Genomic DNA, 115,343 nt, shown 5'->3' on the forward strand with positions numbered 1-115,343 from the left:
CACAGCTTCTCCGGGGTCGGGAAGTCGGCGGTGAACTCCGCGGCGACCGCCGGGTCCACCGGCCGGAAACCGGCCTCGGCCCACGCCTTCTGGCCCGCGGGGGTGTAGAGGAAGTCGCGGAACGCCACGGCCTTCTCCGGGTTCTGGCTGTTCTTCAGCACCGCCACCGGGTTCTCGATCTTGAAGGTCTGCGCGGGCACGATGTGCTCGATCGGGTCGCCGTTGCGCTCGGCGAAGATCGCCTCGTTCTCGTAGCTCAGCAACACGTCACCGGTGCCCTGCAGGAACGTCTCGGTGGCTTCGCGGCCGGACTTGGGCTGCACCTTCACGTGCGTGAGCAGCTGGGTCAGGTAGTCCAGGCCCGCCTGCGGGTTCTTGCCGCCGTCGGACTTGGCGGCGTAGGGGGCGAGCAGATTCCACTTGGCCGAGCCGGAGCTGAACGGGTTGGGGGTGACCACCTCGACGTCCGGGCGCAGCAGGTCGTCCCAGTCGCGGATGTTCTTGGGGTTGTCCTTGCGGACCACGATGGCCACCACCGAACCGAACGGGATGCCCTTGTTGGCGTCGGCGTTCCAGTTCGCGTCGACCAGGCCCGCGTCGACCAGGCGGGTGATGTCGGGTTCGACCGAGAAGTTCACCACATCGGCCTGGGCGCCGTCCTTGACCTTGCGGGACTGATCGCCCGAGGCACCGTAGGACTGCTGGATCTGCACGCCCTCGCCGGCCTCGGTCTGGTTGAACGCCGGGATCACCTTGTCGTAGCCCGGCTTGGGCACGGCGTAGGCGTAGAGGTTGAGGCTGCCGCCACTGCCGTCGGCGCCGCCGCCACCGGCGACATCGCTGGCGCCACCACCGCACGCGGTGAGGACGACCGCGGCGACCGTGGTGAGGGCGGCGGCGGCGAAGCGTCGGCGCGGGGCGAGCCAGGTTGTGCGAGACATCGGGGTGACCTTTCGGTGCTGACAGAGCTGCTGATCGTCGTAGACCGAACCGCACACGGCGGTGGCGCGACTTCGGCCCGAAGGCCGCCGGGGTTACGGGTCACGTCTGCGAGGGGCGCGCGCCGGTCTACAAGGCGGGAGGCGCGGACGTGCCCGGACGCCGATCAGCGACAGAGAATGTCTGCGACCGCGAGATTGCCGACAGCGATCAACGCCAATTCATGGCGGACCTGCGGGACGGCACTCGAAGACACGGGCAGACTTTAGCAGAGCCGCCCGTGGCTTCTCGAATCGAGAAACTCACCGCTCACGACATCAGCGGGTGAAGAACCAGGCCACCACGACGAGCACGAGCAGGGCGAGCAGGGCGAGTTGGACTCGGGAGCGCGGCATCAGCGGGCTCCGCTCTGCACGGGCTCGCGGCGCACGGTCTCGGCGGGCGGCGCGCCGGCCACCAGCGCGGCGGGCGGCGCCGGGCGTCGGTCGCGGCCGAGCAGGCGCAGGCACGCGCGCAGCCCGCGATCGAGCAGGTAGGCGATGGCGAAGCTCACCGGCACCATGCCCACCAGGACGACCAGGAACTGCGGGATGAACGGCAATCCCGCCACCCACAGCTCGAACCCGTCCCACCAGCCAGCGATGCGATCCACACCGCCAGCCTACTGGTCGCCGCGCGCCGGGCGCGCACGGCGTGCGGTGGACGATCGCGCCGCCGGGCACGGATGATGAAGTATGGCGTCGCCCCACGAATCGCACGACCCGACCGCATCGAGCACGCCGAGCGGCTATCGTCATCGGGCCGCGTATCCGCCCATCGACGACTACGCCTTCCTGTCCGACTGCGAGACCAACTGCCTGATCGCCGCCAACGGCTCGGTGGAATGGATGTGCCTGCCGCGGCCGGACTCCCCCAGCGTCTTCGGCGCGATGCTCGACCGCAGCGCGGGCCACTTCCGGATCGGCCCCTACGGCCGCAACGTCCCCGCCGCCCGCCGGTATCTGCCCGGCGGCATGATCCTGGAGACCACCTGGCAGACCGAGACCGGTTGGCTGATCGTGCGCGACGCGCTGGTGCTCGGCCCCTGGCACAACAACGACCAGCGCAGCCGCACGCACCGGCGCACCCCGATGGACTGGGATGCCGAACACATGCTGCTGCGCACCGTGAAATGCGTCAACGGCACCGTCGAGCTGGAGATGAGTTGCCAGCCCAGCTTCGACTACCACCTGGCGGGCGCGCGCTGGGAGTACACCGGCAAGGTCTACGAAGAGGCCACCGCCGTGCGCGCCGACGATCCCGCCGCCGGGCCGACCCTCGTGCTCACCACCGATCTGCGGCTCGGCCTGGAGGGCAGGGAGGCCCGCGCCCGCACCCGGATGCGCGAGGGCGACGAGATCTTCGTCGCCCTTACCTGGTCGGAGCTGCCCGCGCCGAAGACCTTCGAGGAAGCCGCCCACAGGATGCACCGCACGATCGAGTGCTGGCGGCAGTGGATCACCCTGGGCAAGTTCCCCGATCACCCCTGGCGCAGCTACCTGCAGCGCAGTGCGCTGACCCTCAAGGGCCTCACCTACGCGCCGACCGGCGCGCTGCTGGCGGCGGCCACCACCTCGCTGCCCGAACAGCCCGGCGGGCAACGCAATTGGGACTACCGCTACACCTGGGTACGCGATGCCAGCTTCGCGCTGTGGGGCCTGTACACGCTGGGGCTGGACCGCGAGGCCGACGACTTCTTCGCCTTCCTCAACGACGCCACCACCGGGCCGAACGGCGAACCCGTGCCGCTGCAGGTGCTCTACGGCATCGGCGGCGAACGCGAACTCACCGAGCGCGAACTGCCGCACCTGGCCGGCTACGACGGCGCGCAGCCGGTGCGCATCGGCAACGGCGCCTACAACCAGGAGCAGCACGACATCTGGGGCACCATGCTCGACGCGGTGTACCTGCACGTGAAATCCCGGCAGCAGGTGCCCGAAGCGCTGTGGCCGCTGCTGGAACGACAGGTCGACGCCGCCATCGCACACTGGCGCGAGCCCGACCGCGGCATCTGGGAAGTGCGCGGCGAGCCACAGCATTTCACCTCCTCCAAGGTGATGTGCTGGGTGGCGCTCGACCGCGGCGCCAAGCTGGCCGAACTACACGGCCAGCTCGAACGCGCCACGCAGTGGGCCGAGATCGCCGAGGAGATCCGCACCGACGTACTCGTGCACGGGGTGAACGAGGAGGGCGTGTTCACCCAGACCTACGGCGGCGACACCCTCGACGCCTCGCTGCTGCTGGTGGTGCTGGTGCGGTTCCTGCCGCCCGACGACCACCGGGTACGCGCGACCGTCCTGGCCATCGCCGACCGGCTCACCGAGAACGGCCTGGTGCTGCGCTACCGCACCGAGACCACCGACGACGGATTGACCGGCGCGGAGGGCGCTTTCACGATCTGCTCGTTCTGGCTGGTGTCGGCCCTGGTGGAGATCGGCGAGGTGCGCCGGGCCAGGCACCTGTGCGAGCGCCTGCTCGGCTTCGCCAGCCCGCTGCGGCTCTACGCCGAGGAGATCGACCCGCGCAGTGGGCGGCACCTGGGCAACTTCCCGCAGGCGTTCACCCACCTGGCGCTGATCAACGCCGTCACGCACGTGATCCGCGCGGAGAACGAGCAGGACGCGGGCGGATTCCGCCCGGCGCACTCCCCCGCCCATCACCCGAACTGAGGCTCGGGCCGCCCGGTTCGGCTCAGGCGGCCAGGTCGGCTGCCCGGTCGCGCACCGCGCGCAGCTTGCCCAGCTGCGCGTCCAGCTCGGCGAGGCGGTCCTCGCGCCGGTCGCCGTAGCGGCCGTAGGCCTCCTCGGCGGCCCGCAGCGCCTCGTCGGCGGCGCGCAGCGCGTCGGTGGCGATGTCGGTGAAGTGGTCGCGCAACGACCGTTGCATGGCCCGCAACCGGTTCCGTGACTCCTTGCCCACCTGGAACACCACATCGTCCATCAGCCGCGCGACCGCGACCTTGGCCTCGGCGCGGCGGCGCAGCTTGCGGTTCTTGCGGTCGTCCCAGATCGCGTTGACGCCCAGCAGCACACCGGCGCCCGCGGAATACCAGTTCACCAGCGACATCCCGAGCAGGCTGGTGGCCAGACCGACCATCAGGATGCCGCCGTAGGAGCCGCGTAGACCCGACAGCACCTGCTGGGTGACCCCGGGGGTGGCGCTGTCCAGCGACTCCAGCGGAGCCACGTGCTCGAGCACCTCGCCCGGATCGGTCAGCCGCAGGTCGGGCAGCGGCGGCGTGCGCGGGCCGGAGGGGAACTTCGCGGCCACCTGTTCGCACAGCTCCACCGAGCGGTAGTGCGCCATCACGAAGTTCTCCTCGACGGCCTCGCAGATTCGCGCGTCGAGGTCGGCGCCGAACTCCTTCCAGCCGCGGGCCGGATCGGTCCTGGCGATCTCGGCCTCGGCGTCGCGGGTGAGCCTGCGCAGCCGGTGCCGCAGATCGTGCTCGATGTCGGCCATGAGCTCGGCCGCGCCGTCGGCCAGCACGATCTGCCAGTTGGCGGTGCGCTGGCGCAGCTGGTCGGCCTCGTCGCGGGCCACCATCAGCTGCTGGGTGATCTCGCCGCGGCGGCGCGGATCGCGCAGCGCTTCGGCCTCGGAGTACAGGGTGACCGCCAGATTGTCGGCGCTGAGCAGGATGTCGCGCAGCGCGGCGTCGCGGGCGACGGCGTCGGCGCGCGCGATGACCTGATCGCGCAGGTGGTCGATCAGCTGCGGCACCCCGGATTCGATGTCGCGATGCGGGTCGGCGCCGGGGCGATGCATGCGCGCCGACACCGGGGCGACGGCGAAACCGAGACCCGCCGCGTCCAGCAGATCCCGGTCCCGCTGCTGCACATGCGACCACTGTGGATACAGGTCGATCTTGTTCAGCACGCAGATCACGGTGGGACAGAACTGCTGCACCCGCTGCAGGTAATCCAGTTGCGCGGGGGACAGTTCCGAGGACGCCTCGGTCACGTACAGCACCGCGTCGGCGGCGGCGATCATCGACCAGGTCACCCGTTCGTCGCCGCCGCCGGGCGCGTCCATCAGGACGATGCCGTCGGCGAGCAGCGCGCTGGGCTCGGTGAACTCGGCGCGGACCACGTCGGCGGCGGTGAGCGCCGGGCGCGAACTCAGCCGGTCCACCGGCTGCCGCTCGGTGCGGCCCGGCCCGGCCGCCTTCACCAGCGTGGCGGTGGGCTCCGGACCGTATTCGACGATCACCGGTGCGCTGCGCTCGGCGTCGGTCGCGCTGACCTGCGCGCCGACGAGGCTGTTCACCAGGGTGCTCATGCCGTTCTTCGGGTCGCCGACGACGACGAGACGCACCCGCGGATCGCTGATCCTGGCGCGCACCATGCCCAGTCGGCCGCCCAGGTCGTCGCGGCCCGCGGATCCGGCCATCTCCCGCAGTTCGTCGAGCATCCGGATGAGCGGCGCCATGGCGTCGGGATGTTTCACCGTCGCGGACTCCAGCCCGGCTGCGGCAGACAAGCCTCCTCCTTACTGCTGCATGTCGCGTCGTTCGATGAGCACGCTCCTGTCGTCGCGAGCTGCTCGGCTAGAACAGGACCGCGTCCGGTCCGGCGGTCGGGTGCACGTCGGCGACACCGCTGTCGGACCACAGGCCCGTGCCGAGGCCGTGCGCCAGTGTCGCATGGTCGGCCGGGGCGGTGTACGCCGCGTAGTGGTACAGGCTGCCACCGTCGTCGCTGATCGGCTTCGGCTTGGGATCCAGCGGCACCGGCGGCTTCACCGGCGCGACCGGAGTCGGCACGGCGGCGCTCGGCAGCGTCGGCACGTCCACCGTGGGCGGCACGGTGGCCCCGGTGGGCACGTCGAGGGTCGGCACGCTCTGGGTGGGCGGTGTCTGCGCGGGCAGGCTCGCCGTCGGCGCGCCGGGAGCGCTCACCGTGGGTTGCGGAACGGACACCGACGGCGCCGACGGCGTGGTGGGCGCCGTACCGCCACCGGAGGTGCCGCCACCGGTGCCGGTGCCCGGGGTGGTGATGTCGTCGTCGGGGGTGGGCACCTGGGTCACCGTGGCGACGGGGGTCTTGGTGACGATGTCGGTGTCCGGCAGCGACGGCGTGGTCACCACGTCCGTCGGCAGGGTCGTGCCCGGGGTGGGCAGCGGCAGGCTCGGCGTCGGCACCGCGGGCGTGAGGGTGGGCACGCTCGGCGCGGTGGTGCCGGGCACGACGTCGGTGGGGCGCGGCGTGCCCGGTTCCGGCGTGGTGGGCGCGGGGGTGTGGTGCCTGCCCGGCAGGTCCAGCAACGCGGGCACGTCCGCGGCGGGCACCGTCAGCGGAGACGGGCCGCTCCCGCCGCCGAACACGTCGGCGATGGGGCGGGTGGCGGCTTCGGGCTGAATCGTGGTCTGCAACGGCGTGGCCACCACCGGCGCGGCGGCCGCGGCGGCGGGCGCCGCGGGGCGGGCGCCGGGGCGACGGGGCCGACCGGAGCGACCGCGACGGGGGCGACCGGCGCGATCGGCGTCGCGGCCACCGCCGGCGCGATCGGCGCCGCGGGCGCGTGCACCGGGGCGGGAGCGGCGGCGCCGAGCGGGCTCGCGGCACCGGGCGCCCCGCCGGCCTGGCCCGCGCCGTGCTGCTGTTCGTTCAGCCTGCCGCCGCCGGGCCGCGAGCTGTCCAGCCACTGCGAGAAGTTGTCGATCTGGGCACCGACGTCGGTGCCTGCGGCGGCCTTGACCGTCAGCCCGGCGGAGGCCTCGACCCGCAGGTCGGTGGTGAGGTAGACGCCCTTGGGGCCCATCTCGAGGTCCACATCGAACTTCGCCCACACCTGGGCGTAGGCGTCGGTCTCGAGGTAGACGCCGAATCCCTCGCCGACGCCGTCGAAACCGGAGTACACGTCCGACCCGGTGTAGGGGTTGGTCGGGGTGGCCGGGCTCGTGTCGGCACCGAGCCGCACCGCACCCGAGGCGGCATCGGTCGCGCCGTCGGTTTCCTCCGCGACCGGCACCTTGGACAGCAACGGATTCGAGCCGGGCGGCAGGAATCCGCCGGCGCCCGGCATGCCGAAACCCGGTCCGGCCTGGCCGAGTCCGTGCCCGGGTAGCCCGAATCCGCCGGGCTGCTGCCACCAGTCCGACGGGTCGTCGGCGCCGGGGCCGAATTCCGGTCGCACGAAGGGGTTTTCGCCGCCGCCGTCGGTGGGTGCCGACCCCTCCGGGGCGCCGCCGCCGTAGCCCGGGTCGATGCCGTAGCCCGCGTCGGTGCCGGAATGCCGCCAGTACTCGTGGTATTCGGGGTACTCGCCGTAGCCGGAGCTGTCCGACCGCTCCGCCGCCGGTGGCGCGCCCACGGTGATGCCGAAACCCGGCGCGGGCGTACCGGGTGTGTGCTGGGCGACCGGCGCCGGACCGCCGGGCGTGCCGGGGGTGTAGGGCTCGAACGTGGGCTCGGGGTCCGGGAAGGTGACCACCGGGCTCGGCACGTCGGGGTCGGGATCGCTGTTGTGCGCCCATCCGGCGTTCCAGCTGTCCAGCCGCTGCTCGCCCGGCTCGGTGGGCATTCCGCCGCCGTGCGAGGCGACCAGGGCCCCACCGGTGACGTAGGCGCCCGCGCGCGCGACCCGGGCCACCCCCGAGGCCACCTTGTAGGCGGTGTCACCCCCGGGCTCGGTCACCTCGGTGTCGTCGTCGAAAGGCAGGTCGCGCGTCATACAAGCTCCACGTCTCGGGGTCTCCAGCCATCCTCACCCCGCCCGACCGAGTGAAGATCACATAACGATATTTGCGCCCGACCCGGCTGTCACATCCTCGCTGTGAGCAGGAGCCCCCGGTGTGACGAGCAACACATGTGCGCGTCTGCTATTTCTTGTCTTTCGGCTTGTCCGCCTGGGCATCCGAGGACAGTGCCGCGACGAAGGCCTCCTGCGGGACGTCCACCCGCCCGATGGTCTTCATCCGCTTCTTGCCTTCCTTCTGCTTCTCGAGCAGCTTGCGCTTGCGGCTGATGTCACCGCCGTAGCACTTGGCGAGCACGTCCTTGCGGATGGCCCGGATGTTCTCGCGGGCGATGATCTTCGACCCGATGGCCGCCTGGATCGGCACCTCGAACTGCTGACGGGGAATCAGCTCGCGCAGCTTGGTGGTCATCTTGTGGCCGTAGGCCTGCGCGGCGTCCTTGTGCACGATCGCCGAGAACGCGTCGACCGCCTCGCCCTGCAACAGGATGTCGACCTTCACCAGCTGCGATTCCTGCTCGCCCGACTCCTCGTAGTCGAGGCTGGCGTAGCCGCGGGTACGCGATTTCAGCGAATCGAAGAAGTCGAAGATGATCTCGGCCATCGGCAGCGTATAGCGCAGCTCGACCCGGGTCTCCGACAGGTAGTCCATGCCGCCGAGTTCGCCGCGACGGGATTGGCACAGCTCCATGATCGACCCGATGAACTCGCTCGGGGAGATGATGGTGCACTTGACGACCGGCTCGAACACCTTGCGCACCTTGCCTTCCGGCCAGTACGACGGGTTGGTCACCACGTGCTCGGTGCCGTCCTCCATCTCCACCCGGTACACGACGTTGGGGGCGGTGGAGATCAGGTCGAGGTCGAACTCGCGCTGCAACCGCTCCCGGGTGATCTCCATGTGCAGCAGGCCGAGGAAGCCGCAGCGGAAGCCGAAGCCGAGCGCCACCGAGGTCTCCGGGGTGTAGCTCAGCGCGGCGTCGTTGAGTTGCAGCTTCTCCAGCGCGTCGCGCAGGTCCGGGTAGTCCGACCCGTCCACCGGGTACAGCCCCGAGTACACCATCGGCCGCGGCTCGCGGTAGCCGGTGAGCGGCTCGGCCGCGCCGTTGCGCGCGGCGGTCACGGTGTCGCCGACCTTGGACTGGCGCACGTCCTTCACGCCGGTGATCAGGTAGCCGACCTCGCCCACGCCGAGCCCGTCGGTGGGCTTGGGTTCCGGCGAGACGATGCCGATCTCGAGCAGCTCGTGGGTGGCGCCGGTCGACATCATCTTGATCTTCTCGCGCGGGGTCAGCTTGCCGTCCACCACGCGCACGTAGGTGACCACACCACGGTAGGTGTCGTAGACCGAGTCGAAGATCATCGCCCGCGCCGGTGCGTCGGCATCCCCGACCGGCGGCGGCACCTGGCGGATCACCTCGTCGAGCAGTTCCGGCACGCCGACACCGGTCTTGCCCGAGACCCGCAGCACGTCCGAGGGCTCACAGCCCACGATGTGGGCGAGCTCGGCGGCATAGCGGTCGGGATCGGCCGCGGGCAGATCGATCTTGTTCAGCACCGGGATGATGGTGAGGTCCTTGTCCAGGGCCAGATACAGGTTGGCCAGGGTCTGGGCCTCGATGCCCTGGGCGGCGTCCACCAGCAGGATCGCGCCCTCGCAGGCCTCGAGCGCACGGGAGACCTCGTAGGTGAAGTCGACGTGGCCCGGCGTGTCGATGAGGTGCATGACGTAGTCGGTGTCGTCCACGCGCCACGGCAGGCGCACGTTCTGCGCCTTGATCGTGATGCCGCGTTCGCGCTCGATGTCCATCCGGTCCAGGTACTGGGCGCGCATCGCCCGCTCCTCGACCACACCGGTGAGCTGCAGCATCCGGTCGGCCAGCGTCGACTTGCCGTGGTCGATGTGAGCGATGATGCAGAAGTTCCTGATCCGCGACGGATCGGTGAACGTCGTGTCGGCGAAGCTGGCGGGCACTCCACTCCTCAGCTGGGTATCGGCAAACTGCCGTCCATCGTCCCATGTGCGCGCGGCGTGACTGCCCACCGGTCCCGCCGGGGCTCGGCTCACGCGCCCGCGCGCCGTTATTCTCCAGGGATGGCGCGTAATTGGAACGCTCTGGGCAAGCAGTTGAGCCTGATCGCGAAGGAGCAGGGTCCGCGGATCGCCAAACAGCACGGGCCGAAGCTGGTGGAGAAGCTGGTCGGCGGTCTCGCGCAGCGCCAGCGCCGCTCCCCCGGCGTGCCCGTGCGCCCGGCCGCCTCGGTACCGGTGCCGACCGAGCAGCGGGCCCGCCGGATCGTCTACTCACCGCACCTGGACGGGCGGGCCGATCCGGGCGAGATCGTGTGGACCTGGGTGCCCTACGAGGAGGATCCGCGCAACGGTAAGGATCGCCCGGTGCTGGTGGTCGGCCGGGACAAGCGGACCCTGCTCGGGCTGATGCTGTCGTCGAATCCCGAGCGGGCCCACGATCGCAACTGGCTGTCGATCGGTAGCGGTAGCTGGGATCACCAGGGCAGGCCGAGCTGGGTGCGCCTGGACCGCGTGCTCGACGTGCCCGAGGCGGGTATCCGGCGCGAGGGGGCGGTGCTCGCCCGCAAGACCTTCGACCTGGTCGCGCACCGGCTGGTGGTGGAATACAACTGGAGCTGACCTGCACCGGGGCGGCGGCCGTCGCGGCCACCGCCCCGGGCTGCGGTGTCGTCCGGGGTCAGCTCACCATCTCGCGGCGGCGGCCGAACAGCAGACCGTAGACCAGCGCGCCGAGAACACCGCCGATCAGCGGGAACACCACGAACGCCCAGACCTGCCCGGCCGCGCCCTCCTGATAGAACGCGACGCCCAGGCTGCGGGCCGGATTGACCGAGGTGTTGTCGACCGGGATCGAGATCAGGTGCAGCACCGCCAGGGTGACACCGATGGACAGGCCGGCCAACGGCACATCCGAGATCTGGTCGGTGGAGGCGAGCACCACGAAGATCAGGATCGCGGTGAGCATCACCTCGACGATGATCATCGCCGCGAACCCGTAGCCGTTCTGCACCACGACCTCGCCCAACGGCCCGGTCTTGGCCGAGGGGCTGTGCTCGCCCCAGCCGTTGGCGCCGAGGCCGTCGGTCCTGCGGTCGTAGCTGGGCAGGTTCTTGGCGATCGCGAACAGCACGAGACCGGACAGGAACGCGCCGATCAGCTGGGCCACGACGTAGCCGACGGCATTCACCGCCGACACCCGGCCCAGGATCAACTGGCCGAGGGTGACCGCCGGGTTGACGTGGCAGCCGGAGATCGGGCCGATCGAATAGACCAGGAACATCAGCGTGAGACCGAAGGCCAGCGCCACACCCAGCGCCCCGACCCGCTCACCGGCCAGCACCGCGGTGCCGACGCCACCCATCACCAGCACGAACGTACCGAGGGCCTCGGCGGCCCACTTCTTACCATCGGGAATCCGCCGGTCCTCGGCGATTTCCTCGACCACTTCCTGAGCCGTGGGAGACATACAGACACACCTTCCGCCATCTCGAGCCGTTGCTACTGCTGTCCAGACGAGGTACTGCTGTGAAGCCGGGGCTGTTCAAGATCGAACGGTCCTGCCTGGAAACTACGCCAGACGAGGGCCCGGGACAATGATCCGGCGCCGGATCGATTTCGCGTGCCGCGCCCCGGCTGGTACTCTCGACCTTCGGCATGGCGTTACCCGGTGTTTCCGGGTGTGTCGCCGGCGCGAGACTTCTCCAGCACATCCACTCAGCGACAGGAACACGAGGAACAGGCGTGGCCAACATCAAGTCCCAGATGAAGCGGATCCGCACCAACGAGGCGGCGCGCAAGCGCAACCAGTCGGTCAAGTCCGCGCTGCGCACCGCGATCCGCAGCTTCCGGGAAGCGGCCGAGGCGGGCGACAAGGACAAGGCCGCCGAGCGCCTGCAGTTCGCCAGCCGCAAGCTGGACAAGGCCGCCTCGAAGGGTGTCATCCACCCGAACCAGGCCGCCAACAAGAAGTCCGCGCTCGCGCTGGCCTTCAACAAGCTCTGATGCGCCGGTCCCCTCGCCGGGACCACGTCATCCTCTGACGCAGCCGCCGCGGCCTCGACGACCACGGCGGCTTTTGTCGTGCCCGCCGCCGTGACCTCGCCGCGGTGCGCGTCAGGCGCGCGGGAGTTCACCGAAGGGTCGCGGCGATGTCGGCCGCGGGGGCTACCATTCCGCGCATGGTAACCGTGTACGCGAATCAGACTGTGGTCAGAGCCGAGGATCTGCCGGATGTGATCCGGGCGGCCGAGGTACTAGGGATCGGCCTGAAGATCGAGAACGTCATGGTTCCCGACGACGACGGCGGCTACGCGCCCGAATGGATCGTCACCCGCGAGGACGAGGTGCCCGTGTACGACGAGTGGGAGGGCCGTTTCGAGGAGCCCGACGACGAGGAGTTCTCGCTCGACTCGGCCGAATGAGTTTCGTCCCCTCGGCTCCGGCCGAGGGGTTCAGCCGTGCAGGTCCAGGATCCGGCCGAGCGCGAGTTCGAGCGCGAAGCCCGAGTCGGCCGCACCACCCTTGACGTCGGCGTTCAGCGTCGCCACCACCTGGAGCGCGGAGCCGATGGTGGCCGGTGTCCAGCCCCTGGCCTGGGCCTGCGCCTTCTTCACCTTCCACGGCGGCATGCCGAGCTGCTGGGCGAGCTTGAACGGATCGCCGCGGCCCGCCGAACCGACCCGGGCGATGGTGTGCACCGAGTCCGCCAGCGCGTCGGCCAACAGCACATGCGGCACACCGCGATCGATCGCCCAGCGCAACGCCTCCACCGCCGCACCGCGGTCACCGGCCACCGCCAGCTCGGCGACCTCGAAACCGGTCACCTCCGCCCGGCCCGAGTAGTAGCGGCGCACCGCCGCCACGTCGACCTTGCCGCCGGTGTCGGCCACCAGCTGGGAACAGGCCGCGGCCAGTTCACGCAGGTCGGAGCCCACCGCCTCGAGCACGGTCTGCACGACCTCGCCGGAGACCCGCACCCCGGCGGCCCGGAACTCGGCACGCACGAACTCCACCCGCTCGGCGGCCTTGGTGAGCTTGGCGCAGTTGTGCACCACCGCCCCGGCCTTCTGCAGCGCGGGCGCCATCGCCTTGGCCCGGCCACCGCCGGAATGCAGCACCACCAGCACCACGCCCTCGGGCGGGTCGGCCGCGGCCGTGGTGATCACGCCCACCGCGTCCTTGCCCGCCTCCGCCGCCGACTCCAGCACGATCACCCGGTCCTCGGCGAACAGCGAGGGGCTCAGCAACTCGGCCAGCTCGGCGGTGCTCGCGTCACCGGCCCGCAACCGGTCCACCGGCACCGCCTCGGGGTCGGGTGCGACCGCGCGTACGTCCCCCACGATCGCGGCGACCGCGCGCTCGATCAACAACTCTTCCTCGCCGAGGACCAGGTGCACCGCCGCAGGCCGTTCGCTCACCCGGCCGATCCTACGGTCCGCGACCGACAGCACCCGATCGGCCGCGGTGTCGGTCGCGCGGGGGCGTCCTCGTCATGGAGGTGTCGGCGGCGCGACCGCGTCGCCACCCATCACCCGCGACCGGGTCCGCGCGGCCCGCCACTCTGTGAGGATCGAATCATGCGATACATGCTGTTGTTCCACTACCCCGAGGAGACCGAGGAGTCGCTCGGCGCCGAGGCGATGGCGTCCGGCAGGCAGCAGTTCGCCGCCTATGCCGCGACGCTGGAACAGGCCGGTGTCCTCGTATCCGGCCAGGTGTTGCAGCCCTCCGACCGGTCGACCACACTGCGACTCGTCGACGGGCGGCTGCGCATCCAGGACGGCCCGTACGCCGACACCAAGGAACAGCTCGGCGGGGTGATGATCATCGACGTCCCCGACTTCGACGCCGCCCTGGACCTCGCCCGTCAGGCACCGCCGCTCGGCTGGGGCTGCGTCGAGATCCGTCCGGGCGCGGTGCACACCGAGGACGGGGTCTGGGTGCCGTCGTGACCGGCGCGGACACCGCCGCGGCGGTGGCCGAGCACACCGCGCGCACGTCCTACGGGCGGCATCGTGCGGGTGCGCGCGACCGCGACCTGGTTGTGCTGGTCGCGGTGCTGGCCGCCGGTTGCGGCGACCTGACGCTCGCCGAGGACACCCTGGCGGAGGCCTTCGAGCAGGCGCTTCGCACCTGGCCCCGCCGGGGTGTGCCGGCCAACCCGGAGGGCTGGTTGCTGACGGTGGCGCGCAACCGTCAGCGCGACGTGTGGAAGTCAGCGGGGTACCGGCGCAGCGTGCCGCTCGACACCGAAGACCCACCCGTCGAGGGCGTCGCGCTGCTCGACGACCTCGACGCCGATGCCATTCCGGACCGGCGGCTGGCGCTGCTGTTCGTGTGCGCCCACCCCGCCGTCGCCGCCGAGGCCCGCACGCCGCTGATGCTGCAGACCGTGCTCGGCTTCGACTCGTCCCAGGTGGCCCGGGCGTTCGCGGTGTCACCGGCGGCGATGCAGCAGCGGCTGGTGCGGGCCAAACGCCGCATCCGCGATGCCCGGATCCCGTTCGTGGTGCCGGGGTGGGGCGCGTTGGCCGAGCGGTTGCCGCCCGTACTGGAGGCGATCTACGGGTGCCACGCCCTGACCTGGCGCGAGGGCACCCGGTCGCTCGCGGGTGAGGCCCGCTACCTCGCGGTCACGCTGGCCACCCTGCTCGCCGACGAACCGGAGGCGTGGGCTCTGGCCGCCCTGACCACCCTGGTCGCGGCGCGGAACAGCCCGGCCGACACCGTCTTCCGGCCGCTCGACGCGCAGGACCCCGCCGACTGGGATCCGCGGCTGATCATCGAGGGCGAGGACTACCTCCGCCGGGCCGAGCGGCCGGGCTCGGCGCCGGGCCGTTTCCAGCTCGAGGCGGCCATCCACGCCGTGCACTGCGCCCGGCTCACCACCGGCGACACCGATTGGCAGGCACTGCGCACCCTCTACACCGCCCTGGTCGCCGTCGCCCCCACTCTCGGCAGCCGCACCGCGCACGCCGCGGTGCTCGGCCGCACCGACTCCGCCGAGGACGGGCTGTGCCTACTCGACCGCCTGCCGCCCGAGCGGGAGCGGTTCCAGCCCTACCACGCCACCCGCGCGGATCTCCTCGCCCGCGCCGGACGGTTCGCCGAAGCCGCCGCCGCGTACGACACGGCGGCCACGCTGACCGACGACCCGGCGGTACGGGAGTTCCTTCGGGCGCGCGGAGCGGCGGTCCGTGGATCGCCGCGGCGCTAACCGGGGCTCAGCAGCCGGACCAGGAACAGCGTCGACAGGGCGGCCACCGCCACCACCGTCACGATCCGGCGCGGTTCCCGGTACCGCAACGCCGCGACGATCGCGACCACCACCGCGGCCGCGACGAACCCGCCTGCCGCCCCACCGGGCACCGACAGCACCGCGCCCGGCCACGCGGCGGCGCGCCCGGCGACGGTGAGCAGCCACCACAACGGCGGGATCGCCAGGTGCAGTACCACTTCCGCGAGCGGCGACCAGAACCAGGCGACCGCGGCCGCGGCCGCCCCGATGATCGTCACCGGCGCGATCACCGGAGCCACCAGCACGTTCGCCGCGACCGCGACAAGACTGACCCGGCCGGTCAATGCCACCAGGAGTGGCACGGTGACGGTGAACGCGGCCGCCGAGACGGCGACGATCTCGGCCGGGAGCTGCCACCACCCCCGCTCCCGCAACCAGTCTGCCCAGCTGGGCGCGAGCAGGATCAGCGCGCCGGTCGCCAGGACCGACAGCGCGAACCCCGCACTCACCGCCAATTCCGGCCGGTACAGCAGCAGCCCGATCACCGCGGCGCACAGCGCGGGCAGCGCCTGCTTGCGCCGCCCGGTCGTCACCGCCGCCAGCGTGACCACCCCCATCGCCGCCGCGCGCAGCACGCTCGGATCCGGCCGTGCCACCACCACGAACATCACCAACGCCGCCGCCGCGACCGCCACCGCGGACCGCGGACTCAGGCCGAGCCGCCGCGCCGCACCGAGCACCACCGTGAGCACGATTGTGAAATTCGCCCCGCTGACCACGCAGAGGTGTTGCAGCCCCGCGACTTCGAAGTGCGACCGTACCGGATCCGGCAGCCGCGAGGTGTCGCCGAGCACCAACGCGGGCAGCAGCCCGGCGGCGTCCGGCGGCAGCGCCCGCCCCGCCGCCCCGGCCAGACCGGCCCGCACCGCACTCGCCGCCCGCTGCCACCACGGCAACGCCCCCACCGGCACCGGCGGCCCGTCCGCGATCAGCACCGCCACCGTCAGGTCTCTGCTCCGCGGTGCCTGCACCCGCGCGCGAAAGGCCGTCGCCTGTCCCGGCACCACCTCCGCCCACGCCGGACCACTCGCCAGCACCACCACCGCCCCGCCGCCGCGCACCACGGCATCCCCGCGCCGGAACTCGCGCAACTCCGCCCGCACCACCCAGCGCGATCGCCCCGCGCCCGCGCCGGTCCGCACCGGCCGGGGATCGTCCTCCGGCGTCACCAGCACCTCCACCCACGCCTTCTCCCCCAACTGCCGCAGCGGATGCGCCCCCGCCCGGTGCTCGCGCCACGCCGCCGCCAGCGCGAACCCGGCGGCCAGCCCCAGCGCCGCCACCAACACCATCGCCCAGCCGCGCCGACCACCCGCCCTGCCCGATCCGGCCGCCCCCGGCTCCGCACCGCCAACCACCGCCCGACCGCCCCCACACGGTCGCCCGCCACCCTGGCGGCCATCACACGACCACCCACGTCACCGCGCCCCACCACACCGCCGCCCACCACACGACCACCCACTACGCGGTCGCCCGACACACCACCGCCCAGCACACCACCGCCCAGCACACCACCGCCCACCACACGACCACCGACCACGCGGTCGCCCGACACACCACCACCCGCCACACCGCCGCCCACCGCACGACCATTCAGCTCGCGGCCCACCGCGCCGCCCGTCCACACCGGCGGTCCGCCGGCCGCCGCGGTGCCGGTCCCGCGGCGAATGGCAGTGCGGCTGCGTCCGTCCGGCGGCGTCGAGAACCTGCGGCCCGGTCCTCGCGCGGCGCCCGGTGTCGGCCGCGCCGGACGAGGGCCGGGCCGGTGGACTGCGCCGATCCACGCGGCCGCTCCGGTCGCGGCGCACACGACCGCGACGGCGACCCCGACCAGCCAGCCACCGCGCACCGCCGCGATCGTCGCCAGCCAGCACGCGAGCGCGGTGGGCAGCAATCGGACATCCAAGAGGTCTCGGGCGGTCCCCCGCTCGCCGGTGTCCGCCGACGCATCCCCCACCCGGGTCCCCTCGGCCCGCGACCGGATCACCTGCGCTCGGGCCATCAGGGCGGCGATCATTCCGCTTGGCCGGGAGCGGACCGCGCGCCACCCGCGCCCGGATCGGCCACGGCCACCGTCGATTTCCCGGTCTCGGCGGCCCGTCCGGGAGGCCGCCCCGGTGCCGGGGCCGGTACCACCGGAGGGCCGCACCGCCGCTCGAGCCGGCAGCGCGCGCGACCCCCTCATACCGTCACCAGCTCGCGGAGGCGGGCGAGGCGGGCCGGGCCGATGCCGTCGACCTCGGCGAGTTGGTCGACGGCGGTGAAGCGGCCGTTCGCGGTGCGCCAGGCGAGGATCGCGCGCGCGGTGACGGGACCGACGCCGGGCAGTGCGTCGAGTTGCGCTTCGGTGGCCGTGTTCAGGTCGATCTTGCCCGCCGTCCCGGGTACCGGAGCTCCCGCGGTGGCACCCGCCGCACCTCCCGCGCCGCCCGCGCTGATGGTGGCGCTGCCGGGCCGGGGACCGTCACCGGTCGGCGCCGCAGCGCCGACGAGGATCTGGTCGCCGTCCTGGACCCGCTGGGCGAGGTTGAGACCGGTCAGGTCCGCGCCGTCGCGCGGCCCGCCCGCCGCCGCGAGTGCGTCGGCCACCCGTGCGCCCGCGGGCAACCGGACCAGACCACCATGATGTACCAGCCCGACCACGCTGACGACGAGTTCGCCTGTCGCCGGCGGGGTTTCGGGCACCGGCACGCTGCCCGGCGCGGCCGCCTGCGTGCGGGCCGCTCCGGACACCGGCACGCCGGGAGGTGCCGTGGTGGTGCGCACGGAGGCCAGCGGCGGCACCGGGTGGGTGACCGGCTGCGCGCGGGTCAGCACGAACGCGGTGACCAAGACCGCCAGCACCCCGACGAGAACCAGGGTGACAGCGCCGCGCCGGCCGGGGTCGACCCGGGCGCCGCGGAAGCGCTCGGGCACGAGCCGCCGCGTCCACGGTTCGGGGGCCTGCGGTTCCCGGAGCCACTCCGGTTCGTCGACCTCGGCGAACTCGTCGGCGGCGATGTCCGCCGGTGCCTGCGCGGCACCCCACGCCGCGTCGCGCCGTGCGGCCGAACTCGCCCGCGCGGTGGACGTGCGAACCTCGGGGCGCGCCGGAGCGCCGTGCCCGTCGGGATCCGGCGGGCCGGTGTCGTCGCCGAGGTCGAGCGCCGACCCCGCCTCCGCGACGCTCCCGCGCCCGTCGCCGCTCCGCCCGTCGCCGATCCGCCCGTCGCCGACCCGTCCGTCGCCGCTCCGCCCGTCGCCGATCCATCCGTCGCCGCTCCGCGCGTCGCCGGTGTCGAACCGCCGTAGCGCGGTATCGATGAGGCCCGGCCGCGCCTCGTCCTCGTCGAAGGCTCCGGCCACGGGCACCTCGGCATCAGGCTCGAGGTCGTTGTCCGGCAGGTCGTCTCGATCCCATCGCGCAGGCGCGGCGGCCCGCGAGCGGACGGGCCGACCGCTGCGGTGTGGTGTGGGCGCCGGAGATCGATGACCGGTGTGCGCGACCACCGCGGGACGTCCGGGCGGAATGGCCGCCGCTCGGCTCGCACCCACCCGCTCGGTCAACACCCCCAGCCGCCGCCGGATCCGCTCGCGTTCGTCGTGTCGTGGCATGGCGGCGACGCTAGGCCGCGGCGCACGCCGGGCAGGCGCACCGACCAGCGAGAACAGCGCCCCTGTGGACCAATCGCGGGCTGTGCACAACCACCCCGGGGTGGCTCGCACCGCCCTCCCGTACCGCCCTCGGCTCTGCTACCGTCGTTCGCATGCAGCACGCCCACGTGACGACCACGCCGGAATTCGTCCCGGCGCGCTGACTGATGTTCTGACGACAAGGCCCCGGGCGAGTGCCCGGGGCCTTTCGCTGTGGTCACTCGTCCGTCGACGCGAGGAGACCCATGTACGACCATCGCAAGCTCGGTCGCGAGCTCGACCTGTTCGACAGCGATCCACTCATCGGCTCGGGACTGCCGTACTGGCTGCCGTCCGGCGGCGCACTGCGGCACGCGCTCGAAGAGTACATCCGCACCGCGGAACACCGCGCCGGCTATCGCCACGTGCACTCACCGGTACTCGGCAAGCGGGAGCTCTACGAGATATCCGGGCACTGGGCGCACTACCGCGAGGACATGTATCCGCCGATGGACGTCGGCGGCGAGCAGGTGGTGCTGCGCCCCAGTCTGTGCCCGCACCACGCGCTGATCTACCGGTCGCGATCACACAGCTATCGCGAATTGCCGTTGCGGATGGCCGAACTGGGCGTGATGTACCGTGCCGAGCTGTCCGGGGTGCTGGGCGGGCTGAGCCGGGTCCGGGCCATCCACCTCAACGACGCGCACATTTTCTGCACCGAGGACCAGGTGGGTGCCGAGGTGCACGCGGCGCTGGCGATGATCGCCCGCGCACACGCCGCCCTCGGCATCGCGCCGCACCGGTTCCGGCTGTCGCTGCCCGGGCCGGGCGGGAAATACGTCCCGAATCCGGCGATGTGGGAGCGCGCGACCGGGGTGCTCGTCGAGGCGTTGCGGGCGGCCGGGATCGACTACGAGCCCGCCGACGACGAAGCGGCGTTCTACGGACCCAAGATCGACGTGCAGTTCCTCGACAGCGCGGGCCGCGAATTCACCCTGTCCACCGTGCAGGTCGACTTCCATCAACCCGAGCAGTTCGACCTGTGCTACATCGGTGCCGACGGTGCGAAACATCGTCCGGTCATGGTGCACCGCAGCATCATCGGCAGTGTGGAACGCGCGGTCGCCCACCTGGTCGAGGTGCACGGCGGGGCGTTCCCGGTGTGGCTGGCGCCCACCCAGGTGGTGGTCCTGCCGCTCTCGGGCGAGCAGCACGCCGCGGCCGAGGACGTGGTGCGGGTGCTGCGCGCGGCCGATGTGCGAGCCGAACTCGCGGGACACGACCAGGGCAGTCTCGGCGCACGGATCCGAGCCGGTCGGCAGGTGCCGTACCAGGTGGTCGTCGGGCCGAAAGAGGTGGCGGCGGGGACCCTCGCCGTGCGGTTGCGCTCCGGAGAGCAGCTCGCACCACTACCGGTTTCCGACTTCCTGGCACGGGTGGACCGGGTGGTGCGCGCGCACGCCGCCGAGCTCTGACGAATCCCGGCGAGTACCGGGCGGTTTCAGTCGCAGCCGCCCGGTATCACCAGCACGCCCAGCGCGCCGACGCCGAGATGCACAGCGAGAACGGGGCCGAACTCGGCGACGACGAGTTCTTTCAATTCCGGCAGCCGCTCTCGCAGCTGACCGGCGACGATCTCGGCCGCTTCCGCCGCACCGAGGTGTTGGACGGCGACGGCCGCCCCGTCCGCGCCCGCGGCCTCCACCGCCGCGGCGACCAGGCGCGCGTACGCCTTGGACCGGGTGCGCGCCTTCTCCCGCAGCTCCAGCTTGCCCTCGACCAGTTGCAGCAGCGGCTTGGTGACCAGTTCGCTGCCGAAGAAGGAGGCGGCGGTGCTCAACCTGCCGCCGCGACGCAACTGTTCGGTGCGGTTGACCAGGATGAAGGTCCTGGCCCGGGTCGCGGCGGTGACGGCGGCGTCGTAGACCTCGTCGAGCGTGCCGCCGCGTGCCGCGCGGCGGGCCGCGGCCAGGGCAGGCAGACCGGTGGCCAGGCCCGCGCCGAGCGAATCCACCAGCCGCACCTGGCGACCGGCGTCCATGTCTCGCACCGCCTGTCTGCCCGACTCCCAGGTGCCCGAGAGCTGCCGCGAGACGTGCACGGCCACCACGCCGTCGCCGCCGCTGCGCCGCAGCGCCTGTTCGTAGATCTCGCGCATCTCGCCGGGTGAGGCGGCGGAGGTGGTGACCGTGTCCGAGGTGTAGTCGATCTCGACCGGCTCCACGCCCTCCCGGATCGCACGGTCACCGACCAGCACGTGCAGCGGGACGACGGCGATGCCGAGCTCGTCCACCGTTGCGGTGGGCAGGCCGGCCGACGAATCGGTGACGACCACGACGGCCACGGACTACCGAACCTCCTGCAGGGTTTTCACCATCGCGTTCGCCACCGCGGTGTGGCCGTCCCAGCCCCAGTGGATGCCGTCGGGGTTGGCCTCGCCGGAGAAGATGTTCTCCCGCACCGCCTCACCGAGATCGACCAGCGGCACCGCGGTGCGCGCCGACCACTCCCGCAACGCCTGGACCGCGCGCGGCCGGCCCGAATGCACCCGCCCGTAGGCCTCGCAGTTGTGCACCGACGGCAGCACGCCGATCACCGGCAGGTCGGGACGCAGCTGGGCCAGTGCCTGCCGGGACTGTTCGAGGTAGTCGATGCTCACCCGCGGCGGCAACGCCACGGGCCTGCCCAGCTTCGAGAGCCGGGGTTGCAGCCAGTTGTAGGTGGCGCGCACGCGCCTGCGCAGGGCGGGCGGGCGCACGTAACGGATCAGCTCGCGCAGCGCCGTCGGCAACGGTGAGGGCAGGGTGTCCATGCCGCCGACGGCGAACACCACCGCACCCGCGCGCGGCACCGCCGCCCACACCCGCGGGTCGCCGATCAGCGCCCAGTAGGCGTCGCGACACGTCCAGCCGATCCGCCCGACCAGCTCGACATCCCAATCCAGTTCGGCGGCCACGAGATTCGGCCAGATGCGCGGATGGTCGGCGGGCAGCCCGCCCTTGGGCCCGAAGTAGGCCAGCGAATCGGCGATCACCAGCAGCACCGGGCGCTTCGACTCGGCGGACGCGACAGCACCGGCGGCATCCTGCGCCGGCGCGGGGACATCGGCCAGGGAGTCGGCCGCAGCCGATTCCGCCGGAGCCTGCGGCACGGTAGGGACGGATGGCTCGGCATCACCCGACTCGACGGGGGACGTCTCGGTAGGCGGATCGGCGACGGGCGAAACGGCCTCCCTCGACGAGGCATCGGCCGTGGCAACGGTCACGGGCGCGGCGGCCGCTTCGGCCTCCGAAACAGCATCCGTGACGGCGGCGGCCTCCTCGGTGCCGGAATTCACCGGATCGTCCGGCTGCGCGGTGGGGTGGTCGTTTCCGGCATCCGTCGCGTCGGCAGTGGTGTTCGCGGGCGGCCCGCCGAACAGCGCGTCCGGCAGCTGCCGTTCCGGTTTGGCCGAGACCTTCTGTTTGAACAGTTCGTCCGGCACGGTCCGCGCCGCGTCCTCGCGGGAGCCGCGCCGCTCGGGCTCGGCGGGTTCGGGCGGCGGGCCGAACAGCGCGTCGGGCAGTTGACGTTCCGGCTTGGCGCTCACCTGCCGGAACAGTTCGTCCGGGACCGACCGGACCGGCTGATCAGAGGACATCGGGTGCTACCTTCGCCGCTGCGTTCCACACATCGAGACGCCAGCCGGGCTGGTCGATGCCTGGACCGTGGCTGCTCAGCTGCACCCAGCTGGTGTTGGCGAGTCCGCCGAGGGCGGGCCAGTTCTGCGGCGGCAGTTCGAGCAGCGCGGCCGTCAAGGCGGCGATCAGCCCGCCGTGCGCCACCAGGATGATAGTCCGGCCGGGCCAATCCTGCCGCTCGTTGTACAGCTCCCGGACCACGGGCAGCGCGCGGGCGCCGACCTCGAGCTTGCTCTCCCCGCCCGGCGGCCGGTAAGTGGCGTCCAGCCGCCACGCCACCCGGGCGCCGGGATAGTCGGCGTCCACCTCCAGGTGGGTCAGGCCCTGCCAGTCACCGAGATGGGTTTCGCGCAGCCGCGGATCGAGCGCCACCGGCACGTCGGTGTGCTCGGCCAGCGCGAGCGCGGTGTCGTGGGCGCGGCGCAGATCCGAGGACACGATCGCGATGGCGTTGCGGGAGACCAGTTCGCGGGCCGCCTCTTTGGCCTGCCGACGGCCGAGTTCGGTGAGGTCGGTGTCGATCTGGCCCTGCATCCGATCGGTGGCGTTCCATTCGGTCTGCCCGTGCCGCAGCAGGATCAGCGTGCGGACCCCGGCGTACTTGCTCACGCGCGGTTGTCTCCCTCGCCGGCCGCCTCCGGCCGCGGCTCACCGACGCCCTCGACCGGGACCACCGGGCAGTCCTTCCAGAGCCGTTCCAGCGCATAGAAGTTGCGCTCGTCGTTGTGCTGGATGTGCACCACCACATCGACGTAGTCCAGCAGCGCCCAGCGCCCCTCGCGGGTGCCCTCCCGCCGCACCGGCTTGTGCCCGGCCCGGCGCAGCTTCTCCTCGACGTTGTCGACGATCGCGTTGACCTGGCGCTCGTTGGGCGCCGACGCGATGACGAAGCAGTCGGTGATCACCAGCTGCTCGGAGACGTCGAGCACCACCACGTCGGAGGCCAGCTTCTCGTCGGCGGCCCGCGCGGCCACCTCGGCCATCTCGATCGCCTCGGCCGACGCGCTCACCCGCGCACCTCCGCGCTGCCCCACTGGACCTCGAGTCCGTTCACCTCAGCTACCTTCCGCTGCGTCCGGCACGTACAGCTGCCGCTTCGATATGTACTGCACCACGCCGTCCGGGACGAGGTACCAGACCGGCCGGTTCTCCGCGGCGCGGCGCCGGCACTCGCTCGACGAGATCGCCAGCGCCGGGATCTCGAGCATGGTCACCGCGTCGGGAGGAAGATCGCGCAGATGCTCCTCCAAATGATCGGTGTTGAGCTCGTACCCCGGTCGGCTCACCCCGACGAACTTGGCCAGTTCGAACAGTTCGGCCCAATCCTGCCACGACAGGATGTTGGCCAGTGCGTCCGCACCCGTGATGAAGTACAGCTGGGCGTCGGGGTACTGCGCTTTCATCTCCCGCAGGGTGTCCACGGTGTAGGTGACCTTGCCGCGATCGATGTCGGCGCGGCTCACCGTGAAACTGGGGTTGGAGGCGGTCGCGATCACCGTCATCAGGTACCGGTCCTCGGCGGGGCTGACCTTCTTGTGTGCCTTCTGCCACGGTTGCCCGGTGGGGACGAAGATCACCTCGTCCAGATCGAAGCGGTTGGCGACCTCGCTGGCGGCGACCAGGTGGCCGTGGTGGATGGGATCGAACGTGCCGCCCATCACCCCCAGCTTGCGTCCGGTCGACCCTGTCTCGTGCATGAGAGCCGAGCTTAACGGTCGCCGCACGCGGCGCGGAGTGCTGCCCGCCACACCGGCCGGGCACTCAGTCCTGCATGTCGGCGAGCTGACGGCGGGTGTGGTCGAGTTCGTTGGCGACCTCCGGGCTGGGTGCCAGCCCTTCCAGATCGGCGAGCAGGGCGCGCAGTGCGTCGATGCTCGGCTGCCGTTGCGCGCGGGTGCCTGCCGACCAGAACCGCAGCCACGCGGCCGAACGCAGGCAGCGGGCGCGCGGGCCGATCCGCCCGAGTTCGCCCCACAGGTCGGCCGCGCGGAGATAGGCCAGCGCGGCCGGACCGTCGGCGCCACAGGCGTCCAGCGCCGAGGCAGCCGACCAGGTGAGTTCGGCGCGCAGACGCGCGTGGTCGGCCGCGTCGCGGACCAGGTGGGCGGCGGCCAGGTAGTGGCGGGCGGCGCGGGCATGCTCACCGAGCAGCCGCAGCGAGCGACCGTACTGGCCGCGCAACACCGCCATCTCGGCGGCCGGATACGGCGCGGGCGCGGCGATCGCGCGGGCGAACAGTTCGGCGGCGCGCCGGTGCCTGCCCGCGCGATGCCAGGCACGGGCGGCGACGAACACGAGGTGGGTGACGGTGTCCCCGGACAGGTCCGCCCAGTGCCCGGCCGCCGCCAGCGCGGCGGCGGCCAGATCGGCCTCGCGCCCCGGCAGGCCGGACAGCACGGTGACCAGCTGCGCGTGCAGGCGGGCCAGGTGCTCGGCGGGCAACGCCCCCGCGCCGGACTCGAGCGCGGCGCGCAGGTAGCGTTCGGCCTCCTCGGGCTCACCGAGCAGCCGCGCCGCGGCCAGCTCCCCGAGCCGGATCGCCTCCGCGCCGCGGCGCGACGGCTCGACCGGCTGCGCACCCGGATCCATCCGCCAGGACACCACCGGCGCGACACCCTCGGTGCCCGGCCTCGACCAGTCGTCCCCACCCGTCGATGTCACGCCGTCCGGCGTCGCACTCCCCATGCCGGCGAATGCTGGTGAGCAGCGCCAATGAAACGCTTAACGAATCCTGAAGACAGGCGGAACCGGCGGACCGCTCAGGGACGCTTCGACTTCGGCAACTTGCGCACGATCTCCTCGTAGGAGTAATCGATGAGCTCGCGTAGTTCGTTATCCGAGATGCCGCCGTCGATGCGGACGGCGTTCCACCCGTACCGGCCGATGTAGGCCGAGGGCGTCACCTCGTCGGGATGGATGCGCACCAGTTCGTCGGCCTCGAGGCGGTCGCGGCCGCATTTCAGGCCGACCGATTCGGTGCCGAGGAAGGCGAAGATCTTGCCGCCGACCTTGGCGACCAGATCGCCCTCCCACGGTTCGTCGGCGACGGCGCCGGGTTTGGCCAGGCAGTACCGCACCAGTTCCGCGTGGTCCATGCGCCCTCCTCACACCGGCAGCAGCCGGGACACCACCTCGGTCAGTTGCCGCGCCGAGCGGCATTCGTGCATCTCGATGACGGTCCGGTACTTCTCCGCCGCGGAATCACCGGAGCCCCACTGGTTGGTGGGTTCGGGATTGAGCCAGTGCGCGTGCTTGGCGACCTCGACCAGTTCGCGCAGCGTGTCCAGCGCCGGGTCCCGGTAGTTGGTGCGGGCGTCGCCGAGGATCAGCAGCGAACTGCGGCTGGTGACCGCGTCGGGGAATTCCGCGGCGAAGGTGCGCAGCGCGGTGCCGTAGTCGGAGTGGCCGTCGTAGCCGACCACGTCGGCCTCGGTGAAGATGCGGGTCATCGCCTCGTCGAGCTGGGTGTGCGGGTCGAAGAAGCGGGTCACCTCGTCGGTGTTGTCGACGAAGGCGAAGATCCGCACCCGGGAGAACTGCTCGCGCAGCGCACTCACCAGCAGCAGGGTGAAGTTGCTGAACCCGGCCACCGAGCCCGAGACGTCGCACAGCAGCACGAGTTCCGGGCGGCCCGGTCGCGGTTTGCGGTTCACCAGGTCGATCGGCACACCGCCGGTGGACATGGACTTGCGCAACGTCTTTCGCAGATCGATCTCACCGCGGCGGTGCTTCCTGCGCCGCGCGGCCAACCGCGAGGCCAGCACCCGGGCCAGGCGCTGGGTGCCGCGGCGCAGTTCGGCGAGCTCACGGTCGGAGGCGCGCAGGAAGTCCACATCCTCGGCCTGCCTGGCGACCCCGTAGTTCGCGACCCGTTCGCGGCCGATCCGCTCGGCCACCCGCCTGCGTGTCTCGGCTTCGACGGTGGCGCGGAAGCCGTCGATGCGCCCGCGCGCGGCCCGCCGGGCGATCTCGGTGTCGAACTCGCTGGTGTCCGGTCCGACGGCCAGCCCCGCCAGGATCTTGGCCAGCAGCGTCTGCGGCTGCACCTCCTTGAGCGCCTGATACGCCGAGAAGGACGGCCCCCGCGCCGACTGGTACTGCCCGAGCTGTTCGACCAGTTGGGCGGCGACCTGCTCGAGCTGGCGGTCGGAGTCCTCCCGCACCAGCAGATCGGCCAGCAACTGGCGCAGGGCCGGGATGTCGACCTCGCCGGAAGGCTTGCGCGGGAGCTCGAGGTCGGCCTCGTCCTCGGCCCGCTCCCCCACCGCGACCGGGAACCACAGGTCGAACAGGCCGTCGAAGGTGGCGCGATGGGTGGTGCGGCGCAGCAGCGCACAGGCCAGGCCCTCCCGCAGCACCTCGCGGTCGAGCAGATCGAGCACGGTCACCACCCGCCCGGCGTCCACCGTCTCCGAGGGACCGACCGGGATGCCGCGCGCCCGCAACGCCTCCACGAAGCCGACGAGGTGTCCCGGCAGGCCGTGCTCGGACCGCAACGACACCGGCGCCTCGGGGTTCATCTCAGGCCAGTTTCAGCTCGGACAGCGCGCGCTCGTGATCGCTGCGGTGTTTGAGCACCACGCCCAGCGTCGCGCGCACGGTCGTGTCGTCGAGATCCTTCATGCCCAGTGCGAGCAGCGTGCGGCCCCAGTCGATCGATTCCGCGACCGAGGGCAGCTTCTTGAGCTGCATGCCGCGCAGCACGTGGACGATGCGCACCAGCTGCGCCGCCACCGCCGCGGACAGCTCCGGCACCCGGCTGGCCAGGATACGGCGCTCCAGGTCCTCGTCGGGGAAGTCCAGGTGCAGGTAGAGGCAACGGCGCTTGAGGGCCTCCGACAGCTCCCTGGTCGCGTTGGAGGTCAGCACCACGAACGGCTTGCGGCTCGCGGTGATCGTGCCCAGCTCCGGGACGGTGACCGCGAAGTCGCTGAGCACCTCCAACAGCAACCCTTCGATCTCGACGTCGGCCTTGTCGGTCTCGTCGATCAGCAGCACGGTCGGATCGGTGCGGCGGATGGCGGTGAGCAGCGGCCGCGAGAGCAGGAACTCCTCGGTGAAGACGTCGGCTTTCGTTTCGGCCCAGTCGTTCTCGCTGGCGGCCTGGATGCGCAGGATCTGCTTGGCGTGGTTCCACTCGTAGAGGGCACGGGCCTCGTCGACACCCTCGTAGCACTGCAGGCGCACCAGTTCCGCGCCCGCGGTCTGCGCGACGGCGCGGGCCAGTTCGGTCTTGCCCACACCGGCCGGGCCCTCGATCAACAGCGGCTTGCCGAGCCGGTCGGCCAGGAACACCGAGGTGGCGGTGGACTTGTCGGCCAGGTAGCCGGTGGTGGCGAGCCGCTCGATCACGTCGTCGACCGAGCTGAAGATCGGCTCCTGGGTTGGGTCGGCCACGGGTTGTTTCCTTCCTCCCGGGCGCACGGACTCCCCCGCGCGCTCGGCGAACTGCTGACGGCGTCACACGGGCCGGATCTGGCCCTCGCCCCACACGATCCACTTGGTCGAGGTCAGTTCCGGCAGCGCCATCGGGCCGCGGGCGTGCAGCTTCTGGGTGGAGATGCCGATCTCGGCGCCGAAACCGAACTGCTCGCCGTCGGTGAAGGCGGTGGAGGCGTTCACCATGACCGCGGCGGCGTCGACCCGGCCGGTGAACTCCCGGGCGGCGGCCAGATCACCGGTGACGATGGCCTCGGTGTGGCCGGTGCCCCAGGTGTTGATGTGCTCGACCGCGGCGTCCAGGTTGTCGACCACCTTCAGCGCGATGTCGAGGGTGAGGTACTCCTCGCCCCAGTCGGTGTCGGTGGCGGGCACCAGGCCCGGCAGGTCGCCGTGGATGGTGACGCCGTGCTCGCGCAGGGCGGCGGTGAGGCGGGGCACGGCGGTGTCGGCGACGGCCCGGTCGATGAGCACCGTCTCGGCCGCGTTGCACACACTCGGCCTGCGGGTCTTGGCGTTGATCAGGATCTGCTCGGCCATGTCCAGATCGGCCGCGGCGTGCACGTAGACGTGGCAGTTGCCGGTGCCGGTCTCGATGGTCGGCACGATCGCGTCGCGCACCACGGCGTTGATCAGGCCGGCGCCGCCGCGCGGGATCACCACGTCGACCAGGCCGCGCGCCTGGATCAGGTGGGTGACGCTGGAGCGGTCGTGGCTGGGCAGCAGTTGCACCGCGTCGGCGGGGATCTGCTGGGCGCGCAGCGCCTCGCGCAGGATCTCCACCAGGGCCGCGTTGGACTTCGCCGCCGAGGATGAGCCGCGCAGCAACGCCGCGTTCCCGGACTTCAACGCCAGGCCGAAGGCATCGACCGTGACGTTGGGCCGGGCCTCGTAGACCATGCCGACCACGCCGAGCGGCACCCGCACCTGGCGGATCTCGAGCCCGTTGGGCAGGGTCGAACCGCGCACCACGCCACCGACCGGATCCGGCAGCCCGGCCACCTGACGCAGCCCCGAGGCGATGCCGTCGATGCGGGCCTTGGTCAGCCGCAGGCGGTCGAGCAGCGACGCCTCGGTACCCGCGGCCTCGGCGGCGGCGATGTCCTCGGCGTTGGCGGCCAGCACCGTGTCGGCGGCGGCGAGCAGGGTGTCGGCGGCGGCGTGCAGCGCGTCGTTCTTCTGCGCGGTGGTCAGCTGCGCGAGCGCGCGGGAGGCCACCCTGGCCCGTCGCGCGGCCTCGTGCACCGCCTCGCGCACATCGAATTCAGCCGTTGTCTCCACCGTCATGGGTTACAGCCTACGCACCGCGTGCGCGCGGGTTCTTCCGCGCTACGGTCTGACGGTGACCACGCCCGTGATCGCCGTGCTCGGCAGCATCAACATGGATCTGGTGACCACCACCGCCAGCAGGCCTGCGCCGGGGGAAACCGTGCTGGGCAGCGGGTTCGACACCGTCCCGGGCGGAAAGGGGGCGAACCAGGCCGTCGCGGCGCGCCGGTCCGGCGGCCGGGTGGAGTTCCTGGGCGCGGTGGGCACCGACGTGTTCGCCCCGCAGTTGCGCGGCGCGCTCGAGTCGGCCGGCGTCGGCACCGCGGGCCTGCGCACGGTGCCCGGGCCCAGCGGGGTGGCGTCGATCGTCGTGGACGAGTCCGGGGAGAACAGCATCATCGTCGTGGGCGGCGCCAATGCCGCGATGACGGCGTTGCGCGAGACCGACCGGGCGATGATCGCGGCGGCGGACGTGCTGGTGTGTCAACTGGAGATCCCGGTGCCGACGGTGGCCGCCGGGCTGCGGCACGCGCGGGCGAACGGGACCACCGTCCTGCTGAATCCGTCACCCGCACAGGATCTTCCGCCACAGCTGTGGGCAGACGTCGATGTCGCGGTGGTCAACCGGGGTGAGGAGCGGCAGCTTGGCGCGGTACTGGATCGGGTGCCGCACGTGGTGGTCACCCTCGGCGGTGCGGGCGCCCGGTATCGCGGCCCGGACGGGGCGGAACTGGCCGTGCCCGGCGTGCCGGTCGAGGTCGTCGACACCACCGGCGCCGGTGACGCGTTCACCGGCGCGCTGGCGGTGGCCTGGCGGCACGGGCCCGCCGCGGCGCTGCGCTGGGCGTGTGCGGCCGGAGCGCTGGCGACCACGCGCCTCGGCGCGAGCGCGTCGATCCCCGAGCGGACCGCGATCGAAGACCTGCTGGCCCGCTGAGCCGCAGCGCTCGACCCACACCACCCGACCGGGATGAGGCCGCGCTCACGACGCGGCAGGCGGCGCCGCCCGCCGTCGCGCGACCGGAAAATCGGGTGCTCCCGGGACGTTCGCTGCCTACCGTGGACAGCACCGGCACCTGCTCGCCGGTGGAATCGGAAGGAATCGCGACATGTTTCCCGTCGAGTTGTCCGGTGCCCGGGCACGGACGTTGATGTGGGCCCACGAGGACGAGATCGAGGCGGCCGCGCTGCAGCAACTGCGCAACATCGCCCGGCTCGACTGGGTGCACGGCGTCCGTGTCATGCCGGACGTGCATCTCGGCAAGGGCGCGACCGTCGGCTCGGTGATCGCCATGCGCGACGCGGTGGCACCGGCGGCGGTCGGCGTCGACATCGGCTGCGGCATGGAGAGCGTGCGCACCGACCTCACCGCCGCGGACCTGCCCGACGACCTGCGCTCGCTGCGGTCGCGGATCGAGGCGGCCGTGCCGGTCGGCTTCGCCGCGCACAAGGACGCGGTCCAGGTGCGCAAGCTCGCCGCGCGCCCGTCCGGGGTGACCACGGCGACCCTGCGCACCGGCTGGGAGCGGTTCTGGGCGGAGTTCGGCGCGCTCGACGAGCGGGTGGCCGGGCGAGAAGCCAAGGCCCACAAGCAGATGGGGACCCTGGGCGGCGGCAACCACTTCATCGAGGTCTGCCTGGACCAGGACGACCAGGTGTGGATCCTGCTGCACTCGGGCAGCCGCAACATCGGCAAGGAACTGGCCGAGCGGCACATGGAGGTGGCGCGGCGGCTGCCGCACAACCAGCACCTGGTCGACCGCGATCTGGCGGTGTTCCTGGCGGGCACCCCGGAGATGGCGGCCTACCGGCACGACCTGACCTGGGCCCAGGAGTACGCCGCCCGCAACCGGGCGGTGATGCTGGCGCTGGTGTGCCAGGCGGTACGGGAGGAGTTCCCGGCCAGGGAGGTCCGCTTCGACGAGCCGATCTCGTGCCATCACAACTACGTGGCCGAGGAGATCGTCGACGGGATGCCGATGCTGGTCACCCGCAAGGGCGCGGTTCGCGCGGGCGCGGGCGATCTGGCGCTGATCCCCGGCTCGATGGGCACGCGCTCCTACGTGGTGCGCGGTAAGGGCAATCCGGCCTCCTTCCAGTCGGCCTCGCACGGTGCGGGGCGGCGGATGAGCCGCAACGCCGCCAAGCGCCAGTTCAGTGTCGCCGATCTGGTGGCCCAGACCGAGGGCGTGGAATCCCGCAAGGACGCCGGTGTCCTCGACGAGATCCCGGCCGCGTACAAGAACATCGACGAGGTGATCGAGGCGCAGCGCGATCTGGTCGATGTGGTGGCGACCCTGCGTCAGGTGCTCTGCGTCAAAGGCTGACCCCGGTGGGGCCGCGGTGTCGAAGCCGCGGCCCGGCCGGATGTGAACGACGGGGTGTTCACTACCTGCCCGGCCGAGGCATCGTCGCTGTCGGCGGGGTGCGGCACGATGGGACGCGTGACTACCGCGAGCGGACCTGCTGCGATCGACCTCACCGCCCCCGACCTGCGAGAGCGGGCCGAGGAACTGCTGCGCGAGCTGGCGGGCGGCCATGCGCGGCTTCGCGAGGACCAGTGGACCGCCATCGAGGCGCTGGTGGTGCGCCGGCAGCGCGCGCTGGTGGTGCAGCGCACCGGCTGGGGCAAGTCGGCGGTGTATTTCATCGCCGCCAAATTGCTGCGCCGGGCCGGGCGCGGGCCGACGGTGATCGTGTCCCCGCTGCTGGCACTGATGCGCAACCAGGTGGCGGCCGCCGAGCGGGCGGGGGTCGTGGCCGCGACGATCAACTCCGGCAACGTCACCGAGTGGGACGAGATCCACGACCGGGTGGCCGCGGGCGAGATCGATGTGCTGCTGGTCAGCCCGGAGCGGCTGAACAACCCCGACTTCCGCGATCAGGTGCTGCCGAAGCTCGCGGCCGACGCGGGACTGGTCGTCGTCGACGAGGCGCACTGCGTCTCGGACTGGGGCCACGACTTCCGCCCCGACTACCGCCGCATCCGCACCCTGATCGCCGATCTCGGCTCCGACGTGCCGGTCCTGGCCACCACCGCCACCGCCAACGACCGGGTGGTCACCGACGTCGCCACCCAGATCGGCACCGACACCCTGGTGCTGCGCGGCAGCCTCGACCGCGAGTCGCTGCACCTGTCGGTGGTGGCGTTCGACGGCGCGGTCGAACGCACCGCGTGGCTCGCCGCGCGGCTGCGCGAACTGCCCGGCTCGGGCATCATCTACACCCTCACCGTGGCCGCCGCCCACGATCTGGCCGACGTGCTGGCCACGCACGGGCACCAGGTCGCCGCCTACACCGGGCAGACCGATCCGGCCGAGCGCGAGGCGCTGGAGAACGCGTTGCTGCGCAACGAGGTCAAGGCCCTGGTGGCGACGTCGGCGCTGGGCATGGGGTTCGACAAGCCGGACCTGGGTTTCGTCGTGCACGTCGGCGCGCCCTCCTCCCCCATCGCGTACTACCAGCAGGTGGGCCGTGCCGGTCGCGGCACCGAGCGGGCCGAGGTCGTGCTCCTGCCCGGACCGGAGGACACCCGGATCTGGGCCTATTTCGCCTCGGTGGCGTTCCCCCGCGAGCACATCGTGCGCGGGGTGCTCGACGCCCTCGATGCCGACCGGCCGCTCTCCACGGCGGCGTTGGAGCCGATGGTCGAGCTGAACCGGTCACGACTGGACATGGTGCTCAAGGTGCTCGACGTGGACGGCGCCGTGCGGCGGGTCCGCGGCGGCTGGGTGGGCACCGGCCAACCCTGGGAATACGACACCGAGCGCTACGAACGGCTGGCCGCCGCCCGCGAGGTGGAGCAACAGGCCATGCTGGACTACCAGCGCACCACCGACTGCCGGATGAACTTCCTGCGCCGGCAACTCGACGACCCCAGCCTCGGCGCGGACGCACCCGGCTGCGGGCGCTGCGACAACTGCACCGGCGCGCGCCCCGACCGGTCGGTGGACGCCGAGGCCGTCGCCGCCACCCGCGCCCGGCTCGACCGTCCCGGCATCGACCTGGCCCCGCGCAAGCAGTGGCCGACCGGCATGGCGAAACTCGGAGTTCCCTTGTCCGGCAAGATCACCGCCGGCGCCGAGACGGGACGCGTCGTCGGGCGGCTGACCGATCTCGGGTGGGGGCAGAGGCTGCGCGCGTTGCTCGACGGGCCCGACGGTCCGGTGCCCGACGCCGTGTTCGATGCCTGCATCGCCGTCCTGCGGGAATGGGATTGGGCGGCGCGGCCCACCTCGGTACTGGCACTGGAATCCGCCAGGCACCCGGTGCTCACCGCGAGCCTGGCCGCCCGGCTGGCCGAGGTCGGCAGGCTCCGCGATCTCGGCACCCTCGCCACCCGGCCGGACCGGCCGCCGGTCTCGGCCGCGAATTCGGCGCACCGGGTGGCCGGGCTCCACGACTCCTGGCTGATTCCCGACCTCACCGGCGTCGACGGCCCGATCCTGCTGGTGGACGCACTCACCGACACCGGCTGGACGTTCACCGTCGCGGCGCACGCCCTGCGCACGGCGGGCGCCGCCGCGGTCCTGCCGTTCGCGCTGGCGAGCGTGACGTGAGGCCGCGCTACAGGCTGAGGGTGGCGCGCAGGCTGGCGTCCAGCGATTCGGTCTCGGCCGGGGTGAGCCTGCCCACCGGCGCGCTCAGCCACGGGCGGTAGGCGCGATGCAGGCGCATGGCGTCGACCCAGCCGTGATCGGTGTAGACGCCGAGGACGTGCCCGGGATCCTCGGCCACCACCGGCACCACGTGGACCCAGCGGTACGGGGAGGCGATGACAGCGGGGTCGGAGACCAGCACAACCGTGCTACGCCTCGGGAAGGGCGTGCCGTCACGCAGTGTCGGTGTGTAGCTCCAGATCTCGCCGCGCCTCATGCGTCTCCGCGGGAGCGGCGCCTGGCATCGGCGGCAGCCGAGTCGAGCAGGTCGAGTTCGTCGTGGGCGGCGGCACGTTCGGCGTCCTCGTCGACCGGCAGGTCGGTGAGGCTCTCGCGCACGACGGCGGTGCGGACGGCGGCCGCCACGAACGCGTCGAGACTTCGATGGTGGCGCGCGGCGGCTTCCCGTGCCCAGGCGGCGATTCGCGGATCCAGGGTCACCGTGACGCGCGCCGCCTCGCTCATGACGCTATGCATACCAGAGCGGTGGCGTCCGATGGAACCGCGCGCGGCGCGTCGATGCCGCGCCGCCACCGGGCCGGACGGCTATGGTCACAAGGGTGGCCAGCAAGTCGTCGAGCCCGGCCGTCGAGTTGGATGTCGGCCCCCGCCGGGTGCGCGTGACGAACCCGGACCGGGTCTACTTTCCGGAAACCGGGGCGACCAAGCTCGACTTGGTGCAGTACTACCTGAGCGTCGGCGACGGAATCGTCAACGCACTGCGGGAACGTCCCTGCATGCTGCACCGGTTCCCGAAAGGACTGGCCGGGGACAAGGTGCACCAGAAGCGCCTGCCGGCCGGGGCGCCGGACTGGGTCTCCACGGTTCGGGTCTACTTCCCCCGCTACGGCCGCCACGCCGACGAGCTGTGCGTGCGCGAACTCGCCGAGGTGATCTGGGCCGTGCAGATGTCGACCGTGGAGTTCCACCCGTGGAACTCCCGCAGCGCCGACACCGAACGCCCGGACGAGTGGCGCATCGATCTCGACCCGATGCCGGATTGCCCTTGGTCGCGCGTCCAGCGAGTGGCGGGGGTGGTGCAGGAGGTACTCGGCGAGCTGGGCGCGGTGGGCTGGCCGAAGACCTCCGGCGGCAAGGGCCTGCACGTCTACGTGCGCATCGCACCGCAGTGGAGCTTCACCGAATTGCGCCGCGCCGCCCTGGCATTCGCCAAGGAGGTGGAGCGCCGCGCGCCGGACGACGTGACCACCACCTGGTGGCGGCGCGACCGCGACCCGAAGTTGTTGTTCGTCGATTACAACCAGAACGCCCGCGATCACACCATCGCCGCCGCCTACTCGGTGCGCGGGGTGCCGCAGGCGACGGTGTCGACCCCCGTACGCTGGTCGGAGATCCCCGACGTGGATCCGCGCGACTTCACCATGAAGACCGTCCCGGCGCGCTACGCCGACCTCGGCGACCTGCACGCCGGGATCGACGATGCCGTGTTCCTGATCGACGAACTGCTCGAGTGGGCCGACCGGGACCGGATCGAGGCGGACCCGCCGACGGATCGGGAATAGTCCGCAGAGGTCGGGTGTCGGAAACCGGCGAGGAGGTTCGCACCGTGAATCAGACAGTCGTGCCGATCGCGATCGGCCCCACCGGGCATACCCCGGCGATGCTGGAGAAGGCGATCAGCGACGGCGGGGCGAAACTCGTCGACCTCGACGCGGCCCGCGCCCTGATCTGGGTGGGCTCGGCCGCGGAGTTCCCGCAGCGGCTGCCCGAGACCGTCGAGTGGGTGCAGTTGCCCGCCGCCGGCGTGGAGGACTGGTTCGCCCTCGGCGTCTTCGACCGGCACCCCGGCGTCCGGTTCACCTCCGCGGCAGGCGCGTTCGCCGCCAGCGTCGCCGAGCACACGCTGGCGCTGCTGTTGGCCGGCGTGCGCTACCTGCCCGAGCATCTGCGCGCCACCAGCTGGCGGCAGCAGGACTTCTTCCCGCACGTCGGCACGCTGCGCGGCAAGACCGTCACGATCGTCGGCGCGGGCGGTATCGGCCGCGCGCTCATCCCGATGCTGGTGCCGCTCGGCGCGCACATCATCGCGGTCAACCGCTCGGGCCGCCCCGTGACCGGCCCCGGCATCCCCGACACGATCGAGACCGTTCCCGCCGAACACCTGGCGAAGGTCTGGCCGCGCACCGATCACGTGGTGGTGGCCGCCCCCGCCACCGCCGACACCCGGCATCTGATCGACGCCGACGTGCTGGCCCGGCTGCGGCCCTCCTCGTGGCTGGTCAACGTCGCCCGCGGCTCCCTCGTCGACACCGATGCCCTGGTCACCGCCCTGACCGACGGCACCATCGCCGGCGCGGCCCTCGACGTGACCGACCCCGAGCCGCTGCCCGACGGCCATCCGCTGTGGTCCCTGCCCAACGCGATGATCACCCCCCACGATTCCAACCCACCGCAACTGCGCTTCGCCGCGTTCGCCGATCACGTGGCCGAGAACGTGACCCGCTTCGTCGCGGGCACTCCCCTGCTGGCCCCCATCGACACCGACCGGGGCTACTGACGGTCGCTCGCACGGCCACGACCCACGCACTGCCGCGACGGAGCGGTACTCTGTCCCGGCATGAGCATCCGTGACCGAGTCCTGACGGCGGCCCTGGCGTGCTTCGCCGAGGACGGGTACGAGCGCACCACCATCGCCCGCATCCGGGAACGCAGCGGGGTGTCCAACGGCGCGCTGTTCCATCATTTTCCGAGCAAGGAAGCGATCGCCGGGGCGCTGTACGTCGACGCGATGGGTTCGGTGCACGAGGAGTACCGACGGGTGCTGGCGCGCCGCCCCGCGACCTTGGCCGACGGAGTGGGCGGGGTGCTCGAGCGCCACCTGTCCTGGGTCGAGGCCGATCCGGTGCGGGCGCGCTTCGTCTACGCGCAGGGCAGGCTCGACTGGGCGAGCGAGCCGGGTGAGCGCCTGCGGGCGATGAACGCGGAGATCGGCGCGGCGTGGCGGGAATGGCTGGCCCCGTTCGTGTCCCGGGGAGAGGCACGGGATCTGCCGATGACGGTGGTGGTCGCCGTGGTGACCGGGCCCGCCCACGCCCTGGCCCAGCAATGGCTGGCAGGCCAGTTGCCCGGATCGCTGCTCGCCTTCCACGCCGCGCTCACCGAGGCGGCGGTCGCCGGCCTGTCGGGCGACCCGGCCCGTGGGTCGGCGCCGGCGTCGCGGCCGGTCGCGGGCCTGCTCCGGCTGCAACTCGTCGACGCCGACGGGGCGGTGGTGGCCGAGGGCGAGGCGACGACGACGTTGACCCGCCCGGACCACTGACCCCTACCGAGCAAAACTCCGGAGTGTTACTCTGCCCCGGTGGCCGTCGAACGAAGCGGCCGGAGCAGGAGCAGGCGATGACCCACGCCGAGATGACAGCACCGCCGTTCGAGCCGACGGCGGAGCACCGGACGCTGCGGGAACAGGCGCGGCAGGTGGCGGCCGAATTCGCGCCCCGAGCGGTCGCCGTCCGCAGGCACACCCTCGAACACGGCGAGATGCACCCGGAGCTGTGGCGGGCGTTCCGCGCGAACGGACTGGCCGGAGCAGCGCTCTCCCCGGAGGTGGGTGGCCGGGGCGCCGGCGTACTCGGCGCCGCGCTGGTCCTGGAGGCGTTCGCCGAGCACGGCATCGTGCTGTGGATGCCCGCGCTCACCACCGCGATCGCCTGCGCGATGGAGCGTCTCGGCCCGGCGCCCGCCCGCGACGTGTGGTTGCCGCGGATCGCCGCGGGCACCGCGCAACTGGCGATGGCGGCCACGGAACCCGAGTCCGGGCACAACCTCTTCCGCGTCCGCACCGAAATCCGTGCCGACAGCGACGGTTTCGTGGTCTCCGGCCGCAAGCGGGTCAGTTCCGGTGTCGATCTGGCCGAGCGCGTCCTGGTGTTCGGCCGGGCGACGGAGGGATTCACCACGGTCCTGGTCGATCCCCGGGCTCCCGGCGTCACCGTCACCGAGGTGCCGATGGGATTCCGGGAAGGCGTGCGGCAATTCGAGCTCGACTTCCACGAGGTCGCCGTCCCGGCCGCGGACGTGGTCGGGCGCGCCGGTGCGGGGCTGCTGACGCTGTGGCCGTTCACCCATGTCGAGCGGGTGCTCACCGCCGCCATCTGCACGGGTTCGGCCCGGCACAGCATCGAGCGGGCCGTGCGGCACGCGAAAACCAGGACGGTGGTCGGCTCGGCGCCCATCGGCGCGAACCAGGCGCTGGCCCACCCCTTGGCCCGGTTGCACGCGCGGACCGCCGCCGTCCAATTGCTGGTGCACCGCTGCGCGGCCCGGATCGATGCCGATCACCCCGACAGCGCGGCCGAGGCCGCCGCCGCCAAACTACTGGCCGCCGACCTGGCCTTCGACGCCGCCGACCACACCACCCAGGTGCTCGGCGCCGAAGCCTGGGACGAGCGATCCGGCTGGATCGACCTGTATCTGGACGCGCGGCTGGCCCGCTCCGGACCGGTCAGCAACGAGTTCGCGCTCAACCACCTCGCCGAGCACGTGCTGGGGTTGCCGCTGCACCGGTGAACCGCATGCGCGAGCGGGGGCCGCGCCGCGCGGCGGACGGGAAGCGGCATAATCGTCCCGGTGCACTGGATTTTCACGCCGGACGAGTTCGTCCATGTGTGGCGTGAGACCGATGTCGACCGGCCGCCCTATCCGCTGCGGTTGCTCGAGTCGCCGCGCACCGAGCAGGAGGCCGAGGTGTTGCGCGGCCGGATCGCCGAGCGCTTCCCGCCGGGCGCGGACCCGGATCTGACCGCCTGCCTTCGGATTCTGGCCCACCCGCACACGCGGGTGGTGGCCGTCGGCACCGGTGCGCACCAGGGCGAGGAACTGCGGTTGCTCGGTTGCACGGTGTTCGATCGCGCGGTGTTGGTGCGGCAGGATCCGCCCGCCACGCCGGGTGCGGCCGGGTCGGTCCGGGTGTCGATCGGGCACGCCGGAAAGTTGGGGGCGCGCATCGCGAGTCTGCTGCCGAAGGCGCCGCCGGGCCGCGAGCCCGCGCGGGCCGCACCGACCGTCGAGGTCTACGACACCGAGGCGGTGCGCCCGGCGCCGGCGGTCGCCCGCATCCGCCGGCTGCTGCTGGCTCCGCACACGGGCGAGGGGCACATCCGCATCGAGCCGCGACTCGACCGCCCCCAACCGCCCGCGCCGATCCACTACACCTGGTTCGACGTGGCCGACGACGGCCGCTACCTGGTCAAGGCGGACGACACCGTGCGGGTGGTACCGGCCTCGGCCGAGCAGTTGGCCGCCCAGCTGCAGAAACGGGTTCCGGCGCAGGCCGGTTGACGGACCGGCCGCGGCGAGCGGGAGACGCTGTCGGCGGCACCGGTTAGGCTGAACCGGATCCGGCCGGTGGGCGTTCCGGTCGGAGGCGACGATCTCAGGGGGTGCGCATGACGATCGAGACGAGCCGGGCCGATATCGCGCGGTTCACGGAGCAGGCGCGTACCGGCACCGTCCGGTTCGATCCGGAGGCGGCCCGGCGCTGCGCGCAACTGTACGAACAGCAGGCGGATCGGCTGCTGCACCTGCGGGAGCGGCTCGAATCCGTCGCGCACGTGCAGGGTTTCGGTGGGTTCGAGTCGGCGCGGCAGTTGCAGGCCGGGTTCGGGCACAAGGCGCGCGACGCCGCTGCCCTGCTGGACCACTACATCGAAGCGGCCTACCGGATGAAGGAGGCCTACCTGATCAGCGCGGGGCTCTACGAGGAGGCCGACGCCGCCCACGCCGCGGCCCTGCGCGCGGTGGAGACGAGGTTGCCCCGATGAGCGGCACCGACCCGACCTACATCAGCTCGATGGAACATTTCGAGTCGATGTCGCACGAGGAGATCCACGCCAAGACCCGGGAGATCGACGCCGGCGAGATCCTGCGCGCCTCGGGTGTCTGGCTCGAGGCGGCGGCCACCCTGGCCTCGGCCATGCCGTTGACCCGCGCGGCGGCCGACCGGGTGATGAACTCGATGGAATGGGAAGGCGCCGCCGCCGAGGCCGCCTATGCCAGCACCCGCAGTTTCGCCGCCTCGGTGGAGGAGCTGAGCGCGGTGATGGGCGAGGTGGGCGCCCGGCTCGGCGCCGTCGCGGCGGCGGCCGAGACGGTGAAGCTGGCCGTGGTGCCGCCCGGCGACTCCGGGCCGGTCGGCGCGATCGCGCGACTGCTCGAGGCGGCCAAGGTCATCGATGCCCAGATGATGCAGGAGGCCCTGCGGCAAGAGGCCGTGCTCGCGATGAACATGGTCTACAAGCCCGCCTATTCCGCCGCGGGCACGGGGGTGCCCGCACTGCCCGATCCGCCGGGGACGATGACCGTGCCCGACGCGGGAGACGCACTGCCGCAACCCGGTTCGACGCCCGGGGGAGACTACTCGTCGCCCGGGGCGGCACCGGAGCCCGACGGTGCGGAACCGCCGCTCGTGCCGGAGGGATCGATTCCCCCCGAGACGGCATCGCCGGAGGCGGGTTCGCCGGCCCCCGCGCCGGACGGAACCGGCACCCCGTCGCCCGAGTCCGGCACGCCCGCCCCGTCGCCCACCGAGGAAGTGCCCGCGCCCGACGGCGCAACCCCGACGCCGGAGGCGCCCGCACCGCCGAGCGCCGATCCCGCACCGCCCGTCCCGCCGGACCCGAGCCCGCCGGCCACCGAGGCTCCGACGCCGGACCCCGCCCCCGAATCACCCGGCCCGGCGCCGGAGCCCGCGCCCTCGACGCCGGATGCGCCACCGTCGACCGAGACCCCCGTGCCACCCCGAGCCGAGGTCCCCTCGCCGCCGCCGGCACCAGAGACACCACCTGCACCCGAACCGGCGCCGGAACACGCGCCGGAGCCCGAACCCGCGCCCGCGCCGGAGCCCGCACCAGCGCCCGAACCGGCACCCGCGCCCGAACCGGCACCACCGCAGGAGCCCACACCGGCACCCGAACCGGAGCCCACACCAGCACCCGAACCGGCACCCGCACCGGGGCCCACACCAGCACCCGACCCCGCACCAGCACCAGCACCAGCACCCGAACCGTCCCCACCGCAGGAGGTCCCGCCGCCGGCGCCGGATCCGCGGGCCCCGCTGCCCGACCCCGGTGGGCAGCCCGGCGTCACCGGTCCGATTCCCGAGGGCGAGCAGGGCGCCGCCCACCAGTCGGGCACCGACCAACCCGGCGTCATTCCCACCCGCACCTGACCGGCGGTGACACCCCGGCGGCGAATCGGTCCCCGGCGACCCGTGGATTCCGCCGCCATTAGCCTCGACGGGGTGAAGTACCTGCGCCCCGCCGATCTCGCCCGGCGGCACGGGCTGTCCACGCAGGCCGTGCGCAACTACGAGGCCGAGGGGTTCCTCCCGGCCGCGGCGCGCACACCGTCGGGGTACCGGATGTTCACCGAAGTCCACGGCGCCGCGTTGAGCGCCTTCCTGGCGCTCGTCACCGGCTACGGTCACGCGACGGCCGGGCGGATCATGAACGCGCTCAACGCCGGTGATCTCGACCGCGCCCTGCGGCTCATCGACGAGGGCCATGTGCGGCTGGTCGAGGACCGGCGCACGCTCGACAGCGTCCGCCACGCCGTCGAGCATCTGACCGACACCGGGGCGGAACCACCACGGCCGGAACCCGGCGCCGCCGCGCGCACCATCGGTGAGCTCGCCCATCTCCTACGGGTGACCCCGGCGACGCTGCGCAACTGGGAGGAGGCGGGCATCCTGTCCCCGGACCGCGAGCGCGGCACCGGCTTCCGGCGCTACGGTCCTTCCGACGTGCGGGATGCCCGGCTGGCCCACCTGCTGCGCCGCGGCGGCTATCCGCTCGAGCGGATCGCCCTCGTCGTCGCTCAGGTCCGCACCGCGGGCGGCACCGACGAGCTCGCCGACGCGCTGGCGCAGTGGCACGGCAGGCTGCTCGCCCAGGGCACGGCGATGCTGGACGCGGCCGCGAAGGTCGGGGAATACCTACGGCTGCGGTCGGATCCGGGCACCGATACCGCGACCGTCGGCTCAGGGTGAAGATCCGGGACGTTCCCGATGGCCGGAACCGCTTGGCGGCCAATAGCTTCGACCCATGCGAACTCGAAGGATGCTGGTCGGGCTCTGCGTCGGGAGCACGTTGCTGCTGGTGGGTTGCTCGACGGTACAGCGGGCGTCCGCGCTACAGCGCGACCTCGACGCGGTGACCGCCGCGGGTGTGGCGGGCGCGGTCGCCACCGTCGACGACCGGACGACATCGCTGGTGATCACCAGTGGTGTCGCCGACCGGTCGACGGGGGCCGCGATGCCCGAGCACGGCCGGGTCCGCATCGGCAGTGTCACCAAGACCTTCACCGCCGCGATCGTGATGCAGCTGGTCGCGGAGGGGAAGGTCGCCCTGGATGCCGCCGTCGATACCTACCTCCCCGGCCTGCTCACCGGCGACGGTGTGGACGGGCGGGTGATCACCGTGCGACAGCTCCTCCAGCACCGCAGCGGGCTCCCCGAGTTCGCCGGACGACCCGGCGCCGACGAGCTGATCGCCGCCGCCGAGAACCGGACGCTGGCCCCGGCCGAGGCGGTGTCGACCGCGCTGGCGCACCCGGCGCAGTTCTCGCCGGGCACCCGGTACGCCTACACCAACACCAACTACATCGTCCTCGGCCTGCTGATCGAGCGCGTGACCGGGCGCTCCTACGCCGACGAGCTGCGCGACCGGATCATCGCCCCGCTCGGCCTGACCGACACCTACCTGCCCGCGCCCGGTGAACGCGAGATCCGCGGCGAGCACCCGCACGGCTACCTCGACACCCCCGACGGGGTGATCGACGTCTCCCGGATCGAACCGTCGATTCCCTGGGCGGCCGGAGCGCTGGTCTCCACCGGCCGCGACCTCAACACCTTCTGGCGGGCTCTGGTGGACGGGCGTCTCGTCCCCGCACCGCAGCTGGTCGAGATGACCACTCCGCAGGACGGGGCGAGCGAGGACGAGGGGCGCGGCTACGGGCTGGGTGTCGGCGCGACAGAACTGTCGTGCGGCGTCCGCTACGTCGGGCACAGTGGCGGCATCCCCGGCTATCACACGATGTCCGGTGCCACTCCCGACCGTGCCGCGACCATCACGTTCACCCAGGCGCCGCGGACACCGCCGGACAGCAAGGCACTGCTCGAACACGCCCTGTGCCCGTGACCCGCGGGCCGGTCGGGTCAGACCTTGACCAGGTCGTCGGCGTGGATCACCGGCCGCTGCATGGTGTCGGGCAGTTCGGCGGTGGACCGGCCGAGCATGGTGGACAACTCGGTGCTGTCGTATTCGACCACACCGCGCGCGACCAGCCGCTGGTCGGCGGCGAGCAGATCCACCACGTCGCCGCCGTGGAAGCGCCCGCGCACGGCGGTGATCCCGGCGGCGAGCAGGGACCGGCGCCGCTGCGCGACCGCCTGCACCGCGCCGTCGTCGAGGACGAGCGCGCCGCGGCTGTCGGCGGCGTGCCGCACCCAGAACTTGCGCGCCGACAACCGCACCGGGCGGGCGGCGAACGCGGTGCCGACGGTGCCGCTGCCCAGCGCGGTCGCGGCCTGTTCGGCGGCGGCCAGCAGCACCGGGACGCCCGCGTCGGCGGCCAGTCGCGCGGCCGAGAGCTTGGAGGCCATACCGCCGGTGCCGAGCACGCCGCCGCTGCCCGCGATCACGCCATCGAGGTCGGCACTGCTGCGCACCTCGGGGATGAAGGTGGCCGCGCCCTTGCGGGGGTCGCCGTCGTAGAGGCCCTCGACGTCGGAGAGCAGGATCAACGCGTCGGCGCCGACCAGGTGGGCGACCAGTGCGGCCAGCCGGTCGTTGTCGCCGAACCGGATCTCCTCGGTGGCCACCGTGTCGTTCTCGTTGACGACCGCGACCGCGCCGAGCGAGCGCAACCGGTCCAGCGTGCGCTGGGCGTTGCGGTGGTGCTCGCGGCGGGAGAAGTCGTCGGCCGACAGCAGCACCTGGCCGACGGTGCGACCGTAGCGGGCGAAGGAGGTGCCCCAGGCGTGTGCGAGGGCGAGCTGCCCGACGCTGGCGGCGGCCTGCTTGGTCGCCAGATCTCGTGGCCGGCGGGACAACCCGAGCGGGGCGAGCCCGGCGCCGATCGCGCCGGAGGAGACCACCACGACATCCGATCCGGCCCGCATGCGCGCCTCCACGGCGTCGGCGAGCCGGTCCAGCCGGGTGGTGTCCAATCCGCCTTCGAGACTGGTCAGCGCCGACGAGCCGATCTTGACGACCACGCTGCGCGCCGACGCGATCGCCTGCCTGGCCGCGCTCAACTCCGACGCCCCGAGCGAATTCACCTGCGTCACAACAGAACTCCTACCCCACACCCGTGCGCCGCCGCGGCGGCGCTCACCGCTGTTCGTCGTCCTCCACCAGGCCGCGGCGGACCCGGGAAGCGTGCTTGCGTTCGGCGGCGCTGACCCGGTCGCTCTGCTCGAGCCGCACGTCGGTGCCGCGGCCGGTGCGCACCATGTCGACACCCGCGCTGATCTGCGGCTCCCAGTCGAAGGTGACATCGCCGATGGTCACCGGCGCACCCGGCTCGGCGCCCAGCCGCACCAGTTCCTCCTCGACACCGAGGCGGGCCAGCCGGTCGGCCAGGTAGCCGACGGCCTCGTCGTTGTCGAACTGGGTCTGGCGCACCCAGCGCTCGGGGCGGGCGCCGCGCACGATGAACCCGCCGGGCTCGTCGGGGTCGGGATGCACGGTGAACCCGGACTCGTCCACCGCGATCGGACGGATGACCGGACGCTTGGGCGCGGCCTTCGGATGCGCCTCGCGGTATTCGCGCACGAGATCGGCCAGCGCGAAGGTCAACGGCCGCAGGCCGGCCCGCGAGACCGCCGAGATCTGGAACACCGGCCAGCCGCGCGCGGTGAACTCCGGGGTCACCATCTCGGCCAGCTCGGCGGCGTCGGGCACGTCGGTCTTGTTGAGGATCACCACGCGCGGGCGGTCGGCCAGATCGCCGAGCCCGGCGTCGGCGGCCAGGGCGGGCTTGTAGGCGGCCAGTTCGGCCTCGAGCGCGTCGACATCGGAGATCGGGTCACGGCCCGGTTCCAGGGTGGCGCAGTCGACCACGTGCGCGAGCACGGCGCAGCGCTCGAGATGCCGCAGGAAGTCCAGGCCGAGGCCGCGGCCCTGGCTCGCGCCGGGGATGAGGCCGGGCACGTCGGCGATGGTGAAGGTGGTGTCACCGCTGGCCACCACGCCCAGGTTGGGCACCAGGGTGGTGAACGGGTAGTCCGCGATCTTGGGCTTGGCCGCCGAGAGCACCGACACGAGCGAGGACTTGCCCGCGGAGGGGAACCCGACCAGCCCGACGTCGGCGACGGACTTGAGCTCGAGCACGAGGTCGCGTTCCTCGCCGTCCTCGCCCAGCAGGGCGAAGCCGGGGGCCTTGCGCGCCTTCGAGGCCAGCGCCGCGTTGCCGAGACCACCGCGACCGCCGCGTGCGGCGACGAAGCGGTTGCCCGCGCCGACCAGGTCCACCAGGACCTCGCCGTCGCGGTCCAGCACGACGGTGCCGTCGGGCACCTTCAGCAGCAGGTCGCTGCCCATCTTGCCGTCGCGGTTGCCGCCCTCGCCCGGCTTGCCGTTGCCCGCTTTGGCGTGCGGGTGGAAGTGGAAGTCGAGCAGGGTGTGCACGTTCGGGTCGACCTCGAGGACGACGTCGCCGCCGTTGCCGCCGTTGCCGCCGTCGGGGCCGCCGAGCGGCTTGAACTTCTCGCGGTGCACCGACGCGCAGCCGTGACCGCCCTTCCCGGCGCGCACATGCAGCACGACACGGTCGATGAACTTCGACATGGTCGAATCATCCTCCTTCTGGGCTGGTCGGTGACGGCGCCGCTCGGTGCGGCGGGATTCACCGGGACGAGAACACGAAAAGCGGGTCAGGGTGTGGCACCCTGACCCGCTCGGCTCGAGTCCGGATCGGCTCGGCGGTCAGGCCTGAACCGGCTCCGGGGCGACGATGTTGACCGTCTTGCGGCCACGCTTGGTGCCGAACTGCACCGCGCCCGCCGCGAGGGCGAACAGGGTGTCGTCGCCACCGCGCCCGACGTTCACGCCGGGGTGGAAGTGGGTGCCACGCTGGCGCACCAGGATCTCGCCGGCCTTGACGGTCTGACCGCCGAAGCGCTTGACGCCGAGTCGCTGGGCGTTGGAGTCGCGTCCGTTCCGGGAGCTGGACGCGCCCTTCTTGTGTGCCATAGCTGTGTCTCCTCGGGATGTCTTACTTGATGCCGGTGACCTTCAGGACCGTCAGCGGCTGACGGTGACCCTGGCGCTTGTGGTAGCCGGTCTTGTTCTTGAACTTGTGGATGCGGATCTTGGGGCCCTTGGTCTGCTCGACCAGCTCCGCGGTCACCGAGCGCTTGGCCAGAGCCTCCGCCTCGGTGGTCAGTTCGGCGCCGTCCACCACGAGGACGGGCGACAGCTCGACGGCGGCACCCGGCTCGCCCTCGATCTTCTCGACCTTCACCAGGTCACCGACCGCGACCTTGTACTGCTTTCCGCCGGTCTTGACGATCGCGTACGTTGCCATCGGTCGGCTTCCTCCACTCGATGTATGTCTAATCGTGCTTCGTGCACGTCACAGGTCGTGACGCGACGTGTCTTGGCTGGTTGCTGCACGGGGGCGCTTGCTCCTGCTTCCCGCTCATACCGTCCCGGAATTCTGTCGGGAAGCATCTCGGGCGCGTCAGCATGATGCGCATCGCCAGGCAGCGACCGGTCAAGGCTACCAGAAGGGTTCCGTGCGACCCAATTCGGTCCCCGGCGCCCGGCCGGGAGCGGCGCCGGTGCGCGCCGCTCCCCCGGCTCGGCTCAGTTCGCTTCGTCCGCGGGCGGCCCGGCGGGACGTCCCACTGCCCGGCGGCGGGGCCGCTCGCGCGGCAGCACCACCGGTGCGGGTTCGTCGGCGTCGAACACCGGTGCGGCGGGCTGCTCGGTGCCCGACACCACGAACACCGCGGCGCTGCTGTCCGCGGCGGGCGCGGCAGCCGACCGCGCGACCCGGCGGCGGCGCGCGGGCCGCTCCGGCGCGACACCGTTGGCCTCGGCGGAGGACGCGGGCACGTCGGCGGACGACTGCGACTCGGCGGACGGCGCGGGTGTGGCGGCGGCCGGCTCCGACGCCTCGTCGGCGACCTGGCCCGGCTCGACCTGTCCGGCGAGTTCGGCCACCGCCGACTCCGCGGCCGCGACCTCCTCGGTGACCGGGACCTGCTCGGCGACTCCCGGCTCGGCGCCGGACTCGGTCACCGCGACCGCACCCGCGTCGGTGGGCAGGGCCAGCACGGCCTCGGCCTGCTCCTCCAGCGCCTCCGGCGTGGCGGTGCCTGCCTCGTCCCGTTCCTCGTCGGCGGCTGCCCGCTCGGCGGCATCCTCCGGCTGCGCGGTGTCCGGCCGGTCCGCGGCCTGCTGGGCGGCCGCCTCCCGCCGGGCGGCCTCGCGCTGGGCTCGACCGGCCCGGCGCCGCGACCGCGAGGGCCGCACCTCCACGGTCTCGATGCCCTCGTCCTGGGCGACGGCGTCGGTGTCCGGCCCGGCCGCCACATCGGCGACCTGATCGGCCACCGACTCCTCGGCGGCGCCCACGGACTCGGGGTGCGCCTCCGGCTCGTCGTGCTCGCCGCCGCCGGACTGGTGCGCGGCCATCGCCAGCGCGACCGGATGGGCGCGCTTGACGGCCGCGTCCTCCACGGTCTCGGTGGGCGCGGCGCCGTTGGCGGCGGGCGCGGCGGCGCCCTTGTCCCGCCCGCGGCGCCGGCGCGAACCGCTCTCGCGGCGGCCGCCGGACTCCTCGGCCTGGCCGGGTTCCACCGGGTAGTTGTGCACGATGATGCCGCGGCCGTGGCAGTGCTCACAGGTGGTGGAGAAGGCCTCGACCAGGCCGGTGCCCAGCTTCTTCCGGGTCATCTGCACCAGGCCGAGCGAGGTCACCTCGGAGACCTGGTGGCGGGTGCGGTCGCGCCCGAGCGCCTCGGTGAGCCTGCGCAGCACCAGGTCGCGGTTGGACTCGAGCACCATGTCGATGAAGTCGACGACGATCATGCCGCCGATGTCGCGCAGCCGCATCTGGCGCACGATCTCCTCGGCCGCCTCCAGGTTGTTCCTGGTGACCGTCTCCTCGAGATTGCTGCCACCGGAGCCGGTGAACTTGCCGGTGTTGACGTCGATGACGGTCATCGCCTCGGTGCGGTCGATCACCAGGGTGCCGCCCGAGGGCAGCCACACCTTGCGGTCGAGCGCCTTGGCCAGCTGCTCGTCGATGCGGTAGGTCTCGAAGACGTCCACGCCGTTGTTCTCGTGCCGCGAGACCCGCGCCAGCAGGTCGGGGGCCACGGTGCGGATGTAGTTCTGCACCGTCGTCCATGCCCGCTCGCCCTCGATGACCAGCTGGGAGAAGTCCTCGTTGAACAGGTCGCGGATGACCTTGACCAGCAGGTCGGGCTCCTCGTAGAGGGTCTTGGGCGCGCCGCCGTCCTTGTCGGCCTGTTCCTGGATGCTGCGCCAGGTGCTCTGCAACCGCTCCACGTCGCGGGCCAGCTCGGCCTCGCTCACGCCTTCGGAGGCGGTGCGGATGATCACGCCCGCGTCGGGCGGGACGATCTCGCGCAGGATCTCCTTGAGCCGCTTGCGCTCGGTGTCGGGCAGCTTGCGGCTGATCCCGGTGGAGGTGCCGCCCGGCACGTACACCAGGAAGCGGCCCGCCAGGCTGATCTGGGTGGTGAGCCGGGCGCCCTTGTGCCCGACCGGGTCCTTGGACACCTGTACCAGCACCTGATCGCCGGGCTTGAGCGCCTGCTCGATCTTGCGTTCCTTGCCGCCGAGACCGGCGGCCTCCCAGTTCACCTCGCCCGCGTACAGCACGCCGTTGCGGCCGCGACCGATGTCGACGAACGCCGCCTCCATGCTCGGCAGCACGTTCTGCACCTTGCCGAGATAGACGTTGCCGACCATGGACGGCTGCCCGGTGTCGGTGACGAAGTGCTCGACGAGGATGTTGTCCTCGAGCACCGCGACCTGCGTGATGTTCGGGTGGTCCGGGAAGTTCTTCTCGCGCACCACCATCACCCGGTCCACCGCTTCGCGGCGGGCCAGGAACTCCGACTCGGTCAGGATCGGCGGCCGCCGCCTGCCCGCCTCGCGGCCGTCGCGGCGGCGCTGGCGCTTGGCCTCGAGCCGGGTGGAGCCGGTGATGCCCTGCACCTCGTCGACGCTCGCGCGCCCGCGGGCCTTGTTGCGCGGCTCGCGCTCGTGCACGACGGTGTTCGGCGGATCGTCGTCGGCGGGCTGGGCCTCGTCGCCGTCCCCGCCGACCTTGCGGCGGCGGCGACGGCGCCGCCTGCGGGTGGAACCCTCGGGTCCGCCGTTCTCCTCGGACTCCTCGGTGTCCTCGCCCTCGCCGGCGTCCGCGGTCGCGGCGGCGTCGGTGGTCTCGGCGGATTCCTCGGCCTGCGCGGACTCGGACTCGCGCTCCTCGGTGTCCGAGTCGGCGTGGTCGGTGTCCTCGCCGTCGGTGTCGGTGTCGGTGTCGTTCTGCTGCTCGCCGCGGCCACGACCGCGGCCACGACGACCACGCCTGCGCCTGCGCGGCTGGCCGTCGCCCTCACCCTGATCGGCGTCGGCGCCCTGCTCGCCACGGTCCTGCTCGCCACGGTCCTGCTCGTCGGCCTCGGCGGCCTCGGGCTCGGTGGTCGCGGTGTCGGCCTCGTCCTCGGGCGCGGCCTCGGCCTTGCGGGCGTCGCGTTCGGCGCGGCGCTTGCGGCGCAGCTGCTCGGCGGCGGAGGCGTCCGGCGGCAGGAACAGCGGTGCGGCCACCTCGGCGGGCGGCTGGAAGACCACCGGTTCGGCAGGCGCCTCGGCGCGGACGGGATGGGTGAACAACTGCGCGGTGGCGGGCTGGTCCGCCGGCGCGGGGGCGCTGGTCTGCAGGGGATCGGGTGCGGAGAACAGCAGCCCCGGTTGCGCGGGGGCGGCCGGTTCCGGCTCGGGTTCGGGTTGCGGGGGCGGGGCGGGCGCCGCGGTGGCGGTCGCGGGCTCGGCGTCGCCCGCGGCGAGGGCGTCACGCACGGTCTCGGCGACCGCCCGATCGACGTTGGATTGCGCACTGCGCGCCTCGGAGCCCAACTCGCTGAGTTTGGCGAGGATGCGTTTGCTGGTCACTCCCAGCCGCTTGGCAAGTGCGTGAACTCGGATTCGCTCCGGCAATTGATCGGCATCCTGTGATGTTGTTTCCAGCGGCTCTTGATCGGCCACGAAGTCTCCTCGGGCCCCCGGGCGCGTTCCAGTCCGTTGACTGTGACGCGGCCGGCGCGGGGGCGCTGTCTGTAACACCTCACGTCGTCGACGCGAGGTCCTGTGGTCTCGCCCCGCGTGCCCGGTTGTCACCTGGTTCTTCGTCGTTCGGGCTAACTGGTCACGCGGCGCCTGGCTGTTGGCTGAACTCCACGGCACGAGCGCTCATCCAGCGTGCCGACGCGAACCCCCACGCCCTCAGCAACCGGGCGTGAGCATCCGTGGCAGCGATGATCGGCATCGAACCGCGGTGTCATCCGGTCACCGTCGTCACCCACGTTTCGCGTACCAGCGCGAACAGTCGGTGTCGACGAGGACCACTGCCAGTATCCCATACACCGCGCCGGTAACTCGCCATCGGCGCACAGGTGAGCGTATGCCCAGGAGTTGCCGGGTGCCCCGGCGTGCCGCGGAGACGACGGTGGCGGCGGGGAAATCCCCGCCGCCACCACCGGACGATGCGGGCCCTACGCGGCCGGGAACTCCGGGAACCAGAGACCGATCTCACGCTTGGCCGACTCGGGCGAATCGGAGCCGTGGACCAGGTTGTACTGGGTCTCGAGGCCGAAGTCGCCGCGGATGCTGCCGGGAGCGGCCTTCTCCACCGGGTCGGTGCCGCCGGCGAGCTGACGGAAGGCGGCGATCGCGCGCGGGCCCTCGAGCACCGCCGCCACGACCGGGCCGGAGGTGATGAACTCGATCAAGGAGCCGAAGAACGGCTTGTCGGCGTGCTCGGCGTAATGCTCGCGCGCCAGCTCGTCCGACACCTGCTTGAGCTCCAGGGCGGCGATCTTCAGGCCCTTGCGCTCGATCCGGGCCAGCACCTCGCCGACCAGGCCGCGCGACACGCCGTCCGGCTTGATGAGTACCAACGTCTGCTCAGTCACGGCGCACAGCCTAACGGCCCTGGGGGCGTACCCGCTGACTGGGCAGCAGCCCCCGGTCCATCCGCCGCTTCACCTCGTGCCGCAGGATCAGGATGAACGCCCAGACCAGCACGAATACCACCCCGATGACGAGGATGGAGAGGTGGATGAACCCGCCGAGCAGCACCAGCACCTGCAGGCCGAGGTTGAACGCCAGCGCCCAGGACCGGCCCTGCAAGCCGGCGCCGAGGATCATCGCCAGCGCCAGGATCACCAGGTAGCTGCCGGAGAACCAGGTGATGCCGCCGCCCACGTCGGCGACCACGGGCAGCGCGAGCAGCACCACGATCGACTCGAGCACCAGCGTGCCCGCCATCACGCCGCGCAGGCCCTTCCACGGGTCGGGCGGCGCGGGCACGTCCGCGGGGCGTTCCTCACTCATCGGGTGTCCTTTCGCCGCGTCACGCGGGGTCCTTGCCGAACAGCGCGCGAGCCGCCCCCGCGGTGACCACCGAACCGGTGACCACCACGCCGGCGCCGGAGACCATCTCCCCGCTCTCACCGACCTCTTCGGCGAGCGCGATGGCGGTTTCCAGCGCGTCCGGCAACGTCTGGGCGGTGACGACCCGTTCGTCGCCGAACCGCTGCACGGCCAGGTCGGCCAGCGCGTCGATCTCGAGCGCGCGCGGTGAGCCGTTGGTGGTCACCACGATCTCGTCGAACACCGGCTCCAGCGCCTCCAGGATCCCGGCCGCGTCCTTGTCGCCGAGCACGGCGATCACTCCGACGAGCTTGCGGAAGTCGAACTCGGTGCTGATGGTGGTGGCCAGGGCGCGCGCCCCCGCCGGATTGTGCGCGGCGTCGACGAAGATGCTCGGCGCGCTGCGCATCCGCTCCATCCGCCCCGGGCTGGCGACCGCGGCGAAGCCCGCGCGGACCGCCTCGACGTCGAGTTGCCGCTGCGCGCCCGCGCCGAAGAACGCCTCCACCGCGGCCAGCGCCAGCACCGCGTTGCGGGCCTGGTGCTCACCGTGCAACGGCAGGAAGATCTCGTCGTAGACCCCGCCGAGGCCCTGCAGCTCCAACTGCTGCCCGCCGACGGCGATGCGCCTGCTCAGCACCGTGAACTCGGCGCCCTCGCGGGCGACGGCGGCGTCGACCTCGACGGCGCGGCGCAGCAGCACCTCCATCGCCTCGGGCTCCTGCTGGGCGATCACCGCGACGGTGTCGCGCGGCACCAGGCTCTCCGGCGCGCGCTTGATGATGCCCGCCTTCTCCCCGGCGATGCTCGCCAGATCGGGCCCCAGATACTCGGTGTGGTCCAGGCCGATGGGGGTGATGACCGCGACCTGCCCGTCGATGACATTGGTCGCGTCCCAGGTGCCGCCCATCCCGGTCTCCACCACCGCGACATCGACCGGCGCCTCGGCGAAGGCCGCGTAGGCCATGCCGGTGAGCACCTCGAACTTGCTCATCGCCGGTCCGCCCACGGCGGCCGACTGCTGGTCGATCATCTCGACGTAGGGCTGGATCTCCCGGTAGGTCTCCACGTACTTGGCCGGGCTGATCGGCGCGTTGTCGATGCTGATGCGCTCGGTGGCCAGCTGCAGATGCGGGCTGATGATGCGGCCCGTGCGCCGGTGCAGCGCGGTGAGCAGGGCATCGATCATCCGGGTCACCGAGGTCTTGCCGTTGGTGCCCGCGATGTGGATGGCCGGGTAGGCCTGCTGCGGCGAGCCGAGCAGGTCCATCAGGGTGGCGATCCGGGTGAGCGAGGGCTCGATCTTGGTCTCCGGCCACCGCTGGTCGAGTTCGGCTTCCACCAGCGCCATCTCGGCCAGCTCGACCGGCGACGGCCCGGAGCCCAGCCGGGCGCCGGTGCCGTCGTCGCGGTACTGCCGCTCCGGTTCCGGGTTGGCACCCGGTGCGCTGTCCTCGCTCACCGGGCGCCCAGTTCGGCCAGCCGCGCCCCGATGCGCGCCACCTCGACGGCGGCGACGTCGCGGCGGGTCCTGATCTTGTCGACCACCTGCTCCGGCGCCTTGGCGAGGAAGGCCTCGTTGCCCAGCTTGCCCTCGGTGGTGGCCAGTTCCTTCTGGGCGGCGGCCAGATCCTTCTCCAGGCGCTTGCGCTCGGCCTCGAGGTCCACCGACCCGGAGGTGTCCAGTTCCACCGTGACGGTGGCGCCGCTGAGCCGCACCTCCACCGAGGCGGTGGCCGCGAAGTCGGGGCCTGCCTCGGTGAGGCGGGCCAGCGCGGCGATCGCGGGCGCGAGCGCGCCGAGCTCGGCGCTGTCGACGCCGATCAGCTTGGCGGCCACCTTCTGCTTGTCGGCCAGTCCCTGGTCGCTGCGGAAGCGCCGGATCTCGGTGATCAGGCGCTGCGCGTCGGCGATGCGGCGGGCCGCGTCGGCATCGGGGGTGACGCCGCTCGCGGTCGGCCAGGCCGCGACCACCACGGATTCGCCGCCGGTCAGCGCCTGCCACAGCGACTCGGTGACGAACGGGATCACCGGGTGCAGCAGGCGCAGCACCGCGTCGAGCACGGTGCCGAGCACGGTCCTGGTCGATTCGGCCCGCGCGCCGTCGGCGGCGAACTGCACCTTGGCCAGTTCCAGGTACCAGTCGCACAGCTCGTCCCAGGCGAAGTGGTAGAGCGCCTCGCAGGCCTTGCCGAATTCGTAGGCGTCGAAGGCGGCGTCGACCTCGGCGAGCACCTCGTCGAGCCGGTCCAGGATCCAGCGGTCGGCGTCGGTGAGGCTGCCCCGGTCCGGCAGCTCGCCCGGTGCGGCGCCGTTGAGCAACGCGAACTTGGTGGCGTTGAACAGCTTGGTGACGAAGCTGCGCGAGGCGAGCGCGTGCGGCTCGCCGACGGAGAGGTCACCGCCGGGCTGGGCACCGCGGGCGAGGGTGAAGCGCAGCGCGTCGGCGCCGTAGGAGCGGATCCAGTCCAGCGGGTCGATGCCGTTGCCGCGCGACTTCGACATCTTCTTGCCGTGCTGGTCGCGGATCAGGCCGTGCAGGAAGATGTCCTTGAACGGCACCTGCACCTGGCCGGGGTCCTTGCCCGCGGTCAGCGCCGGGTCCTCGGCGACGTACATGCCGAACATCATCATCCGGGCGACCCAGAAGAAGAGGATGTCGTAGCCGGTCACCAGCACGCTGGTCGGATAGAACTTGGTCAGCTCGGGGGTGGCATCGGGCCAGCCCATCGTGGAGAACGGCCACAGGCCCGAGGAGAACCAGGTGTCGAGGACGTCGGGGTCCTGCACCCAGCCCTCGGGCGGTGTCTCGCCGGGGCCGAGGCACACGACCTCGCCGTCGGGGCCGTACCAGATCGGGATGCGGTGGCCCCACCACAGCTGGCGCGAGATGGTCCAGTCGTGCATGTTGTCGACCCACTCGAACCAGCGCGGTTCCTGACTGGCCGGGTGGATGACGACCTGGCCGTTGCGCACCGCGTCGCCCGCCGCCTTGGCCAGCGCCTCGACCTTGACCCACCACTGCATCGACAGGCGCGGCTCGATCGGCTCGCCGGTGCGTTCGGAATGCCCGACGCTGTGGATGTAGGGCCGCTTCTCGGCGACGACCCGGCCCTCCCTGGCCAGCCGCTCGCGCACCTTCACCCTGGCCTCGAACCGGTCCATGCCGTCGAATTCGGTGCCGGTGTTCGCGATCCGGCCGCGCTCGTCCATGATCGTCGGCATCGGCAGGTTGTGCCGCAGGCCGATCTCGAAGTCGTTGGGATCGTGGGCGGGGGTGATCTTCACCGCGCCGGAACCGAATTCGGGATCGACGTAGTCGTCGGCGACGATCGGGATCTGCCGCCCGGTGATCGGGTGCTCGAGGGTGGTGCCGATGAGGTCCCGGTAGCGGGGATCGTCCGGGTGCACCGCGACGGCGGTGTCGCCGAGCATCGTCTCCACGCGGGTGGTGGCCACGACGACATGGGGTTCGTCGTCGTCGAGCGAGCCGTACCGCAGCGAGACGAGTTCGCCTTCGACGTCCTCGTGCTTGACCTCGATGTCGGAGATCGCGGTGCGCAGCTCCGGCGACCAGTTCACCAGTCGCTCGGCCCGGTAGATCAGGCCCGCGTCGTAGAGCCGCTTGAACATGGTCTGCACGGCGCGCGAGAGGCCCTCGTCCATGGTGAAGCGGTCGCGGCTCCAGTCGACGCCGTCGCCGAGCGCGCGCATCTGCCACTGGATGGCGCCGCCGGATTCGCGCTTCCAGTCCCAGACCTTCTCGACGAACAGCTCGCGGCCGAAGTCCTCCTTGGTCTTGCCGTCCACGGCGAGCTGCTTCTCCACCACGGTCTGGGTGGCGATGCCCGCGTGGTCCATGCCCGGCAGCCACAGCACCTCGTAGCCCTGCATGCGCTTGCGGCGGGCCAGGGTGTCCATCAGGGTGTGGTCGAGCGCGTGGCCCATGTGCAGGGTGCCGGTGACGTTCGGCGGGGGCAGCACGATCGAATAGGCCGGCTTGCCGCTGGCGGGGTCGGCGGTGAAGTAGCCCGCCGATACCCAGCGCTCGTACATCTCGGCCTCCACCGCGCTGGGGTCCCAGCTCTTGGGGAGGGCGTCGGCACGATTACGTGAGTTGTCAGGGGCTGTGCTGGTCACTCCGTGATCCTATCGGGCCGCGCCGGACGCGATCGGCCCCCTCCGGCCCCTCCGCGCGGGTGTGGTCCGCGCGATCGGCGGGGCGCCCCGAACCGGGCGGAGACCCGGGCAGAAAAGAAGGCGGAGCCTTCGGTGGATGAGGGACACCGAACACTCCGCCTATGACCAGAGCTTACCGCCTCCCCGGGACCGGATCCGGAATCCACAAGCAATTCTCAGCTTCTGTTCCGCGGGCTGGAAAACCCTGGTCATCCGTCCAGGCCGCCCTCGGTCCCGACTGTGGCCGAGCACAACCGCGGCCTGCTCACGACCAGGGGAAACACCCGTGTGTGCCGGTCCGTTCGGTACCGCGGCGCGACCGGTTGCGACCCCGCTCACACCGCGGAAGACCTTGCCGCGACGGAGAACTCGCCCGGACGCGGGCGAAACCCGTTGGCACAGGTGGAGTCACAGCGGAAATCAGGGTTTTCCCTGTTGCCGAACCGGGCGGTGGCCTGGAGTCTGGAAGAGGTGAACCCCCCGCTCGATGCTCTACCCCTGCACTCCCCCGCACCGATGACCTCGGTCGCCGGATCGGGCGTGCTCACACCCGCGGCCGTGCACGATCTGCGCGACCATGCGATCCGCGCGCTGCGCTACCCACCCCGGGCCGCCGTGGTGTTCTCCGGCGTGCCAGGGGCGGGGAAGAGCACGGCGCTGCGAAAACTGTTCGGCTCCACCGCCGATCACCGGCGACCGCCGCGCGGCCCGGCCGGCTCGGTCGTGCTCGACTCGCTGCACGCCCGCAACCGCCTGACACCGCGGCTGCGCATGCTGCCCTATCCGCTGTGGCGGCCGGTCGTGCACCTCGCCCACTACACCGCCATCCGCCGCGCGCTGCGCACCGCGGACGGGCCGGTGATCATCCACGATTGCGGCACCTTCGCCTGGAGCAGGCGGTTGATCGCCCGCTGGACCGCGGCCGCGGGCCGTGACCTGCACGTCGTCATGATCGATGTGCCGCCGACGGTGGCCAGGGCCGGCCAGTACGCGCGCGGCAGGCGCAGCAACGGGCTGTTCTTCACCCTGCACTGCCGGCGCTGGGACGAGCTGATCGCGGCGATGGCCGATGCCGCGCCCGCGGTCGCCGCGTCGGTGGTGATCGTCGACCGGGCCGCGATCAACCGCGTCCAGGAGGTGCGATTCGACTCGGACGCCGCACCGTCCGTGGCCGCCCGCGAGGCCACCGCCTGAGCGGGTCGGCGGCCGGAGGTGGTTCGGCTCAGGGCACCAGCACCGTCAGCGCCCGCGGTACCGCCCGCGCCGTGATCGGCAGGGTGCCCGCCGGCTCGCCGTCGGCGGTGGCGGGCGCGCCCGGTGAGCTCAGCGTGACCTCGGCGGCCCGGTACTGACGCACCGCGGGATGGTCGACCCGCTTGCCTGCCGACAGCGCGGGCAGGAAGCGCAGCATCTCCAGTCGCGACACCGCGCCCACCACGGTGACGTCGAGCAGCCCGTCGTCGGATTCGGCGTCGGGGCAGATGAGCATGCCGCCGCCGTAGGTCCGGGTGTTGCCGACGGCGACCATGACCGCGTCGGTGTCGAAGGCGCCGTCGGCGGCGGGGTTGTCCAGCGCGCCGGGCGCGATGCCCGACAGCTCGATGCGGTAGGGCAAGCCGATGCCGCCGGTGATCTCCGCCAGGGCCGCCACGGTGTAACGCAGCGGGCCCCGGGGCCAGCGCATCCGGTTGGCGCGCAAGGTCACTCGCGCGTCGAATCCGGTACCGGCCACGGTCGCGAACCACATGGGCGCGGCGCCGGGCGCGGTGATCTGTCCGAGGTCCATCACGGCCGTGCGGCCGCGCAGCAGCAGATCGACGGCCGCGGCGGTGTCGTCGGTGGGCACGCCGAGCGCGCGGGCCAGATCGTTGCCGGTGCCGCTGGGCACCAGACCCAACGGCACGCCCGCGTGCGCGAGCGCGTCGAGCAGCACACACACCAGGCCGTCGCCACCGACGCAGACCACCGCGCCCGGGCGGGCCTGCGGATCGGCCAGCGCGTCGCGCACCAGCCGCACCGATTCGGCCGCGGAGTCGGCGCGGACCTCGGTGACCTCCACCCCGCGCGCCGCGAGCCGGGCGACGGCCGCCGCGGCGGTGTCGTGCCCCCGGCCCTGCCCGGAGAGCCGGTTGGCGACCACGAGCACCGAACGGACGGCGGGGGTTTCGCGGGCGCTCATCAGATCAGTTTTCCAGGATTGAGGATGCCCGCGGGGTCGAGTTCCCGTTTCACCGCGGCCAGCACCCGGACACCGAGTTCCCCGATCTCGTCGGGCAGCCAGGGCCGGTGGTCGGTGCCGACCGCGTGGTGATGGGTGATGGTGCCACCCGTGGCCACGATCGCCTCGCCCGCGGCGGTCTTGGCGGCCTGCCATTGGGCGATGGGGTCATCGAGTTGCTTGGCGACGACGGTGAAGTAGAGGGACGCGCCGGTCGGGTAGGTGTGCGAGATGTGGCACATGACCAGCGGCGGGGTGCCCTGCCCGGCGAGCGAGTCGGTGAGCGCGGCGGTGACCGCGGTCTTGAGCGCGGCGATGTTCGACCAGGTGGTCGCGGTCTCCAGGGTTTCGCACAGCACGCCGACGTCGAGCAGGCTGTCGCGCAGGTAGGGTGCGGCGAAGCGGCCGTGCTCCCATTGGGCGGCGGGGTCGGGGCCCAGGTCGCGCCCGCCCGCCGCGCGCAGCACCGCGTCGGCCTCGGCACTGCGCGCCGCGGTGTGCGCGGCGCTGCCTTCGAAGGTGGTCACCGCCAGGCAGCCCTGCACGGGTTCGCCGCCGACGTCGCGGGATCGGGCCAGGTTCAGGCCCGTCTCCGCCTCGTCGGACAGGCGCAGCACCGTCGGCGCCGCGCCCGCCTGCACGACCGCGCGCAGTGCGGCCGCGCCGGTGGCGAAGTCGGGGAACGACCAGGCTCGGTACACCACGCTGTCCGGCCGTGGATGCACCCGCACGGCCACTTCGGTGATCACACCGAGGGTGCCCTCGGAGCCGAGGAACAGTTCGCGCAGGTCGGGTCCGGCGGCCGAGGCGGGCGCGCGGCCGAGCTCGAGCGGCCCGCTCGGGGTGGCGATCCGCAGACGCTGGACCATGTCGTCGAAGCGGCCGTAGCCCGCGGAGGCCTGGCCGGAGGAGCGGGTGGCGGCGAATCCGCCGATGCTGGCGAACTCGAAACTCTGCGGGAAGTGCCCGAGCGAGAGTCCGTGCGCGGCAAGCAGTTCTTCCGCGCGGGGCCCGGTGACACCGGCGCCGAAGGTCGCGGTACCGCTGACCGGATCGACGTCGAGCAGCGCGTCGAGGCGACGCAGGTCGAGGGCGACGACGACGGGGAAACGGCCGCGCACCGGATCGACGCCGCCCACCACGCTGGTGCCGCCACCGAAGGGCACCACGGCGATGCCGTGCTCGGCGCAGTGGGCGAGCACCGCGAGCACCGTGTCGTGGTCGGCGGGGAAGACGACGGCGTCGGGAGCGTCCTGGGGTTCATCGGCGCGGCGGCGCAGCAGATCCAGGGTGCTCTTGCCGCCGGCATGCCGGAGCCGGTCGCGGTGGTCGGTGCTGATCCCGTCGGCCCCGACCACCGCCGCCAAGCCGTCCCGCTGGTGCGGTGTCAACGCCGACGGGCGCAGTGGCACGTCACCCTCATCGCGGCGCGCCACCGCCTCACCCGACACTCCGAACACCTGCTTCAGCAGGCCACGGATCTGATCCGACAGGGGCTGACGCCCGGCCGGATCGCCCCAGGCGTCCCACACCATACTCGTCGCCCGCTCGGGCGTGCCGGAATTCGCCGGGCGAATGCGGTCCGCGCCGGTGTCCTGCGTCTCAGCCATGCGTTACAGTCTTACATAGAATGTCAAGCAGTAATCTTCCGGTGGTGAACTCCGTGCCCGACCCCGACCCCGATCGCTCGCCCACTGAGCTCTCGCCCATCGACGCGGCGATCTTCGACGCCGCCCGCGCCTGCGTGGCGGAGTTCGGCGTGCGCCGCACCACCCTCACCGAGGTCGCGCGCCGCGCGGGCGTCAGCAGGCCGACCGTGTACCGGCGCTGGCCCGACACCGGCTCGCTGGTCGCCGAACTGCTGGTGCGCGAACTGCGCGAGATCCTCGACGCCACCACCCCCGTCGCCGGCGACGGCCGGGCGCGCCTGGTCGGCTCGGTGGTCACGGGCGCGGCTCGCATCCGCGAGAATCCCTTGTTCGCCAAGATCTTCCGCACCGATACCGACCTGATGCTCACCTACGTCTTCGGCAGGCTCGGCCGCAACCAGCGCGCCCTGATCGACCTGTTCGCGGCGGGTATCAGGGCGGGCCAGGCGGACGGGTCGATCCGCCCGGGCGAGCCGGTGCAGCTGGCGGCGATGCTGCTGCTCATCGCCCAGTCGGCCGTGCAGTCGGCGGGCACCGTGGCCGGGCTGCTCCCCGCCGATCGGCTCGACGCGGAACTCGGGCGCGCGATCGAGGGCTACCTCGCGCCGGACGGGGCGGATTCATGACCGGGTGCACCGGCGGGTCGCGGTCGCGGCTCCCGGAGCGAGCAGGCGTGCGCGGTAGCGCCGCCGGAGAGGCAGTGCGATGACCAACCACCCAGAGCGATACGGGAATTCGGCGCTCGACGCCGCGCGCAGGACGCGGGAGCTGCACCAGCTCGGCGATCTCGGCACGGTCGACGTGCTGGTGGTCGGCGGCGGCGTGACCGGTGCGGGCGCGGCACTCGACGCCGCCTCGCGCGGACTGCGGACCGTGCTGGTGGAGCGGCACGACCTGGCGTGGGGCACGAGCCGGTGGAGTTCCAAACTCGTGCACGGCGGACTGCGGTATCTGGCCGGCGGCCGGGTCGGCATCGCGCGGGAGAGCGCGATCGAGCGCGGCATCCTGCTCGGCACCGTGGCCCCCCACCTGGTGCGTCCGCTACCGCAGCTGGTGCCGTTGCTGCCCGGGATCGGCCGCGCCCAACAGGCGCTGATCCGCGCGGGCTTCCTCGCCGGCGACGCACTGCGCCGCAGCGCGGGCACACCCGCCGCGACCCTGCCGCGCGCCCGCCGGGTGGCCGCCGCCGAGGCCCTGCGGCTGGCCCCCACCGTGCGGCGCGCCGGGCTGCGCGGCGGCCTGCAGGCCTGGGACGGGCAGCTGGTCGACGACGCGCGCCTGGTCGTCGCGCTGGCCAGGACCGCGGCCGCGCACGGCGCGCTGGTCCTCACCCGGGTGGCGGCCGAGGCGATCACCGGTGACTCGGCCGTCCTGCGCGACACCCTGACCGACGAAACCCTCACCGTCTCCGCGAAGGCCGTGATCAACGCGACCGGCGTCTGGGCGGATCAACTCGACCCGAGCATCTCCCTGCGTCCCAGCCGCGGCACCCACCTCGTCTTCGCGGCCGAGGCCTTCGCCGGCCTGTCCGCCTCACTGACGGTGCCCGTGCCCGGCAGCGTCGGCCGCTTCGTCTTCGCCTTCCCCGCCGCGCACAACCGCGTCTACCTCGGACTCACCGACGAGGACGCGCCCGGACCGGTGCCCGACGAACCGCAGCCCACCGACGCCGAGGTCGACTTCCTGCTCGACACCGTCAACCCCGCCCTGCGCGAACCCCTCACCCGCGCCGACATCCGCGGCCGCTACGCGGGCCTGCGCCCGCTGCTGCGCACCGGCGACGGCAACACCGCCGACATCTCGCGCGAGCACGCCGTCCTGCACTCGCCGTCGGGGGTGTTCACCATCGTCGGCGGCAAGCTCACCACCTATCGGCGGATGGCACAGGACGTGGTCGACGCCGCGGTGCGGGCATACCGGCTCCCCGCCGGGCCCTGCCGCACCCACACCCTGCCGTTGGTCGGCGCGGTGGCCGGCGCGGCGCGCGACCGCATCGCCGCACCGCCGCTGCTCGTCGACCGTTACGGCAGCGAGGCGCCGCAGATCCTCGCCCTCGGCGAGCGCGACCCCGCGCTGCGCGAGCCGGTCGCCCCCGGCCTCGACGTCACCGCCGCCGAGTTCGCCTTCGCCCGCAGCCACGAGGCCGCCCTCACCCCCGACGACCTGCTGGACCGCCGCACCCGCATCGGCCTGGTCGCCGCCGACCGCGCCGCCGCCCTGGCGGCCGCCACCGCGGCATTCGAGGGGTAGGCGACGGGGCTACCGCCTCCGGCCGCTCAGCCGAAGGTCCAGGTGGCGACGTCGGCGCGCATGCATTGGCGCGGCCAGCGGTCCAGGCCGTGCGCGGCCTCGGCGGCGCGGAGGGCGCGTAGGCCGGGCGTCTCGGTCTCCGCGGTGAGTGCGCGGAAGCCGAGCCGGGCGTAGTAGGGACCGTTCCACGGCACATCGACGAAGGTGGTCAGGGTGACGGCGGGCAGCCCGTGGTCGCGGGCCCACGCGACGGCATGGTCGATCAGCTGCTTGCCGAGCCGGTGGCCGCTGTGGTCGGGGTGCACCGACACCTGGTCGATGTGGGCGTTGCCGTCGACGAGGTCGAGCACCAGGTAGCCGATCGGGCGGTCGCTCGCGTCGACGCACACCCAGGCCCGATCCTCCGCCAGATATTCGCGCAGGGTCGCGAGAGTGGGTGGTTCGTCCTCGGCGACTTCCGTCATGCCCACGTCGGCGAACGGTTTCCCGGCCGCCCGTTCGATGTCCTGGAGAACGCAAAGGTCGGCCTCGACGGCCGCTCTGATAGACACCACGCACTCAGTGTGAACCTCGCGCTCTCGGCCACCCGCACCAGCCCGGCCGCGGGCCGACAGCCACCACTCGAGGAAACCCCTGTCCAGGGGGCTGACACCCGGCCGCCGCACGCGCCGTCGCCGGGGAAAGCCACCGGGCCCCTCGGGGTTGCCCACCCGCCGATCGGGAACGCGCAGGTACGTTCGCTTACCTTCACGCAGGCGAAGTGGTCGGTGACACAACCTGGTTCGGTCCCGGCACCATCGGATACGCGCATCCGGTGCCGGAAACAGCTTGTGCGGTCGGAAAATTCGTCGCGAGACCGGTCCTCGCACGCTGATCCCGGTCCGGTATGACCGATCTCGGCCGACGGGCGGCCGGAGTGCGCGAAAGTCTCTATCCTGGACGCCGTTGGCGCGCGGAGAAGGAGGTTGCCGGGTGGGTAAGAGCCCGTCGACGGTAGGCATCGCACCGGGTGAGGGACTGATCGCACGCTTCGGCGCGGCGCTGGTCTACCTCGCCGAAAGCGATTCGGGCGAGCGGATTCTCGATGCCGTCGAGGCCGAATCCGATGGCCCGCATCCGGGCGCGGCCATCGCCAGGCGGCTGGCCGGTGTCGTGTTCGGCGGCGGCGCCGAGCCCCCGGCGTTCGGCGTGGTCGCCCCCACCGAGGACGGCACCGTCATCCTGCTCCGCGGCCCGGTCCGCGCCCGGATCCACGGCGCCGAGGGCGCCCGCGACCTCTCCGGTGCGCGCGCGTTCACCTGGGTGGACGAGATCGTGCGCGAACCCGTCCGCCGAATCCTCGTCGGGCGGGACACCGGCGCCTGGCCCGCCGTGCACCCGCACACCGACCTCCGCGCGGGCATCGTCCCCGGTGCCGCCTTCGAACTGCGCGTCGGCGTCCGCCGGACCGACCCGGTCACCCCGACGTCGGGCGCTGCCACCTCCGCGCCCGGCGCCGCCCCCGCACTCCCCCGCCCGGATTCGCCCGCCACGGGCCGCCCCGTGGCAGCCGGGGCGGTCTCCACCGGTGATCGGGCGAGCGGAATCGCCGGAGCGCCCGGCTTGCCGGTCCGGCGACCGGGCGCATCGGCGAACTGGCGCGCCGCGGCACTACGCCCGGGTGTCTCCGGCTTCGAGCGCGTGGGCTCCGCGGCCGTTCCCGCGGCGGGTGACCCCGGACCGAACTCCCCCGCACCCACCGCCGAAGCCCCGGCCACCTCGGACGGAACCCCCGCGGAATCCCGCGACGGACGCTCCACCGCAACACCGCGAATCCCCGCCACCGCCGGATCCGCACGGGGCGCAAGCCCCACGACCCCCGCCGAACCCGGAGCGACCACCCCGCCCGCCTCTGGCATGAGCACCGCGGCTACGTCCACCGCCGGCACAAATCTCTCCGGTACCGGCGGGGACTCGGGCGCGCGCGCCACTACCGACACCAGCGCCGCCGCGCACACCGACAACGGCACCGCCGCCGGCAACGGCAACGACGGCAACGGCGGCAACGACGGCAACGACGGCAACGACGCAGGCAACGACACCGACGCCAGCAACGGCGACGGCGACGGCGGCAATGCTGCCGGTACCAGCCCCGGCACCGCCGACGACAACGGCGCCGGCACGAGCACGAACACCAGCAGCACGAGCGCGGGCAGCACCGGCACGGGCACAGCCACCAGCGCGGGCAGCACGAGTCCCAGCCCGAGCCCCAGCAGCGCGAGCACGGGCGGACGAATCGCCGACACCGCCGACGATCACCGCACGCCCGCCACAACCGGGTCCGACAACGCCACCGGTGGCACGCTCGGGACCGCCCCGGACACGGCCGAAGCACCCCGTGACACCGCCCTCGGTGAACGACCTGCCGCCACGAGCCGCCCCGACATCACCACCGGAACCACGCCCCCGACCGCCCCGGCACCGGACGGACCACCCCACGCCGTCCCCCTCGGTCAGGGATCTACCCATCCAGACCGACCGGGCCACGCGACCCGCCCCACCCCCGCCCTGACCACGGATGCCCCCGGCTCCGGGACGCGCCCCGCCGACGTAGCGCAGGCCGAGTCCCCCTCGGCGCCGTCGTCCGGGCCCACCGCGGCGGCGGGTACGCCCGGCACGACGGACCGGACGAACACCCCGGCCGGCACGGCCGATTCGACCGCGGGCGCCGGACCCCGTCCCGCGCCGGTCCCGGACCGTCCCGCCCCGACCTCGTCCGAGGCGACCCGGACCCGCTACCCCGCTCCCACCGCAGCCCGCACCCAGGCGCAGCCCGCCCTGCCCGGAGCGACGGGGAACACCGGATCCGCCCAGCGGCCAGCGACGGGGCAGGCGACCACGGCGGACCGACCGACGCCTGCCGAACCGGGCCCCACCGTCTTCCTCGGTCCCGGCGATCGTCCCGGTCCCGAGCCGCCGGCACCGGACAACCCCAGCACCGCCGACCTGCCCGCCACCGCGCCCGCGGGCTTCGACGCCCTGTCCGAGGACACCGACCGGCCCGAGGACGCGCCGAAGCCCGCCACGAAGGTGATGCCGCTGGCCTGGTCGGAGGTCGAGGAGCCGGCCCGGCCCGCGCCGTTCGCCCCGCAGCCCGACCGGTGGGGCCGGGTGGTTCCGCTGCGTCCGCAGAGCGCGGCCGAGCCGCCCGGGGCGCTGATCTTCGAAGACGTCATCTACCCGCTGGACCGCGCGTACGTGGTCGGACGCAACCCGTCCGGCGACGAGGCCGTGCGCAACGGGCTGGCGGCGCCGCTCACGCTGCCACGGGACCGGCACGTCTCCCGGGTACACGCCCACGTCACCCTCGACGGCGGACGGGTGCTGGTGCGCGATGCGGGCACCCCGGCGGGCACCTTCCTCGCCGGTCCGGGCAGCGACCAGTGGACCCGGGTCGGTTCCTCGCCGGTGGAGCTGCCGCCGGGCTGGCGGCTGCGCATCGGCCAGAAGATCCTCACGCACCGGCCCGCCACCCGGCCGCTGGCGGCGTTCCCGCGCCGCTACTGAGTGCGACCGGCCGGTCTGTTTACGATGCATCGGGTGGGATCACCGCGAGTCCCACCCGTCCGGAGAGGACAATGAACGCATGCATCGTAAGGGGCCGACCGAGGACATCGACGAGTCCGCGCTGACCGTCTCGCCGCCGAAGGAGCAGGCCGCGGGTGTCACCGCGGTCGCCGTGGCGCTCAAGCGCTCGGTGGAGGAGATGGGTGTGCTACGTACGGCGCGCACCTTGACCCGGGTGAACCAGGCGCACGGCTTCGACTGTCCGGGGTGTGCCTGGCCGGAGCCGAGTGGGCATCGCAGGCCCGCGGAGTTCTGCGAGAACGGCGCCAAGGCGGTGGCCGAGGAGGCGACGCTGCGGACCGTCACCCCGGAGTTCTTCGCCGCGCATCCGGTCGCCGAGCTGGCCGGGAAGTCCGGGTACTGGCTGGGTCAGCAGGGCAGGCTCACCCACCCGATGGTGCTGCGCCCCGGCGGCACGCATTACGAGCCGATCGGCTGGGACGAGGCATACCGCCTGATCGCCGCGGAGCTGCGCGCGCTGGACTCCCCCGACGAAGCCGTCTTCTACACCTCCGGCCGCACCGCCAACGAGACCGCTTTCCTCTACCAGCTGCTGGTGCGTAGTTTCGGCACGAACAACCTGCCCGATTGCAGCAACATGTGCCACGAGTCGTCCGGCACGGCGTTGATCGGGTCGATCGGCATCGGCAAGGGCTCGGTCACCATCGACGATTTCGCCCGGGCCGACCTGATCATCGTCGCGGGCCAGAACCCGGGCACCAACCATCCGCGCATGCTCAGCGCGCTGGCCGGCGCGAAGGCCAACGGTGCGCGGATCGTCGCGGTGAACCCGCTGCCCGAGACCGGCCTGCTCGGTTTCCGCGACCCGCAGACGGTGCGCGGGCTGACCACGGGGGTGGATCTGGCGGACGACTTCCTGCAGATCCGCCTCGGCGGCGACATGGCGTTGTTCCAGGGCTTGGGCAGGCTGCTGCTCGAGGCCGAGGACCACGCGCCCGGCACCGTCGTCGACCGCGAGTTCGTCGAACGCGACTGCGCGGGCTTCGCCGCCTACGAAAAGCACCTCAGGCAGGTCGATCTGGACACCGTGCGGACCGCGACCGGCCTGACCCACGAACAGTTGCATCACGCGGCCGGGCTGCTCGCCAAGGCCGAGCGCGTGATCGTCTGCTGGGCGATGGGGTTGACCCAGCACAAGCACGCCGTCGCCACCATCGAGGAGGCCACCAACCTGCTGCTGATGCGCGGCATGATCGGCAAGCCCGGCGCCGGCCTGTGCCCGGTGCGCGGGCACTCCAACGTGCAGGGCGACCGCACGATGGGCATCTGGGAGAAGATGCCCGAGTCATTCCTCGATGCCCTCGACCGCGAGTTCGCCATCACCAGCCCGCGCAAGCACGGCTACGACACCGTCGAAGCGATCCGCGCCATGCGCGCGGGCCGGGCCAAGGTGTTCGTCGGCATGGGCGGCAACTTCGTCTCCGCCACCCCCGACACCGAGGTCACCGAGGCGGCATTGCGCAGCTGCTCGCTCACCGTGCAGGTGTCGACGAAGCTCAACCGCAGCCATGTCGTGCACGGTCGCACCGCGTTGATCCTGCCGACCCTGGGCCGCACCGACGAGGACATCCGCGGCGGGGTGCGCCAGCAGGTGTCGGTGGAGGACTCGATGTCGATGGTGCACCTGTCCACCGGCCGGTTGCGGCCGGTGAGCGAGCACCTGCGCAGCGAGGTCGCGATCGTGTGCGAGCTGGCGCTGGCGCTGTTCGGGCCCGAGCACCCGGTGCCGTGGGCCCGGTTCCGTGACGACTACGACACCATCCGCGACGCGATCGCCCGGGTCGTGCCCGGCTGCGCCGACTACAACGTCCGGGTCCGGCAGCGCAACGGCTTCGTGCTGCCCCACCCACCGCGCGACCAGCGCGAGTTCCGCACCGGTACCGGCAAAGCCAACTTCGCCGTCAACGAGCTCACCTGGGTGCCGGTGCCCGAGGGCAGGCTCGTGCTGCAGACCCTGCGCAGCCACGACCAGTACAACACCACCATCTACGGTCTCGACGACCGCTACCGCGGTATCCACAACGGCCGCAAGGTGGTGCTGGTGCACCCCGCCGACATCGCCGAATTCGGGTTCACCGACGGCGACCTGGTCGACCTGGTCTCGGAATGGACCGACGGCGTCGAGCGCCGCGTGCGCGGCTTCCGCCTGGTCGCCTACTCCACCCCTCGCGGCAACGCGGCGGCCTACTACCCCGAGACCAATCCGCTGGTCCCGCTCGACCACGTCGCCGAGCGTTCCAACACCCCGGTCTCCAAGGCCGTCACGATCCGGCTCGAACCGCACGTGCACGCGGAGGCACCGGCGTGAGTGGGCGCGTGACCGCCCGCCGCCGGGTGGTGCGGCTGACCCCCGCCGGCGAGATCCGCCGCCAGGACACCCTGGCGGTGGAGGAACCGCTGGAGATCCGCATCGGCGGGCAATCGCTCACCGTCACCATGCGCACCCCGGGCAACGACATCGACCTGGTCCACGGATTCCTGCTGAGCGAGAACATGATCGGCGCCGCCGAGGACGTGGTCTCGGCCCGCTACTGCGCGGGCACCGACGAGCAGGGCCGCAACACCTACAATGTGCTCGACGTCGAACTGCGCCGCCCGGTGCCGGTGCGCACCCGGCACGTGCTGACCACCGGGGCGTGCGGGCTGTGCGGCAAGACCGCGCTGGACGAGGTACGGGCGGTCACCCGGTTTCCGCTGCCCGCGCACGGCGTGACCCTCGCCGCGGACGTACTGGCTGACCTGCCGGCGACCTTGCGGGCCAGGCAGTCGGTGTTCCAGGCGACCGGCGGGCTGCATGCGGCGGGACTGTTCACCGTCGACGGCACCCCGTTGGCGGTGCGCGAGGACATCGGCAGGCACAACGCGGTGGACAAGGTGATCGGCTGGGCGCTGCGGGAGAACCGGGTCCCGGCGCACGAGCTGGTGTTGATCGTCAGCGGCCGCGCCTCGTTCGAGCTGGTGCAGAAGGCGGTGATGGCCGGGATCCCGATCCTGGGCGCGGTCTCGGCGCCGAGCTCGCTGGCGGTCGATCTGGCCGAGGAGGCCGGACTGACATTGGTGGGCTTCCTGCGCGGCGAGACGATGAACGTCTACAGCGGCGCGCACCGGCTGCGCAGCGTCTCCGCCGGTACCCGGACCGCCTGATCCGGGCGCGCCCGGCCCGCATTCCCCGCCGGGCCGGGCGGCGCGGGCGACTCAGATCTTCAACGCCTCGAGCAGCGCGGCCCGCTGCCGGGCGCCCAGGCCCCCGATGCGACGGTCTTCGGGGATCTCCGCCTGGTCCATCAGCTTGGCCGCCTTGACCGGTCCGACGCCGGGCAACGCCTTGATGACGGCGGCCACCTTCGTCTTCTTGACCAGATCGTCGGAATCCGCCTTCGCGAGCAGGTCCGCGACGGAGACCTTGCCGGCCTTGACCTTCCCGATCAGTTCCGAGCGCGCCTTGCGAACCGCGGCCGCTTTGGCCAACGCCTCGGTGCGTTGTTCGGCGGTCATCGTGGGCAGTGCCATTTCTCCTCCGCTTTCACTCGTCACTCGAACATCTGGTTGACCGCACCGAGTAAACATCACCGCACCGACAGACGGCCGCCGACACACCGGGCGGAGCGGCCCCCGAGTTTCACCGGACCGACCGGCCCGAACAGCCGAAATGCTTCGGGGGCCGCGGCATTCACACACCGCCGACCCATCGATCCCGGCACAGGCCGCAAACCGGACATCGGAAATCGCAACCGAACAGCAACCTTTCCGGCCCGAAAAGACCCCCGACCGGGCGGTAACAGAACATGCGTTCGGGACGACAGATCAGTCAGCAGTACCCCGCAGGATCAGGTTCAACGGCGAACCGAGGGAATCGACGACGCTTCCCGAACACATCCGCCGCGCCGTACTGCCCAACCACACACCGGCACCCTGCTAGCCTCCGAACTGAAACACGTTTCAATTCTGCAGAGGTTGCCATGACACAGAAGATTCGCGACACCATCGAGCGCTACGTCGAACTCGTCGGCTCGGGCCCCACCCAGGGCATCGTCGACCTCTACACCGAGGACGCCACGGTGGAGGACCCGATCGGAACGCCGCTCCGGCGCGGGCACGAGGCGATCCGGGAGTTCTACTCGGTGTTCGAGTCCCTCGACCGCTCGACGGAGCTGCGAACCGACACCGTCCGCATCGCGGGCAATCACGCCGCGTTCATGTTCGACGTCGTCACCGTCCACGGTGACCAGCGCTTCACGGTCACCCCGATCGACGTGATGGAGTTCGACGAGGACGGCAGGATCGTCCGCATGCGCGCGTACTGGAACCCCGAACAGGACATGCGGGCCGAGCCCGCCTGACACCCCGCGACGCCGCGCGCCCCTCGGGTCGCGCGGCGTCGCGCGTCCGGATCCGGTCCGTCCCGGAGCCGGTCAGCGGGTCTCGAGCAGGGCGTCGGCCAGGCTGTGGACCACCTCGAAGCCCGGTTCGGGCGCGTGGGCCAGCCGCCGCGAGATGTCCAGCAGCCGGGTCACGCACGGCGGCCCCGTCACCACGCGCACGCGGATGTCGGCGTCCTCGGCCAGCGCCCGCGCCTCGAACAGGGCATGCAGGCCCGCGACACCGAAGAACGCCACCCGCGACAGGTCGATCACCAGACCGGGCACGCCGGGGCGTAGCGCGGTCAGCAGCTGGGCGCGGAACTCGTCGGCGGAGAAGTGGTCGACCTCCCCCGCCACCGCACACAGCGTCACCGCATCACTCGGCGTGGTCACCGACACCCGCACGCGGGGAGTAGCTGCCATCGACATGAGGATCCCGTGGCCGTGGCGCCGGGACGAACCGGCGCGGCTGAACGCTTCGGGCACCGCGCCCGCAGCCGGGCCGACCCCGGCCGGCCCGCGCACGGAGTACCCGATCGAGCGACGAGTTACACCTCGAAATTCGTTCGGTCCCAGCGATATTCACCGGGACCGAACGGTAGGGCACGCGCCGGGCTCAGGCCGACTTGTCGCGCCGCTCGGGGCGCTGCGGCTTGCGGGGCACGATGGTGGGCAGCACGTTGTCGTTGACGGTGTCGGCCGTCACGACCACCCGGGCGACGTCGTCGCGGCTGGGGATGTCGTACATCACCGGCAGCAGGACCTCTTCCATGATGGCGCGCAGGCCGCGGGCACCGGTGCCTCGCAGGATGGCCTGATCGGCGATCGCCTCGAGCGCGTCCTGGGTGAACTCCAGTTCCACGCCGTCCATCTCGAAGAGTCGGATGTACTGCTTGACCAGCGCGTTCTTCGGTTCGGACAGGATCTTGACCAGCGATTCCTTGTCCAGGTTGGTCACCGAGGCGACGACCGGCAGGCGGCCGATGAACTCGGGGATCAGGCCGAACTTGATCAGATCCTCGGGCATCACGTCGGCGAAGTGATCGGTGGTGTCGATCTCGGCCTTGGACCGCACCTCGGCACCGAAGCCGATACCGCGGTGGCCGGTGCGATCGGAGATGATCTTCTCCAGACCGGCGAACGCGCCCGCCACGATGAACAGCACGTTCGTGGTGTCGATCTGGATGAACTCCTGGTGCGGATGCTTGCGCCCGCCCTGCGGCGGCACGCTGGCCTGGGTGCCCTCCAGGATCTTCAGCAGCGCCTGCTGCACGCCCTCGCCGGAGACGTCGCGGGTGATCGACGGGTTCTCGCTCTTGCGGGCGATCTTGTCGACCTCGTCGATGTAGATGATGCCGGTCTCGGCGCGCTTGACGTCGTAGTCGGCGGCCTGGATCAGCTTGAGCAGGATGTTCTCCACGTCCTCGCCCACGTAGCCCGCCTCGGTGAGCGCGGTCGCGTCGGCGATGGCGAACGGCACGTTCAGCATCTTCGCCAGCGTCTGCGCGAGGTAGGTCTTGCCGCAGCCGGTGGGCCCGAGCATGAGGATGTTGGACTTGGTCAGCTCCACCGTCTCGCCCCGGCTGTCGCGACCTTTGTCGCCGGCCTGGATGCGCTTGTAGTGGTTGTAGACCGCGACCGCCAGCGTGCGCTTGGCGGCGTCCTGGCCGATCACGTAGTTCTCCAGGAACTCACGGATCTCGGCGGGCTTGGGCAGCTCGTCGAGCTTGACCTCGCTCGATTCGGCGAGCTCCTCCTCGATGATCTCGTTGCACAGATCGATGCACTCGTCGCAGATGTACACGCCTGGTCCCGCAATGAGCTTCTTGACCTGCTTCTGGCTCTTTCCGCAGAACGAGCACTTCAGCAGATCGCCGCCGTCTCCGATGCGCGCCATCTCGTGGGTCCCTACTTCCTTGTCCGCGTGCAACCGTCCGTCCGGGCCGCCCGGCCATCCGCCCGGCTCGGGTGTATCACAACACCACGAAGCTGTTCCGGCGGGGGCGAGCATGCCGTCGACCCAGAGCAAAGGTCCCTAGGTCGACCGTACCCGGTGTGCGCGACGGAGGTCGACAACTCGAGCATGTTTCTCGCCGGGGTTGTGCGAGTTCTCACGGCGGCGGCGATATTCCACCGTTCGCAGCCGTTTCCGGCACCGGCCGGGCGGCACGCCACACGGCGTGTCGCCCGGCCGGATGCGCGGCGACGGCGAGCCCGGCTCACTTCTGTGCGCTGAGCTTGCGGTAGTCGAACACCGTATCGATGATGCCGTATTCCTTGGCGTCCTCGGCGGTGAGGATCTTGTCCCGGTCGGTGTCCTTGCGGATGGTGTCGGGATCCTTGCCGGTGTGGCGGGCCAGCGTGGTCTCCATCAGCCTGCGCATGCGCTCGATCTCGGCGGCCTGGATCTCGAGGTCGGAGACCTGACCCTGGATGCCGCCCTCGAGGGAGGGCTGGTGGATCAGCACGCGGGCGTTGGGCAGGCAGGCGCGCTTGCCCGGGGTGCCCGCCGCGAGCAGCACCGCCGCGGCCGAGGCGGCCTGGCCGAGGCAGACGGTGGCGACGTCGGCGCGCACGTACTGCATGGTGTCGTAGATCGCCATCAGCGAGGTGAACGAGCCGCCGGGCGAGTTGATGTACATGGTGATGTCGCGGTCGGGATCCAGCGACTCGAGCACCAGCAGCTGGGCCATGATGTCGTTGGCCGAGGCGTCGTCCACCTGCACGCCGAGGAAGATGATGCGCTCCTCGAACAGCTTGTTGTACGGGTTGGACTCCTTGACACCGAAGCTGGAGTGCTCGATGAACGAAGGCAGGATGTAGCGCGCCTGCGGCGAGGACGGCGCGATGCCGGACAGCCCGGCGCGGGGGTCGATCAGAGCCATTTCGTCTCCAAAGTCTGTGTGTTCAATCGACGGCTGTGAGGGGCGGTCCGGCCGCCGCCTACCCGCCTATGCCGTTGGCCTGGTTCGCGTGGCTGATCACGTGATCGATGAAGCCGTACTCCAGCGCCTCCTGCGCGGTGAACCAGCGGTCGCGGTCGGCGTCGGCGGTGACCTGCTCGACCGACTTGCCGGTGTGCAGCGCCTGCAGCTCGTTGAGTTCCCGCTTGGTGTGGGCGAACTGCTCGGCCATGATCGCGATGTCGGCCGCGGAGCCGCCGATGCCCGCCGAGGGCTGGTGCATCATGATGCGCGCGTGCGGCAGGGCGTAGCGCTTGCCCTTGGTGCCCGCGGTGAGCAGGAACTGGCCCATCGACGCCGCCAGACCCATGCCGACCGTGCGGATGTCGCACTCGGCGAACTGCATGGTGTCGTAGATGGCCATGCCCGCGGTCACCGAGCCGCCCGGGGAGTTGATGTAGAGCGAGATGTCGCGGGTCGGGTCCTCGGCCGAGAGCAGCAGAATCTGCGCGCACAGCTTGTTGGCGATGTCGTCGTCGACCTGGGTGCCGAGGAAGATGATGCGCTCACGCAGCAGGCGCTCGTACACCGAATCACTGAGGTTGAGACCAGCAGTCGCGGATGTCATGACCCCTGCCTGGTTCTTTGTCACGGATACCTGCCTTCTCTTCTCACCGGCTCGTGCAGCCGTCCGGCACAGCCATCACTGGTTCGTCGTCACACACATTAACGAAGCGGGGCGGCACCGAACTCCCGGTACCGCCCCTCTTCGCTCACAGCGGAACGTGGCGCGTCATCGCGCGCCACCTTCGGTCATTCCGAATCGGCCGCGGCCTTCTCGGCGTCGCCGGCCTGCGCGGCGTCGGCCTGCTCCGGCTCGGCGGCGGGCTCGCCGAACATCTCGGCGGTGTCGACGGTGTTGCCCTCGGAGTCGGTGACCTTCACCTTGCCGACCACCCCGGCCAGCGCCTTGCCGCGGCGCACGTCGGCGAAGACGGCACCCAGCTGGCCTGCCTGCTGCACCTGCTGGATGAACTGCTCGGGGGCCATGCCGTAGCGCTGGGCCTGGAACAGGATGCGCTCGGTCAGCTCCTCCTGGCCCACCTGGGTGCCCTCGGCCTCGGCGATGGCATCCAGCAGCAGCTGGGTCTTCACCGACTTCTCGGCCGCCTCCTTGGTGTCCTTGTCGAACTCCTCGCGGCTCGAGCCCTGCGCCTCGAGTGCCTCGGCCAGCTTGGCCTCGTCGTGGTCGAAGCCGTGCACCGCGTCGTGCAGCACGGCGTCGATCTCGGCCTGCACGACCTTCTCCGGCAGCGGCACCTCGGTCTTCTCCAGCAGCGCCTCGAGCACCTTGTCGCGGATCTCGCCGGCCTGCTGCACCTTCTTCACCCGCTCCACGCGGCTGCGCAGGTCGGCCTTCAGCTCCTCGAGGGTGTCGAATTCCGAAGCCAGCTGGGCGAATTCGTCGTCGGCCTCGGGCAGCTCGCGCTCCTTGACCGACTGCACGGTGACGGTGATGACGGCTTCCTTGCCCGCGTGCTCACCGGCGACCAGCGTCGAGGTGAACTCCTTGGACTCACCGGCGGACAGGCCGATCAGCGCCTCGTCCAGGCCCTCGATCAGCTGCCCCGAGCCGACCTCGTGGGACAGGCCGGTGGTGGACGCCTCGGGCACCTCCTGGCCGTCGACGGTCGCGGACAGGTCGATGGAGACGAAATCGCCTTCCTGCACCGGGCGCTCCACGCCGGTGAGGGTGCCGAAGCGCTGGCGCAGCGAGTTCAGCTGCTCCTCGATGTCCTCGTCACCGATGGTGAAGGCGTCGACGGTGACCTCGAGGTCGGCGTAGTCGGGCAGCGCGATCTCGGGCCGCACGTCGACCTCGGCGCTGAAGGCGAACTCCTGGCCGTCCTCGATCTTGGTGATCTCGATGTCGGGCTGGCCGATGACCTTGACTTCCGAGGTGGTCACGGCCTCGCTGTAGCGCGCGGGCAGCACGTCGTTGACGACCTGCTCGAGGATCGCGCCGCGGCCGAGGCGGGCTTCGAGGAGCTTGGCGGGGGCCTTGCCCGGGCGGAAGCCCGGGATACGAACCTGCTTGGCCAGGGCCTTGTAGGCGCGATCGAAGTCCGGCTTCAGTTCCTCGAAGGGCACCTCGACGTTGATCCGGACCCGGGTCGGGCTCAGCTGCTCGACGGTGCTCTTCACGGACATGCTCCTTGGTTCGTTGTTCGTTCGGGGTTCCAGGCGCGACTCCCGGCCGGGGTGCGCGTGACGCATCCCGACCAGGGTAGTTGACCGGGGGCGGCGGGCTGCAATCGCCCGCCACCCGGTGCCCTCCGGCGCGCGCGGGTCACTGTCCGACGCGCACCGCGTCGGTGACGAAGACCAGTGTCTCGTTCGGCGCGACGCCGTTGCCGCCCGCGCCGTAGCCCAGATCCGGCGGGATGATCAGCAGCCTGCGCGCACCCTCCTGCACGCCGACCAGGCCCTGGTCCCAACCGGGGATGACCTGGCCCGCCCCCAGGGTGAGCTGGAAGGGCTTGCCGCGATCGAAGGAGCTGTCCAGCTTCTGCTTGTCCGACCAGGTGACCAGGGAGTAGTTCATGGTCAACTCCTGGCCCGCGGCCGCGCCGGGGCCGCTGCCCTCGACCAGGTCCTCGACGATCAGCCGGGTGGGCGGATCGCAGTCGCCGGGGATGGTGATGGTGGGGTTGTCGCCGAAGCCGCCGGTGACGCCGATGTCGGCGGCGGTGCATTCGCGGCCGTGCTTCGGCTGGGCCGCGTTCGGCTGGGTCGTGTTCGGCTGGGTCGCGGTCTGCGTGCTCGCGGCGGGCGCGGTGGTGGCGGAGGTCGCGGCGGCGCTGTCGTCGTCGGAGCCGCACGCGGTGAGGGCGCAGGCGGCCACGGTGACGGCGCCGATCCCGATGATCCTGGCGAGAGTCTGCATGCGGCGGACCCTAGACCACCGCCGCCCGCGGTGCCCGCCCGAGGTGTCCGCGCCCGAAAACGGGTACTGCCTCCCTGACACCGGCCGTCACCGGTTACGGGAGGAGTCCACGAATGACCCAGATGGCCAGCGCCGGGGGCGACACCTCGGCCGACAACGTCGGCGCGCACGGCGGACGGACCGTCGCGCCGGTGCCCTACGAGCTCACCGAGGCCGCCGGGCCGCTGGACCGCGCGGAACTCGCCGCGCTGGACGCCTGGTGGCGCGCGGCCAACTACCTGTCGGTCGGCCAGATCTACCTGATGGCCAACCCGTTGCTCACCGAGCCGCTGCGGCCCGAGCACATCAAACCGCGGCTGCTCGGGCACTTCGGCACGGTGCCCGGACTGAATCTGGTGTGGACGCACGCCAATCGGGTGATCCGGCAGCGCGGGCTGGACGCGGTCTTCGTGGCCGGGCCCGGTCACGGCGGGCCGGGCCCGAACGCCTGCGCGTGGTTGGAGGGCACCTACTCCGAGCTGTACAGCCACATCCCGCGCGACGGCGAGGGGATGGCCGCGCTGTTCGCCCAGTTCTCCTTCCCCGGCGGCGTGCCGAGCCACTGCGCCCCGGAGACGCCGGGCTCCTTCCACGAGGGCGGCGAACTCGGGTATTCGCTGCTGCACGCCTATGGTGCGGCGCTGGACAATCCCGACCTGACGGTGTTCTGCGTGATCGGCGACGGCGAGGCCGAAACCGGCCCGCTGGCGACGAGCTGGCACGGCAACAAGTTCCTCAACCCCGGTCGCGACGGCGCGGTGCTGCCGATCCTGGCGCTCAACGAGTACAAGATCGCCAACCCGACGCTGTTCGCCCGCATCCCGGAACCGGAGCTGATCAACCTGCTCGAAGGCTACGGCCACGAGCCGATCGTGGTGGCCGGCGACGATCCGGGCGTGGTGCATCAGCGGCTGGCCGCGGCGATGGACACCTGCATGAACCGGATCGCGCAGATCCAGCGGGCCGCCCGCGGCGGGGCCGACGGCAGCCGCCCGGCCTGGCCGATGATCGTGCTGCGCACGCCGAAGGGCTGGACCTGTCCCCCGGTGGTCGACGGCGACCGGGTCGAGGGGACCTTCCGCGCCCACCAGGTGCCCCTGCCCGCGGCCCGCACCGACGACGGCCACCGCGCCGTCCTCGAGCAGTGGCTGCGCTCCTACCGTCCCGAGGAGCTGTTCGACGATCGGGGCAGGCCGGTGCCCGAACTGCTCGCCCTGGCGCCCGAGGGCGACCACCGGATGAGCGCGAACCCGGTCGCCAACGGCGGGGCGCTGGTGCGCGACCTGCGGCTGCCCGACTGGCGCGAGTTCGGTGTCGAGGTGAAGACGCCCGGTGGCAGCACGCACGAGGCCACCCGGGTGCTCGGCGGCTGGCTGCGCGAGGTGACCCGGCTCAACCCGCACAACTTCCTGACCTTCGCCCCCGACGAACTGGCCAGCAACCGCCTGCAGGACATCCTCGAGGTGACCGGGCGCGATTGGCAGGCCGAGGTCGGCGAGTACGACGTGGCGCTGGACCGGTCCGGCCGGGTGATCGAGGTGCTCTCCGAGCACATCTGCCAGGGCCTGCTGGAGGGCTACCTGCTCACCGGCAGGCACGGGGTGTTCACCTGCTACGAGGCGTTCATCCACATCGTCGACGCCATGTTCAACCAGCATGCGAAGTGGCTCGACGCCAGCGCCGCGGTGCCGTGGCGGCGGCCGCTGGCGAGCCTGAACTACCTGCTCTCCTCGCACGTGTGGCGCCAGGACCACAACGGCTTCACCCACCAGGACCCGGGCTTCCTGGACGTGGTGCTCAACAAGAAGCCCGAGATCGTGCGCGTCTATCTGCCGCCGGACGCCAACACCCTGCTCTCCACCTACGACCACTGCCTGCGCTCGCGCCACTACGTGAACGTGGTGGTGGCGGGCAAGCAGCCGCAGGAGGACTGGTTGTCGGTGGAGCAGGCGGCCGTGCACTGCGCGCGCGGTCTCGGCATCTGGGAATGGGCCTGCCACAACGACGATCCGGGCACCACCCCGGATGTGGTGCTGGCCTGCGCGGGCGACGTGCCGACGCTGGAGACGCTGGCGGCGGCCGCCATCCTGCGGGATCGCCTGCCGCGGTTGCGGGTTCGGGTGATCAACGTGGTGGATCTGATGCGGTTGCTGCCCGCCGAGGAGCATCCGCACGGGCTGCCGGACCGGGAGTTCGACACGCTGTTCACCACCGCGAGCCCGATCATCTTCGCCTTCCACGGCTATCCGTGGCTGATCCACCGGCTCACCTACCGCCGCACCAACCACGACGGCCTGCATGTGCGCGGGTACAAGGAGGAGGGCACCACCACAACGCCTTTCGACATGGTGATGCTCAACGATCTGGACCGCTACCACCTGGTCATGGACGTCATCGACCGGGTGCCCGGGCTGCGCGAGACGGCGGCCGGGCTGCGGCAGGAGATGGTCGACGCGCGCTGGCGGGCCCGGGCCTGGACGCGCGAGCACGGCGCCGACATCCCCGTGGTCGCCGACTGGACCTGGCCCGAGCCGAGCCGCTGAACCGCACCGCCGAACCAGGCGCAGAATGGCGAACGCAAAACTGCGTTATCGAACCGATGCACAACAGCGGTGTCCTCACCGCCCCCTCGGCCATTACGCTCGACGTGTCCGAGCGAGCCTCGGATCCCTGAGGCGGTACCGGTAACGCCCAAGCCGGCCGCTTCGCTGTACGAGGCGGTGAGACCGCGCCAGCGGCCCTCACCGCCTCGCCACATTTCCGGCCCCTCACGAGGACGAATGCCGCCGGAAGAACCCCGAGGAAGAACGCCGGGAAAGAACGCCGCGTCCGGCGAGAATACGCGAGCCTGCCGCCCGATCCAGGCGGAATCGAAAGATGGTCGGGGTGACAGGATTTGAACCTGCGACCCTCCGCTCCCAAAGCGGATGCGCTACCAAGCTGCGCTACACCCCGTGGCCTCGCGGTGGCCGCGGCCGCCGACGAGGATGAAACGTTCGTGGAGCGGGCGACGGGAATCGAACCCGCACCATCAGCTTGGAAGGCTGAGGTTCTACCATTGAACTACGCCCGCGAGCATACGACACCGATGGGATCGCCACGATGTCGTGTGCGCACCGACTGTACCGAATGCCGATCGGCTTGCGCCAATCGCCCCTGCCCCGGCGCGCGACCGCTGGAACAGGTGTCAATCCGCGCGCCGCTGCCGCGCCCGCGCGCGGCACCGGGCCGGCGCGCACGCGAATCGTCGACCCGACGGGGTGAGTCAGCACATTCACGGCGTGTCCGCGGCGACTCTCCAGCGAATGCGTCCTCGGATGTAACGTCCGCGCCGCTGTGACGATGTCATACCGAACGTCATCCCACATCAAGGAAAACTCGTTGTAGAACGGCGTTTTTCAGGGGCGGGCGGCTTGCTAGGATCCTTTTGCCGGACGGGGGTATCTGGAAAGGGGGCGGTGAACGTGCGCCAGGCTTGGTGGACACAACCGCGTAGCAGTACTGAACGGGGTGAGACCGGCACCTGTGCGCGCACAGGGCACCTGGGTACCGACGTAACCAGCAGCCGGTGAGCGCGATGGCGACCGACATGGAACCGCCGGTGGCCGCGATGTGTCGTGCCTGGGCGCGGGCGGTCTGCTCCGAGCCGGGCTCGCACACCACGCCGCAACAGCTCGAGCCCGTCCTCATCGAGATCGTCGAACACCTGCTGCACCTGGCCAGGAGCGAACCGTTCCCCGTCCCCGCCGCGCGCCTGCTCGGCGCCCGGCTGGCCGAACCGCCGTTCGAGCGGACCAGGATGCTGGCCCAGGCCAGCCGCTGGCTGCTCGGCTTCCCCTCGGGGCGGCCGGGCTCGCTGGTCGCCACCCGCTGGCCCTTCGTGGCCAGCCAGGCGATCGACAGTTATGCGCAGGCGCTGCAGGAGCGGGCGCTGGCCCAGCAGGAGCAGAACCTGTCGGCGAAGGTGTCGCGGCGGGTACAGGAGATCGCCGCACTGCAACACCGGCTGCGGCACGAGGCCACCCACGACGCGCTCACCGATCTCGCCAACCGCACGCTGCTCCAGGACCGGGTGCGTCAGATGGCGGCCGATCCCACCAGCTGTGTCGGCCTGCTGTTGATCGACCTGGACCGGTTCAAGCAGATCAACGACTGCTACGGGCACGCCGTGGGCGACGAGGTGCTGGTGGAGCTGGCCAACCGGCTGCGCGAGGTCTGCCCGCCCGACACGGTGATCTGCCGCTACGGCGGCGACGAATTCGTGCTCGCGGTCAACCGCGACGGCGACTCGCTGGCCGAGATCGCACACCGGATCGTGGCGGCGCTGCGGGATCCGGTGTGGTCCTCCGCGGGGCCCGTGCCGGTCTCGGCCAGTGTCGGCACCGCCTTCGATCCGCCGGGGGTGCCGTGTGATTTCACCGATCTGCTGCGGCGCGCCGATCGCGCGATGTACTCGGCGAAGACGGCGGGCGGGCGGCGCTTCGTCTTCTCGGGCACCGACGAACCGGGGATCGGCGCGGCCGTCGCCGGTTGAGGGGCCGGACGATCGGCGTGTCGGAGGGCGTGGCACGCGGCTCGCCGGCCCACGGCGCCCCCGCCCCGCGCGCCGGTCAGCGCGGCTGACAGGTGGGGCACCAGAACAGATTCCGCCCGTCGAGCACCGCGTGGGCAATCGGTGAGCCGCACACCCGGCAGCCCGCGCCCGGGCGACGGTAGACGTAGGTGCGCGGACGGTCCGGTGCGTACGAGGGCTCGCCGTGATCGTGTTCCGGACGCACCACATGCATCCGGCCGGTCTCGACACCGATCGGCATGAGGTCCACGAGGTCGGCCCAGATCGCCTTCCACTCCCCGGCGTCGAGGTCGACGCCCGGGCGGTAGGGCGAAATGCCGTGCCGGAAGAGCACTTCCGCGCGGTAGACATTACCCACCCCGGCGAGTACCCGCTGGTCCATCAGCAGCGCCCCGATCGGCCTGCGCGAGCGACGGATCCGCTGCCAGGCCCGATCCGGATCGGCGTCGGCGCGCAGCGGGTCGGGGCCGAGCCGCGCGAGCAGGGCGTCGACCTCGGGCGGGGTCAGCACCTCGCAGGCGGCCGGCCCGCGCAGATCGGTGCCCTCGGTGGCGCCGACCATCCGCATCCGCACCTCGCCGACCGGCGGCCCCATCGGCACGGGCGCGTCGTAGAACTTGCCGTACAGGCCGAGGTGCACGTGGACGACCGGCCCGTGCTCGTAATGGTGGAGCAGGTGTTTGCCGTGCGCCTCACAGCGCGCGAGGACGCGCCCGTCGACCAGCGCGGCGCCCTCGGCGAAGCGGCCCTGCGGGCTGGACACCCGCACCGGCCCGCCGGCGAAGACCCGTCGATGCCGCTCGGCGAGCCGGTGCAGGGTGTGCCCTTCCGGCATGTCGTCGCGGCGGTGCTCAGTAGGCGGGCACCGCGGGGGCCACGCCGGTCTTCTCGTACTCGGCGAGGATGTCGATGCGGCGCTGGTGGCGCTCCTCGTTCGACCACGGGGTGGCCAGGAAGGCGTCGACGATGGCCAGCGCCTCCTCGGTGGAGTGCATGCGCCCGCCGATGCCGATCAGCTGCGCGTTGTTGTGTTCGCGGGCCAGCTTGGCGGTCTCCACGCTCCAGGCCAGCGCGCAGCGGGCGCCGGGCACCTTGTTGGCGGCGATCTGCTCACCGTTGCCGCTGCCGCCGAACACCAGGCCGAGGCTGCCCGGATCGGCGACGGTGCGGCGCGCGGCCTCGATGCAGAAGGCCGGGTAGTCGTCGAGGGCGTCGTACTCCAGCGCGCCGCAGTCCACGACCTCGTGGCCCGCCTGCTCCAGATGAGCCTTGACGTGATTCTTCAGTTCGAAACCGGCATGGTCGGCACCCAGGTATACGCGCATGGCAGGGATTGTGTCAGGTCGTCGGCGGCCGGTTTCGGGTGGGGATCGGGGCCGGGCGCGGACCTCGGCGCCCGGATCCGCCCGCCCGTCGTGAATAGAGTTCGACGTATGCACCCGCACGAACCGACGCCGCAGCCGCACGCCGGACCGCCCGCCGAGCCCTTCGCCCCCACCGGCGCGTGGGGCGTGCCGTCCGCACCCACCGGGTATCCGCCGTACCCGAACACCTACGGCGGCCCGCCCGTCCCGCCCGCGCAGCAGCCGCGCGGGCTCTCGCCCTGGGGCAGGCCCGCCCTGCACAGCTGGGAGATCCCGCTGCTGGTGGTCGTGGTGGTGGTCACGGCGCTGGTGTACCTGATCGCGCTGGCGTTGTTCGTCGACGCGGTCCTGTCCGGCGCCACCTTGAACGATTACCTGCTGCTGCTGGTCTTCGCGCCCGCCCTGGTCTGGGCCGGGCGCGGCATCAACTACGCGACGCAGCGGGTGAACGGGGTGAAGATGTCGCCGACCCAGTTCCCGGAGGGCTACCGGATGGTGGCCGAGGCGGCGGCGCGGTTCGGCATGACGACGGTGCCCGACGCGTACGTGGTGCTCGGCAACGGCCAGATCAACGCGTTCGCCTCCGGTCACGGGTTCCGCCGGTTCGTGGTGGTCTACAGCGATCTGTTCGAAATCGGCGGTGCGGCACGCGAACCCGACGCGCTGGCGTTCATCATCGGCCACGAGGTCGGCCACATCGCCGCGGGCCACACCTCCTACTGGCGCCAGCTGGGCATGTTCCTGGTGCCGTTCCTGCCGATCCTGGGCAACGCGCTGATCCGGGCGCAGGAGTACACCGCCGACAACCACGGCTACTGCCACCGGCACACCGGCGCGCCCGCGGCGATGGGCACACTGGCGGCGGGCAAGTACCTCAACACCGTGGTCGGCTTCGACGAGATGGCCGACCGGGCCGCGACCGAGAAGGGCGGTTTCGTGTGGCTGGTCAACGCGCTGTCCTCGCATCCGGTGCTGACCTGGCGGATGTGGGCGCTGCGCGACCGCAGCAGGCACGGCAAACTGTTCTGGCGGCCGAGCCCGCGGCCCGGGCACCAGCCACCGGTCCCGGTGCCCTACGGCGAGGTACCCGGTCTGCCGCCGAAACCGGTTGGCTGACAACGGATGCCCCGGGCGGGCGGCACCCGCGGGCGCGTCAGCCGAAGGCCGGGTCCTCGGTCCTGGTGCGCTTGAGTTCGAAGAAGTGCGGGTAGGAGGCCAGCGCGACCACGCCGTCCCACACCTTGCCCGCGTCCTCGCCGCGCGGGATGCGGGAGAGCACGGGGCCGAAGAAGGCCACGCCGTTGACGTGGATGGTGGGGGTGCCCACGTCGGGGCCGACCTTGTCCATGCCGGCGTGGTGGGAGGCGCGCAGGGCCTCGTCGTAGTCGGTGCTGTCCGCGGCGGCGGCCAGCTCGGCGGGCAGGCCGGTCTCGGCGAGCGCGTCGGCGATCACGGCGCGCAGCGTCTCCTCGGTGCTGCCGCGCTCGTAGTCGGCGCGCCGGTCGTGGATGCGGGTGCCCATCGCGGTGTAGAGCGGGGCGAGCACCTTGTCTCCGTGCTGCTGGGCGGCGGCGATGGCGACCCGCACCGGGCCCCAGCCGCTGCGCATCAGCTCGGCGTACTGCTCGGGCAGGTCACGGCCTTCGTTGAGCACGGCCAGGCTCATCACGTGGAAGCGCGCCTCGATGTCGCGGACCTTCTCGACCTCGAGAATCCAGCGGGAGGTGATCCAGCACCAGGGGCACAGCGGGTCGAACCAGAAATCGGCGACGTCTTTCTTGCCCGTCTCGGTCACGAGTCGATTCCTCTCGATCAGTGGGTGGACGCGGCGGAGCGCGCCCGCGTCATCCGGTGCCAACCATCGCGGGCCGCGTTTCGTTCCCGGCAGGTGCTCGGGCGAACCGAGCCGCCGAAAGCCCTGGTGACAGTACGCTCATGAGCACGAGTCCCAGCCGGCGGCGAAGGAGTTCGCGATGACCTCGGATCGGCGTTTCGTGATCGTGGGTGGCGGTTTGGCGGCCGCGAAGCTGGCGCAGGAGCTGCGCGCGGCCGACTTCCCGGGCAGCATCACCCTGATCGGCGCGGAGGAACACCTGCCCTACGAGCGACCACCGCTGTCGAAGGAGTTCCTGTTCGGCAAGAAGCAACTACCCGATTTCACGGTCGAGCCTGCGCAGTGGTACCGCGATCACCACGTCGAGTTGCTGCTCGGCACCACCGTCACCGGGCTCGACCCGCGCGCGCGAACGGTGACGCTGCCCGATGGTTCGGCCCTGCCGTACGACAAGCTGGCGCTGGCCACGGGCTCGACGCCGCGGCGGTTGCCGGTGCCCGGCGCCGACGCACCCGGGGTGTACACACTGCGCACGATCGACGACGCGCGGGCGCTGGCCGGGCTGTTCGCGCGCGGCAGGCTCGCGATCGTCGGCGCGGGTTGGATCGGGCTCGAAGTGGCCGCCGCGGCGCGGGCCGCCGACTGCGCGGTCACCGTCGTGGAGACCGCGCCGCAGCCGCTGATGGGCCCGCTCGGCCCGGAGATGGGTGCGGTGTTCGCCGACCTGCACCGCGCGCACGGCGTCGACCTGCGGCTGGGCGCGCGCCTCGACGCCGTCACCACCGGGGCCGACGGCGCGGTGACCGGACTGGCGCTGGCCGATGGCGGCACCGTGGCGGCCGACGCCGTCCTGATGGCGGTGGGTGCGGCGCCGAACATCGCGCTCGCGGCGGATGCCGGGCTCGCGGTGGGCACCGGCGTGCTGGTGGATGCGAGCCTGCGCACCAGCGACCCCGACATCGTCGCCGTCGGCGACATCGCCGAACAGGCCCACCCTCGCCTCGGCGGCCGGATCCGCGTGGAGCACTGGGCCAACGCGCTCAACCAGCCCGCCGTCGCCGCCGCGACCATGCTCGGCCGGGCGGCCGAATACGACCGGCTCCCCTACTTCTTCACCGACCAGTACGACCTCGGCATGGAGTACACCGGCTACGCCACCGCCGACCGCACCGCTCGCGTGGTGGTCCGCGGCAGCCTGGCCGACCGCGAGTTCGTGGCGTTCTGGCTCGACGCGGAGAACCGGGTGCTCGCGGGCATGAACGTCAACGTCTGGGATGTCACCGACCGCATCAAGGAACTGATCACCTCCGCCACCCCGGTCGATCCCGACCGGCTCGCCGACGCCACCCAACCCATGTGACTCACATCACGTCAATGGTGTGCTCGGATGTGTCGATGCGCGGCCGGCGGCACCGACCGAAGGATGGACGCGCCGCGGGGGCGTGTCCGGCAGTGAGGAGACGAGCATGAAGTACATCCTGATCAAGACCTACGGGCCCGCCGAGTTCTGCGATACGCCGATCACCGAGTGGGCACCGGAAGACGTGGCCGCGCACATCGATTTCCAGCGGGCGCTGACGGCGGAGCTGGCGAAGTCCGGCGAGTTGGTCGATGCCCAGGGACTGGCGGGACCGGAGCAGGCGCGGATCGTGTCCAGCGACGGGCGGACCGCGCCGGTGGTGACCGACGGCCCTTTCCCGGAGACCAAGGAGTTCCTGGCCGGCTACCTGATCGTGGACGTGGACGGTCCCGAGCGCGCGGTGGAGATCGCGGCGAAGGCCTCGGCGGCGCCGGGACCGGGCGGGCGGCCGATCGGTGAGCGCATCGAGGTCAGGCCGGTGATGAGCGCGCCCGCGCAGTGAAGCCGGACGCGGATACGCTCGCGCTCGAGGACCTGCTGCGCACCGTGGCGCCGCAGGTCCTGGGCGTGCTGGTGCGCCGGTTCGGCGATTTCGACACCGCCGAGGACGCGGTGCAGGAGGCGTTGCTCGCCGCCGCGACCCAGTGGCGCGAGGCGGGCATCCCGGAGAATCCGCGCGGCTGGCTGATCCAGGTCGCCCAGCGCCGGTACGTCGACACGGTGCGCGCCGAATCGGCCCGCAGGCGCCGGGAGACGGCGGTGTTCGAGCGGGAGGTGCCCGACGCGGCGGCCGTCGACCGCGACGACACCCTCGCGATGTTCTTCCTGTGCTGCCATCCGGCACTGCCCACGGCGGGCGCGATCGCGTTGACCCTGCGCGCGGTGGGCGGGTTGACCACCGCCGAGATCGCCAGCGCCTTCCTGGTGCCGGAAGCGACCATGGCGCAACGGATCTCGCGCGCGAAGAAGCGGCTGGCCGCGGTGCAGCAGCCGTTCGCCCGACCGGATCGGGCGCAGTGGCGGCAACGGGTCGGCACGGTGCTGCACGTGCTGTACCTGATCTTCACCGAGGGGCACGCCCCCAGTTCCGGCGACCGGCCGCAGCGCGCCGACCTGTCCGCCGAGGCGATCCGGCTCACCCGTGCGATGCACCGGCTGCTGCCGGAGGACACCGAGGTCGCGGGTTTGCTGGCCTTGATGCTGCTCACCGACGCCCGGCGCGCCGCCCGCACCGGGCCGCACGGCGAGTTGGTCCCGCTCGACCGGCAGGACCGCGCGCGGTGGGACCGGCGGCAGATCATGGCCGGCATCCGCCTCGTCACCGCCACCCTGGCCCACGGCCTGTCCGGCCCCTACCAGGTGCAGGCCGCGATCGCCGCCGTGCACGCCCAGGCGCCGCGCGCCGAGGACACCGACTGGCCGAAGATCCTCGCCCTCTACGACGTGCTGCAACGGCTCTCCCCCGGCCCGGTGGTGGCGCTCAACCGCGCGGTGGCGGTCGCGATGGTGCACGGCCCGGAGGCGGGCCTGGCGATCACCGAGACGCTCGCCGCGGATCTCGCCGGTAGCCATCGGCTCTCCGCCGTGCGCGCGCACCTGCTGGACATGGCCGGGGCCGACGAGGACGCCGTCGCGGCCTACACCGATGCCGCCCGGCGCACCACCAGCATCCCGGAACGGGACTACCTCACCCTCCGGGCCGCCGAACTGCGGCACCGCCGCCGCGACTGAGCGTGCCCGCGCGCTACCGGCCGGCCGCGACCGCCTGCACCGGGTGGTACGGGCTGCGGCCGTCGGCGGACACGACCAGGTAGCGGCCGGGTGCGGTGAGGACGGCGAAGCTGGAGTGGACGTGCCGGATCAGGGCGACACCGACGTGGGAGTCCGCCCCGCTGCGCAGGTCGGCGGCGCCGAGGCCGAGGACCCTGGCCTCGTCGTAGCAGACCAGGACGCGGTCGCCGTCGAGGGCGAGGGCGTCGGGGTCGTCGTCGAGGAGATCGCCCGTCCACAGCCGGGCGCCGGTGGCCAGCTCGTGCGCGACCAGGCGGTAGCCGCGCCCGCCCGCGGGACGCGCGACGGCCACGAGGGTGGTCGGGGTGACCACCGTCCTGGTGATCGGTGTGGCTGCAAAGGCGGTGCCGCCGATCGACGAGATCGGGAGTTCGGGGTCGTCGGTGGGGATGGTGGCGGTGAGCCGCCCGGTCCGGTCGAAGGCGGCGAAGGCCGAGCGGGCGCGCTTGCCGCTCTCGGCGACGTGCACGACGAGCGGGTCGGCCGAGACGGGGGTGACGGTGCGGGCGCCCTCGTACGGGACGCCGGCCTGCCAGGCGAGGTTGCCGGTCCGCGGGTCGAGGGCGTGCAGTTCGTGGGTGTCGGTGTCGCAGCGGTGCACCAGGACGACGGCGTGGCTGCCCGCCAGCAGCCGGGGGCTCCCGCAGGTGCGCTCCGGCAACGGGTACTGCCATCGCGGCGCGCCGTCGCCACGGCCGACCGCGCGGATCTGCTTCTCGCCCACCAGGATCGCCGCGTCGTCGAGCACGGCGAGCACGTCGGCGCCGTCGGCGAGTTCGGTCTCGCGCAGTTCCCAGAGCGTGCCACCGGTCGCGAGATCGACGGCGGCGACGCGGGCGCAGGGCGCGGTCTCGGCGTGGGTGGCGACCAGGCCGACGCCGTCCGCGCCGCGGCTCATCGCGCACACCACGTCGCGGCCGGGGAAGGTGGTGGTCCAGCGTTGCGCGCCGGTCGCGGTGTCGTAGGCGGTGAGCCCGGCGGCGGTGGCGCGGACCACGGTGTCGCCGGTGTGCCAGAACCCGGCGGTCTCGGTGTCGGCGGCCCGGTCGGCGGGCGCGGACCAGGCGACCGGCAGGGTTTCGCCGTGCAGGGCGTCGAAGATCAGCACGCCCGGGTACACGGCGACGACGGCGGCCACCACCGCGGCCGACGCACCGCGTCTCCTGGCCCGGATCAGCGCGAAGATCAGCACCGGGACGGCGACCATGAGGGCCGCGAGCGAGGTGCCGAAGAGCGTGCCCCAGTAGCGGGGACAGTCGCCGTAGCTGATGCCGCGGCTGGTGCCGCAGGAGCCACCGGTCTCGCGGAAGATGGCGATCCAGTCCAGGACCTGCACGGTGACGGCCAGCCCGAGGACGGCGCCCGCGGCCGTTCCGACCAGCAGCCACGTCCCGGTGCGCGTGCGGTTCATGTACCCGCCTCCCTGTGTTGTGCACCGGGAGTATCGCACCGCCCGCCGCTATTCGCCCGCCGCGTCGGGGGGTTCGCCGAGGAAGCCGGGCACGCATCGGGTGCGCTGCCACGGCGGCCGCACCGCGGGGCGGATCGGGGCGGGTGTGGGTGGGGGGCCGATCACGGCGTGGGCGTTGGTGCCGACGATGCCGAAGGAACTGACTCCCGCCAGCGGTCCGGCGTCGTCGACCGACCAGCTCGCGGCCGTCCCGGCCACCCGGATGTCCGTGCCGGACAGGTCGATTCGCGGATTGAGCGTGCGGAAGTGCACCAGCGGCGGGACGACCCGCTCGCGCACGCACAGCAGCGCCTTGAGCAGCCCGGCCACCCCGGAGGCGGCCTCGAGATGGCCGAGATTGGTCTTCACCGAGCCGACGTGCAGGGCGCGGCCGCCGTTGCCCGACCCGAGCGCGGCCGCGATCGCGCTCATCTCGATGGGATCGCCGAGGGCGGTGCCGGTGCCGTGCGCCTCGACCAGGCCGATGTCGGCGGGGGTGGCGCCCGCGTCGGCGAGGGCGGCCGCGATGAGGCGACGCTGCGCTTCGGCGTTGGGCGCGGTGAAGCCGGACGAGCGGCCGTCCTGGTTGACGGCGGTGCCGTGCACGATCCCGAGCACCGGGTCGCCGTCGTGTTCGGCGTCGACGAGGCGTTTCAGCACCACCATCGCCGCGCCCTCGCCGCGCACGTACCCGTTGGCGCGGGCGTCGAAGGTCTTGCAGAGCCCGTCGGGCGCCAGTGATCCGGTCTGGTCGACGGCGCGGGTGGAGCCCGGCGCCAGCACGAGGTTCACCCCGCCCGCGAGGGCGAGCTCGATCTCGCCGCGCCGCAACGCCCCGACCGCGTGGTGGATCGCCACCAGCGAGGACGAGCACGCCGAGTCGACGGCGACGGCGGGCCCGGTGAAACCGAAGGTGTAGGCGATGCGGCCGGGGGCGAAGCTGTGGCCGTTGCCGGTGGCCCAGTAGGCGTCGACGTGGCTGCCCGCCCAGTCGGCGTAGTCCTGCCTGCCGGTGAGACCGGTGTAGACGCCGACCGGTCGCTCGCGCAGGGCGTCGTGGGCGATGCCGGCGTGGGCGATCGCCTCCCAGGTGACTTCGAGCAGCAGCCGGTGTTGCGGGTCGACGGCGCGGGCGGCGCGGGGGCTGATCCCGAAGAACGCGGGATCGAAGTCGAGGGCGTCGGGCAGGAAGCTGCCGCGGGTGGGCAGCCGCGACCACTGCGCGGCGAACGGCCACTGCCGGTGCGCAGGCATCCGGGTGACCAGGTCGCGGCCGCCGCGCAGCGCCGACCAGTACCCGTCCAGGTCGCCGATGCCGCCGGGGAAGCGCAGTCCGGCGCCGATGACGGCGACCGGTCCGGTGGCCGCGGCCAGCCGGGCGCGCAGCCGCTGGATGGTGCGGGTGGCGCGGCGCAGGGCGGGACCGTCGGCGGTGGCCGGTTCGGTCTGGGTCATGGGTGGCTCCTGTCGGTCAGGCCGGGTGCGCGGCGAGCCGGTCCTCGATGGCCTGCGCGAGCGCGGCGACGGTGCCGTAGGTCCACAGCAGGGTGGCCGAGAGGCGCAGGGCGAAGGCGTTTTCCAGGTGGTTGCGCAATTCGAGGGCGAGCAGCGAGTCCAGCCCGAGCGCGCGCAGCGGCGCGGTGGGGTCGAGGTCGGTGGGTGACACCCGCAGCACCCGCGCGGCCAGTGCGGTCACCGTGTCCCGCACCGGTTCTCCTCGGCTCGGAGCGGCCGTCCACTCGCCCGGCACCGCGGGCGCCTCGGTGGACTCGGCCAGCAGCGTCCAGCTGTGCTGGCCCGCGCACTCGGGGTAGGCGTCGAACCAGCGGCGGCGGTCGAAGCCGAGGTACCCGCCGAGACAGGCGTCGGTGTCCAGGAACGTGTGCAGCGCGGTCCAGGCGTCGGCGGCGGTGATGCCGGTCAGCCCGCGGTCGGCGAGGCGGGCGCCGCGCTCGGCACGGGCGGCGGCCAGGCCGATGTCGTCGAACGGTCCCCACTGCACGCTCAACCCCGGCCTGCCGTCGTGCCTGCGGGCCACGGCGAGCGCGTCGAGGTAGGCGTTGGCGGCGGCGTAGACGGCCTGTCCCGGGTTGCCGACCAGCGCGGCGGCGGAGGAGAACAGGACGAACAGATCCAGTGGATCGTCGGCGGTGAGCTCGTGCAGATGCCGGGCGCCGTCGACCTTGGGGCGCAGCACCGGTTCGATCCGGTCGGCGGACAGGCCGAGGACGGTGGCGTCGTCGAGCACCCCCGCGGCGTGGAACACCCCGCGCAGCGGCGGCGCCGCCGCGCGGATCGCCGCCAGTGTGTCGGCGAGGGCGGCACGATCGCCGACATCGGCGCGGTAGCTGCGCAACCGGGGATCGTCGGGCACCGGGTAGGTGCCGCGTCCGAGCAGCGCGACCGACCCCGCCCCGTGCGCGAGGAGGTGGTCGGCGAGACTGCGGCCGAGGGCGCCGTGGCCGCCGGTGATCAGGTAGGTGCCGTCGGCGCGGAAACGTCCGTCGGGCAAGGGTTCCGGGGCGATGTCGCGCACCGTCGCCGGCCGGGCGAGCACGATCTTGCCGATCCGCTCGTCGTCGGCCAGCGCCGCCAGCGCGGCGGGGGCCGCGGCAAAATCGTGGACGGTGGTGGGCAGCGCGGCGATCACGCCGCTGTCGACCAGGCGCCACGCCTCCCGCAGCACCTCGGCGTAGCGGCGTGGCCGTCGCGTCATCATCCCGCCCAGGTCCACGGCCGCCACGGTGATCCCGTGGGCGAAGGGGCGCAATCCGATCCGCCGGTCGGTGTAGATGTCGCGCTTGCCGATCTCGACGAACCGGCCGTCCTCGGCCAACACCGCGAGACCGTGCTCGACGGCCGCGCCCGCCAGCGCGTTGAGCACCACGTCGACACCGCGCCCGGCGGTGACCGCGCGCACGGCCGCCGGCCATTCGGCGCCGCGGGAGTCGAAGACGTGCTCGATACCCTGGGCGCGCAGGTGTTCGCGGCGCTGCGCGCTGCCCGCCGTGGCGAGCACGCGGGCGCCGAGATGGTGGGCGACGGCCACCGCGGCGGCGCCGACGCCGCCCGCCGCGGAGTGGATGAGCACCGTCTCCCCCGGTTCCACCCGCGCGACCCGCGCCAGCGCGTACCAGGCGGTGGTGAGCACCAGCGGCAGCGCCGCCGCCGTGGTGGTGCTGAGCGCGGCGGGTACCGGAGCGGTGTGGTCGGCGCGGACCGTGAGATGGCTGGCGAGTGCCCCGAAGGCGCAGGCCACCACGCGTTGGCCGACGGTACGGCCGGTGACGCCGTGGCCGATGGCCGTGATGACGCCCGCGCAGTCCACCCCGAGCAGATCCGCGCCCGCGGAGCCGTCGGGGTATGCGCCGGTGGCTTTCATCAGATCGATGAAGTTGATCGCCGCGGCCTCGACGCGGACGAGGACCTCACCGGGGCCGGGCGCGCGCGGGGTGAGCGGCCGGAAGTGGACGTCGTCGGTGCGCCTGCCGCGGCCGATGGCGAGCCGGAACGGCCGGCGGGCGCTGCGCCGGGGCGGCGGTGCGGCCTGGACCCCGCCCTGTCGCAGGCGGCCGAGCAGGCGGACGCCGGCGCGGAGCAGGATCTGATCGGCCCCGGCGGGCGCGCACAGCTCGGCGGCGCAGGACGCCCAGCGCGTCGCGGTCGCGTCGCCGCCGGCGAGGTCGAGCAGGACGGTGTCGAGTTCGGGGTGTTCGCGGCGCAGGACGCGGCCGAAGCCCCAGAACAGCGCGGCCCCCGGATCGGGGCGTTCGGGTCCGGCGGCCTGCGCGTCGGTCGTGACGACGACGACCCGGTGCGCGGCGTCGGCGGCGAGGCAGCGGCGGGCCAGGTCGGCGAGCAGCGGGAGGGCGGCTCGTTGGGCGTCGAGCCCGGCGGCGACGGTGGGGGCGAGGAAGACCACCGTGGCCGGGTGGTCGGCGGGCAGCTCGCCGGTGACCACGGCACCACGGTCGGTGAGCGCCGCGGCCAGATGCGCGCACTGTGTGTTCGGGTCGTCGGGTGCGGCACCGGTCTCGGCGCCCGGGTCGACCAGCACGAAGACCGCACGTTCGGATCGAGCCGGGTGCCCGGTGTCGGCGGCGCGCGGGGCACACTCGGCGCCCGGCGCACCGACCGGCTCGGGTTCCGGGGTGAATTCCATCCGGAACTCACGCCGGTGGTCGCGGAGATCCGCGCCGGCGGTGTCGAGCTCGGCGAGTGCGAGACCGTTCAGTGCGGCGAGGACGCGGCCGTCGTCGTCGCGGATCTCGATGTCGGCCAGCAGGGGGCCGCGCTGCCGCGCGTGGGCCCACACCCGGTCCACGAAGCCGTCCGGCCGGTGGAGGATCCGGTATTCGGCCAGGGCCACGGGGACCACGGTGGCGGGCGTGCTGTCGGTCGGCTGGTCGAACAGGACCAGTGCGGTCTGCGCGGCGGCGTCCAGGAGCGCGGGGTGCAGTTCTCCGGCGCGGATGCGGGCCCGGCAGCGCTGTCCCAGCTCGATCCGGGCGTGTGCGGTGCGGCCCGCCGCTGTCGTGCCGGTGCGCAGTTCGCGGATGCCGCGGAATTCGGGGCCGTAGTGCAGGCCGCGACGGGCGCACCGGCGGTAGAACTCGGCGACGTCCAGTTCGGTTGTGGCGTCGGGACTCTCGGTGGACGGCGGCGGACCGGTCTCGGGGCACCGGCTCCCGGCCGGAACGAGGTCGGCGCGCGCGTGCAGGGTCGAGACGTCGCTGCCCGGCGGGGTCGAGCGGATCTCCAGAACGGTCGTGCCCGCGAGGCCGGGACGCAGCAGGATCTCGACCCGGGTGGGCGGGGCCGGGTTCTCGGGATCGAGCGGGAGGGCATCGACGAACCGGATGTCGCGCACCACGGTGTCGCCCGCGATGGTCGCGAGCGCGAGGAAGTAGGTGGCCGGGGCGATCACCGCCTCGCCGACCCGGTGATCGGCCAGCCACCCCAGGTCGTGCGGGCCGATCTCCGCCCAGGCGTGGCGGGTGCCGGGTTCGAGTGCCGTGGGGCGCAGGACGATCCGGTCGTCGGTGACGGGCGCCGGCGCGGCCAGCCAGTACCGCTCGCGATGGAAGGTGGTGGGCGGCAGCGGGTTGCGGCCGGGCCCGGGGAGGTCGGCGAAGGGACGCAACCCGTGCACGAACGCGCGGGCGCGGCTGACGGCGAGTTCCGCGACGGGGTCGCGGTCGCGGGTCAGGGTGCCGAGCGCGATCGGCGGGTCCGGACGCAGTGCGGCCAGCTGCTCGATCGCGGGGGTGAGCACCGGGTGCGGGCTCATCTCCAGCACGTGGGTGACGCCCGCGTCGAACAGGGCCGACATCGCCTCGGCGAATCGCACCGGCCGGCACAGGTTTTCGACCCAGTAGTCCGGCCCGGCGTCGGTGAGCGGCTGCGCGGTGACGGTGGACAGCATCGCCACCGTGCCCGGCCGCGCCGTCACCGCGGCCAGGTCGGCCCGGAGGGCGGGCACCAGGCGCGCCATCCGGGGGCTGTGCGAGGCGTAGTCGACGTTGACGGGACGGCAGTAGATGCCCTCGGCGGTGAGGATCTCGGCGAGCGCGTCGATGGCGTCGACGTCGCCGGAGAGCACGCAGGAGCGGGGACCGTTGTGCACGGCCAGGGTGACCGCGTCCTCGAATCCGGCGATGGCGGCGGGGATCTCGTCGGCGGTCAGGTCGACGGCCAGCATGCGCCCGGTTCCCGCGACCGCGCGCAACGCCGCGCCGCGGCGCGCCACCACCAGGGCGGCGTCGCTCGGAGCGAGCAGTCCGGCGACGACGGCCGCGCCGATCTCCCCCTGGCTGTGGCCGATCACCACGTCCGGGACCACGCCCATCCGCCGCCACATCGCGGCGATGCCCAGCGAGTAGGCCCACAACACCGGCTGTACCTGGTCCACCCGTTCCAGCCAGCCCGGTCCGGCCGCGCCGGTGAGCACCGCGCGGGTGTCCCAGGACACGTGCGGGGCGAGCGCGGCGGCACAGTCGTCGACGGCCGCGGTGAAGGCGGGATCGCGGCCGTAGAGACCCGCCGCCGGGGTGTGCCACTGCGAGCCCTGCCCCGGAAACACGAACGCCACCTTCCCGACCGCGCGGGCACGCCCGGAGAGCACGCCCGGCGTGCCCTCGACGCCGTCCGCGACGGCGCGCAACCCGGTGCTCGCCGCCTCGGGATCGGCGCCGAGCACCGCCGCCCGCCACGGCAGGGCCGGGGCGTAGGCCACCGAGGCGGCGCACATCTCCCCCACATCCCCGCCGGTGGCGAGCATCTCGGCCACCGCGGCGCACCGTTGCCGCAACGCCGCCGGACTCTGCGCGGACACCGCGAGCACCGGCGACCCGGACTCGGCCCGGGCACCGTCCGCCGGTGCCGGCGTCTCCCCCGGCCCCAGCACGACATGGGCGTTGGTCCCGCCCCACCCGAAGGAGTTCACCCCGACCAGCACCTCCGGGCCCGCGGGCAGCGGCGTCGGTGTGCGCACCACCCGCAACCCCAGTCCGGCGAAATCGATGTCGGGATTGAGCAGCTCGGCATGCAGGCTCGCCGGCACCCGCCGGTGCTCGAGGCACAGCACCGCCTTGATCAGCCCCGCCACCCCGGCGGCGGCCTCCAGGTGCCCGATCCCGGTCTTGACCGAACCGACCAGCAGCGGCGCACCGGCGCGGTGACCGAGGACGTCGCCCAGCGCGCGGGCCTCGACGGGGTCGCCGCGGCCGGTTCCGGTGCCGTGGGCCTCGACGTAGGCGAGGCGGCGGGGGTCGAGGTCGCGGTAGGCCCGGCGCAGCAGGTCCCGTTGCCCTTCCAGGCGCGGGGTGACCAGGCTGTCGCCACCGCCGTCGTTGTTCACCACCGTCTCGTGGATCACCGCGCGGACGGGGTCGCGGTCACGACGCGCGGCCGAGAGCGTCTTGAGGTAGACCACCCCGACGCCTTCCCCGCGGACGAACCCGTCGGCGCCCGCCCCGAACGCGGCGCAGCGGCCTTCCGGTGACAGGGCGCCGAAATGGGTCAGGCCGACGGTGACCTCGGGACTCAGCATCAGGTTGACCCCACCCGCCAGGGCGGCGTCCACCGCGCCGGAGCGCAGCGCCGCGACCGCCAGGTCGAGCGCGACCAGGGCCGACGAACACCCGGTCTGCACGGTCATGCTCGGACCGGTGAGGCCGAGGACATACGACACGCGCGCGGCGATCACATCCACTGCCGAGCCGACCAGCCCGTGCGGGCCGTAGGACGCGCCGGAGCGCAACCGCAGCGTCTCGTAGTCGTGCCAGGAGGCGCCCGCGTAGACGCCGATCCGCGCCCCGCGCAGCAGGTCGGCCGGGGTGCGGGCGTCTTCCATTGCGCGCCAGACGGTTTCGAGGAACACCCGCTGTTGCGGATCGATGTCGGCGGCCTCGCGCGGGGAGATCCCGAACAGGGCGGCGTCGAACCCGGCCACGTCGTCGAGGAATCCGCCCGCCGCCGGTACCCGCACCGCGGGGTCCAGCGGCGCGGCCGCGTCCCACCGGTCCGGTGGCACGCTGCCCACGGCGTCGATGCCCGCGGCCAGCAGCTCCCACAACCGCGCCACACTGTCGGCGCCGGGAAAGCGGCCCGCCATCCCGACGATCGCGATCGGTTCGCCCGTCACAGTCGCCCTCCCGTCAGCAGCGCGCGTTCGCGTTCGGTCAGCGGTGGCGCCGACAGTGGCCCGGGCACCCGGCGGGCGGCCGCCGCCAGCACGCGCGGGTCACCCAACCGGGTGAGCGCGGGCGCGGCAAGGAACATCGCATCGATCAAGCGCGCGCCCACCGCGGGCCGGTGTTGGGCGGTGCGCATCACCCGGTCGGCGTAGCGATGCGCGAGCCGGTCGTGCGCGCGCAGCGCGGGCCCCACGGTGTTCGGGAACCGGCGATCCTGCCGGGTGGCGACCTCCCACGGCAGGACGCCGGCGCGGCCGACCGCCTGTTGCAGCCGTCGGGTGTCGACGGCGTCGTCACCGATCCAGGTCCGCAGGGCGCGGGCGCACCGCGCGGCCACGGTGAGGCCCTGCCCGTACACCGGGTTGAGCGCGGTGGCCGCGTCACCGACGGCGACGAACCCGCGCGGCCACCGGCGCACCCGGTCGAAGCGGTGGCGCCGGTTGCAGGTGCTGTGGGACCGCAGGATGCCGGTGAGCGGTTCCGCGCCGGCGAGCAGGTCGGCGAGCAGCGGCGTCCCGACTCCGTGGCGAGCGTAGTCGAGGAACTCGGCGCCGTCGGCGGGTGCCCGCGTGCCGCGCATGCCGCCGACGGTGACGATCCACTGCCCGTCCTCGATCGGCACCAATGCCGCGTTGCCGCTCGGCCTGCCCGCCCCGGTCTCGGCCTGGATCAGTACCAGCGGCGCCGTCGCCTCGGTGCCGGGGCGGGCGCGGAAGACACGGGTGGCGTAGGCGTGCCCGGCATCCACCACCTGGGTGCGTGGACCGGGTACCCCCAGCGCGGCCAGCCAGCCCGGGGCGCGGGAGGCGCGGCCGGTGGCATCGACCACCAGATCGGCGGTGAGCCAATGGGTTCCGCCGTCGCGGTCGCGGTAGCGCACACCCGTGACGGCCGCGGCGTCGCCGAGCAGCCCGACCGGCTCGCAGCGGGTGCGGAACTCGACCCCGCCCGCCGCGGTCACCCGCTCACGCAGCACATGGTCCAGCAGTGCCCGGCTGCACGCCACCCCGGCGCGGTCGGTCCGGTACCGGGGCAGCCAGCCGCCCGCGCTGCAATACAGCAGCAGGTCCTCGTTGGTGCGGATCCGGCGGGCGCCCGCACCCCACAGCGCGGCCAACGCGCCGGGCAGCAGTTGTTCCACCAGGTCCGCTCCGCCGGGCCCGAGGAAATGCGGGTGCCGATCCTGCGGCAGGCCGCGCCGGTGCGCCGGCGTGTGCGGCAGGTCGTCCCGGTCGAGCACGGTCACCGCGCCGACGTGGGGTGCGAGCGCGCCCGCGGCGAGTATCCCGGCGAACCCGCCACCGAGTACCACCGCCCGCGCACCGGCGCCGGCACCGCTCGCCATGCTCACACCGCCTCGTCCACGCGGCGCATCCGCACCACGCCGCACCAGAACGGCGAGCGCTCCGGCCGCCGCCGCAACCCGGTCTCCGGCGCCAGCGCCCAGGGTCGGAACGGCAGGGGCGCGCGGCGCCAGCGGGCCGCGGCACGGAAGGTGGACTGCGCGCTGTCGACCCGCCAGCCCTCGAAGAACCGCAGCGGTGCCGCGAATTGCCAACGCGCCGAGCCCAGCTCGCGACCGAGCAACGCGTTGACCGCGTACCGCATGGCGGGCGACCAGTGGTCGAACACCCAGCCGCGCACCGGCGCCGCGTGCACGGCGGCGGCGATCGCGCGCACCTGCGGCGGGGTGAGGTACGGCAGCAAGCCCTCGGTGAGCACCAGTGCGTGCGCCGAGTCCGCGGTGGCCTCGGCGAGGAAGCCGGTGAGCGCGGCCGGGTCGGTCACGTCGAGCGCACGGGTGACCCGGCGGCACCGGGGCCGCCGGTCGGCGAGCACCGCGTCCTTGTCGGCGAGCAGCGCGGGCAGATCGGCTTCGTACCACACCGTTGCGGCCGGGACGGGCAGTCGGTAGGGACGGGTGTCGAGCCCGGCGGCCAGATTGATCACCCGGTCGCAACCCGCGGCCAGCGACCGCAGCACGAGGTCGTCGATCAGCCGGGTGCGCACCACCGTGGGCCAGTGGTTGCGCGCGCCGCGCGGCAGCAGGGCGGGATCGGCGAGTCCTGCTCCGGCGGCGCCGGCGAGTTCGGCGGCGAAGGGGTCCTGGAAGAGGGCGTCCGGGCGCTCGGATTCCCTGGCCCGGTACACCGCCACCCAGCGGGCGGTGTCGGAGACGTCCCGGATGCCCGGGGTGCGGGTGCCCATGCTCAGCCCCGTCCTTTCGTGAAGGCGGCCAGCCGGTCGCCCCACCGCCGCGACGGCCGGGCGGGCGGGTCGGCGGGCGGCTCGGCGGCCGCCGTGGTGAGGTAGTCGACGAACAGGTCGGCGGTGTTGAAATCCTTGCGGCGCAGCAGCTCCGACATCACATCGGCCACCACGTCACCGGAGGCGAGGTGCGCGGCGCGGCTGATGGCGCGCGGGTCGATGAAGGGCGCGGCATCGGCGATGGCGGCGGGTTCGATGAGCGTCAGGGCCTGGGCGGCCGCGGTGAGATCGCGCTCGTCGGCCAGGGCCGCGGTGATGACCCGCCCGAGCATCCGCGGCGGCAGCAACCGCACCGCGAACGGCACCGCCCGCCGCGGCGGCAGCCTGCGGCCGATCCGGTACAGCCTGCGGTACCGGCGGGCGTAGCGCGCGTGCAGGTGGGCGATCACGCGATCGGTGAGGTCGGCCAGCTGCTCGGGGCCGAGCGGGGCCAGGTGGTCGATCCGGTCGATCGGTACGTGCAGTGCGTCGGCGAGGCGGGCCAGTTGGCGGGCGACGGCGCGGTCGGTCATCGCCACCGCCCCAGGAACACGCGTCGCACCACCGGCCGGTACGGCCGCGGCAGGGTCTCGATGGTGGCGCGCAGCTCGGGGGCGCATCGGTCGCGGTCCCGGTCGGGGGCGGCGGCGAGCAGGCCGAGCAGGTCCGCGCAGTGCGCTTCGGACAGGGCCGCCAGCGCGGCCGGGTCGGCGCCGAGTTCCCGGGCGAGCCGGGTGCGGGCGCCACTCGTGTCGGTCATGGTGTGGTCCTCCCTCGCCTGGCCGCGGCCGGGCGGGTCAACGCTGTCGCCGCCCGCACCGCGCCGCCGACCGCGCGCCGGGCCCGGGCGCCGACGACCGAGGACGAGGGGCCGGGCAGGATCTCGCGCAGCAGCGGATCGGGCAGGCCGCGGCGGCGCCACTCGCGCGGATAGCCGAGCGAGACCTCTTCGAAGCGCACGCCGTCGAAGTGGTCGGTGCGCCGGATGTGCAAGTGCCCGTAGACGACACAGCGCACCGGGTAGGTGCGGTGCCAGTCGGCGGTGAGCACGGTGCCGCACCACGGCGCGAACTCCGCGTGCCAGAGCATCCTGGTCTGTTCCCGCAACAGCGGGAAGTGGTTGATCAGCACCAGCGGCAGCGCCGGATCCATGGCGTCGAGCCTGCTCCTGGTGTGCTCCACCCTGGCTCGGCACCACTGTTCCCGCGAGTCGTAGGGCTCGTGGGCCAGCAGCTGTTCGTCGATGGCGACGGTGCCCCTGGCGCGGGCCAGCTCCAGCGCATCGGCCTTGGTCCGCGCACCGCGCGGCAGGAAGGTGTAGTCGTAGAGCAGGAACATCGGCACCAGCGCCACCGGGCCGCCCGGACCCTCCCACACCGGATAGGGGTCCTCCGGGGTGAGCACGCCCAGGGCGCGGCATTCGGCGATCAACCGCCGGTACCTGCCCTCGCCGCGGCGGGGGCCCGGATCTCTGGCGGTGGTCCACAATTCGTGGTTTCCGGGCACCCAGATCACCTTCGCGAAGCGGGCGCGCAGTTCGGCGAGCACGCCGCGGATGTGCTCGATTCGCTCGCCCACGTCGCCGGCGACGATCAGCCAGTCGTGGGGGGTGGTCGGCCGGAGCAGGTCGACCACCTCCCGGTTGCCCGGATGCCCGACGTGCAGATCGGAGACGGCGAGCACGCGGGTCACGGCCGGGCTCCGTCGCCCACCGCCACCTCCCCGCCGCGCAGCCGTCCGATCGAGCCGGTCAGCCGCTCCAGCAGGGGTTCGGGCACCTGTCCGTCGTCGTGCAGCGCGGCCAGGCGGTCCAGCAGCATCTCCACTTCGCTGACGATCGGGTCGGCGAGTTCGGCGTCCTGCGGGGTCACCTGGTCGAGCACGTGCCCGGCCAGCAGGTTGACCGTCGGGTACTGGAAGATCACCGAATTCGCCAGCTTCACGCCGGTGATGGCGCGCAGGTGGGTGCCGAGTTCGATCGAGCTGAGCGAATCGATGCCCATCTCGGTGAACTCGCGATCCGGGTGCACCGCCTCGGGTGAGGAGTAGCCGAGCACCATCGCGATCGGGGTCTCGAGCATGTCAACGACCACCGCGTGCTGCTCGGCCGGGCTCAGTCCGGCCAGCCGCTTGGCCAGCTGGGAGGAGTCGCCCATCTGCTGGGTCGCCCGCGGCCGCGAGTGCAGCAGCGCGCGGAAGAACGGCGGCAGCTCGGCCACCGAGGACGCCACCCGCAGCAGCGACAGGTCCATGCCCACCGGCACCAGGTAGGGCCGACCGGTGTGCAGCGCGGCGTCGAAGAGGGCGAGCGCCTGCTCGGTCTCGATCGGCGTCACGCCCATGCGGGTGAGGCGGGCGCGGTCCTTGTCGTCGAGCGCGCCGGTGTTGGAGGTGTCCTCGGCCCACCAGCCCCAAGCCATCGAGGTGGCGGCGAGCCCGTCGTGGTAGCGGCGCCGGGCCAGCGCGTCGAGGAAGACGTTGGCGGCGGCGTAGTTCGCCTGTCCGGGCGCGCCGAACGTGCCCGCGGCCGAGGAGAACAGCACGAACATCGACAGATCCAGGTCACGGGTGAGTTCGTGCAGATGCCAGGCGCCGTCGGCCTTGGCGCCGAGCACGGCGCCGAGGTGGTCGGGTGTCAGCTGGGCGAAGGTGGCGTCGGCCAGGGCGGCGGCCAGGTGCACGACGCCGCCGAGCGGGTGCGCGGCGGGCACCGTGTCGAGCACCGCGGCCAACGCCGCGCGGTCGGCGGCATCGCAGGCGGCCACCCGCACCCGCGCCCCCGCGTCGGTCAGTTCGGCGACCAGGTCGTCGATGCCCTCGGCGGCGGGGCCGCTGCGGCTGGTGAGCAGCAGATGCCGGGCGCCGTAGGCGTGCACCAGGTGCCGGGCGACGATCGCGCCGATGGTGCCGGTGCCGCCGGTGACGAGCACGGTCCGGTCCGGATCGAAGGCGGGCGGCCAGGTGAGCACGATCTTGCCGACGTGGCGGGCCTCGCCCAGATGCCGCAGCGCGGCGTCGGCCTGGCGGATGTCGAAGCGGGTCGACGGCAGCGCGGGCACCGTGCCCGCCGCCGCCAGCCGGGCGATCTCGGCCAGCAGGCCAGCCAGGGTGTCCCGGTCGAGGTCGCCGAGTTCGAAGGTGCGGTAGGTGACGCCGCACGCCTCGCGCACCGCGCGCGGGTCGCGCACCGCGCCGCGGGCGAGGTCGACGAACCGGCCGGTCGCGCCGAGCAAGCCGAGCGAGGCGTCGGTGAGTTCGGCGGGCAGCAGGTCGAGCACGATGTCGATGCCGCGGCCGGCGAACCGGGTGGCGAACTCGGCCGAACGGGAATCGGCCAGGTGGTCCTCGGCCACTCCCATGCCGCGCAACGTGTCCCGCTTGCGTTCGCTCGCGGTGGCGAACACCTCGAGGCCCAGGTGCGTGGCCAGATGCACCGCGGCCGTGCCGACGCCGCCGCTGGCGCAGTGCACCAGCACCCGTTCCCCGGTCGTCGCGGCGGCCTCCCGCAGGGCGTGCAGGGCGGTGACGTAGGCGACCGGCGCCGCCGCGGCCTGCGGCATCGACCATCCCGCGGGTACCGGGGCCAGCAGTGCCGCGTCGGCGTCGACGGTGTCGGCGATCGCGTCGACCAGACCGAACACCGCGTCACCGGGCGCGAATCCGGTCACGTCGGCCGCGACGGCGCGCACCACGCCCGCCGCCTCGTGCACCAGCCGCCGCGGCGCGCCCGCCACGGCGGCCAGCCCGGTCAGTGCCACCGGGAACGACAACCCGGCCGCCCGCAGTGCCACCCGCACCGTGCCCGGCGCGAGTTCGGCCGCCGGTGCGGTACCCGCCACCAGGGTGACGTCGTCCAGGTTGCCGGTGCCGGGGATGTCCAGTCGCCAGTGTCCGGCCAGCCGCGCGCCCGCGGTCGCCGCCGCGTCCAGCCCGGAGCGGATGCGCCTGCCGTGGAAGGTGCCGCGCCGCAGGGCGAGTTCGGGTTCGTCGAGTGCCACGGCGGTGGCCAGCTGGTCGAGGGTGACGCCCGCGCCGTCGAGGTCCAGCTGCAGGATGCGGTCCTGATACTCCGACTGCGCACTGCGCACCAGGCCCCACACCGTCGCCCCGGACAGGTCGGTCACCGTCTCGGCGGGCTCGACGGCCTGCACGCCGGTGCTCATCAGCACCAACCGGGTCTCGGTGACGCGCTCGTCGGCCAGCCAGTCCTGCAACCACGCCAGCGTGGCGGCCAGTTCGGCGCGCACCGCCTCGGTGGGACCGGCGTCAATGTGCCGGCCCGCCGCGGTCCTGGTGGCGAGCACCACCTTCGGCACGGGTGCGCCGTCGGCCAGCGCGGCCGAGAGTGCGGCCCGGTCCGGGTAGACGGTCAGCTCCGCGCCGGCGGTGAGGCCCGGCGGCAGGTCACCCAGCACCGCCCACTCCCCCGGCCGGGCCGTCCAGCGGGTGCGCTGCACCGGCAGGGCGGGCCAGTCGACGCCGAACAGCGAATCCTGGCGTCCCGAGAGCCCGCGCTGCGCCAGCGCGCCCATCGAGATCGAGCGCACCTGCAGGGTGCCCACCGCCACCGGACGGCCGTTGTGGTCGGCCAACACCCACCGGACGCGATCGGGCCCGGCCGGAGTCAGCTTGGCGCGCAGCGCTTTCGCGCCGATCGCGTGCAACTGCACCCGCTCCCAGGCGAACGGCAACCGGATCGCGCCGGGTTCGGTCGGCATCATCGACGCCACCGCCGCCACCGACTGCATCGCCGCGTCCAGCAGTGCCGGATGCAGCCCGTACTTGTCGGCGTCGGCGACCGATTCGGGCAGCGCGACCTCGGCGAAGATGTCCTCACCGCGCCGCCACACCGCACGCATGCCCTGGAAGATCGGTCCGTAGTGGTAGCCGAGGGCGGCCAGGGTCTGGTAGGCGCGCTCGGGTTCGAGCGCCTGCTGTGCGCCCACCGGCGGCCACAGCTCCACGCCGTGCTGATCGGCGTCCTCGGCGTAGCTGCGGGTGGTGAGGGTGCCGTCGGCGTGCAGGCTCCACAGATTCTGCCCGGCGGGGGCGTCCTCGTTCTCCGGTCGCGAGTAGATCGCGATGCTGCGCCGCCCGGGTGCCTTCGCCTCGCCGACCACCAGGTGCAGGTGCACCGCGCCCTGCTCGGGCAGCGTGACCGGGGTGTACATGGTCAGCTTCTCGACGCCGGGGCAGCCGACCTGGTCTCCGGCGTGCAGGGCCAGTTCGAGCAGCATGGCGCCGGGTACCAGGACGTTGCCGTGCAGCGCGTGGTCGCACAGCCAGCCGTGTGTGGCCACCGCCAGCCGCGTGCTGAACTGGAACCGGTCGGCGCCGGGCAGCTCGGTCATCGCGCCGAGCAGCGGGTGGCCGGGATCGGCGAGGCCGAGTCCGCTGGGCTTGCCGCCGTTGGCGTTGTGCACGCTGGCCAGCCAGTAGGTCTGCCGTTGGAACGGGTAGGTGGGCAGCGGCACGGCGGTGTGCGTGGCCGGGTCGTACAGCCGCGACCACCGCGGCGAGACCCCGTGCACGTGCGCGGTCGCCACCGAGGTGAGGAACCGGCGCAGGCCGGCGTCCTCGCGCTCGAGCGTGCCGACGATCAGGCAGCTGTCGGCGAACGCGCCGAACTGGTCGAGGGATTCGTGCATGGCGGCGGTGAGCACCGGAGTGGCGCTCATCTCCAGGAAGGCGTTGTAGCCGGACTGGAAGGCGGCCTGGAAGCCGTCCTCGAAGTTCACGGTCTGGCGCAGATTCGCGAACCAGTAGTCGGCGCCGAGGTTCTCGGTCTCCAGCACGTCGCCGGTGACGGTCGAGAAGAACTCGATCGCGCTCGGGCGCGGCGTGATCGGGGCCAGCGCCGCGCGGATCTCCTCGGCGACGGTCTCCATGGCGCCGGTGTGCGAGGCCACTTCGACGTGGATGCGGCGGGCCCGCAGGCCCTCCCGCTCACACACCGCGAGCATCCGCTCGACGGCCTCGGGCGCGCCGGCGACCACCGTGGTCGTCGGCGAATTCACCGCCGCCACATCGAGTTCGGGCACCTCGACCAGCAGCTCGCGCACCCGCGCCGCCGAGGTGCTGATCGAGGCCATCGTGCCGGTGCCCGCGAGCGTGCGCAGTGCCCGGCTGCGCAGCGCCACCACCCGGGCCGCGTCGGCGAGCGAGAGCGCACCCGCCACATAGGCCGCCGCGACCTCACCCTGGGAATGGCCGATCACCGCGGCCGGTGCCACACCCAGCGCGCGCCACAGCCGCGCCAGCGACACCATCGTCGAGAACAGCGCCGGTTGCAGCACGTCGATGTGGTCCAGCGTCGGCGCGCCCGCGGCCTCGGTCAGCACGTCGAAGACCGAGAAGTCGACGAACTCGGCGAAGGCGGCGTCGCACTCGCGGATGCCCGCCGCGAACTCCGGCGACTCCGCGATCAGCTGCTTGGCCATGCCGCGGTACTGCCCACCCTGGCCGGGGAAGACGAACACGACGCCGCGGTCGGGCATGGCCTGCCCGCGGATCGGACCCACCGGCCGGCCGGCCGCGATGGCCGCCAGCGCGTCGAGCAGCTCGGCCCGGTTCCCGCCCACCGCGACCGCCCGGTGATCGAAGGTGGCCCTGGTGGCGGTGAGCGAATACGCGATGTCCTGGTCGGCGTATCCGGGGTGCGCGGTGACGTGTTCGGCCAGCGCCGCGGCCTGGGCGGCCAACGCCGCCGGCGTCTTCGCCGACACCGGCCACAGCAACACCGGCGGTGCCACCCGCGGCGGCTCGCTCGGCGCGGGTGACGTGCGCGGCGGCTCCTCCACGATGACGTGCGCGTTGGTGCCGCTGATGCCGAAGGAGGAGACACCGGCGCGGCGCGGCCGCGCACCGGCAGGCCACGGCGACGCCTCGGTGACCACCCGGACCGCGCCGGACGACCAGTCCACCGCGCCGGTCGGCTCGCTCACCCCGAGCGAGGGCGGCACGGTCTCGTGCCGCATCGCCTCGATCATCTTGATCACGCCCGCGAGCCCGGCCGCGGCCTGCGTGTGCCCGAAATTGCCCTTGACCGAGCCCAACCGGACCGGGCTGCCCGCGGGACGAGCGCTGCCGTAGGTCGCGAACAACGCCTCGAGTTCGACCGGGTCGCCGACCGGCGTTCCGGTGCCGTGCCCCTCCACCACGTCGACATCGCCGGGGCCGAGTCCGGCGTCGGCCAGTGCGGCCTCGATGACCTTGCGCTGGGCCTGTGCGCTGGGCACCGTGAGTCCCTTGGTGGCGCCGTCCTGGTTGACCGCCGCGCCGCGCAGCAGCGCGAACACCTGATGACCGTGGCGCCGCGCGTCCGAGAGCCGCTCCAACACCAGCACCGCCGCGCCCTCGGACATGCAGAATCCGTCGGCGTCGGCCGAATACGGTTTGCTGCGGCCCTCTTTGGAGATCGCGCCGTGCTGACCGAGTGCGTAGAAGCCGGTGAGGGTGGACATGATCGAGACGCCGGCGGCCAGGGCGAGCGAGCATTCGCCCGCCTTCAGCGCCCGGGCCGCCAGATGCATCGCCACCAGCGACGACGAGCACGCGGTGTCGATGCTCATGGTCGGGCCCTGCAGGCCGAGCACGTAGGAGATCCGGCCGGAGAGCACGCTCTGGCTCACCCCCGTCGCGACATAGCCGGGATCGAGATCCTTCTGGCCGGGGATCAGGTAGGCGTAGTCGCCGCTCATCGCACCGACGTAGACGCCGGTATCGCTGCCGTGCAACGCGTTCGGGTCGATGCGGGCGTCCTCGAGCGCCTGCCAGGTGAGTTCGAGCACGATCCGCTGCTGCGGATCCATCGCCTTGGCCTCGCGGGGGCTGATACCGAAGAACTCCGGATCGAATTCGCCCGGCTCGTCGATGAACCCGCCCATCGGGGCCATCGCGGCCACCACCTCCGGGGCGGCGATGTCGGCGAGCTCGGTCATCGACCGATCCGCGGGAAATTTGCTGGAGGTGTGCTTTCCATCGATCACGAAGCGCCACAACGATTCCGGGGAATCGATGTTTCCCGGAAATCGGCACGCCATGCCGACGACGGCGATCGGGTCCACTGCGGTTACGTCATCCTGCATGACGGCTCCCGGCCTTTCGGAGACGAGAAGGGGCGGAATACGGCGGGGAAGAAATCCCACACCGGCGGGGACACGCCCCGCTTTCCACGGAATCGGAATCGGAGAAATGGACGGCCACGGTTCGGGCAGAGCATCCGAGCCGGCCGCCGGGCCGATCTGCGATGCTCGTGCCGGTCAACGTACAGCAGTGTTCGCCAGACTGCAACGGGTGACAACGACGTTTGCGTGAACAGTTGCCGTAACCCACGGTTACTTGCACAGCCTCCGCGAATCATGGACTCTGACAAGCACGTTCGCGCTGTCGACGCCGATGAGCGGCGTCGCACAGGGTCGCCGAGAGTCGCTGTACCGCGGACGACGGGGCGGGAGATTCCATCGATGCGCGGACACCACGGGAGGATTCATGGCCGGCTTCGAGGTCAGCAGAGCACTGGACGCCAGCCCGGCGCAGATCTACACCATCATCGCCGACACCACCACCTGGAGTGAGTGGTTCATGTTGCACGAGAGTTTCGCCGAAGCACCGCCGGAACACATCACGGTGAATTCACGGATGGTGCAGAACATTCGGATGCTGGGCATGTCACAGCGCATCGAGTTGACCGTCACCGCGTTCAAACCGCCCATGCAGCTGATCATTTCCGGCCGCAGTCCGGCCGGTGTCAGTTGCGAGTTCAGCTTCGCCATCGAACGGAAGCCAGGGGGTTGCCAGCTGACCATCGCCGGCGCCTTCAGCGGGGCGGTGCTCACCGGTCAGCTGGAACAGGCCGTGCAGCGGGAGGCACAGACCCAGCTGGTCGCCTCGATCGGCAAGCTGGCGGCGCTGTCCGACGTGCCCGCCTAGGCCGGACACCATGACACCGATCGTCGAATTGTCCGAGGTTTCCAAGCATTACCGGATCGGCGGGCAGACCGTCGCGGCCCTGGACCGGGTCGGCCTCGCCGTCGAGGCCGGGCAGTTCGTCTCGGTGATCGGCCCCTCCGGCGCGGGCAAGAGCACGCTGCTGCACCTGCTCGGCGCCCTCGATCGCCCCGACATCGGCTCCATCCGGTTCCGCGGCCGCGAGATCGGCGGCCTCGACGACGACGCGCAGTCCGAATTCCGCAGGCACAGCGTGGGATTCGTGTTCCAGTTCTTCAACCTGCTGCCCACCCTGTCCGCCTGGGAGAACGTGGCCATCCCCCGGCTGCTCGACGGCGGCACGCTGCGCTCGGCGTGCGGCCGCGCCGCCGAGTTGCTGGACCTGGTCGGGCTGAGCGGACGGGCCGAGCACCGCCCGGCCGAGCTGTCCGGCGGCCAGATGCAGCGGGTGGCGGTGGCTCGGGCGCTGATCATGGACCCGCCGCTGGTGCTCGCCGACGAACCGACCGGCAACCTCGACTCCGCCACCGGCGCCGAGATCATGGCGCTGCTGGCCGAGGTCGCCGGAGACGGCAGCAGGGCGGTGGTGATGGTCACCCACAACCCCGAAGCCGCGGCGCGCACCGACCGGGTCGTCACCCTCGGCGACGGACGCATCGTCGCCGACGAGCGGCGCGCGCTCGCCGCCCCCGGCGCACCGGTGGAGCCGCCGTGCGCACCCTGATCGATCGGTGGCGCCTGTTCAGCCTGCGGGAATCGGCCGTACACCGCGGGCGGACGCTGGCCTCGGTGGCAGTGATGACGGTATCGGCGGCCTTCCTGGTCGCGGTGTTCGGCATCTTCGGCTCCCTCACCGGGTCGGTGCACCGGCTCGTGGACGGGCTCGCGGGCGCGGCCACGCTGGAGGTGTCCGGCATCACCGACTCGGGCTTCCCCGCCACCGTACGCGCGGAGACCGCCGCCGTGCCCGGCGTCGCCGCCGCGGTGCCGATGGTGCGCAGTGTGGTGCCCACCTCGGCGGGTCAGACCCTCGTGCTCGGCACCGACGCCGGCGCCACGGCGCTGGCGAGCGTGCTGCAACCGGCCGTGGAATCCCAGCTGGGGGCACTGGTCTCGGTCCCCGACGGGGTGCTGGCCGGTCCCGGCCTCGGACTGGCGACGGGCGAGCGGTTACGCATCGGCGACCGCAGCGTGACCGTCGCGGGCGTGCTCACCGGCGGCGAACTCGGCAGGCTCAACGAGGGGCACTACGTCCTCACCTCGCTCGCGGTCGCGCAGCGCGCCCTCGGGCGCGCCGACCGGCTCGATTCGGTGCTGATCGTCACCGAGCCCGGCGCCGACGAGAGCGCGGTGCGGGCCGGGGTGGAGCAGGTGGTGGCCGGGCGGGCCGTGGTCGCCGAACCCACGCTGCGCGCGGTACGCACCGGCAACGGGCTGCGGATCCTGCAGTACATGACGCTGATGGGCGCGGCGCTGGCGTTCATCGTCGCGGCGTTCCTCATCTACACCGCCATGTCGATGGCCATCGCGCAACGGCGGCACACGCTGTCGATGCTGCGCGCCATCGGCGGTCGCCGCCGGACCCTGGCCGCGGACCTGCTCGCCGAGGCCGCCGTCATCGGCCTGCTCGGCGGCGCGGCCGGTGCGGTGCCCGGCATCCTCTACGGACGCACCGCGATCGACGCGCTACCGGTGGCTCTGGTGCAGTCGGTCGAGGCACGCACGGCGTATTCGCTTCCGCTGTACGCGATCCCGCTGGCCTTGGCGGCCTCGGTGATCACCGGCGTGGCCGCGGCCGCGGTCGCCGCCCACCAGGTGTACAAGGTCTCCCCCGTCGAGGCGCTGGCGCCGGTGGGGGTGTCGGTCGCCGACCGGGTGCCCGGGTGGATGCGCCTGGCCGCGGCCACCGTCGCGGTCGGCGCGATCGCGATCGCGGTCACGCTGGTCGGGTTGCGGCTGGGCGAGCTGGTGTGGTCGGGGCTGGCGCTGTCGCTGTTCTTCGGCGCCGGTCTGTTCGCCTGCTGGGCGGTCACCGGCGCGCTGGTCGACGCGGCCGCCGTGGTCGCGCGCCGCTGTGGCGCCGCGGGCGAACTCGCCGCGGCCACCCTGCGCCGGGCACCGCGGCGGGTGTGGGCCACCATGATGACGGTCTTCATCGCCGTGGCCGTCACCGTCACCATCACCGGCGCCAATCGCGACATGCTCACGGCGGTCCGGGATTCCATCGGCGAGGTGGACCGGGTGGACCTGTGGGTCGCCGCGCGGCCCGCCGACCAGATGCCCACCGACCCGACGCTGCCGCCGGACACCGCGTCCCGCGTCGCCGCGCTGCCCGGCATCGAACGGGTGGTGGAGGGCCAGCTCGCCTACGCCACGCTCGGCACCGAACGGATCATCCTCTACGGCCTGGCCCCCGGCTCGGTGAGCCCGCTCTACGCCGACCTGGACCCGCGCGCGCAGGCCGAGATCGTCGCCGGGCGCGGGATCGCGCTCTCCCGCGATCTCGCCCGCACCCTCGGTGTGGCGCAAGGTGATTCGCTGACCGTGCGCACCCCGACGGGCGAACGGCGGCTACCCGTGGTCGCAGTGGTGTCCTATTTCTCGGCGCTCACCGGCAACGCCGCCATCGGGCTGGAGCAGATGCGGGCCTGGTTCGACCGCCCCGGCGCGACCGTGCTGCAGATCGACGCGGCGCCCGGTGTCCACCCGGCGGTCCTCGCCCAGGCGGTGCGGTCGGTCGTACCGCCGGACGGCCACGTCTTCACCGGCGCGGAATCCCTGGCCGGAGTGGACAGCGCGATCCGGCAGGGCGCGGCGGTGTCCAACGCGGTATGGATGATCGTGGTGCTCATCGCCGCGGTCGCCCTGCTCAACACCCTGGGGCTCTCGGTGCTCGAACGCCGCCGCGAGCTCGGCGTGCTGCGCGCGATGGGCTCGACCCGGCGGATGGTGCTCGGCACCGTGCTGGCCGAGGCGATCGGCATCGGGGTGGTCGGCGGCGGGCTCGGCCTGGGATTCGGCGCGCTCAGCCAGTTCTTCTTCGACCGGATCACCCCCGACATCATGAACCTCGAGGTCGCCTATCGGCCCGGGCCGATGGTGCTCGGCTTCGCCCTCGGCGCGATCGGGCTCAGCCTGCTCGGTTCCCTCCCGCCCGCGGTGCGCGCGGCGCGGCTGAACATCATCGAGGCGATCGGCACCGAATGAACACCACCGTAGGACAACCTTTTCGACCGGAATGCACCACCTCGTGCCACCGATCCGTGACGACCTCGAGGGAGAGGACGGTTCCCATGACCCGCGTCCGTACGCCCGCCTGCCTGCTCGCCGCCGTGGCGGCCGCCGTGCTGCTGAGTGGCTGCGGCGGTGCCGAGCCGACGAGCGCCGCACCACCGGGCACCGCCGCCCGGTCGAGCACCGCCGCGACGGCCACCGATCAGCCGCCGGTGCCGCTGCCCACGCCCGCCGACCTGAACACCGGTTTCCAGCTCGCCCTCGATCCCGCCACACCGGCCTCGCTGAAGGCCGGGGCGGTCCAGGGCGCCGACGCCGATCCGGCACTGGTCGACAAGATGGCCCAGGCCGCCCAGGCCAACGCCGTCACCATGAACATCGTCGCCGTCGAGTACCTGGGCAACGCCACCCTGCAGGCCACCGCGGACATGACCCTCAACGGCAAACCGCTCGACTCGCCCACCCTGATCCCCTTCGTCGCCGAGGGCGGCCGCTGGAAACTCCAGCTCGCCTGGGCCTGCCAGATGCTCGCCAATGCGCAGGCCACCTCCCCGGCGTGCGGGACCTGACACCGGGGTGCGGCAGACTGCCGGTGTGACGGACAGACACAGCGCGGGGGTACTGGTGTTCCGGCGGGACGAGCACGGCACGGTGCTGGTCCTGCTCGGGCACATGGGCGGGCCGTTCTGGGCGCGCAAGGACGCGGGCGCGTGGTCGATACCCAAGGGCGAGTACGAGCCGGACGCGGAGGAGTCCACGGTCGCCGCGCGCCGGGAGTTCGCCGAGGAACTGGGCGTCCCGGTCCCGGAGGGACCCTGGATTCCCCTCGGCGAGGTGCGCTACGGCAGCGGACGCGGGCGCAAGGTGCTCACGGCCTGGGCGGTGGCCGGCGACCTTGACCCGGCCGAGGTGGTGCCCGGGACGTTCGAGACGGAGTGGCCGCCCCGGTCCGGCCGCACCGCGACCTTCCCGGAGATCGACCGGGTCGACTGGTTCGACCTGCCCACCGCGCACGACAAGCTCGTCGCCGGGCAACGCCCCTATCTCGACCGGCTCGCCGACCGGCTACGCGGCGATCAGGACCATTCCCGTCCGGTGATCAGCTCGTAGGCCTCCTGGTACTTCAACCGGGTGGCCTCGACGATGTCGGCGGGGATCTCCGGGCCGGGCGGTTCCTTGTCCCAGCCGGTGGACGTGGCCCAGTCGCGCACGAACTGCTTGTCGAAGGAAGGCTGTGGGCAGCCCGGCTCCCACTGATCGGCGGGCCAGAACCGCGAGGAGTCGGAGGTCAGCACCTCGTCACCGAGGGTGAGCACGTCACCGTCCCAGCCGAATTCGACCTTGGTGTCGGCGATCAGGACGCCGTTGCCCGCGGCGTGCTCGGCGCCGCGGCGGTAGATCTCGAGGGTGCGCTCGCGCAGCAGCTCGGCCACCTCGCGGCCCTCCTGGTTCACCACGTCGGCGAAGGTGATGGGCTCGTCGTGGCCTTCGGACGCCTTGCTCGTCGGGGTGAAGATCGGTTCGGGCAGCTTGTCGCCGTCGCGCAGCCCGGGCGGCAACGCCACCCCGGAGACGGTGCCGCTCGCCCGGTACTCCTTCAGGCCCGAGCCGGTGAGATAGCCGCGCGCGATGCACTCCACCTGCACCATGCGCAGCGGCTTGACCCGCACCGCGCGACCGGCGAACTCGGCGGGCACGTCGGTGGCCGACACGATGTGGTTGGGGATGTCGGCGAAGAACTCGAACCACCAGTTGGACAGCTGGGTCAGCAGCGCGCCCTTGCCGGGGATCGGCGTGGGCAGCACCACGTCGTACACCGAGACCCGATCCGAGGCGACCAGCAGCAGGGTGTCGCCGTCCTCGTACAGGTCACGCACCTTCCCGGCGTGCACATGCTTCACCGTCGAGCCTCCGCATCCGTGGGTTGTCGCCCGGCCTCCGGGCCGCAGAAACCATACCGCCCGCACCGGCGCGGGCCCGGCGGCCAGGTCCACGACCCCGCCGTCACGCCCGTCCGCCGCCGCGGGCCGATAGGGTTGGCCGACAAGTTCCGCGCGGGTGGACCGGCCCCGGCCCGTCCCGCCACGAGCTCGCCCGTGCCGTGTTCGTCGAAGAGCGAAGGAGTTCCATGTCTGCCCCGAATCTCACCCGCGACCAGGCGATCGAGCGCGCCGCCACGGTTCGCGTGGAGAACTATCGCATCGAACTCGACCTCACCGACCAGTCGGCGGACGTGTCGGGGGTGCGCACCTTCGGTTCCCGCACGACGGTCACCTTCACCGCGACGCCGGGGGCGAGCACCTTCATCGACATCGTCGCTGCCCGGGTGCGCTCGGCCGTGCTCAACGGCACCGCGCTCGACGTCAGCGGCTACGACGAGTCGACCGGTATCACGCTGCCCGGCCTGGCCGAGCGCAACGAGCTGGTCGTGGAGGCCGACTGCGAGTACTCGCACACCGGCGAGGGCCTGCACCGCTTCGTCGACCCGGCCGACGGCAAGGTCTACCTGTACTCGCAGTTCGAGACCGCCGACGCCAAGCGGATGTTCGCCTGCTTCGACCAGCCCGACCTCAAGGCCACCTTCGACATCACCGCCACCGCGCCGCTGGACTGGGAGGTCGTCTCCAACGGTGCGGGCGGGCGCACCGAGGTCGGCGAGGTCGCCGTGCACACCTTCGCCACCACCCCGCGAATGAGCACCTACCTGGTCGCCATGATCGCCGGCCCCTACGCCAAATGGACCGACACCTACCGCGACGAGCACGGCGACATCCCGCTCGGCCTGTACTGCCGCGCCTCGCTGGCCGAGCACATGGACGCCGAGCGGCTGTTCACCGAGACCAAGCAGGGCTTCGGCTTCTACCACCGCAACTTCGGCGTGCCCTACGCCTTCGGCAAGTACGACCAGCTGTTCGTGCCGGAGTTCAACGCGGGCGCGATGGAGAACGCGGGCGCGGTCACCTTCCTCGAGGACTACGTCTTCCGCTCCAAGGTCACCCGCGCCTCCTACGAGCGGCGCGCCGAGACCGTGCTGCACGAGATGGCGCACATGTGGTTCGGCGACCTGGTCACCATGAAGTGGTGGGACGACCTGTGGCTGAACGAGTCGTTCGCCACCTTCGCCTCGGTGCTGTGCCAGGCCGAGGCCACCGAATACACCAGTGCCTGGACCACCTTCGCCAATGTGGAGAAGTCGTGGGCCTATCGCCAGGATCAGCTGCCCTCCACCCACCCCATCGCCGCCGACATCCCGGACCTGGCCGCGGTGGAGGTCAACTTCGACGGCATCACCTACGCCAAGGGCGCCAGCGTGCTCAAGCAGCTGGTCGCCTATGTCGGGCTCGAGCCCTTCCTGGCCGGGCTGCGCGCGTACTTCGCCGAACACGCCTACGGCAACGCCACCTTCGACGACCTGCTGACGGCACTGGAGAAGTCCTCCGGCCGCGACCTGTCCACGTGGGGCGCGCAGTGGCTCAAGACCACCGGCCTGAACATCCTGCGCCCGGAGTTCGACGTCGACGCCGACGGCCGGTTCACCTCGTTCGCGGTGGTGCAGGAGGGCGCACAGCCCGGCGCCGGGGAGCGCCGCGTGCACCGGCTCGCGGTCGGTGTCTACGACGATCAGGACGGCAAGCTGGTGCGCACGCACCGCGTCGAACTCGACCTCGACGCCGCCGAGCGCACCGAGGTGCCCGAATTGCAGGGCGTCGCGCGCGGCAAGCTGGTGCTGGTCAACGACGACGACCTCACCTACTGCTCGGTGCGGCTGGACCCGGAGTCGCTGGACGTGCTGGTCAACCGGATCGCCGACATCGCCGAGCCGCTGCCGCGCACCCTGGCCTGGTCGGCGGCCTGGGAGATGACCAGGCAGGCTGAGTTCCGCGCTCGCGATTTCGTCGCGCTGGTGCAGCGCGGGGTGGGGGCGGAGACCGAGATCGGCGTGGTGCAGCGGCTGCTCATGCAGGCGCACACGGCGCTGGCCGGCTACGCCGACCCGGCCTGGGCCGAGGGCGTCGGCTGGACCGAATTCGCCGACCGGCTGCTCGAACTGGCGCGCGAGGCCGAGCCGGGGTCGGATCATCAGCTGGCCTTCGTCAACGCGCTCACCGGCGCGCGGCTCGAGGCCCGGCACACCGAGGTGCTCACCGAACTGCTCGACGGCGACCCGGCCGCCGTGGGCCTGGCCGGGCTGACCGTCGACACCGATCTGCGCTGGCGGCTGGTGACCGCGCTGGCCGCGGCGGGCGAGATCGACGCCGACGGGCTGGAGACCCCGGTCATCGACCGGGAGCTGGCCGCCGACCCGACCGCGGCGGGCAAGCGCCAGGCCGCCGCCGCCGCGACCGCCCGGCCGCAGGCCGAGGTGAAGGCCGCGGCGTGGGCGACCGTGATGGAGGACGACACCGTCCCCAACATCACCGCGCGCTCGATCGTCGGCGGATTCGCCCCGGTCGGTCAGGGCGAGCTGCTCGCACCGTATGTGGAGCGGTACTTCGCCGACATCCCGGCGGTGTGGGAACGCCGCTCCAGCGAGGTCGCGCAGACCGTGGTGGTGGGGCTCTACCCGGCGTGGGCGATCAGCGCCGAGGCGGTCGCGGTGGCCGACAAGTTCCTCGCCGGTGACCATCCGCCCGCGCTGCGGCGGCTGGTGTCGGAGGGCAAGGCCGGTGTCGAGCGGGCGCTGCGGGCCCGCGCCTTCGACGCCCGGTAGGCCCGGGAACGGCGGACGCCGGACAGGCCCCGGAACGGCGACGGCGCGCCCACCCTCGCGGATGGGCGCGCCGTCGTGCGCGAGTGTCGATCAGCGACCGATCGCGGCCGCCATCACGCGCACCGCGGAGACCAGTCCGTCGACGAGCTTGCCCTGCCGGATCGAGCTGAGCGCGGCGGTGACGCCGAGCTGGCAGATCCGGTCGTTGGCGCGGTCGGCGATGTCGCGGCCGGAGCGCACCTCGATCGCCTTGTCGTTGGGCGAGACGGCGATGAGCACCGAACGCGCCGCCTCGGGGGTGGTCGGGAACAGCTCGTCCACCGCGGCGGCCGGGTCCAGGCCCAGATCGCCGATGTAGATGTTGAACCGGACCTTCGTCGCCCGGGTCGCCTCGGTCAGCGCGTTGTCCACGGCCAGCCGCTCGTCGTCGCTGAACGGCGCCTCGCGGAACACGTCACCGGCCTCGTGCACGCCGGAGATCCGGCCGCTGCTCATGAGGGCGTATCCGTGCGGAAGGTCGGCCTCGACCACCGCGGGCCACTTAGAACTTGCCACTTGCCCGGCCTCCGATCAGCTCCTGGGCGGATTCGATAGCCGCATGGCTGCCATGCGGTGCGGTGTCGTGGTGACCGTGCCCGGTCAC

Annotated in this window: 95 protein-coding genes and 2 tRNA genes (2 of these 97 cut by a window edge); 38 read left to right on the plus strand and 59 right to left on the minus strand. The window is 72.4% G+C overall.

The genetic code is table 11. The features are described 5' to 3' along the window. The 3 genes from AMO33_RS13250 to AMO33_RS13255 form a co-directional block, all read right to left on the minus strand. On the minus strand, window positions 1-941 hold the 5' portion of the coding sequence (locus AMO33_RS13250; RefSeq protein WP_060593470.1) for a sulfate ABC transporter substrate-binding protein. Its footprint begins 100 nt before the window's first position; only the first 941 of its 1,041 coding nucleotides appear in the window; its start codon is at window positions 939-941; its stop codon lies off the left edge, out of view. A 164-nt stretch (window positions 942-1,105) separates the two neighbouring features. Then, window positions 1,106-1,195 carry an Ms4533A family Cys-rich leader peptide gene (locus tag AMO33_RS32845; protein WP_309546086.1) on the minus strand — a complete coding sequence of 30 codons (90 nt, stop codon included), beginning with the start codon at window positions 1,193-1,195 and terminating at the stop codon, window positions 1,106-1,108. A gap of 138 nt (window positions 1,196-1,333) precedes the next feature. Then, complete coding sequence (locus AMO33_RS13255; RefSeq protein WP_060592801.1) at window positions 1,334-1,591, minus strand: hypothetical protein; 258 nt, start codon at window positions 1,589-1,591, stop codon at window positions 1,334-1,336. 82 nt (window positions 1,592-1,673) lie between these two features. Between AMO33_RS13255 and AMO33_RS13260 the strand changes: the two genes are divergently transcribed. Next, a complete protein-coding gene (locus tag AMO33_RS13260; protein ID WP_060592802.1) occupies window positions 1,674-3,647 on the plus strand; it encodes a glycoside hydrolase family 15 protein in 1,974 nt (657 codons plus the stop codon). Window positions 3,648-3,669: 22 nt separating this feature from the next. Here the strand turns inward: AMO33_RS13260 and AMO33_RS13265 are convergent, their stop codons facing one another. The 4 genes from AMO33_RS13265 to lepA all read right to left on the minus strand — a co-directional run bounded on the left by AMO33_RS13265 (window position 3,670) and on the right by lepA (window position 9,652). Continuing rightward, window positions 3,670-5,460 (minus strand): dynamin family protein, encoded by a 1,791-nt coding sequence (locus AMO33_RS13265; RefSeq protein ID WP_060592803.1) that lies wholly within the window; start codon window positions 5,458-5,460, stop codon window positions 3,670-3,672. A gap of 67 nt (window positions 5,461-5,527) precedes the next feature. Next, on the minus strand, window positions 5,528-6,352 hold the full coding sequence (locus AMO33_RS13270; protein WP_159033818.1) for a hypothetical protein: 825 nt from the start codon (window positions 6,350-6,352) through the stop codon (window positions 5,528-5,530). Next, the gene (locus AMO33_RS13275; protein ID WP_060592805.1) at window positions 6,271-7,653 is read right to left on the minus strand and encodes a chromosomal replication initiator protein DnaA; all 1,383 of its coding nucleotides are present in this window, start codon (window positions 7,651-7,653) and stop codon (window positions 6,271-6,273) included. Before AMO33_RS13275 ends, AMO33_RS13270 begins: the two co-directional genes overlap by 82 nt. Window positions 7,654-7,801: 148 nt before the next feature. Next, window positions 7,802-9,652 (minus strand): translation elongation factor 4, encoded by a 1,851-nt coding sequence (gene lepA, locus AMO33_RS13280; protein WP_011207929.1) that lies wholly within the window; start codon window positions 9,650-9,652, stop codon window positions 7,802-7,804. A 120-nt stretch (window positions 9,653-9,772) separates the two neighbouring features. Between lepA and AMO33_RS13285 the strand changes: the two genes are divergently transcribed. Next, window positions 9,773-10,330, plus strand: coding sequence for a type II toxin-antitoxin system PemK/MazF family toxin (locus tag AMO33_RS13285; protein WP_060592806.1), 558 nt, complete (start codon window positions 9,773-9,775; stop codon window positions 10,328-10,330). 58 nt (window positions 10,331-10,388) lie between these two features. On the opposite strand, the gene AMO33_RS13290 is transcribed toward AMO33_RS13285, so the two are convergent. Beyond that, window positions 10,389-11,177 (minus strand): aquaporin, encoded by a 789-nt coding sequence (locus AMO33_RS13290; RefSeq protein ID WP_041559939.1) that lies wholly within the window; start codon window positions 11,175-11,177, stop codon window positions 10,389-10,391. Between the two features lie 275 nt (window positions 11,178-11,452). Here AMO33_RS13290 and rpsT point away from each other — a divergent pair, with 275 nt between their 5' ends. Next, complete coding sequence (gene rpsT / locus AMO33_RS13295; protein WP_011207926.1) at window positions 11,453-11,713, plus strand: 30S ribosomal protein S20; 261 nt, start codon at window positions 11,453-11,455, stop codon at window positions 11,711-11,713. A gap of 176 nt (window positions 11,714-11,889) precedes the next feature. Further along, complete coding sequence (locus AMO33_RS13300; protein ID WP_041559938.1) at window positions 11,890-12,132, plus strand: hypothetical protein; 243 nt, start codon at window positions 11,890-11,892, stop codon at window positions 12,130-12,132. A gap of 30 nt (window positions 12,133-12,162) precedes the next feature. On the opposite strand, the gene holA is transcribed toward AMO33_RS13300, so the two are convergent. After that, window positions 12,163-13,128 carry a DNA polymerase III subunit delta gene (gene holA, locus AMO33_RS13305; RefSeq protein WP_011207924.1) on the minus strand — a complete coding sequence of 322 codons (966 nt, stop codon included), beginning with the start codon at window positions 13,126-13,128 and terminating at the stop codon, window positions 12,163-12,165. A 159-nt stretch (window positions 13,129-13,287) separates the two neighbouring features. Here holA and AMO33_RS13310 point away from each other — a divergent pair, with 159 nt between their 5' ends. After that, on the plus strand, window positions 13,288-13,662 hold the full coding sequence (locus AMO33_RS13310) for a YciI family protein (protein ID WP_060592807.1): 375 nt from the start codon (window positions 13,288-13,290) through the stop codon (window positions 13,660-13,662). Next, the gene (locus tag AMO33_RS13315) at window positions 13,659-14,927 is read left to right on the plus strand and encodes an RNA polymerase sigma factor (RefSeq protein ID WP_060592808.1); all 1,269 of its coding nucleotides are present in this window, start codon (window positions 13,659-13,661) and stop codon (window positions 14,925-14,927) included. The genes AMO33_RS13310 and AMO33_RS13315 overlap by 4 nt, the downstream gene beginning before the upstream one ends. Here AMO33_RS13315 and AMO33_RS13320 read toward each other — a convergent pair. Beyond that, a complete protein-coding gene (locus AMO33_RS13320) occupies window positions 14,924-16,300 on the minus strand; it encodes a ComEC/Rec2 family competence protein (protein WP_060592809.1) in 1,377 nt (458 codons plus the stop codon). The genes AMO33_RS13315 and AMO33_RS13320 overlap by 4 nt on opposite strands. Window positions 16,301-17,189: 889 nt before the next feature. Further along, window positions 17,190-18,602 carry a ComEA family DNA-binding protein gene (locus AMO33_RS32850; RefSeq protein ID WP_082668658.1) on the minus strand — a complete coding sequence of 471 codons (1,413 nt, stop codon included), beginning with the start codon at window positions 18,600-18,602 and terminating at the stop codon, window positions 17,190-17,192. A 284-nt stretch (window positions 18,603-18,886) separates the two neighbouring features. Between AMO33_RS32850 and thrS the strand changes: the two genes are divergently transcribed. After that, window positions 18,887-20,095, plus strand: a complete 1,209-nt coding sequence (thrS, locus tag AMO33_RS13330) for a threonine--tRNA ligase (RefSeq protein ID WP_060592810.1) — start codon at window positions 18,887-18,889, stop codon at window positions 20,093-20,095. A gap of 26 nt (window positions 20,096-20,121) precedes the next feature. Here the strand turns inward: thrS and AMO33_RS13335 are convergent, their stop codons facing one another. From AMO33_RS13335 to AMO33_RS13380, 10 genes are all read right to left on the minus strand, one after another. After that, on the minus strand, window positions 20,122-20,964 hold the full coding sequence (locus AMO33_RS13335) for a DegV family protein (protein ID WP_011207910.1): 843 nt from the start codon (window positions 20,962-20,964) through the stop codon (window positions 20,122-20,124). 3 nt (window positions 20,965-20,967) lie between these two features. Next, window positions 20,968-21,732: a diglucosylglycerate octanoyltransferase gene (gene octT, locus AMO33_RS32855; RefSeq protein ID WP_060593472.1), complete on the minus strand. Its 765-nt coding sequence runs from the start codon at window positions 21,730-21,732 to the stop codon at window positions 20,968-20,970. Window positions 21,733-22,249: 517 nt separating this feature from the next. Next, window positions 22,250-22,909, minus strand: a complete 660-nt coding sequence (locus tag AMO33_RS13345; RefSeq protein WP_011207908.1) for a histidine phosphatase family protein — start codon at window positions 22,907-22,909, stop codon at window positions 22,250-22,252. Further along, window positions 22,906-23,310 carry a ribosome silencing factor gene (rsfS, locus tag AMO33_RS13350; protein WP_011207907.1) on the minus strand — a complete coding sequence of 135 codons (405 nt, stop codon included), beginning with the start codon at window positions 23,308-23,310 and terminating at the stop codon, window positions 22,906-22,908. Before rsfS ends, AMO33_RS13345 begins: the two co-directional genes overlap by 4 nt. Before the next feature lie 45 nt (window positions 23,311-23,355). Then, entirely contained in the window at window positions 23,356-23,997 is a 642-nt protein-coding gene (gene nadD, locus AMO33_RS13355) for a nicotinate-nucleotide adenylyltransferase (protein WP_076573580.1), read from the minus strand. A gap of 64 nt (window positions 23,998-24,061) precedes the next feature. After that, window positions 24,062-24,985 (minus strand): hypothetical protein, encoded by a 924-nt coding sequence (locus AMO33_RS13360; protein WP_139337506.1) that lies wholly within the window; start codon window positions 24,983-24,985, stop codon window positions 24,062-24,064. 74 nt (window positions 24,986-25,059) lie between these two features. Next, entirely contained in the window at window positions 25,060-25,395 is a 336-nt protein-coding gene (locus AMO33_RS13365; RefSeq protein ID WP_060592812.1) for an MmcQ/YjbR family DNA-binding protein, read from the minus strand. 9 nt (window positions 25,396-25,404) lie between these two features. Next, window positions 25,405-26,820 carry a vWA domain-containing protein gene (locus AMO33_RS13370; RefSeq protein ID WP_060592813.1) on the minus strand — a complete coding sequence of 472 codons (1,416 nt, stop codon included), beginning with the start codon at window positions 26,818-26,820 and terminating at the stop codon, window positions 25,405-25,407. A gap of 1 nt (window position 26,821) precedes the next feature. Further along, window positions 26,822-27,697, minus strand: coding sequence for an AAA family ATPase (locus AMO33_RS13375; protein ID WP_041559928.1), 876 nt, complete (start codon window positions 27,695-27,697; stop codon window positions 26,822-26,824). 63 nt (window positions 27,698-27,760) lie between these two features. After that, the gene (locus AMO33_RS13380; protein ID WP_060592814.1) at window positions 27,761-29,026 is read right to left on the minus strand and encodes a glutamate-5-semialdehyde dehydrogenase; all 1,266 of its coding nucleotides are present in this window, start codon (window positions 29,024-29,026) and stop codon (window positions 27,761-27,763) included. Window positions 29,027-29,081: 55 nt separating this feature from the next. Between AMO33_RS13380 and AMO33_RS13385 the strand changes: the two genes are divergently transcribed. The 3 genes from AMO33_RS13385 to AMO33_RS13395 all read left to right on the plus strand — a co-directional run bounded on the left by AMO33_RS13385 (window position 29,082) and on the right by AMO33_RS13395 (window position 33,567). Then, a complete protein-coding gene (locus AMO33_RS13385) occupies window positions 29,082-29,945 on the plus strand; it encodes a ribokinase (RefSeq protein ID WP_076573643.1) in 864 nt (287 codons plus the stop codon). A gap of 172 nt (window positions 29,946-30,117) precedes the next feature. Further along, window positions 30,118-31,335: an RtcB family protein gene (locus AMO33_RS13390; protein WP_060592815.1), complete on the plus strand. Its 1,218-nt coding sequence runs from the start codon at window positions 30,118-30,120 to the stop codon at window positions 31,333-31,335. A 108-nt stretch (window positions 31,336-31,443) separates the two neighbouring features. Further along, window positions 31,444-33,567 (plus strand): RecQ family ATP-dependent DNA helicase, encoded by a 2,124-nt coding sequence (locus tag AMO33_RS13395; protein WP_107103124.1) that lies wholly within the window; start codon window positions 31,444-31,446, stop codon window positions 33,565-33,567. 7 nt (window positions 33,568-33,574) lie between these two features. On the opposite strand, the gene AMO33_RS13400 is transcribed toward AMO33_RS13395, so the two are convergent. Together AMO33_RS13400 and AMO33_RS13405 are read right to left on the minus strand one after the other, a co-directional pair. Further along, window positions 33,575-33,808 carry a hypothetical protein gene (locus tag AMO33_RS13400; protein WP_240327515.1) on the minus strand — a complete coding sequence of 78 codons (234 nt, stop codon included), beginning with the start codon at window positions 33,806-33,808 and terminating at the stop codon, window positions 33,575-33,577. A 71-nt stretch (window positions 33,809-33,879) separates the two neighbouring features. Continuing rightward, on the minus strand, window positions 33,880-34,131 hold the full coding sequence (locus tag AMO33_RS13405) for a hypothetical protein (RefSeq protein WP_228788205.1): 252 nt from the start codon (window positions 34,129-34,131) through the stop codon (window positions 33,880-33,882). An 83-nt stretch (window positions 34,132-34,214) separates the two neighbouring features. Between AMO33_RS13405 and ligD the strand changes: the two genes are divergently transcribed. The 9 genes from ligD to AMO33_RS13450 all read left to right on the plus strand — a co-directional run bounded on the left by ligD (window position 34,215) and on the right by AMO33_RS13450 (window position 42,821). After that, window positions 34,215-35,189 (plus strand): non-homologous end-joining DNA ligase, encoded by a 975-nt coding sequence (ligD, locus tag AMO33_RS13410; RefSeq protein WP_050767968.1) that lies wholly within the window; start codon window positions 34,215-34,217, stop codon window positions 35,187-35,189. Window positions 35,190-35,287: 98 nt separating this feature from the next. Beyond that, window positions 35,288-36,184 carry a D-isomer specific 2-hydroxyacid dehydrogenase family protein gene (locus AMO33_RS13415; RefSeq protein WP_060593475.1) on the plus strand — a complete coding sequence of 299 codons (897 nt, stop codon included), beginning with the start codon at window positions 35,288-35,290 and terminating at the stop codon, window positions 36,182-36,184. 60 nt (window positions 36,185-36,244) lie between these two features. Continuing rightward, a complete protein-coding gene (locus tag AMO33_RS13420; RefSeq protein ID WP_060592817.1) occupies window positions 36,245-36,946 on the plus strand; it encodes a TetR/AcrR family transcriptional regulator in 702 nt (233 codons plus the stop codon). Window positions 36,947-37,023: 77 nt separating this feature from the next. Beyond that, entirely contained in the window at window positions 37,024-38,193 is a 1,170-nt protein-coding gene (locus tag AMO33_RS13425) for an acyl-CoA dehydrogenase family protein (protein WP_060592818.1), read from the plus strand. A gap of 60 nt (window positions 38,194-38,253) precedes the next feature. Next, entirely contained in the window at window positions 38,254-38,964 is a 711-nt protein-coding gene (locus AMO33_RS13430) for an ESX secretion-associated protein EspG (RefSeq protein WP_060592819.1), read from the plus strand. A gap of 107 nt (window positions 38,965-39,071) precedes the next feature. After that, window positions 39,072-39,446, plus strand: a complete 375-nt coding sequence (locus tag AMO33_RS13435; RefSeq protein ID WP_011207890.1) for a hypothetical protein — start codon at window positions 39,072-39,074, stop codon at window positions 39,444-39,446. Continuing rightward, window positions 39,443-40,852: a hypothetical protein gene (locus AMO33_RS13440; RefSeq protein ID WP_060592820.1), complete on the plus strand. Its 1,410-nt coding sequence runs from the start codon at window positions 39,443-39,445 to the stop codon at window positions 40,850-40,852. Before AMO33_RS13435 ends, AMO33_RS13440 begins: the two co-directional genes overlap by 4 nt. A 72-nt stretch (window positions 40,853-40,924) precedes the next feature. Beyond that, complete coding sequence (locus AMO33_RS13445; RefSeq protein WP_060593476.1) at window positions 40,925-41,671, plus strand: TioE family transcriptional regulator; 747 nt, start codon at window positions 40,925-40,927, stop codon at window positions 41,669-41,671. A 55-nt stretch (window positions 41,672-41,726) separates the two neighbouring features. Beyond that, window positions 41,727-42,821 carry a serine hydrolase domain-containing protein gene (locus tag AMO33_RS13450; protein WP_060592821.1) on the plus strand — a complete coding sequence of 365 codons (1,095 nt, stop codon included), beginning with the start codon at window positions 41,727-41,729 and terminating at the stop codon, window positions 42,819-42,821. Window positions 42,822-42,838: 17 nt separating this feature from the next. Here the strand turns inward: AMO33_RS13450 and proB are convergent, their stop codons facing one another. From proB to AMO33_RS13495, 9 genes are all read right to left on the minus strand, one after another. Beyond that, window positions 42,839-43,939 (minus strand): glutamate 5-kinase, encoded by a 1,101-nt coding sequence (proB, locus tag AMO33_RS13455; RefSeq protein ID WP_060593477.1) that lies wholly within the window; start codon window positions 43,937-43,939, stop codon window positions 42,839-42,841. Window positions 43,940-44,015: 76 nt separating this feature from the next. Next, entirely contained in the window at window positions 44,016-45,473 is a 1,458-nt protein-coding gene (obgE, locus tag AMO33_RS13460; protein WP_011207885.1) for a GTPase ObgE, read from the minus strand. A gap of 138 nt (window positions 45,474-45,611) precedes the next feature. Next, entirely contained in the window at window positions 45,612-45,878 is a 267-nt protein-coding gene (gene rpmA, locus AMO33_RS13465; RefSeq protein WP_060592822.1) for a 50S ribosomal protein L27, read from the minus strand. 22 nt (window positions 45,879-45,900) lie between these two features. Beyond that, window positions 45,901-46,212 carry a 50S ribosomal protein L21 gene (rplU, locus tag AMO33_RS13470; protein WP_011207883.1) on the minus strand — a complete coding sequence of 104 codons (312 nt, stop codon included), beginning with the start codon at window positions 46,210-46,212 and terminating at the stop codon, window positions 45,901-45,903. 281 nt (window positions 46,213-46,493) lie between these two features. Then, window positions 46,494-49,931, minus strand: a complete 3,438-nt coding sequence (locus tag AMO33_RS13475; protein WP_060592823.1) for a translation initiation factor IF-2 N-terminal domain-containing protein — start codon at window positions 49,929-49,931, stop codon at window positions 46,494-46,496. Window positions 49,932-50,437: 506 nt separating this feature from the next. Continuing rightward, the gene (ndk, locus tag AMO33_RS13480; protein WP_060592824.1) at window positions 50,438-50,857 is read right to left on the minus strand and encodes a nucleoside-diphosphate kinase; all 420 of its coding nucleotides are present in this window, start codon (window positions 50,855-50,857) and stop codon (window positions 50,438-50,440) included. 10 nt (window positions 50,858-50,867) lie between these two features. Then, window positions 50,868-51,278 carry a DUF4233 domain-containing protein gene (locus tag AMO33_RS13485; protein ID WP_011207880.1) on the minus strand — a complete coding sequence of 137 codons (411 nt, stop codon included), beginning with the start codon at window positions 51,276-51,278 and terminating at the stop codon, window positions 50,868-50,870. Window positions 51,279-51,297: 19 nt separating this feature from the next. Beyond that, window positions 51,298-52,668 (minus strand): bifunctional tetrahydrofolate synthase/dihydrofolate synthase, encoded by a 1,371-nt coding sequence (gene folC, locus AMO33_RS13490; protein WP_060593478.1) that lies wholly within the window; start codon window positions 52,666-52,668, stop codon window positions 51,298-51,300. Window positions 52,669-52,775: 107 nt separating this feature from the next. After that, on the minus strand, window positions 52,776-55,457 hold the full coding sequence (locus AMO33_RS13495) for a valine--tRNA ligase (RefSeq protein ID WP_060592825.1): 2,682 nt from the start codon (window positions 55,455-55,457) through the stop codon (window positions 52,776-52,778). Between the two features lie 579 nt (window positions 55,458-56,036). On the opposite strand from AMO33_RS13495, the gene AMO33_RS13500 reads away from it, so the two are divergent. Beyond that, complete coding sequence (locus tag AMO33_RS13500) at window positions 56,037-56,690, plus strand: AAA family ATPase (RefSeq protein ID WP_060593479.1); 654 nt, start codon at window positions 56,037-56,039, stop codon at window positions 56,688-56,690. Window positions 56,691-56,718: 28 nt separating this feature from the next. Here AMO33_RS13500 and AMO33_RS13505 read toward each other — a convergent pair whose 3' ends face one another. Together AMO33_RS13505 and AMO33_RS13510 are read right to left on the minus strand one after the other, a co-directional pair. Further along, the gene (locus tag AMO33_RS13505) at window positions 56,719-57,675 is read right to left on the minus strand and encodes a diacylglycerol kinase family protein (protein ID WP_060592826.1); all 957 of its coding nucleotides are present in this window, start codon (window positions 57,673-57,675) and stop codon (window positions 56,719-56,721) included. Next, on the minus strand, window positions 57,675-59,249 hold the full coding sequence (locus AMO33_RS13510; protein ID WP_060592827.1) for an FAD-binding oxidoreductase: 1,575 nt from the start codon (window positions 59,247-59,249) through the stop codon (window positions 57,675-57,677). The genes AMO33_RS13505 and AMO33_RS13510 overlap by 1 nt, the downstream gene beginning before the upstream one ends. A 95-nt stretch (window positions 59,250-59,344) precedes the next feature. Here AMO33_RS13510 and AMO33_RS13515 point away from each other — a divergent pair, with 95 nt between their 5' ends. Together AMO33_RS13515 and AMO33_RS13520 are read left to right on the plus strand one after the other, a co-directional pair. Next, entirely contained in the window at window positions 59,345-59,989 is a 645-nt protein-coding gene (locus tag AMO33_RS13515; protein WP_060592828.1) for a TetR/AcrR family transcriptional regulator, read from the plus strand. Window positions 59,990-60,068: 79 nt separating this feature from the next. After that, window positions 60,069-61,613: a glycerol-3-phosphate dehydrogenase/oxidase gene (locus AMO33_RS13520; protein ID WP_060592829.1), complete on the plus strand. Its 1,545-nt coding sequence runs from the start codon at window positions 60,069-60,071 to the stop codon at window positions 61,611-61,613. Window positions 61,614-61,639: 26 nt separating this feature from the next. Here the strand turns inward: AMO33_RS13520 and AMO33_RS13525 are convergent, their stop codons facing one another. Beyond that, window positions 61,640-62,167, minus strand: a complete 528-nt coding sequence (locus AMO33_RS13525; protein ID WP_240327516.1) for a GNAT family N-acetyltransferase — start codon at window positions 62,165-62,167, stop codon at window positions 61,640-61,642. Window positions 62,168-62,585: 418 nt separating this feature from the next. Between AMO33_RS13525 and AMO33_RS13530 the strand changes: the two genes are divergently transcribed. The 3 genes from AMO33_RS13530 to fdhD all read left to right on the plus strand — a co-directional run bounded on the left by AMO33_RS13530 (window position 62,586) and on the right by fdhD (window position 68,384). Beyond that, a complete protein-coding gene (locus tag AMO33_RS13530) occupies window positions 62,586-65,159 on the plus strand; it encodes an FHA domain-containing protein (protein WP_060592830.1) in 2,574 nt (857 codons plus the stop codon). 79 nt (window positions 65,160-65,238) lie between these two features. Further along, entirely contained in the window at window positions 65,239-67,548 is a 2,310-nt protein-coding gene (locus AMO33_RS13535) for an FdhF/YdeP family oxidoreductase (protein ID WP_060592831.1), read from the plus strand. Then, window positions 67,545-68,384 carry a formate dehydrogenase accessory sulfurtransferase FdhD gene (gene fdhD, locus AMO33_RS13540; protein ID WP_060592832.1) on the plus strand — a complete coding sequence of 280 codons (840 nt, stop codon included), beginning with the start codon at window positions 67,545-67,547 and terminating at the stop codon, window positions 68,382-68,384. Before AMO33_RS13535 ends, fdhD begins: the two co-directional genes overlap by 4 nt. A gap of 51 nt (window positions 68,385-68,435) precedes the next feature. On the opposite strand, the gene mihF is transcribed toward fdhD, so the two are convergent. Further along, window positions 68,436-68,750 carry an integration host factor, actinobacterial type gene (mihF, locus tag AMO33_RS13545; RefSeq protein WP_060592833.1) on the minus strand — a complete coding sequence of 105 codons (315 nt, stop codon included), beginning with the start codon at window positions 68,748-68,750 and terminating at the stop codon, window positions 68,436-68,438. A gap of 449 nt (window positions 68,751-69,199) precedes the next feature. Between mihF and AMO33_RS13550 the strand changes: the two genes are divergently transcribed. After that, window positions 69,200-69,580, plus strand: a complete 381-nt coding sequence (locus AMO33_RS13550) for a nuclear transport factor 2 family protein (RefSeq protein WP_060592834.1) — start codon at window positions 69,200-69,202, stop codon at window positions 69,578-69,580. A gap of 72 nt (window positions 69,581-69,652) precedes the next feature. On the opposite strand, the gene AMO33_RS13555 is transcribed toward AMO33_RS13550, so the two are convergent. The 6 genes from AMO33_RS13555 to AMO33_RS13580 all read right to left on the minus strand — a co-directional run bounded on the left by AMO33_RS13555 (window position 69,653) and on the right by AMO33_RS13580 (window position 75,451). After that, window positions 69,653-70,024 (minus strand): STAS domain-containing protein, encoded by a 372-nt coding sequence (locus AMO33_RS13555; RefSeq protein WP_228786648.1) that lies wholly within the window; start codon window positions 70,022-70,024, stop codon window positions 69,653-69,655. 193 nt (window positions 70,025-70,217) lie between these two features. After that, window positions 70,218-71,498, minus strand: coding sequence for an ATP-dependent Clp protease ATP-binding subunit ClpX (gene clpX / locus AMO33_RS13560; RefSeq protein WP_011207865.1), 1,281 nt, complete (start codon window positions 71,496-71,498; stop codon window positions 70,218-70,220). A gap of 322 nt (window positions 71,499-71,820) precedes the next feature. Then, window positions 71,821-72,486, minus strand: coding sequence for an ATP-dependent Clp protease proteolytic subunit (locus AMO33_RS13565; RefSeq protein ID WP_011207864.1), 666 nt, complete (start codon window positions 72,484-72,486; stop codon window positions 71,821-71,823). Window positions 72,487-72,544: 58 nt separating this feature from the next. Then, complete coding sequence (locus tag AMO33_RS13570) at window positions 72,545-73,132, minus strand: ATP-dependent Clp protease proteolytic subunit (protein WP_011207863.1); 588 nt, start codon at window positions 73,130-73,132, stop codon at window positions 72,545-72,547. 185 nt (window positions 73,133-73,317) lie between these two features. Further along, window positions 73,318-74,709 (minus strand): trigger factor, encoded by a 1,392-nt coding sequence (gene tig / locus AMO33_RS13575; protein ID WP_060593481.1) that lies wholly within the window; start codon window positions 74,707-74,709, stop codon window positions 73,318-73,320. A 145-nt stretch (window positions 74,710-74,854) separates the two neighbouring features. Then, window positions 74,855-75,451, minus strand: coding sequence for an FKBP-type peptidyl-prolyl cis-trans isomerase (locus AMO33_RS13580; RefSeq protein ID WP_060592835.1), 597 nt, complete (start codon window positions 75,449-75,451; stop codon window positions 74,855-74,857). A gap of 113 nt (window positions 75,452-75,564) precedes the next feature. On the opposite strand from AMO33_RS13580, the gene AMO33_RS13585 reads away from it, so the two are divergent. Continuing rightward, window positions 75,565-78,033 carry a phosphoketolase family protein gene (locus AMO33_RS13585; RefSeq protein WP_197657704.1) on the plus strand — a complete coding sequence of 823 codons (2,469 nt, stop codon included), beginning with the start codon at window positions 75,565-75,567 and terminating at the stop codon, window positions 78,031-78,033. A gap of 335 nt (window positions 78,034-78,368) precedes the next feature. On the opposite strand, the gene AMO33_RS13590 is transcribed toward AMO33_RS13585, so the two are convergent. After that, window positions 78,369-78,445: transfer RNA gene (locus tag AMO33_RS13590), tRNA-Pro, on the minus strand. Between the two features lie 44 nt (window positions 78,446-78,489). Then, a tRNA-Gly gene (locus AMO33_RS13595) sits at window positions 78,490-78,563 on the minus strand. 504 nt (window positions 78,564-79,067) lie between these two features. Here AMO33_RS13595 and AMO33_RS13600 point away from each other — a divergent pair. Beyond that, complete coding sequence (locus AMO33_RS13600; RefSeq protein WP_011207859.1) at window positions 79,068-80,024, plus strand: GGDEF domain-containing protein; 957 nt, start codon at window positions 79,068-79,070, stop codon at window positions 80,022-80,024. Between the two features lie 76 nt (window positions 80,025-80,100). On the opposite strand, the gene AMO33_RS13605 is transcribed toward AMO33_RS13600, so the two are convergent. Together AMO33_RS13605 and AMO33_RS13610 are read right to left on the minus strand one after the other, a co-directional pair. After that, complete coding sequence (locus AMO33_RS13605) at window positions 80,101-80,898, minus strand: Fpg/Nei family DNA glycosylase (RefSeq protein ID WP_060592836.1); 798 nt, start codon at window positions 80,896-80,898, stop codon at window positions 80,101-80,103. A 16-nt stretch (window positions 80,899-80,914) separates the two neighbouring features. Continuing rightward, a complete protein-coding gene (locus AMO33_RS13610) occupies window positions 80,915-81,388 on the minus strand; it encodes a ribose-5-phosphate isomerase (RefSeq protein ID WP_011207857.1) in 474 nt (157 codons plus the stop codon). A 108-nt stretch (window positions 81,389-81,496) separates the two neighbouring features. Between AMO33_RS13610 and AMO33_RS13615 the strand changes: the two genes are divergently transcribed. Further along, window positions 81,497-82,543, plus strand: a complete 1,047-nt coding sequence (locus AMO33_RS13615) for a M48 family metallopeptidase (protein ID WP_011207856.1) — start codon at window positions 81,497-81,499, stop codon at window positions 82,541-82,543. A 37-nt stretch (window positions 82,544-82,580) separates the two neighbouring features. Here AMO33_RS13615 and AMO33_RS13620 read toward each other — a convergent pair whose 3' ends face one another. Further along, a complete protein-coding gene (locus AMO33_RS13620) occupies window positions 82,581-83,222 on the minus strand; it encodes a mycothiol-dependent nitroreductase Rv2466c family protein (RefSeq protein ID WP_086840870.1) in 642 nt (213 codons plus the stop codon). A 178-nt stretch (window positions 83,223-83,400) separates the two neighbouring features. On the opposite strand from AMO33_RS13620, the gene AMO33_RS13625 reads away from it, so the two are divergent. The 3 genes from AMO33_RS13625 (at window position 83,401) to AMO33_RS13635 (ending at window position 86,352) form a co-directional block, all read left to right on the plus strand. After that, window positions 83,401-84,621, plus strand: a complete 1,221-nt coding sequence (locus AMO33_RS13625; RefSeq protein ID WP_060592837.1) for an NAD(P)/FAD-dependent oxidoreductase — start codon at window positions 83,401-83,403, stop codon at window positions 84,619-84,621. A 106-nt stretch (window positions 84,622-84,727) separates the two neighbouring features. After that, entirely contained in the window at window positions 84,728-85,123 is a 396-nt protein-coding gene (locus tag AMO33_RS13630; RefSeq protein WP_011207853.1) for a YciI family protein, read from the plus strand. Next, window positions 85,120-86,352: an RNA polymerase sigma factor gene (locus tag AMO33_RS13635; protein ID WP_060592838.1), complete on the plus strand. Its 1,233-nt coding sequence runs from the start codon at window positions 85,120-85,122 to the stop codon at window positions 86,350-86,352. Before AMO33_RS13630 ends, AMO33_RS13635 begins: the two co-directional genes overlap by 4 nt. Before the next feature lie 13 nt (window positions 86,353-86,365). Here AMO33_RS13635 and AMO33_RS13640 read toward each other — a convergent pair whose 3' ends face one another. From AMO33_RS13640 to AMO33_RS13680, 9 genes are read right to left on the minus strand one after another with little or no spacing between them, the layout of a single operon-like run. Then, window positions 86,366-87,823 carry an outer membrane protein assembly factor BamB family protein gene (locus tag AMO33_RS13640; protein ID WP_060592839.1) on the minus strand — a complete coding sequence of 486 codons (1,458 nt, stop codon included), beginning with the start codon at window positions 87,821-87,823 and terminating at the stop codon, window positions 86,366-86,368. 48 nt (window positions 87,824-87,871) lie between these two features. Further along, window positions 87,872-89,317, minus strand: a complete 1,446-nt coding sequence (locus AMO33_RS13645; RefSeq protein ID WP_060592840.1) for a beta-ketoacyl [acyl carrier protein] synthase domain-containing protein — start codon at window positions 89,315-89,317, stop codon at window positions 87,872-87,874. A gap of 16 nt (window positions 89,318-89,333) precedes the next feature. Continuing rightward, window positions 89,334-95,507 carry a type I polyketide synthase gene (locus tag AMO33_RS13650; protein ID WP_060592841.1) on the minus strand — a complete coding sequence of 2,058 codons (6,174 nt, stop codon included), beginning with the start codon at window positions 95,505-95,507 and terminating at the stop codon, window positions 89,334-89,336. Further along, complete coding sequence (locus AMO33_RS13655; RefSeq protein ID WP_060592842.1) at window positions 95,504-96,904, minus strand: NAD(P)/FAD-dependent oxidoreductase; 1,401 nt, start codon at window positions 96,902-96,904, stop codon at window positions 95,504-95,506. The genes AMO33_RS13650 and AMO33_RS13655 overlap by 4 nt, the downstream gene beginning before the upstream one ends. A gap of 2 nt (window positions 96,905-96,906) precedes the next feature. Beyond that, complete coding sequence (locus tag AMO33_RS13660; RefSeq protein WP_060592843.1) at window positions 96,907-97,767, minus strand: class I SAM-dependent methyltransferase; 861 nt, start codon at window positions 97,765-97,767, stop codon at window positions 96,907-96,909. 2 nt (window positions 97,768-97,769) lie between these two features. Continuing rightward, the gene (locus AMO33_RS13665) at window positions 97,770-98,339 is read right to left on the minus strand and encodes a hypothetical protein (RefSeq protein ID WP_139337507.1); all 570 of its coding nucleotides are present in this window, start codon (window positions 98,337-98,339) and stop codon (window positions 97,770-97,772) included. Beyond that, window positions 98,336-98,566: a hypothetical protein gene (locus AMO33_RS13670; RefSeq protein ID WP_060592845.1), complete on the minus strand. Its 231-nt coding sequence runs from the start codon at window positions 98,564-98,566 to the stop codon at window positions 98,336-98,338. The genes AMO33_RS13665 and AMO33_RS13670 overlap by 4 nt, the downstream gene beginning before the upstream one ends. Continuing rightward, on the minus strand, window positions 98,563-99,498 hold the full coding sequence (locus tag AMO33_RS13675; RefSeq protein ID WP_076573582.1) for a metallophosphoesterase family protein: 936 nt from the start codon (window positions 99,496-99,498) through the stop codon (window positions 98,563-98,565). The genes AMO33_RS13670 and AMO33_RS13675 overlap by 4 nt, the downstream gene beginning before the upstream one ends. After that, window positions 99,495-105,893 carry a type I polyketide synthase gene (locus AMO33_RS13680; RefSeq protein ID WP_060592846.1) on the minus strand — a complete coding sequence of 2,133 codons (6,399 nt, stop codon included), beginning with the start codon at window positions 105,891-105,893 and terminating at the stop codon, window positions 99,495-99,497. Before AMO33_RS13680 ends, AMO33_RS13675 begins: the two co-directional genes overlap by 4 nt. A gap of 403 nt (window positions 105,894-106,296) precedes the next feature. Between AMO33_RS13680 and AMO33_RS13685 the strand changes: the two genes are divergently transcribed. From AMO33_RS13685 to AMO33_RS13705, 5 genes are all read left to right on the plus strand, one after another. Beyond that, the gene (locus AMO33_RS13685) at window positions 106,297-106,737 is read left to right on the plus strand and encodes a type II toxin-antitoxin system Rv0910 family toxin (protein ID WP_060592847.1); all 441 of its coding nucleotides are present in this window, start codon (window positions 106,297-106,299) and stop codon (window positions 106,735-106,737) included. A 10-nt stretch (window positions 106,738-106,747) separates the two neighbouring features. Further along, window positions 106,748-107,479 carry an ABC transporter ATP-binding protein gene (locus AMO33_RS13690; protein WP_060592848.1) on the plus strand — a complete coding sequence of 244 codons (732 nt, stop codon included), beginning with the start codon at window positions 106,748-106,750 and terminating at the stop codon, window positions 107,477-107,479. Next, window positions 107,467-109,962: an FtsX-like permease family protein gene (locus AMO33_RS13695; RefSeq protein ID WP_060592849.1), complete on the plus strand. Its 2,496-nt coding sequence runs from the start codon at window positions 107,467-107,469 to the stop codon at window positions 109,960-109,962. The genes AMO33_RS13690 and AMO33_RS13695 overlap by 13 nt, the downstream gene beginning before the upstream one ends. A gap of 86 nt (window positions 109,963-110,048) precedes the next feature. Beyond that, window positions 110,049-110,558, plus strand: a complete 510-nt coding sequence (locus AMO33_RS13700) for a hypothetical protein (protein WP_060592850.1) — start codon at window positions 110,049-110,051, stop codon at window positions 110,556-110,558. 25 nt (window positions 110,559-110,583) lie between these two features. Then, window positions 110,584-111,099, plus strand: coding sequence for an NUDIX domain-containing protein (locus AMO33_RS13705; RefSeq protein ID WP_060592851.1), 516 nt, complete (start codon window positions 110,584-110,586; stop codon window positions 111,097-111,099). On the opposite strand, the gene AMO33_RS13710 is transcribed toward AMO33_RS13705, so the two are convergent. Beyond that, on the minus strand, window positions 111,066-111,890 hold the full coding sequence (locus AMO33_RS13710; protein ID WP_060592852.1) for a phosphoribosylaminoimidazolesuccinocarboxamide synthase: 825 nt from the start codon (window positions 111,888-111,890) through the stop codon (window positions 111,066-111,068). The two genes, AMO33_RS13705 and AMO33_RS13710, sit on opposite strands and share 34 nt — an antisense overlap. Window positions 111,891-112,117: 227 nt before the next feature. Between AMO33_RS13710 and pepN the strand changes: the two genes are divergently transcribed. Next, window positions 112,118-114,700 carry an aminopeptidase N gene (pepN, locus tag AMO33_RS13715; protein ID WP_060592853.1) on the plus strand — a complete coding sequence of 861 codons (2,583 nt, stop codon included), beginning with the start codon at window positions 112,118-112,120 and terminating at the stop codon, window positions 114,698-114,700. A gap of 90 nt (window positions 114,701-114,790) precedes the next feature. Here pepN and AMO33_RS13720 read toward each other — a convergent pair whose 3' ends face one another. After that, on the minus strand, window positions 114,791-115,255 hold the full coding sequence (locus tag AMO33_RS13720) for a DUF5130 domain-containing protein (RefSeq protein ID WP_060592854.1): 465 nt from the start codon (window positions 115,253-115,255) through the stop codon (window positions 114,791-114,793). Then, window positions 115,242-115,343, minus strand: the final stretch of a protein-coding gene (ctaJ, locus tag AMO33_RS13725) for an aa3-type cytochrome oxidase subunit CtaJ (RefSeq protein ID WP_011207846.1). 171 nt of this gene lie beyond the right edge of the window; only the last 102 of its 273 coding nucleotides appear in the window; its start codon lies beyond the right edge, outside the window — the gene reads right to left on this strand; it ends in the stop codon at window positions 115,242-115,244. The genes AMO33_RS13720 and ctaJ overlap by 14 nt, the downstream gene beginning before the upstream one ends.

Source organism: Nocardia farcinica (genome assembly GCF_001182745.1).
Lineage (GTDB): Bacteria > Actinomycetota > Actinomycetes > Mycobacteriales > Mycobacteriaceae > Nocardia > Nocardia farcinica.

Bases quoted from the DNA above. Each gene is read 5' to 3' on its own strand.
- AMO33_RS13260 (WP_060592802.1), top strand. From the start codon at position 1,674: ATGGCGTCGCCCCACGAATCGCACGACCCGACCGCATCGAGCACGCCG.
- AMO33_RS13275 (WP_060592805.1), bottom strand. From the start codon at position 7,653: ATGACGCGCGACCTGCCTTTCGACGACGACACCGAGGTGACCGAGCCC.
- AMO33_RS13285 (WP_060592806.1), top strand. From the start codon at position 9,773: ATGGCGCGTAATTGGAACGCTCTGGGCAAGCAGTTGAGCCTGATCGCG.
- AMO33_RS13290 (WP_041559939.1), bottom strand. From the start codon at position 11,177: ATGTCTCCCACGGCTCAGGAAGTGGTCGAGGAAATCGCCGAGGACCGG.
- AMO33_RS13300 (WP_041559938.1), top strand. From the start codon at position 11,890: ATGGTAACCGTGTACGCGAATCAGACTGTGGTCAGAGCCGAGGATCTG.
- AMO33_RS13310 (WP_060592807.1), top strand. From the start codon at position 13,288: ATGCGATACATGCTGTTGTTCCACTACCCCGAGGAGACCGAGGAGTCG.
- AMO33_RS13320 (WP_060592809.1), bottom strand. From the start codon at position 16,300: ATGGTGTTGGTGGCGGCGCTGGGGCTGGCCGCCGGGTTCGCGCTGGCG.
- AMO33_RS32850 (WP_082668658.1), bottom strand. From the start codon at position 18,602: ATGCCACGACACGACGAACGCGAGCGGATCCGGCGGCGGCTGGGGGTG.
- thrS (WP_060592810.1), top strand. From the start codon at position 18,887: ATGTACGACCATCGCAAGCTCGGTCGCGAGCTCGACCTGTTCGACAGC.
- nadD (WP_076573580.1), bottom strand. From the start codon at position 23,997: ATGCACGAGACAGGGTCGACCGGACGCAAGCTGGGGGTGATGGGCGGC.
- AMO33_RS13360 (WP_139337506.1), bottom strand. From the start codon at position 24,985: ATGGGGAGTGCGACGCCGGACGGCGTGACATCGACGGGTGGGGACGAC.
- AMO33_RS13365 (WP_060592812.1), bottom strand. From the start codon at position 25,395: ATGGACCACGCGGAACTGGTGCGGTACTGCCTGGCCAAACCCGGCGCC.
- AMO33_RS13370 (WP_060592813.1), bottom strand. From the start codon at position 26,820: ATGAACCCCGAGGCGCCGGTGTCGTTGCGGTCCGAGCACGGCCTGCCG.
- AMO33_RS13380 (WP_060592814.1), bottom strand. From the start codon at position 29,026: ATGACGGTGGAGACAACGGCTGAATTCGATGTGCGCGAGGCGGTGCAC.
- AMO33_RS13390 (WP_060592815.1), top strand. From the start codon at position 30,118: ATGTTTCCCGTCGAGTTGTCCGGTGCCCGGGCACGGACGTTGATGTGG.
- AMO33_RS13395 (WP_107103124.1), top strand. From the start codon at position 31,444: ATGGGACGCGTGACTACCGCGAGCGGACCTGCTGCGATCGACCTCACC.
- AMO33_RS13405 (WP_228788205.1), bottom strand. From the start codon at position 34,131: ATGAGCGAGGCGGCGCGCGTCACGGTGACCCTGGATCCGCGAATCGCC.
- ligD (WP_050767968.1), top strand. From the start codon at position 34,215: ATGGTCACAAGGGTGGCCAGCAAGTCGTCGAGCCCGGCCGTCGAGTTG.
- AMO33_RS13415 (WP_060593475.1), top strand. From the start codon at position 35,288: ATGCTGGAGAAGGCGATCAGCGACGGCGGGGCGAAACTCGTCGACCTC.
- AMO33_RS13420 (WP_060592817.1), top strand. From the start codon at position 36,245: ATGAGCATCCGTGACCGAGTCCTGACGGCGGCCCTGGCGTGCTTCGCC.
- AMO33_RS13425 (WP_060592818.1), top strand. From the start codon at position 37,024: ATGACCCACGCCGAGATGACAGCACCGCCGTTCGAGCCGACGGCGGAG.
- AMO33_RS13435 (WP_011207890.1), top strand. From the start codon at position 39,072: ATGACGATCGAGACGAGCCGGGCCGATATCGCGCGGTTCACGGAGCAG.
- AMO33_RS13440 (WP_060592820.1), top strand. From the start codon at position 39,443: ATGAGCGGCACCGACCCGACCTACATCAGCTCGATGGAACATTTCGAG.
- AMO33_RS13450 (WP_060592821.1), top strand. From the start codon at position 41,727: ATGCGAACTCGAAGGATGCTGGTCGGGCTCTGCGTCGGGAGCACGTTG.
- obgE (WP_011207885.1), bottom strand. From the start codon at position 45,473: ATGTCGAAGTTCATCGACCGTGTCGTGCTGCATGTGCGCGCCGGGAAG.
- rpmA (WP_060592822.1), bottom strand. From the start codon at position 45,878: ATGGCACACAAGAAGGGCGCGTCCAGCTCCCGGAACGGACGCGACTCC.
- rplU (WP_011207883.1), bottom strand. From the start codon at position 46,212: ATGGCAACGTACGCGATCGTCAAGACCGGCGGAAAGCAGTACAAGGTC.
- AMO33_RS13485 (WP_011207880.1), bottom strand. From the start codon at position 51,278: ATGAGTGAGGAACGCCCCGCGGACGTGCCCGCGCCGCCCGACCCGTGG.
- folC (WP_060593478.1), bottom strand. From the start codon at position 52,668: ATGGCGCTGGTGGAAGCCGAACTCGACCAGCGGTGGCCGGAGACCAAG.
- AMO33_RS13505 (WP_060592826.1), bottom strand. From the start codon at position 57,675: ATGAGCGCCCGCGAAACCCCCGCCGTCCGTTCGGTGCTCGTGGTCGCC.
- AMO33_RS13510 (WP_060592827.1), bottom strand. From the start codon at position 59,249: ATGGTGTGGGACGCCTGGGGCGATCCGGCCGGGCGTCAGCCCCTGTCG.
- AMO33_RS13515 (WP_060592828.1), top strand. From the start codon at position 59,345: ATGTCAAGCAGTAATCTTCCGGTGGTGAACTCCGTGCCCGACCCCGAC.
- AMO33_RS13520 (WP_060592829.1), top strand. From the start codon at position 60,069: ATGACCAACCACCCAGAGCGATACGGGAATTCGGCGCTCGACGCCGCG.
- AMO33_RS13535 (WP_060592831.1), top strand. From the start codon at position 65,239: ATGCATCGTAAGGGGCCGACCGAGGACATCGACGAGTCCGCGCTGACC.
- mihF (WP_060592833.1), bottom strand. From the start codon at position 68,750: ATGGCACTGCCCACGATGACCGCCGAACAACGCACCGAGGCGTTGGCC.
- AMO33_RS13550 (WP_060592834.1), top strand. From the start codon at position 69,200: ATGACACAGAAGATTCGCGACACCATCGAGCGCTACGTCGAACTCGTC.
- AMO33_RS13555 (WP_228786648.1), bottom strand. From the start codon at position 70,024: ATGGCAGCTACTCCCCGCGTGCGGGTGTCGGTGACCACGCCGAGTGAT.
- clpX (WP_011207865.1), bottom strand. From the start codon at position 71,498: ATGGCGCGCATCGGAGACGGCGGCGATCTGCTGAAGTGCTCGTTCTGC.
- AMO33_RS13565 (WP_011207864.1), bottom strand. From the start codon at position 72,486: ATGGCTCTGATCGACCCCCGCGCCGGGCTGTCCGGCATCGCGCCGTCC.
- AMO33_RS13570 (WP_011207863.1), bottom strand. From the start codon at position 73,132: ATGACATCCGCGACTGCTGGTCTCAACCTCAGTGATTCGGTGTACGAG.
- AMO33_RS13580 (WP_060592835.1), bottom strand. From the start codon at position 75,451: ATGCAGACTCTCGCCAGGATCATCGGGATCGGCGCCGTCACCGTGGCC.
- AMO33_RS13585 (WP_197657704.1), top strand. From the start codon at position 75,565: ATGACCCAGATGGCCAGCGCCGGGGGCGACACCTCGGCCGACAACGTC.
- AMO33_RS13600 (WP_011207859.1), top strand. From the start codon at position 79,068: ATGGCGACCGACATGGAACCGCCGGTGGCCGCGATGTGTCGTGCCTGG.
- AMO33_RS13605 (WP_060592836.1), bottom strand. From the start codon at position 80,898: ATGCCGGAAGGGCACACCCTGCACCGGCTCGCCGAGCGGCATCGACGG.
- AMO33_RS13610 (WP_011207857.1), bottom strand. From the start codon at position 81,388: ATGCGCGTATACCTGGGTGCCGACCATGCCGGTTTCGAACTGAAGAAT.
- AMO33_RS13615 (WP_011207856.1), top strand. From the start codon at position 81,497: ATGCACCCGCACGAACCGACGCCGCAGCCGCACGCCGGACCGCCCGCC.
- AMO33_RS13625 (WP_060592837.1), top strand. From the start codon at position 83,401: ATGACCTCGGATCGGCGTTTCGTGATCGTGGGTGGCGGTTTGGCGGCC.
- AMO33_RS13630 (WP_011207853.1), top strand. From the start codon at position 84,728: ATGAAGTACATCCTGATCAAGACCTACGGGCCCGCCGAGTTCTGCGAT.
- AMO33_RS13640 (WP_060592839.1), bottom strand. From the start codon at position 87,823: ATGAACCGCACGCGCACCGGGACGTGGCTGCTGGTCGGAACGGCCGCG.
- AMO33_RS13645 (WP_060592840.1), bottom strand. From the start codon at position 89,317: ATGACCCAGACCGAACCGGCCACCGCCGACGGTCCCGCCCTGCGCCGC.
- AMO33_RS13655 (WP_060592842.1), bottom strand. From the start codon at position 96,904: ATGGCGAGCGGTGCCGGCGCCGGTGCGCGGGCGGTGGTACTCGGTGGC.
- AMO33_RS13660 (WP_060592843.1), bottom strand. From the start codon at position 97,767: ATGGGCACCCGCACCCCGGGCATCCGGGACGTCTCCGACACCGCCCGC.
- AMO33_RS13665 (WP_139337507.1), bottom strand. From the start codon at position 98,339: ATGACCGACCGCGCCGTCGCCCGCCAACTGGCCCGCCTCGCCGACGCA.
- AMO33_RS13670 (WP_060592845.1), bottom strand. From the start codon at position 98,566: ATGACCGACACGAGTGGCGCCCGCACCCGGCTCGCCCGGGAACTCGGC.
- AMO33_RS13680 (WP_060592846.1), bottom strand. From the start codon at position 105,893: ATGCAGGATGACGTAACCGCAGTGGACCCGATCGCCGTCGTCGGCATG.
- AMO33_RS13685 (WP_060592847.1), top strand. From the start codon at position 106,297: ATGGCCGGCTTCGAGGTCAGCAGAGCACTGGACGCCAGCCCGGCGCAG.
- AMO33_RS13690 (WP_060592848.1), top strand. From the start codon at position 106,748: ATGACACCGATCGTCGAATTGTCCGAGGTTTCCAAGCATTACCGGATC.
- AMO33_RS13700 (WP_060592850.1), top strand. From the start codon at position 110,049: ATGACCCGCGTCCGTACGCCCGCCTGCCTGCTCGCCGCCGTGGCGGCC.
- pepN (WP_060592853.1), top strand. From the start codon at position 112,118: ATGTCTGCCCCGAATCTCACCCGCGACCAGGCGATCGAGCGCGCCGCC.